The following is a 115,343-nucleotide window of genomic DNA, read 5'->3' as shown; positions in this document are numbered from 1 at the left end:
AAAATGCCCGCGAGGCGGCACTGGCGCTTCGTCCGGACGATCCGGTCTATTGCTTCCGCCCGCAGGTGCTTAAGGCCGATGCTTTGCAGTTCATGGGCATGTTCCCGGGCAAGACCGCCTATGCGGTCAAGACCAATGGCGAGCAGATCGTGCTGAAGACGCTGGTCGAGGCTGGCGTGAGCGCCTTCGACGTCGCCTCGCCCGGCGAGTTCGCCGCCGTGCGGGCCGTCTCGCCCGAGTCCGAAATGCTCTACATGCATCCGATCAAGGCGCAATCGGACATCAAGCTGGCGCTGGAGAAATACGGCATCCGCGTGATTTCGCTCGATCATGAGGACGAGATCACCAAGCTGACGCGCGTGGTGCGTGCGCTCGACATCGATCCCGGCGCTCTCACCGTCTTCGTGCGCATCCAGACCAAGGGCCACGCGGCCTATGAGCTGTCGAAGAAATTCGGCGCCGGTCCCGCCAATGCGGTGGAGCTTGCCGAGCGGCTCAACCGTACCGGCTACAAGGTCGGGCTTTGCTTCCATGTCGGCAGCCAGATCGAGGACCCCGACACCTACGAGCGCGCGCTGGCCTCTGCCGACTGGGTGCGCAACCGGCTGACCTTCGACATTGCCGGGCTTGACGTGGGCGGCGGCTTTCCGGCCGAGTACGGCCACGATCCCAACCGCAAGCACATCGAGATGCCGTCGCTCGGCCAGCTCATGTCGCGGCTGGCCGGCGACCTCAAGGAATACCAGTTCGACGAGATGCCGCTGGTCGCCGAACCCGGCCGCGTGATCGTGGCGCGCTGCCTGTCGCTGATCGTGCGCGTGCTCTTGCGCAAGGGCAAAAGGCTCTACATCAATGACGGCATCTGGGCGTCGCTCTCGGATTCATGGACCGGCAAGATCACGCTGCCGGCGCGCTTCATTCCCGATCCGGCGATCCGCACGCGCAATGGCAGCGACAAGACGGTCGTGCCGTTCAAGGTCTGCGGCGCAACGTGCGATTCCGTCGACATATTGTCGAGGCCGTTCTGGCTGCCGGAAACGGTCGACACCGGCGACTGGATCGAGATCGGCCATATCGGCGCCTACTCGCTGTCGCTGAGGACGCGATTCAACGGGTTCTATCCCGACACGTTCGTGGAGGTGACGACGCCGTTCGACGAGGGCGACGCGCCGCAAGGTTTCGCGAGCTTGGAAACGATGGCGGATTGAGCTCCCCCTTCTCCCCTTGTGGGAGAAGGACAGGGCGCTACAATTTCGCCAGCAACTCCGGCGTCGGCCAACCGTCCACGGCCATGCCCAGGCGCATCTGCTCCTTGCGGATCGCTTCGCGGGTGTTGGTGCCAAGAATGCCGTCGACCGTGCCGACATCGTAGCCCTTGGCCTCAAGCTTGGTCTGCAGGGCCTTCATCTGGTCACCGTTGAGGCCGGGCTCGGGCGTGCGCGGGTCGAATTGCGGCGCCCCGGCCAGACGGGTCGCCAGCACCGCAGCGGTGAGCGCGTAAGTGAAGGACTGGTTCCATTCCAGATAAACGTCGAAATTATCGTAGGTCAGGAAGGCTGGACCCTTGCGACCCATGGGCAAGGCGAGCCCGGCCTTCAGGCCGTTGTCGACGAGCGGCGTGCCGTCCGGATTGGTCACGCCCCATTGGGCCCATTGCGACAGCGGCAGCTTGTTGGTGCGGCCGGTCTGGTCCCAGGGCATGTCGTCGGGAACGCGCACCTCCTCGACCCAGGGCTGGTCGCGCTTCCAGCCGCGCGACAGGATTTTGTCGGCCGTGGTCATGATCACGTCCGCCACGCTGTTCCGGAGATCGACCTTGCCGTCGCCGTCCCCGTCGACGCCGCGGGCGAGATAGTCGGTCGGTAGAATTTGCGTCTGGCCGATCTCGCCGGCCCAGGCGCCCTTGACGTCGGCCGGCAGCACGCCGCGGTCGATCAAGGTCAGCAACGGCACCAATTGCGGCCGGAACAACTGAGGGCGGCGGCAGTCATGCGCGAGGGTGACCAGCGCGTCCAGCGTGTGGAAATCGCCCTGCACGGCGCCGAAATCCGTCTCCAGTCCCCAGAACGCTGTGATGACGGCCGGCTGCACGCCGAATTCCTTGTCGGCGCGCGCGAAAACGTCGGCATATTTCTTGAGGTTGGCCGCGCCCTGCTTCAGGCGATAGGCCGAGATCATGCGGTTCGAGAATTGGGTGAAGGTCTGGGCGAACACCCCTTGAGCGCGGTCGCGCGCCAGCACCTTCTCGTCGATCGCGGCATTTTCCAGCGCCTTCAGGCCAACGGCGCCGACGCCGGCTGCCTTGGCTTCCGCGGCCACGCCCTGTTTCCACGCTTCGAAATCGCCGCCGCATTCCTGCGCCGCCGCAGGCCAAGCGAAAGCGCCGACCAGCAGCGCCGCCAGGATTTCAACGCGCAATCGCATCGCTTCCCTTACGAGACCGGGGCATGATCACGGCCGGGTGCGGACGCATCATGCGTAGATTTCAAAATTCAGGAGCGCCGTGCGGCACCCCGGTGGGGTGCGCCGCTCCGCATCGCCAGCGGTTGCAACTATCACCGCCCGCCATGTCGAAAACAGGCAAGGGGGCCGATGTCAACGGGTGTTCTGCCGCAGCCACTTGTTCCAGGCGGCTTCCGAGCCGTTGAAAACATTGATGTCGGACTTGCCGGTCATGCCGGGCACGATGCCGGTTCCGGTGTACTGCCAAAAGGTGAAAGGATGGCTGCCATACTTCTGGCGCGGATGGCCGGCGACCGAGCGCAGCCAGTAAGGATAGCTGCGGAACGTCGCCAGGTTATTGTCATCGAAGAAGTCGAGCGACGTATAGATGATCGGCTTCTTGCCATAATGGCGCTCGACGATCTCGAGAAAGGTGGTCATCTCGCTGCGCACCGTCGCGGGATCAGGGCGCAGTCGGCAGGTCGGCGACTTCGGGTTCCATTCCATGTCGAGCACCGGCGGCATCGCCGACGGATCTTTCGGAACATTGGCGATGAACCAGCGCGCCTGGGTGGCGGCCGGGGTGCAGAAATAGAAGAAATGATAGGCCGCGCGCGGGATTCCGACGGCCTTGGTGCGTGCCCAGTGCTCGTTGAAATAATCGTCGAAGCGATCGCCGCCCTCGGTCGCCTTGATGAAGGCGAAGGAGATGCCGCTGGCCTTGGCCGTCGGCCAGTCGACAGAGGTCTGGTATTTTGAGACGTCGGTGCCGTGGACCGCATAATTCCACGGCGCGCCGCTGTCCCATTCATGCGGCTTGGAATCTTCGAAACGGGGCGCGCGCAGGGCGATCGTCTGCGATGACGGCGCCAGCGGCGATAGATCGTCCACGGTCGAGCAGGCGCTCAACAGCGTAAGCATCAGGATGGCCGCAAGACGGCGCATAGTATCCCCCGAGCCGGGATCAGCCGGCCGCTGATGGGTCCTTCACTGATGGTGGTCGCTTCCGCGCGCCCCTCCGGACGATCGCCCCACAGGACCGCCCAGTCTCTCCGTTCATCGCCGAACATGGTTGATAATCCATTGACGGCGCTCGACATCGACTATGATTTTGGAGAAGCAATGGCGGCAAATCGATGACATAAAGCGAACCGGAAAATCCAAGGGCGGAAAGATGCGGGCTGTTGTGAAGTTCATCAAATGGCTGCTCGGCCTCATTGTGCTGGCGGTGGTCGCGCTCTTCGCCTGGCTCTATCTTGCGCCGCCCGAACTGATCCGTGTCGGCTCGGGCTATGCGGCCAAGATCGTCTGCTCCAACGTGTTCATCGCCGGCCGCGACTCGAATGAAGTGCTGGCCGTCGACGTGCAGGCGCCGGGCCATCCGCTGCTCAAGCTGATGAAGGTATCCGTCGACAAGGAAAGGGGCCTCGTTTCGGCGGGCCTGCTTTGGATGCTTGGCAAGAGCGTCGCCGTAGAGCGCGACGGGGTCGGCTGCGCGTCGGTTCCGGATGGCGACACCGGCAGGGCGCGGCAGACCTCCGTCCATATCGAGCCTTTGGCGGTGGCCTTGCAGGATGCGCTCTGGCCGGAGGGCGAAAGGGTGGACGCCCTGCAAAACCCCGCCGTCACGAAGATCGTCGACGATGCCGCGATGGTCGGGACTGGCATGCGCGCGGTCGCGGTGGTGAAGAACGGCCGCATCGTCGCGGAGCGCTATGGCGAGGGTTTTTCGGCCAAGACGCCGCTGCTCGGCTGGTCGATGACCAAGACGGTGAACGCCGCGATCGTCGGCACGCTGGTCAAGGACGGCAAGATGGCTCTCGACAAGAAGGGCCTGTTCTCGCCGTGGAAGGCCGACGGTCGGGCGGCGATCAGCCTTGCCGACATGATGGCGATGTCGAGCGGGCTGGAGTTCAACGAGGATTATGGCGACGTCGCCGACGTGACGCGCATGCTCTATCTCGAGCCGGACATGGCGGGCTTTGCCGAGGCCAAGCCGCTCGGCGGCGAGGTGGGCAAGGCATTTTCCTATTCGAGCGGCACGGCTGTCATGCTGTCTCGGCTGTGGCAGGAGGCAATCGGCGACAAGGCGAAGGCGCTGAGCTGGCCACGCACGGCGCTGTTCGAGCCGCTCGGCATGCGCAGCGCGGTGCTCGAAACCGACGAGCGGGGCACTTTCGTCGGCTCGTCCTATCTCTATGCCACGGCGCACGACTGGGCCCGCTTCGGCCAGTTCCTTCTGCAGGGCGGTGTCTGGAACGGCGCCCAGATCCTGCCCACCGGCTTCGTCGACTGGATGCGGCAGCCGGCGCCGGCCTCGAAGGTTTACGGGAACGGCCAGGTGTGGATCGAGGGCCCGGGCGATGAGGAGAGTCCGGGTGCGGGCGCTGCCGCCGGCCTGCCCAAGGACACCTACTGGATGGAAGGCCATGACGGCCAGACAGTGGCCATCATTCCGTCGGAGCAATTGGTGGTGGTACGGCTCGGGCTGACACCTGCCAAGCTGGGCTATCGGCCGCAGACGATGGTGGCCGCGCTGGTCAAGGCCCTGCATCAGTAGGGCTTCTCTATTTTCGAGCTCCTATGACGCCGAGCCAGGCATAGCCGCGATAAAGCGTTCTGAAACGGAAGGTTGCGCCGGTCCGTTTCGACTCCGAGTCAAGGACGTCGCGCAGCGAGGCGCGCGGCGTGACATGGAATTTCCGCAGCCAGCCGCGCAGCAAGGCCCGGAACCAGTTTGGCAGACCTTCCTGCTGGCCGAAATCGACGACATGCAGCGAGCCGCCGGGTGCGAGCGCGGCAAGCGCGGCCGACACAGTCTTCTGCCAGCCGGGGATCATCGACAACGAATAGGATACGAAGACACGGTCGAAATGCCGTGCGCCGAAGAGCGCCGCGGGATCGAAATCCGTGGCGTCGCCGCGCGCCAGTTTGACCTTGTCGGAGAGACCTTCGCGAGCGATGGCCGCGTTTGCCGTCTCCAGCATCTCGGCCGAGATATCCAAACCGAAGAAGCGGGCGTCCGGATAGCCGCGGGCGGCAAGTACGATGTTGCGGCCGGTACCGCAGCCGAGCTCGAGCACGGTACCGCCTTGCGGCACGTCGAGCCCCGCTATCAGCCGGTCGCGGCCGAGCAGGTAGTATTTGCGGGTGATGTCGTAGATATGGCGCTGCCAGCGATAGACGCCGTCCATCAGTTCGGCATGGCGGACCGGCAGCTCCGTCGTGCTCATGCGGCGCGCTTCACATAGAGATGGAAGCCGCCATAGATCGCCGAACGATCCCTGGCCGAGAATTCGCGCGAGGCCTCGGCTTCGTAGCGCCACTGGTCGAGCAGGGAACTGGAGACGCGGCCCGGCAGCAGGCTGGGCTCGGCCGCGGTGCGGAAGATCACGCGCGCGCCAACCGAGGCCGTGCGGGTGATCTCGGTCCACAGATCGTTGAGCAGATCGTTGGTCATCCAGTCCTGCGCATCGAGCAGGACGAAGCGATCGACCGAGCCCGCATCCTTGCCGGCGAGGAATTTGATCAAGTTGGCATGATGGATGGCGACGCGTTCGGTGTTGGCGCGGATCGTCCTGTAGTTGCGCTGTTCCAGATAGGCGGGCAGAGCTGCCTCGCCGGGCTGCGGATAGTGGCGGGCAAAGGCCTGCCAGGCGAAATAGTTGTTCTTCAGCGGGAAATCGCAGGCGAGCTTCTCCAGCCGCGCCTTCAAGACGCTCGCCATCGAACCGTCGCCGGACGTGATCAGCGAGTCGTACTGTGCCGGCGGGATACCCAGACCGAAAAGCGAAGCCTTGCGCGATGTCGCCCAGCGCAGCAGCTTCTTGTCGAAGACCGGCGCCAGCTGCTCGTTAAAGAAACGGCGCTGCTCGCCGATGTTCTCGGCCTTCATGATGCCGGCCGGATCGACACCGAACAGTTTTGCCACACGATGGCCCATGGCGATGAAGAGGCCAAGCAGGCCGGTCTGGTAGAAGTTGCGGTCGAAAACCGCGATGCGGCGGCGGCCGCGCCAGTTCCTGCGCTCCCAGTAGTGACGGCTGACCGGGTCGAGATGCGGCGCGATGAAGCGGTCGTAAGCTTCCGAGTTGTGGCTGGTGTCGGCTGCGCCGAAGAAGCGGAACAAATCGCCCTGCGAGGGCAGATGGCGCACCGCCTCCAGCTTCATGCGGTTCAGCGCGATGTGCGCGGCGTTGAGGTCGACGGCGTCGATCCGGGCCGGCGAGCGGGTGAGGTAAGCCAGAATGTTGCAGCCGCCCGATGCGATTGTGACGACGCGATGGCCGGCGCCAAGCTGCATGGCGTCCATGTCGACCTCCGGGTCTTCCCAGATCTGGGGATAGACGAGGCCGGAAAACAGGAAGGCGAAAAGCCGCTCGGAAATGCCGTCCTTCGACAGGGCGCGGTTCTGGTAGACGGCTTTTCCAACCTCCTTGCCGCGTCGAAAAACGAGTTCTCCCGATACATCCGACATGGCAAGCTGATTCCCGTTTGCATTGGCGCAAGCGGGTAGCGCAGCGTTGTGACAGGCGGGTGACAGGCTGCCGACGTTAAGCTTAGGCCTTGCCGAATCCGCCGGGCGTCGGCGTGACGACGATGACGGCCTCGCCCGCGTCGAGCGTGGTCTGGTCGCAGGCCTTCAGCACCTCGATCGAGCCGTCGTTGCGTCTGACCTTGGTCGAGCCGGCCTCCCCGTCGCCGCCGCCGTTCAGACCCTGCGGCGGGCGATTGCGGTGCGAGGAGAGGATGGCGCATTCCATTTTTTCGAGGAAGCGGATCGTGCGTTTGGTGCCGCTGCCGGCGTTCCATTTGCCTTTGCCGCCGGAACCATCCCGGATGTGGAAGTCTTCCAGCACGACCGGGAAGCGCAGCTCCAGGACTTCGGGATCGGTAAGCCGCGAATTGGTCATATGCGTGTGGACGCCGGAGGTACCGGCAAAGCCGCGGCCCGAATTCATTTGGCCGGCCGGCGAGCCGGAGCAGATCGTCTCGTAATACTGGTATTGCCGGTTGCCGAAGGTGAGATTGTTCATTGTGCCTTGCGCGTTGGCCATCGCGCCCATGGCGCCGAACAGCGCGTTGGTGACATGCTGCGAGGTCTCGACATTGCCGGCGACGACGGCGGCAGGGTAGGAGGGTTTGAGCATGCAACCGTCGGGGATGACGATGTTGATCGGCCTGAGACATCCGGCGTTCATCGGGATCATGTCCTCGACCATGACGCGGAAGACATAGAGCACAGCGGCTCGCGCCACCGGCTCCGGCGCATTGAAATTGTTCTTCATGACCTTCGAGGTGCCGGTGAAATCGACCGTCGCGTCGCGCCTTTGCCGATCGACGGTGATCTTCACTTTGATCACCTGGCCGGTGTCGGTGGCATACTCGTAGTCGGAACTGTCGGGCAGCCTTTCCAGCACGCGGCGCACGCTCTCGGCGGCATTGTCCTGAACATGGCCCATATAGGCCTCGACGACAGCGAGGCAAAAATGCGCGACCATCTTGCGCAACTCCGCCACGCCCTTTTCGTTGGCGGCGATCTGCGCCTTGAGGTCGGCGATGTTCTGGGCGGGATTGCGGGCAGGATAGGGATGGTCGGTGAGGAGCGCCTCAAGTTCCTCCTCGCGGAAGCGGCCGCGATCGACGATGCGGAAATTGTCGAAAAGCACGCCTTCCTCGTCGACGGTTGTGGCCAAAGGCGTCATCGAGCCGGGCGCCGTGCCGCCGACATCGGCATGGTGGCCGCGCGAGGCCGCCCAGAAGAGGATTTCCTTGCGTGCGTCGTCGAACACCGGCGTCACCACGGTGATGTCGGGCAGATGCGTGCCGCCATTGTAGGGCGCGTTGAGCGCAAAAACGTCGCCGGGATGGATATCGCCCGAATTCAGGCGGATGACGGTTTCGACGGAGCGGTCCATGGACCCCAGATGCACCGGCATGTGCGGCGCGTTGGCGACCAGCGCGCCATGGCGGTCGAACACGGCGCAGGAAAAGTCCAGTCGCTCCTTGATGTTGACGGAATAGGCGGTGTTCTGCAGCGTGACGCCCATCTGCTCGGCGATCGACATGAAAAGGTTGTTGAAGACCTCGAGCATCACCGGATCGGCTTCGGTGCCAAGCGCCGCCTGCCGGGCCTTTTTCTCTGTACGCCGCAGCAGCACATGGTTCCTGGCCGTGATCTCGGCCTGCCAGCCCACCTCGACGACGATGGTCTGGTTCGGCTCGATGACGAGCGCAGGGCCGGCCACCTTGTGACCGGGCTTCAAATCCTCGCGACGGAAGATGCCGGCATCGCGCCAGGCGCCGTCGGCGAAGAATTGCCGGGACTGCCAGGGGCTTGCCACCTGGTCTTCGAGCCCTGATTCACTTTCGTCGCGGCCGGCGGTCCCGACATCGCTGCCTTCGACGCCGACTGCCTCGACGATCATCGGCTTGTCTTCGTAGACGAAGCCGAATTGCGCTTTATGGGCGGCCTCGAAATCGCTCCTGGCGCGAAAAATCGAGCCGTGCTCGAAGTTGACCGGCAAAGCCGTGTCGGTGCCGTCATAACGGATCTGCAGGACCGGCTTTGAGGCGATGGCGTCTTGCGCAATGCCTTGCACTGCAAGCTCGGCGATGACGCCCTGGTGCAAGGTCGCAATCAGGTCCTCGATCGAGGAGCGGGACTCTTCGGCGAGCGGCTTCAGCAACGCCTGCTGGCGCGAGGCGAAAACCGTCGACAGCCCGATGCCGTAAGCCGAAAGCAAGCCGGAGAAGGGGTGGATAAGCACCGCTTCCATGCCGAGCGCATCGGCGACGAGGCAGGCATGCTGGCCGCCGGCGCCACCGAAACAGTTCAGGAGATATTCGGTGACATCGTAACCGCGCTGCACCGAAATCTTCTTGATGGCGTTGGCCATGTTCTCGACGGCGATGGTGACGAAACCCTCGGCCACCGCTTCGGGCGAGCGTCCATCGCCGATCTCGGCGGCTAAAGCGGCGAATTTTTCGCGCACGGTGGCGACGTCGAGCGGCTGGTCTTGACCGGGGCCGAAGATCGCCGGGAAGACATCGGGCTGCAGCTTGCCGAGCATGACATTGGCGTCGGTGACGGCGAGCGGGCCGCCGCGTCGGTAAGCGGCCGGGCCGGGATTGGCTCCGGCGGAGTCCGGGCCGACGCGGAAGCGACCGGCCTCGTAATGCAGGATCGAGCCACCGCCGGCCGCGACGGTATGAATACGCATCATCGGCGCGCGGATGCGCACGCCGGCAACTTCAGTGTCGAAGGCGCGCTCGTATTCGCCGTCATAATGGGCGACGTCGGTCGAGGTGCCGCCCATGTCAAAGCCGACGACCTTGTCGAAGCCGGCGAGCTTCGCCGTCTCGACCATGCCGACGACGCCGCCGGCCGGGCCGGAAAGCAGCGCATCCTTGCCCTGGAACATGTCGGCGGCGGTCAACCCGCCCGATGACATCATGAACATCAGCCGCGGGCCGGCGCCCAATTCTCCCGCCACCCTTTGCACGTAGCGTGACAGGATCGGCGACAGATAGGCGTCGACCACCGTGGTGTCGCCACGACCGACCAGCTTGATCAGCGGCGAGACCTCGTGGCTGACCGATATCTGGCTGAAGCCGATCTTGCGGCAGACTTTCGCGACTGCTTTTTCATGGTCGGGATATTTCCAGGCGTGCATGAAGACGATGGCGACCGCGTCGATGCCGTCGGCCTTGGCCTGCTCGATCGCCGGGCGGCAGGCGGCGATGTCGAGCAGGCGCTCGACGGACCCGTCCGCGCGCACGCGCTCGTCGATCTCTACCACCCGCTCATAGAGCTGTTCGGGCAGGATGATCTCCTTGGCGAAAATATCCGGCCGCGCCTGATAGGCGATGCGCAGCGCGTCGCGAAAACCCCTGGTGATGAGCAGCAGCACGCGGTCGCCCTTGCGCTCCAGCAGCGCGTTGGTAGCGACAGTGGTACCCATTTTTATGTCGCCGATCCGCTCCGCGGGGATGGCGGCGCCGGTTTTCAGTCCAAGCAGTTCGCGGATGCCCTGGATGGCGGCATCGGCATAGGCCTCAGGGTTCTCCGACAAAAGCTTCCGGGGATGCAGTCGGCCTTGCGGATCGCGGCCGATGATATCGGTGAAGGTCCCGCCCCGGTCGATCCAGAAATCCCATTTGTTGGCTGCGGCGTCCTGCATGCTGCTTATCCGTTATCTGCGACAACCCGTTCTGTTAGTTCGCCGTTTTGGCCCCGGCAACCATGCGCTTGGTGTTACACATGGAAACGCAACGTTACGAAACCCGGGTCCGATTTCTGCATTTCCTCTGCGACGTTCACCGAAACGTGAGCGTTTTCTGAAGGAGAGATACCATGAAGAAGCTTATTCTGGCGTCTGTTTCGGCGCTCGCCCTGCTGGGGGTCGCGGCTTGCAGCGACAGCAGCACCGACAACACCACCACGCAGAGCACCAACCCGCCGGCCAACGAACAGCCAATGAAGCCGGCCACCCCTGACCCTTCGAAGCCTGCTGAACCGGCTCCGGCAACACCTCCTGCTGCGCCCGCGCAGTAGAAGTTCATCCACTGAAATCAGGAAGGCCGGCCCCTGTGCCGGCCTTCCTTTTGGCGGGACTGTCCTCAAAGTCGTTCGACCTGCGGCATCGTCCCGGCTTGATAGCGGTGCCCGGTTCGCACTAAGAAGCCGCATGTCGATTTGGGACCGCCTCGGCGACTTCATCGCTCGTGTTTCGTCGTCGGCGTCCTCGGGCGTCGGCGATGTCGTCGAGGCCGTGCGGACCATGTACTCGGGCGACCCGGATCTACGCCGGCGCGTGGCCTTCTCGGTGGCGATGATCGCGCTTTCGGCCAAGATGGCGAAGGCCGACGGCATCGTCACCCAGGACGAGGTGCGCGCCTTCCAGGAAATCTTTGAGGTGCCGCCGAGCGAAACGCGCAATGTGGCGCGCCTCTATGACCTCGCCAAGCGCGATGTTGCCGGATTTGAGATCTACGCCCAGCGCATGTCGCAGCTTTGCGGTTCCGGTCATGCGAATTGCAAGATGCTGGAAGACATACTCGACGGGCTGTTCCACATCGCCAAGGCGGATGGCCTGGTTCACGAGAGGGAAGGGCAATTCCTGCATCGCATCGCCGAGATTTTTCAGATCGATGAGGCGCATTACCAGGCGATCCTGGCGCGCCACGTCAATCTCGGCGCCGCCGATCCCTATGTGGTTCTCGGCGTCGAACGCGGGAAGCCATTCGAGGAGGTCAGGAAGCGTTATCGCAAGCTGATCTCCGACAACCATCCCGACCGGCTGATCGCGCGCGGCCTGCCGCAGGAATTCATCAAGATCGCCACGACAAGGGTCGCAGCGATCAATGCCGCCTATGAGATGATCGAACGGGGCCTCAGGCACGTATGAGCGGTTTCTTGCCCGACCAGCCGGGTGCCGAGGTCAGGCTATCGCCGAATTTCGGTCCGCGACGCGAGACGCTCAGGCCCGACATGATCGTGCTGCACTATACCGGCATGCCGACGGGGCCCGGGGCCGAGGCCTGGCTGTGCGATCCGGCAAGCGAGGTATCCTCGCACTATCTTGTGCATGAGGACGGCCGCATCGTGCAAATGGTGCGCGAAAGCGACCGCGCCTGGCATGCCGGCAAGAGTTCATGGTTCGGGTGCACCGACATCAACTCCTGCTCTGTCGGCATCGAGATCGTCAACCCGGGGCATTCGCTGGGCTACAAAACCTTCCCGAAGCGGCAGATCAAGGCCGTGATCGATTTATGCGCGGGGATCGCTGATCGGCATTCCATTCCACCGCAAAGGGTGCTTGCGCATTCCGATGTGGCGCCGGGACGCAAGGTCGACCCGGGCGAGAAGTTTCCCTGGAAGGCGCTCTTTGCCGCCGGCGTCGGTCATCTGGTTCCCGCGACGCCGATCAGGACGGGCGCGGCGCTGAAGGCGGGCGACGCAGGTGCTGACGTGGAAGCCCTGCAATCGATGCTGGCGCTTTACGGCTACAGGGCCGAGATATCGGGTGTCTTCGACCGCCAGACGGAAATCGTGGTGGCGGCGTTTCAGCGGCATTTTCGACGGCGGCTCGTCGACGGCGTGGCGGACGGTTCGACGATCAGCACGCTCCAAAGGCTGCTGGCTGCGGTAAAGGCAGCCTCTTCCAAATAGCCGGCCAAGCTGTCTAAATTACAATTTGTCATACAAAGTGAATTGCCTCGCCTTTATTGGCGCCAATTCGGTCTCCAAACGCATCTCCCGCAAGTTGTCGGGCATCTATCCCTCCAAGATGCTCCGGTGTTGGATTGGCCTCGCCGCGTGAAATTCTTCGCGCGGTTCTAACAGAACAGGAATACATGCAAAGATTGACCGTTGTAGCGGCAGCCGTTGCTGCCGGAGTGATGACTTTTGCCTTCAGCCCAGCGAACAGCGCCCCCCTGAGCCTCCGGGCGGCGGACAACGGGCTTGCTGCGACCCCTTCAAAGCCCAAGGCTGCGCCAAGCGCCAAGACTTCGACGGCCAAGAGAGCTACCCCGGCGAAGGTGCAGAAAGCCGCCGCAGCGCGGTCCGCGAAATCAAGAGTCAAACGCTACGCAAAGCGCAGCAGGCAAACCATCGACCTGACCGCGACAGCTTCCATCCGTCCTGAAAAGCCCGCCTTGTCTTCTTCGGCAACTGGCGACGGCCAATATTCGGCGATCATCGCCCGCTATGCGGCAAGCTACGGCGTGCCGGTGTCGCTGGCCAAGGCCGTCATCACGATCGAGAGCAACTTCCGGCCCAACATGGTCGGCGGCGCCGGCGAGATCGGCCTGATGCAGATCAAGCCGGCGACGGCCCGGATGATGGGCTATACCGGTTCGGTCAAGGGACTGTTCGATCCCGACACCAACATCAAATACGGCATGAAGTACCTCGCCATGGCGCAGGGGCTAGGTGGCGGCACCACCTGCGGTACCATCCTCAAATACAATGCCGGACATGGGGCGACGCGGATGAATCCGATTTCGGCCGCCTATTGCAGCAAGGTGAAGGTGCAGATGGCAGCGCTCGGTTCGCCTGTCTAAGCGGGACAGTTGCCTTTTTTGTTGCGTTTTCAGGCGCGAATCCCTTTATACGCCCTTGCCAGCTGGCCGGGCGGCCGCGCCCGCAAGAGCCGAAAGGCTGCGGGTGAGGAAAGTCCGGGCTCCATGGAGACACGGTGCCGGCTAACGGCCGGCGGGGGAGACCCCAGGGAAAGTGCCACAGAAAGCAAACCGCCGCGGCATTTGCCGCGGCAAGGGTGAAAGGGTGGGGTAAGAGCCCACCGCGCGACTGGCAACAGAAGCGGCACGGCAAACCCCACCGGGAGCAAGACCGAATAGGGGCGGTGCGAAGGGAAACCTTCGAGGGCTGTTTCCGGCCCACCGCCCGGGTAGGTTGCGTGAGGCGCATGGCGACATGCGCCCAAGATGAATGGCCGCCACGTTCCCGCGCCGCAAGGCGTGGGGGCCATACAGAACCCGGCTTACAGGCCAGCTGGCATTTTCCTCCACAGCGCTCCGAGCCGCTCAGCCGCCAAGCCGGTCCAAAGACGCCTCGATCGCCTGCCAGAGCTCTTCCACCGGCTCGCAGCCGACGGCCAGCCGCACGAAGCCGGGCGGCACGGCATCGCCGCGCTTCGATCGCCGCTCGGCCGATGTATGGACGCCACCAAACGAGGTCGCCGATTCAATCAGCGCGCAGTTGTTGATGAAATCCTCGGCCTTCTCTTCCGAAGCCAGTTCGAACGAGATGAGAAAGCCGAAGCGCTCCATCTGGGCACGCGCCAGATTGTGCGAGGGGTCGCCCTCAAGGCCTGGAAAGCGCAAGCCGCTCACGGCGCGATGCCCCTTGAGCCGGCGGGCGATCGTTTCCGCCGAGGAGCACATGCGATCGTACCGCACCTCAAGTGTTTCAAGGCCGCGATGCACGAGCCAGGCCTCGAACGGCCCGGGAATGCCGCCGGCGGTTTCTCGCCAGTCCCTGACCTTGGCGATAATATCCGGATCGCGGCTGGCGACATGGCCGAACAGCACATCCGAGTGACCGTTGATCGCCTTGGTGTCGGCCGAGACCACGATGTCGGCGCCAAGGTCGAGCGGGCGCTGGCCGAAGGGCGTCATCGTCGTGTTGTCGACGATGAGGAGCGCACCTTGTTCGTGGGCGGTCTTGGCGACGGCGGCGATGTCGCAGATATCCAGCCTTGGGTTCGAGGGGGTTTCGACGAAGACCAGCCGGTAGCCGGCGAAGCCGCCGTCGAGCATGCTCGATGTCGGCCTCACGTCATAGGCGATGCCGAGCGGTTTCAGGAAACGCTCCGCCAGGGCTCGCGTCGTGTGGTAGCCGTCCGAGGGCAAGAGGATGCGGTCGCCAGATTTGACCAGCGCAAAGAACGTTGCCGAAATCGCCGCCATGCCCGACGGAAAGGCGATGCACTGCGCATCTTCGAGATGACCAAGCGCATGCTCGACCGCGTGCCATGTCGGATTGCTGAAGCGGCCGTATTGATCGAAGCCCGTCGCGTCCCCCGGCGAATGAAAGATCGAGGCCATGGTCAGTGGCAAAGGGATGGGATCGCCCTTGGCGAAATCGCCGCTGCGCAGATGGGCAAGTGTCGCGGCGCGTGACTTCGCGGTTTCGGACATTGGGCGCATTCCTTCACTGAACTGACGTCCGAACGCTAGGCGTGCCGGCCCTTCGCGGCAAGCCGCGTCCTTTTGGGCCAGAGCCTTCTAAACGCTTCGTTAGGCTTAATGGTCGATAAAGACGAGACGTGCCGCGAGCCTGCGCTTTCAGGTTGTGGCATGCGTGTTTGTGATGCCTCTTCCCGTTGACGCCCATATTACCCCATGATATCCCATTCTCATCAAGCTTTCGTTCCGCGTCAGGGTGAAGCGTACGCCAATCGGGCAGTCGCGGCGGCTGCGCGTTTGCCGGTTTTCGCCTTGGTGAATGAAGCGATTTGTCGCGAGGCGATGCGCGGCGGCGGCGCGGAGAAAAACATGGGCAGGGGTGCGGCGGCGACAGCGGCTGTAAGGCGTAGTGGACCGATTTCTGTCAAACGCAGTGAACAGGATCGATGCGAAGGGGCGGGTATCCGTTCCGGCGCATTTCCGTTCGGTCGTGCAGAAACGTGGCTATGCGGAACTCTATGCGCTACGCTGCCTCGACCTTCCGGCGATGGACGTCGGCGGGCTCGATCTGCTCGACCGGTACGAGCAGCGGATCGCGCTGGAAGATCCCTTCCTGCAGACGGCGGACGATATGTCCTTCTTCTGCCATGGCGACGGGACGTTCCTGAAACTCGACCAGGACGGCCGCATCACGATGACCGATTTCATCCGCGAGCACACGGGCATCTCGAACGAGGTGGCCTTTGTCGGCCGCGGCAATTTCTTCCAGATCTGGGAGCCGGGCCGACTTGCCGCCTATGGGGCGCAGGCTCGAGCCAGGCTTTTGCAGCTTCGGCAGGGGACGAAGCCCGGGGAGCGACCGGAATGATGACTGGCCACGGCGATGATCCTCACGCCGTTGGCGGACTGGTCCGTCACATTCCGGTCCTCCTTGCCGAAGTGCTGGAGGCGCTTGAACCCAAGGCGGGTGAGACGATCGTCGACGGCACGTTCGGCGCCGGCGGCTACACCACCGCCATCCTCGAGCGCGGCGCCTCGGTCGTGGCCATCGACCGCGATCCGGATGCGATCGCCGCGGGCAAGGCTCTGGAACAGCAGGCCGGCGGCAGGCTGAAGCTCGTTCAGGAGCCGTTCTCGACCCTGGACAAGCATGTCGAAAGCGCCGACGGCGTCGTGCTCGACATCGGCGTCTCGTCGATGCAGCTCGACCAGGCCGGGCGCGGCTTTTCCTTTCGCGCCGACGGACCGCTCGACATGCGCATGGCGCAGGCTGGCCTGAGCGCCGCCGACGTCGTGAACACCTTCAAGGCGGGCGACCTTGCCCGCATCTTCGGCTTTCTCGGCGAAGAGCGGCATGCCGGCCGCATCGCCCGCATGATCGAGGCCCGGCGCGAGAAGCGGCCCTTCGAGCGCACGCTCGATCTTGCCGACGCCATCGCCACCCATGTCGGCCGCGCGCCGAAGGACAAGATCCATCCCGCCACCCGCGTCTTCCAGGCGCTGCGCATCTTCGTCAATGACGAGCTGGGCGAGTTGGTGAGCGCGCTGTTCGCCGCCGAGCGGGTGCTGAAGCCGGGCGGCAGGCTCGCCGTCGTGACCTTTCATTCGCTGGAGGATCGCATCGTCAAGCGCTTCATCGCCGATCGCGCCGATGCGGCCAGCGGATCGCGTCATATGCCGGACGCGCCGGCGCGGGTGGCGACCTTCCGCAAATCCGGCGGCGGGGTGACGCCGGGAGAGGCTGAGATCGCCGGCAATCCGCGGGCGCGCTCGGCGAGGCTGCGCGCGGCAATCCGCACCGGCGCGCCTGCGCGCGCCGGTGACTTTTCGATTTTCGGCCTTCCAAAGCTTCCCGCCGTCGAGCGGCCGGGGGAGAGGTAAGCACGTGTTTCGCACCAGCGATATAGTCCTGATCGCCGTAATGGTCTCGGCGGCGGCATTGACGTACAAGACCAAGCGCGAGGCCGAGGACCAGCTGGCGGCGGTGCAGAAGCTGCAGGCGCAGATCCGCTACGAGGAAGACACAATCGATCTTCTCAAGGCGGACTGGAGCCTGCTCACCCAGCCGGCGCGGCTGCAGAAGCTTGCCGAAATCTACAAGTCGCAGCTCGGGCTCGAGCCGCTCAACGCCCACCAAATCGGCGGGCTCGACGACGTGCCGATGAAGCCGCTCAATATCGAGGACCTGTCGTCGCAGCCGCTCGGCGGCATGGCCGACAATTCGGGCAAAGGGCCGTCGGACGGCAAGGATCCGGTGGTGACCGGGAGCACCGTGCAATGATCAGCAGGCTTCCAGGGATCGGCAACCTGCTGAAGCGCCGAAGCAAGGCAGCTGAGGACGGCTCGATCGTCGTCGACGCCGCCCGCAAGGCAACCGGCGGCAAGGCCAAGACCCGCATCGTCATGACGATGGCGGTGTTCTTCACCATCTATTCGACGATTGCCGGCCGACTGGTCTATCTCGGCCTGCAGAATCCGGACAATTCGGGTGGTCCGCAGAGCCGCGTCACTGCATCGCGGCCGGACATCGTCGACCGCAACGGCGAGGTGCTGGCGACCGACATCAAGACGGCGTCGCTGTTCGCCGAGCCGCGCCGTATCGTCGACGCCGACGAGGCGATCGAGAAGCTCTCGACCGTGCTTCCCGAGATTGACTACGAGCAGACTTATCACAAGCTGAAGAGCGGCGCCGGCTTCGTCTGGCTGCAGCGGCAGCTGACGCCGAAGCAGCAGGCCGACATCATGGCGCTCGGCATCCCGGGTCTCGGTTTCCGCACCGAAAAGCGCCGCTTCTATCCGAGCGGCGAAACGTCATCCTACATTGTCGGGCTCACCAACATCGACAATCAGGGCATCTCCGGTATGGAGAAGTACATCGACGACCAGGGCTTGACCGATCTGCAGGCGTCAGGACTGGCGGTGGCCAGGGATCTGAAGCCGGTGAAGCTGTCGATCGACCTGCGCGTCCAGCATGTGGTGCGCGACGAGGTGGCGACCGGCATGGAGCGGTTCCATGCGATCGCGGCCGGCGCGGTGGTCCTCAATATCAAGACCGGCGAAGTGCTGGCCATGGCCTCGGTGCCGGATTTCGACCCCAACAATCCCTACAATGCTCAGGAAAAGGACCGGCTGAACCGCATGTCGGCCGGCCTCTACGAGATGGGCTCGACCTTCAAGAGCTTCACCACCGGCATGGCGCTCGATTCCGGCAAGGTGACGCTGGAGAGTCGCTTCGATGCGTCGCGCCCGATCAGGATCGGCCGCCAGACCATCCATGATTTCCACAGCAAAGGCCGTGTGCTTTCGGTGCCCGAAGTGTTCATCTATTCATCCAACATCGGCTCGGCCAAAGAAGCCGAGGCTGTCGGCATCGAAGGGCATCGCGAGTTCCTGCATCGGCTAGGCGTGCTCGAAAAGATGCAGACGGAATTGCCGGAAGTGGCGCGCCCGACCGAGCCGAAAGTATGGAAGCAGGTCAATTCGATCACCATCGCCTTCGGCCATGGCGTCTCGACAACGCCCCTGCAGACTGCCGTCGGCTGCGCCGCATTGATGAGTGGCTATTTGATCGAGCCGACTTTTCTGCCGCGCACGGCCGAGCAGGCGATGGAGGTGGCCAAAAGGGTGGTCAAGGACACAACGGTGGAAGGGATGCGCTATCTCTACGCACTCAACGCCGAGAAAGGCTCAGGCAAGAGCGCCAGGGTTCCGGGTTACCGCGTCGGCGGCAAGACGGGCACGGCGGAAAAGGTCGTCAACGGTCGTTATTCGAAAGAGAAGAATTTCAACGCCTTCGTCGCCGCCTTTCCGATGGACGACCCGCAATATATCGTGCTGACCATCGCCGATGAGCCGAAGCCGGAAAAGCCCGGCATGGGCGCCACCGCCGCCTCGAATGCCGGCATCATGGCAGGCAACATCATCAGGCGTGCGGCTTCGATGCTTGGCGTGAAGCCAGATTTCAGCCATGAAAATGGTGCAACGCTGGTTTCCTATCAGTGATTCTTGGGGCGCGCCGGCAACTGCGCGCTATTTTGTTGCGGTGAACGGGACTCAATGTATCTGAAAAATCTAGCCGGCATCCTGCCTGTCGAGGGAACAGCTTCCCCCGATCTGGAGGTTACCGGTCTCTCCTCCGATTCCCGCCAGGTAAGACCGGGCGTCGTTTTTTTCGCGCTCGCCGGCAGCAAGGCTGATGGCTCGACCTATGCCGCCGATGCCGCCGGCCGCGGCGCTGCCGCAATCGTGGCGGCCAGAGGCAATACCATCTCCGGTCTGTCGATCCCGGTTCTTGCCGTCGATGATCCGCGTCTGGCATTGGCGCTGAGCGCGGCGCGCTTCTTTGGCAAGCAGCCTCGGACGATGGTCGCCGTCACCGGTACCAGCGGAAAGACATCGGTTGCCGCCTTCACCCGCCAGATCTGGGAGCAGGCAGGTTTTGCCGCCGCTTCGATCGGCACGACGGGCGTGGTGGCGCCTGGCCGCAACGAATATGGCTCGTTGACCACGCCCGATCCCGTCGCCCTGCACCAGTTGCTCAAGGAACTGGCGGAGGCAGGGGTAACGCACGCCTCGATGGAGGCTTCCAGCCATGGTCTCGACCAGCGTCGGCTCGACGGCGTCAAACTGGCCGCCGGCGGCTTTACCAATCTCGGCCGCGACCACATGGATTACCATCCGACGGTTGAGGATTATCATCGTGCCAAGCTGCGTCTGTTCGACACGCTGCTGCCGAAGGGGGCGCCGGCCGTGATCTTCGCCGACGATCCCTGGTCGCAGCCGACGGTTCATGCCGCGCGGGCAGCGGGCCTGAACGTGCTGACAGTCGGCCGCCACGGCGAATTCCTGACGCTGAAGCGCGTCGAGCATGAGCGGCGGCGCCAGCGTGCCGAGGTGGAGGCCGATGGTGTGCTTCACGAGATCGACCTGCCGTTGGCAGGTGATTTCCAGATCGCCAACGCGCTGGTTTCGGCCGGCCTCGCCATCTCGACTGGAACATCTGTTGATAAGGCCTTGGCCGCATTGGAGAAACTCAAAGGTGCGCCGGGCCGCCTCGACCTTGTGGGCACGACGGCCGCCGGCGCTCCGGTCTATGTCGACTATGCGCACAAGCCCGACGCGTTGGAAAATGTCCTGACCTCGGTTCGTCCGTTCACCACGGGCCGGGTCGTTGTCGTCTTCGGCTGCGGCGGCGACCGCGATCGCGGCAAGCGGCCGATCATGGGCGAGATCGCGACCCGGCTCGCCGATGTCGTCATCGTCACCGACGATAATCCGCGCACGGAAATCCCTGAAACCATCCGCGCGGCAATCCTTGCCGGGGCGCCCGGCGCCATCGAGATCGGAGACCGCCGCAAAGCGATCCACGAGGCCGTCGCCATGCTCCATGCCGGCGATACGCTGATCGTCGCCGGCAAGGGGCATGAGGAAGGCCAGACGATCGGCACCGAAACCTTCCACTTTTCCGATCATGAGGAAGTGCGCGAGGCGCTCCAGGAGCGCGCCGCATGAGCTTGCTCTGGACGTCGCAAGCGCTTGTCGAGGCCATGGGCGGCAGGCCGATCGGCTCGATGCCGGAAGGCATCACCGGCATTTCGATCGACAGCCGCAGCCTCGAACCGGGCAACGCCTTCTTCGCCATCAAGGGCGAGACGATGGACGGCCACGATTTCGCGACCGCTGCAGTGAAGGCGGGCGCTGCGGTGCTGGTGGTGGCCGAGGGCAAGCTGCCGTCGCTTGGCCGGCTGACTGCGCCGATGATCGTCGTGCAGGATGTGCTTGCGGCGCTGGAAAAGCTCGGCATTGCGGCGCGCGCTCGCTCACGGGCCAAGATCATCGCGGTGACAGGCTCTGCGGGCAAGACGACCACCAAGGAAGCGCTGCGCCATGTGCTGTCGGCGGTCGGCAAGGTGCACGCCTCGGCGCAGTCGTTCAACAATCACTGGGGCGTGCCGCTGACCTTAGCCCGCATGCCCGCGGACTGCGACTACGCGATCTTCGAGATCGGCATGAACCATCCGGGCGAGATCAGGCCGCTGGTCAAGATGGTGAGGCCGCATGTCGCGATCGTCACGCTGATCGCGGCCGCCCATCTAGGCTTCTTCAAGAATCTCGACGAGATCGCCATGGCCAAGGCCGAGATTTTCGAGGGCATAGAGGCCGGCGGCGCCGCGCTGCTCAATCGCGACGATCCGCGTTGGAAGCTGCTCGGGAAAGTGGCCAAGGAGGCGGGTGTCGAGCATGTCTTCGGCTTCGGCGAGAACGCCCGCTCGGCCTTTCGTCTTGTTGGCTGCGACCTTTATGCCGATCACTCCGATATCGCGGTCAAGATCGGCAAGAGGGACGTGACGGCCCGTGTCGGGGCGCCCGGCCGCCACATCGTGCAGAATGTGCTGGCGGTGCTTGGCGCCGCGCAACTGGTCGGCGCCGATCTCGACAAGGTCGCGGCGGCGCTCGCCGATCTTTCGGCCGAGCGCGGGCGCGGCCGGCGCCACATTTTGCGCCATCCGAACGGTCCGATCACGCTGATCGACGAGAGCTACAATGCCAATCCGGCGTCGATGGCGGCAGCCATGGCGCTGCTCAACGCCACGCCGGTATCGGGCGAGGGCAGGCGCATCGCCGTGCTTGGCGACATGCTGGAACTCGGCAGCCATTCGGCGAAGCTCCACGCGGCGCTTGCCGAACTTATTATCGGCACAGAAACGCGTAACGTCTTTCTCGGCGGCCCGGAGATGCGGGCACTGGCTGAGGTTTTGCCTTCGGATGTCGAAACCGAGTACCGGCCAGGAGCCGAAGAGCTGAAGCCCGTCGTCATGTCGGCGATCAGGCCGGGCGACGTGGTGATGGTCAAGTCGTCGAAAGGCATCGGCTTTTCAAAGCTGGTCGAGGCATTGCTCGGCAAATTTCCGGCGGAAGCCGCAACCATTGAACCGACCTGAGGTCGGGATCCGGGGGACCGATGCTCACTTTACTCGTTGATTTCGCGGACAAGATCTCGGCCTTCAATGTCTTCCGCTACATCACCTTTCGCACCGGCGGCGCGCTGATCACTTCGGCGCTGATCGTCTTCATATTCGGACCGACCATCATCAATTCGCTGCGGCTTCGCCAGGGCAAGGGGCAGCCGATCCGCGCCGACGGACCGCAGACACATTTCAAGAAGGCCGGAACGCCGACGATGGGCGGGCTGATGATCCTGTCCGGCATCATCGGCTCCTCGCTTCTGTGGGCAAACCTCTCCAGCATCTATGTCTGGGTGGTGCTTTTGGTCACCGTCGGCTTCGGCTCGATCGGTTTCTACGACGACTATCTCAAGGTGACGAAACAGTCGCATCTGGGCTTCTCCGGCAAGGCGCGGCTGGCGATCGAATTCGTTGTCGCCGGCATCGCGGCCTGGGTGATCATGCACAATGGCCAGGCGCCGTTCTCGTCGTCGCTGACCTTCCCGTTCGCCAAGGAATTCCTGATCAATCTCGGCTGGTTCTTCGTGCCGTTCTCCTGCTTCGTCATCGTCGGCGCCGGCAATGCGGTGAACCTGACCGACGGTCTGGACGGGCTGGCGATCGTGCCGATCATGATCGCTGCGGCATCGTTCGGCGTCATCGCCTATCTTTCCGGCAACGCGGTGTTCGCCGAGTATCTGCAGATCCATTTCGTTCCCGGCACCGGCGAACTGGCGGTCGTGCTGGGCGCCGTCATCGGCGCCGGCCTCGGCTTCCTGTGGTTCAACGCGCCGCCGGCCGCGATCTTCATGGGCGACACCGGCTCGCTTGCCATGGGCGGCCTGATCGGCACCATCGCTGTCGCCACCAAGCACGAGATCGTGCTGGTCATTGTCGGCGGCCTGTTCGTGGTGGAGATCCTGTCGGTCATCATTCAGGTCGGCTACTTCAAGATGACCGGCAAGCGCGTCTTCCTGATGGCACCGATCCATCACCATTTCGAAAAGCTCGGCTGGACCGAGAGCCAGGTGGTGATCCGCTTCTGGATCATCGCCGTCATCCTGGCGCTGGTCGGCCTCTCCACCCTCAAGCTCAGATAGGATGCCCGCTTGATCGCCGCCGCTTCCTTTGCAGGCAAACGCGTTTCGCTCTTCGGGCTCGGCGGATCGGGGATTGCGACCGCGCATGCGCTGATCGCCGGCGGCGCCGAGATCCTCGCCTGGGATGACAATCCGGACAGCGTCGCCAAGGCGGCAGCCGCCGGGATCGCGACCGGCGACCTGCGCGGCGCCGACTGGTCGCGCTTTGCGGCCTTCGTCCTGTCGCCCGGGGTGCCGCTCACGCATCCGAAGCCGCACTGGACGGTGGAACTGGCGCGCGGCGCCGGCGTCGAGGTGATCGGCGACATCGAGCTGTTCTGCCGCGAGCGCATCCAGCGCGCGCCGGCCGCACCCTTCGTCGCGATCACCGGCACCAACGGCAAGTCGACGACCACGGCGCTGACGGCGCACATCCTGAAGTCGGCCGGACGCGACACCCAGATGGGCGGCAATATCGGCCGCGCCATCATGACGCTCGATCCGCCCGAGGCCGAACGGCACTATGTGGTGGAGTGCTCTTCCTACCAGATCGATCTCGCGCCCTCGATCAATCCGACCGCCGGCATCCTGCTCAATCTGACGCCCGACCATCTCGACCGCCACGGCACCATGGCGCATTACGCCTCGATCAAGGAAAGGCTGGTCGCCGGCAGCGACACCGCGATCATCGGCGTCGACGATTCCTGGTGCGCCCAGATCGCCGACCGGCTGGAGCGGGCAGGCCGGCAAGTGATCCGCATTTCCAAGCGCCTGCCGCTGACCGACGGCTATTTCGCTGACGGCACGAATCTGATGGAAGCCGTGCACGGTCGCTACAGCCGCATCGCATTCCTGGAAGGCATCGGCTCGCTGCGCGGCCAGCACAATGCGCAGAACGCGCTCGCCGCCGTGGCCGCCTGCCTCAGGGTCGGGCTGGAACTCGGCGAGATCCAGGCGGGGCTGGAAAGCTTCCCGGGGCTGGCGCACCGCATGGAGCAGGTGGGCCGCAAGGATCATGTGCTGTTCGTCAACGATTCCAAGGCGACCAATGCCGATGCGGCGGCTCCCGCGCTGTCGAGCTTCAACCGGATCTATTGGATCGCAGGCGGCCTGCCCAAGGAAGGCGGGATAGAGCCGCTGCGCGGTTTCTTCCCACGCATCGCCAAGGCCTATCTGATCGGCGAGGCCGCTCCCGCTTTCGCCGCCACGCTCGGCGAGGCGGTGCCTTACGAAATTTCCGGAACGTTGGCGGCCGCGGTCGAGCACGCCGCCCATGACGCCGCGGGCGACACCGGCGGCGAGGCCGTCGTCCTGCTTTCGCCGGCCTGCGCCAGTTTCGACCAGTTCAAGAATTTCGAGGTTCGCGGCGAAGCCTTCAGGCAAGCTGCGACTGCTATTGATGGGGTGAAACCCATCGGAGGGCCACGTTGATGCAAAGCCGTCTCGACAAAAGTCCGGTCGCAACCTGGTGGTGGACGATCGATCGCTGGTTCCTGGCGGCATTCCTGTCGCTGATGGGGCTCGGCATCGTCTTGTCCTTCGCCGCAAGCCCGGCGGTCGCCGAGCGCATCGGTCTCGACAGCTTCCACTTCGCCACAAGACAGATCATCTTCACCATCCCGGCGCTCGTCGTGATGCTCGCGGTTTCCTTCCTGGAAGCGCGACAAATAAGGCGCATGTCGCTGGCGATGATCTGCATCATGCTGGTGCTGATGGTGGCGGTTCTCTATATCGGCGTCGAGGTGAAGGGCGCGCGGCGCTGGGTATCGCTGGCCGGGCTCTCGATCCAGCCGTCCGAGTTCCTGAAGCCGGCCTTTGTCATCATTTGCGCCTGGCTGTTTGCCGAGCACAAGCGCCAGCCAGACATTCCCGGCAATCTGTTCGCCATGCTGCTGCTGGCCTTGGTGATCTCGCTGCTGATCGCGCAGCCGGATCTCGGCCAGACCATGCTGGTGCTGGGCACCTGGGGCGTGATGTTCTTCATGGCCGGCCTGCCGTGGTTCTGGATCGTCGCGCTGGGGGCTGCCGGCGTCGGCGGCGTGTTCGCGGCCTATACAATGTTTCCGCATGTGGCCGCCCGCATCGACAAGTTCCTCACCGGCGAAGGCGACACTTTCCAGGTCGACATGGGCCGCGAGGCGCTGATCAATGGCGGCTGGTTCGGCGTCGGCCCAGGCGAGGGCACGGTGAAGCGGGTCATCCCCGACAGCCACGCCGACTTCGTGTTTTCGGTCGCGGGCGAGGAGTTCGGGCTGATCATGTGCTTCTTCATCATGTCGATTTTCGCCTTCATCGTGCTGCGAGGATTGAGTATCGCGCTCAAGGAGCATGACGACTTTACCCGTTACGCCGTCGGCGGGCTCGTCACCATTTTCGGCCTGCAGTCGGCCATCAACATGTGCGTGAACCTACAGTTGATGCCGGCCAAGGGCATGACGCTGCCCTTCATTTCCTACGGCGGCTCCTCGCAGATCGCGATTGCCGTCTCGATGGGCATGGTGTTGGCGCTGACGCGCAAGCATCCCGAAAAGCGCAAGCAGATTGGCTATGCCTTCTCGCAGCGCGCCATGCCGGCGGAATGAGGCGGGATGTCGAGGGGTGTCATCCTGCTGGCGGCCGGCGGAACGGGCGGACATCTGTTCCCAGCCGAGGCGCTTGCGCATGAACTGATCGAGCGGGGCTGGGAGGTGCATCTTGCCACCGACCGCCGCGCGGAGCGCTACTCCGGCCACTTTCCAACCGCCGCGATCCACTCCATCCGCTCGGCGACTTTGGGCTCGAAGAATCCCTTCGCCGTGCTCGCCGCCTTCTGGACGATCTGGCAAGGCGTGCGGCAAGCGGGGCGTGTCATCGCCAGGATCAAGCCCGACGCCGTCGTCGGCTTCGGCGGGTATCCGACATTGCCGCCGCTCTATGCGGCGACACGGCGCAAGGTGCCGACGCTGATCCATGAGCAGAACGCCGTCATGGGACGTGCCAACAAGGCGCTGTCGAGCCGGGTCGATGCGATTGCCGGCGGGTTCCTGCCCGAGGGGGAAAGCGCGGCCGGCGCCAAGACGGTGACCACGGGCAATCCTGTGAGGCCGCAGATACTTGAAGCGGCGAAATCGCCTTATGCCGCGTCGGATGCCAGCGAGCCGTTCCGCTTCCTGGTCTTCGGCGGCAGCCAGGGTGCCCAGTTCTTTTCCGATGCTGTGCCGGCGGCGATAGCGCTTTTGCCCGAAGCGCAGCGCAAGCGGCTGGCGATCACCCAGCAAGCGCGCGCGGAAGACGTGGCGCGAGTGAAGACCGCCTATGCCGATCTCGGCGTCGACGCGCAGGTCTCGCCCTTCTTCACCGATATGGCGGCGCGCATGGCGGCCGCACATCTGGTGATGTCGCGGTCCGGTGCCTCGACCGTATCGGAGATCGCGGTCATCGGACGCCCGGCGCTGCTGGTGCCTTACCCGCATGCGCTCGATCACGACCAGGCGGCGAATGCCGCGGCACTTGCCGCCGCCGGTGGGGCCGAGGTCCATCAGCAATCGACGCTCTCGGCCGAGCGGATCGCCGCGTTGGTCGGCGGGCTGATGGAGGATCCCGGCCGGCTGACCGCAATGGCCGCGGCTGCCCGCTCGGCCGGAAAACCCGACGCGGCGCGGTTGCTCGGCGATCTGACAGAGGCTATTGCGTCCGGCAAAACGGTTTCCGACTACAGGAGGACGCGCGCATGAAGATGCCGCAGACGATCGGCCTCGTGCATTTCATCGGCATCGGCGGCATCGGCATGAGCGGCATTGCCGAGGTGCTGCACAATCTCGGCTACAAGGTGCAGGGCTCGGACCAGGCGGACGGCGCCAATGTGCAGCGGCTCCGCGACAAGGGCATCGAATGCTTCGTGGGCCACAAGGCCGAGAACGTCGGCGAGGCCGAGGTGGTCGTGGTGTCGACCGCCATCAAGAAATCCAACCCTGAGCTCAGGGCGGCGCGCGAGAAACTGCTGCCGGTCGTGCGCCGCGCCGAGATGCTAGCCGAGCTGATGCGCTTCCGCCAGGCGGTCGCCATCGGCGGCACGCATGGCAAGACGACGACCACCTCCATGGTGGCGACGCTGCTCGAAGCCGGCGGACTCGATCCGACCGTCATCAATGGCGGCATCATCAACGCATATGGTACCAATGCCCGCATGGGTGACGGCGAGTGGATGGTGGTCGAGGCCGACGAGAGCGACGGCACGTTCCTGAAACTGCCGGCCGACATCGCCGTCGTCACCAACATCGATCCCGAGCATCTCGACCACTATGGCAGCTTCGACAAGGTGCGCGAGGCCTTCCGCCAGTTCGTCGAGAACGTACCGTTCTATGGTTTCGGCGTTATGTGCACCGACCATCCAGAGGTGCAGGCGCTGGTCGGCAGCATCGAGGACCGGCGCGTCATCACCTATGGCGAGAATGCCCAGGCCGACGTGCGCTTCGCCAATCATCGCATGGACGGAGCTACATCCGAGTTCGACGTGGTGATCCGCGACCGCAAGGGGCGGGGCACGACGACGATCACGGGTCTGCGGCTGCCGATGCCCGGCCGCCATAATGTCTCCAACGCGACGGCAGCGATCGCGGTCGCGCATGAGCTTGGTCTGTCCCCCGGAGCCATCAAGAAAGGCCTGTCATCCTTCGCCGGCGTCAAGCGACGTTTCACGCACACCGGTTCCTGGAACGGCGTCGAGGTCTTCGACGATTACGGCCACCACCCGGTCGAGATCGCGGCGGTGCTCAAGGCCGCGCGCGGAGCCACAAAGGGCCGCGTCATCGCGATTGCGCAACCGCACCGCTTCACCCGGCTGCACGACCTGTTCAATGAGTTTTCCGTCTGCTTCAACGATGCCGACACGGTCATGGTGGCGCCCGTTTACGCGGCCGGCGAGGAACCGATCGAGGGGGCGACCTCGGACGCGCTGGTGTCGCGCATCCGTGCCGGCGGCCATCGCGACGCGCGCTATATCGAAGGCCCGGCGGCGGTCGCGCCGGCCGTCCGCGAACTTGCCAAGCCGGGCGACTTCGTCATCTTCCTCGGCGCCGGCAACATCACGCAATGGGCCTATGCGCTGCCCAAGGAACTCGGTGGGGCCCCCTTATGATGCGCGGCCAGGACCTGATCGACAAGCTCGGCGACAAGCTTGCCGGCCTGCGCGGCCGCGTCACGCCCAATGCCGAGATGGACAAGATCACCTGGTTCCGTGCCGGCGGGCTGGCGGAAGCGCTGTTCCAGCCGGCCGACGAGGAGGATCTCGCGGCCTTCCTACGCGCGGTGCCGGAGGAAATCCCGATCACGGTCGTCGGCGTCGGCTCAAACCTTCTGGTGCGCGACGGCGGCATTCCCGGTTTTGTGGTGAGGCTCTCCGCCAAGGGGTTTGGCGAGGCCGAGGTCACCGGATCGACCACCATCAAGGCTGGCGCAGCAACGCCGGACAAGCGCCTGGCCGCCGTGGCTTATGAAGCCGGCATCGGAGGGTTTCATTTCTTTCACGGCATCCCGGGCGCTGTCGGCGGGGCGCTGAGGATGAATGCTGGCGCCAATGGCGTCGAGACGCGCGAGCGCGTGGTCGAGGTGCGGGCGCTCGATCGCGCAGGCAATGTCCATACGCTGAGCAATGCGGATATGGGCTATGCCTACCGCCATTCGTCGGCGCCTGGCGGATTGATCTTTACCTCGGCCATCTTCGAGGGCCCCCCGGGAGACAAGGTTGCGATTAAGGCGGCGATGGACGCCGTGCAGAACCATCGCGAGACGGTACAGCCGATCCGCGAGAAGACCGGCGGTTCGACCTTCAAGAACCCGGAAGGCTCGTCGGCGTGGAAAGAGATCGACAAGGCCGGCTGCCGCGGGCTGATGATCGGCGGCGCGCAGATGTCTCCCATGCACTGCAACTTCATGATCAACACCGGCACCGCGACCGGCTACGATCTCGAATATCTCGGCGAGACGGTGCGAGCGCGGGTGCTGGAAAATTCGGGCATCCGCCTGCATTGGGAGATCAAGCGGCTGGGCAACTTCCGGCCGGGTCACGCGGTGCAGGAGTTCCTGGGCCAGCTTCTTTAGCTCGCTGCGATGTTCAAGTAGTGCTTGAACTTGCGTCGTCGGCGACGCCGTCAAGCGTTACCGCAAAGACTCAACAACACACTTTTCTCGCCCGTTTTCGCGGAAAGTGAATCTCTCGGAATCATAGGTACTTGCCAGGGAATCAACTCTCTGATTCTCTGCTCTAAAGCGTTTCCTGATTTGAGTCGTTTGACGCGTTACCCGCGTTTTCCGTCTGGGGGGCAACCTGCCGGAAGACCCGGACTCAATGTGCGGAAATGTTGCGTGCGGAAATATTGGTTGCAGGCCCGGCGTGAAAGGGGAAGGCGGGATGAAGAAGAAGCATGTGGCTGTTCTCCTGGGGGGATTTTCCTCGGAGCGGCCCGTGTCTCTGTCGTCGGGGAAGGCATGTGCGGATGCGCTCGAGAATGAAGGCTATCAGGTCACCCGCGTCGATGTTTCGCGCGATGTCGGGTCTGTGCTTGCCGAGCTCAAGCCCGATGTCGCCTTCAACGCGCTGCATGGCCCGTTCGGCGAGGATGGCACCATCCAGGGAATTCTCGAATATCTCGGAATTCCCTACACCCATTCGGGCGTGCTCGCTTCGGCGCTGGCCATGAACAAGGAGCAGGCCAAGAAGGTCGCCAAGGCGTCCGGCATTCCCGTCGCGGAATCGAAGGTGGTCAACCGCTTCTCCGTCCAGAACAAGCATCCGATGAAGCCCCCTTACGTGGTGAAGCCGGTCAATGAAGGCTCGAGCTTCGGCGTCGTCATCGTGCACGAGGGGCAGTCGCATCCGCCGCAAGTCATCGGCTCGTCCGAATGGAAGTATGGCGAGATCGTCATGGTCGAGCGCTACATCCACGGGCGCGAGTTGACCTGCGCGGTGATGGGTGACGTGGCGCTTGGGGTCTGTGAAATCATCCCGACCGGTCATTCCTTCTACGACTACGATTCAAAGTACGTCCCGGGTGGATCAAAACACGAAACCCCTGCAAAAATTTCACCGAATATTTACCAAAAAATACAGACACTGGCCCTCAAGGCTCATCTTGCTATCGGTTGCCGGGGCGTTTCCCGGTCGGACTTCCGTTACGACGACCGTCACTCCGAAAACGGCGAGGTTGTCTGGCTCGAGATCAACACCCAGCCGGGCATGACGCCGACGTCTCTGGTGCCTGAAATCGCCGCGCAAGCGGGGCATTCGTTCGGCGAATTGTTGAGTTGGATGGTGGAGGACGCTTCGTGTCTGCGTTGAGGTGGGGCCAGGGCAAGGGCCGCGGGACTGGGCCCGCGCTGTTCGGCGTGCCGCTATCGTTCGACCATTTCGTGTTGCCGCGCCAGCTTCGGCGGCCGGTGCGTTTGCTTGCCCGTCTCTGCGATGGCGAGTATGAGGCGCCGCGCTTCTCGGCTGCGATCCTCTCGGCTGCCTTGTTGGCTTCCGCCGGAGCCTACGGGGCCTATCTCGGCGGCTACGCCGACAGCATCGTGCAGGGCGTGACGGCCCGAACCGGTTTTGCCGTCGACCAGATCAAGGTCGTCGGCAATCGCCAGACTTCCGAGATCGATATACTGGACCGCCTCGGCCTCGATGGCTGGACGTCGCTGATCGGCTTTGATGCCGAGGCTGCGCGCGAGCGCATCGCGACGTTGCCCTGGGTCGAGGTTGCGGCCGTGCGCAAGATCTATCCTCACACGCTGGAGGTCCGTGTCGAGGAGCGTGAGCCCTTCGCGCTCTGGCAGCAGGGCAATTCGCTTTCGGTCATCGAGCGGTCGGGCGAGGTGATCGCGCCGTTCTCGGGCGGCAAGCAGGCTTTGCTGCCGCTGATCATCGGCACGGGCGCGCCGGCCAAGGCGCCGGATTTCCTGGAGAGGATCAAGCGCTATCCCGAGCTGGCGGCGCGGGTCAAAGGCTATATTCGTGTCGGCGAGCGGCGCTGGGATCTCAAGCTGGAGAACGGCATCACCGTGAAGCTGCCGGAAGACGGCGAGGATCAGGCGATCGCCGAGCTCGTCAAGCTTGATCATGACAACGGACTGTTGACGCGCGACATCGCTGCCGTCGACATGCGGTTGTCCGATCGCCTGGTCGTCGAGCTCTCGCCGGAAGCGGCGACGCAGCGCGAAGCCGCGCTCAGCGACAAGCCGAAGACCCTGACGAAACGCAAGCCGGAGACGAAGATATGAGCTGGCTTGGCGGCGGCGGTGATGCCTCTTCGCGCCGGTCGGGCACGCTGACGGTGCTCGATGTCGGCTCGAGCAAGGTCTGCTGCGTGGTGGCGAAGCTGAAGCCGCGCGAGGACGGCAAGCTGTTGCGCGGACGCTCGCATCGCATCCAGGTGATCGGCATCGGCCATCAGAAGTCGCAGGGAGTTAAGTCGGGCGTCGTGGTCGATCTCGACCGCGCCGAGCATGCCATCCGTCTCGCTGTCGACGCCGCCGAGCGCATGGCGGGGCTCACCGTCGATTCCCTTATCGTCAACCTGACGGCCGGCCGGCTGAAGAGCGAGGCCTTTTCGGCAACCATCAATCTCGGCGGCCATCAGGTCGAGGAAGCCGACATCAAGCGCGTGCTCGCTGCCGGCGCGAAGCAGGCGCTGCGGGCCGAGCGAGAGGTGGTTCATTCGCTTCCCGTCGGCTTCTCGCTCGATGCCGAGCGCGGCGTGCGGGATCCCCGCGGTATGGTCGGGGAGACGCTGGGCGTCGATATGCATGTGCTGACCGGCGATGCTGCGCCGATGCGCAATCTCGAGCTTTGCATCAACCGCTCGCATCTGTCGGTCGAGCGCATGGTGGCGACGCCGTATGCCAGCGGTCTCGCGGCTTTGGTCGACGACGAGCTCGAAATGGGCGCGGCCTGCATCGATATGGGCGGCGGCACGACCACGATCTCGGTGTTCTCGGAAGGCAAGTTCGTGCATGGCGACGCCATCGCTATCGGCGGCAATCATGTGACGCTCGACATGGCCAAGGGGCTGTCGACTTCGCTCGACGCCGCCGAGCGATTGAAGGTAATGCATGGCTCTGCGCTGCCGGGCAGTGCGGACGACCGCGACCTGGTTTCCATCCAGCCGATCGGCGAGGAGGGCGAGCTGCCGCTACAGATCCCGCGCTCGGTGATGACGCGGATCATCCGGGCGCGCATCGACGAGACGCTGGAGCTTTTGCGCGACCGGCTGAACAAATCGGGCTACGGCAACGCCGTTGGCAAGCGGGTCGTTCTCACCGGCGGCGCCAGCCAACTGGCGGGCCTGCCGGAGGCGGCGCGCCGCATTCTTGGGCGCAACGTGCGCATCGGCCGGCCGCTCGGCGTGGCAGGCCTGCCGGAAGCGGCCAAGGGGCCGGCGTTTTCGACCCCGGTCGGGCTTCTGATCTATCCTCAAATGGCGAGCTTCGAGAGCCATTCGGCGAAAGGACTTTCCGGTTTCAGGATGACCGGAACGGGCGGAAAACTGCATCGCATGAGTCAGTGGTTGAGAGACAGTTTTTAATTTGACGGGGACAGCCCCAAAGGCGGCCGCAGCGGCGAGGCGGCGGGAAAGGCAAAGGACGGAGACTATGACCATCAATCTCAAGAAGCCGGACATCACCGAGCTTAAGCCACGCATCACCGTGTTCGGTGTCGGCGGCGGCGGCGGCAACGCGGTCAACAACATGATCACAGCCGGCTTGCGCGGCGTCGAGTTCGTGGTGGCCAACACCGACGCGCAGGCGCTGACGATGTCGAAGGCTGAGCGGCTGATCCAGCTCGGCGCGCATGTCACGGAAGGCCTCGGTGCCGGCTCGCAGCCGGAAGTCGGCCGCGCGGCGGCGGAAGAGTGCATCGACGAGATCATCGATCATCTGTCCAACACGCATATGTGCTTCGTGACCGCCGGCATGGGCGGCGGCACCGGCACGGGCGCTGCACCCGTCGTTGCCCGCGCGGCGCGCGAAAAGGGCATCCTCACCGTCGGCGTCGTCACCAAGCCGTTCCACTTCGAAGGCCAGCGCCGCATGAAGACGGCCGACATGGGCATCGAGGAACTGCAGAAATGCGTTGATACGCTCATCGTCATCCCCAACCAGAACCTGTTCCGGCTGGCCAACGACAAGACCACCTTCGCCGATGCCTTCGCCATGGCCGACCAGGTGCTCTACTCCGGCGTTGCCTGCATCACCGACCTGATGGTCAAGGAAGGCCTGATCAATCTCGACTTCGCCGACGTCCGCTCGGTGATGCGCGAGATGGGCAAGGCGATGATGGGCACCGGCGAGGCTTCGGGCGAGGGCCGCGCCATGGCCGCCGCCGAGGCGGCGATCGCCAACCCGCTGCTCGACGAGACCTCGATGAAGGGCGCCAAGGGCCTGCTGATCTCGATCACCGGCGGCCGCGACCTCACCCTGTTCGAGGTCGACGAAGCTGCGACCCGGATCCGCGAGGAGGTCGACCAGGACGCCAACATCATCCTCGGCGCCACCTTCGACGAGGAACTGGAAGGCGTGATCCGCGTCTCGGTGGTCGCTACCGGCATCGACAAGTCGGCAGCCGAAATCGCCGCGGCGCCAATCTCCATCCGCGCGCCGCAGAAGCCGGTCGCCCGTCCCGCGGCACCTGTTCAGGAAAGCCGTCCCGCACCGGTTCAGCAGCAGGCCTACGAGCCGCGCGCCGTCGATCCGGTCGCCGAGGCGATCCAGCTTGCAGAGGCGAACGCCGCCGCGATGGCACAGCCGCGCCCCGCGCCGGTCGATGACTTCCGCCCGCAGAGCAAGATCTTCCAGGCTCCGCCGGCCCAGCCTCAGCCGCACCCGATCGCCCAGCAGCCGATCATGCAGCCCGCGCCGCAGCGCGAGATGCCGCAGCCTGTGGCTGCAGCGCCGCAGCGCATGCCGCGCGTCGAGGACTTTCCACCGGTCGTGAGGGCCGAGGTGGAGGCCAAGAGCCGCCCTGCGGATCATGAGAACAGCGGACCGATGGGGCTGATCAAGCGGCTGACCAACGGCCTGACCCGCCGCGAGGAAGAGCCGGCCCGGCTGCAGCCGGCGCAGCCGCGCGAGCCGAAACTGCGCCAGGCGGCACCGGAAATGCGCCGCCTCGCCAGCCAGGACCCGCAGCTCTATGCGCCGCGCCGCGGCCAGCTCGACGACCAGGGGCGCCTCACGCCTCAAAACCGCACGGTGCAGGAAGACGACCAGCTGGAGATCCCAGCGTTCCTGCGTCGCCAGGCGAACTAATCGTTAAAGCGCGCCGCCTACGCGCCGCGCTTTAAGCAATGTTTGATAGTGTCGTTCTCCCAAAACCGCAGCGTACTTTCGGGCAGAACATGCACTAACGATATATAACAGCTGTTAACAGGCGGGCGAGAGATCGTCTGCCTGTTGCCTTCAAAAGTTATGGAGAAACAACGGATTACGAGTGTTTCTTCGTTCAGGGCAGCGGTTACACGGGGTAAGAAACCGTGATTTGGAGTCTCCCGGACGGGCCACTATCTTCGCGTCGGACTAAAGTCGGTTTGCCGGGATTCGGGGAGTTGGCCCTGCCTGCCGATGTTATCAGAGCCGCTGCCTTGCTCATTCGCCGCTTTTGCGCGCAGGCCAGATGATCCGTCGGGCCGTTAATGCCTAAGGCTGACAAGCGGACACAGGCGGTTTGGGCTTATGGGGTTTGTCTTGCACGACTATCAGACGACAGTTAAGGCGCGCGTGACGCTGACCGGCACCGGCGTCCACAGCGGCAAGCCCGTCACCGTTCATTTCCTGCCCGCCGACGCCGATACCGGCATCGTGTTCCACCTCGCGAATGGCGGCGAGTTCCGCGAGTTCCGCGCCCTGGTCTCCGAGGTCGGTGCCACCGACCTCTGCACCATGCTCGGCGATCCGGTCGGCGAGCATATCGGAACCGTCGAACATCTCATGGCGACGGTGTTCGGACTTGGCATCGACAATCTCATCATCGAGATCGACGGCCCGGAAGTCCCCATTCTCGACGGCAGCGCGGTGGCCTTTGTCGAAGCCTTCGACCAGGCGGGGATCGACACGCTTTCGGTCAAGCGCCGCTATATCCGCGTGGTCAAGCCGATCCGCGTCGAAGCCGGTGCATCCTGGGCCGAGTTCCGCCCCTATGACGGCACGCGATTCGAGGTCGAGATTGACTTCGAGAGCCCGGCCATCGGCCGCCAGCTCTTCGCCTCCGACATCAACCCCGACATCTTTCGCCGCGACATCGCGCGGGCCCGCACCTTCGGCTTCATGAAGGATGTCGAGCGGCTGTGGGCCGCCGGCTACGCGCTCGGGTCGTCGCTGGAGAACTCGTTGGTCATCGGCGACGACAACCGCGTCATCAATGTCGGCGGATTGCGCTATCCGAACGAATTCGCCCGCCACAAGACGCTCGACGCCATGGGCGACCTGGCGCTTGCCGGCGCGCGCTTCATCGGCTGCTTCCGCTCCTATCGTGGCGGCCATCGGATGAACGCGGCGGCGCTGCGCCGCCTGCTTTCGGACCGTACGGCCTTCGAGATCGTCGAGACGCGGCGCCGCGAGCGCGGCCGGGTCGCCGAAATGATCGCCGTCAGCGGACCGGTCTACGCGCCCTGGGTCATCTGATTTTTAAAGATTTTCTGGCTTTGTAGCGAAGCCGGTGTTGCGCAAATGCATCACAAACCCGTGAAATCGAGCGGCTTTGGGCACGGTCCCAAACCGCCACAAAAATGTGCGATTGGCCGGACATAGCGTTGCCGGGCAAGGGGATAATGGTTTATGGCTGCGGCCGGGACCGAAACGACGCCGAAAGGGCGGAATCCAAACATGTTTTTTTCGCGAGTTGGTCAATCGAAGGCGCCGTATCGGGCTGTTTTCCTGGCGTTTTCGTTGGTCGCCCCGTCGCTCATGCTGTCGGCCTGCATGTCGTCCGAGAAGGACGTCAATCTGGCGACCTATGTCGACCACACCGAACCCGCAGACGTTCTCTACAACCAGGGCCTCGCGAATCTGAATGCCGGCCGCCTCGATGAGGCGAGCAAGAAGTTCGACGCCGTCGACCGCCAGCATCCCTACTCGGAATTCGCCCGCAAATCGATGGTGATGGGCGCCTTCGCCGATTATCGCGCCGGCAACTATGACGAGGCGATCGGTTCCGCCAAACGTTACCTGACGCTCTATCCGTCAACCGACGATGCCGCCTATGCGCAGTACATCATCGGCTTGAGCTACTACCGGCAGATCAAGGACGTCACCCAGGACCAGAAGGAAGCGCGCCAGACGGTGCAGACCATGCAGGACTTGGTGACCCGCTGGCCGAATTCCGAATATGTCGACGACGCCAAGGACAAGATCCGCTTCGCCACCGACCAGCTCGCCGGCAAGGAGATGCAGATCGGCCGCTACTATCTGGAACGCCGCGAATATATCGCCGCCGTCAAGCGCTTCCGCACCGTGGTCGAGAACTACTCCAACACGCGCCACGTCGAGGAGGCGCTCGCGCGACTGACCGAAGCCTACTACGCGATGGGCCTGACGTCGGAAGCGCAGACAGCCGCAGCGGTGCTCGGCCACAACTACCCGGACAGCCAGTGGTACAAGGATTCCTACAAGCTCCTGCAGAGCAACGGGCTTGAACCGCGCGAGAATGCCGGGTCGTGGATCTCCAAGGCTGGGAAGCTGATCACCGGCGCCTGACACTTCTGATGCTGTCCAGACTGTCGATCCGCGATATCGTCCTGATCGAGAAGCTGGACATCGACTTCTTGCCTGGGCTTTCGGTGCTGACCGGCGAGACCGGCGCCGGCAAATCCATCCTCCTCGATGCGCTGTCGCTGGCGCTTGGCGCGCGCGGCGACGCTTCGCTCGTCCGCCATGGCGCGGCGCAGGGCCAGGTCATCGCCGTGTTCGACGTGCCGCGCAACCACCCGGCGCGCGCGCTGCTTGCCGACAACGACATCGAGGATGATGGCGACATCATCCTGCGCCGCGTGCAGACCGCCGACGGCCGCACCCGCGTTTTCGTCAATGATCAGCCGTCCAGCGTGACCCTGATGCGCGACGTCGGCCGCGCGCTGGTCGAGATTCACGGCCAGCATGACGAGCGGGCGCTCGTCGATCCCGGGGCCCACCGCGAATTGCTGGACAGTTTCGGCGGCCTTCTCGGCGCCGTGCGCGGCGCGGGCGAAGCCTGGCGCTATTGGCGGAACTGCGAGCAGGAACTTACGCGGCACCGCGCCAAGGTCGAGGCGGCGGCGCGCGAGGCCGATTATCTCAGGGCCTCGGTCGCCGAGTTGGCGAAGCTCGATCCGCAGCCGGGCGAAGAGACCGAGCTTGCCGAATTGCGCGCGCAGATGATGCGCGCCGAAAAGATCGCGTCCGAGATCCACGATGCGCAGGACGTGCTGTCGGGGCCGTCTTCGCCCCTGCCGCAGCTCGCCAGCCTGCTCAGGCGGCTGCAGCGTAAATCGGGTGAGGTGCCCGGCCTGCTCGACGATGTGGTGAAGTCGCTGGACGAGGCAATGATCTCGCTCGACGCGGCGCAGTCCGGCGTCCAGACAGCACTACGCGCCACCGAATACGATCCGCAGCGCCTGGAAAAGGCGGAAGAGCGGCTGTTCTCGCTGCGCGCGGCCTCGCGCAAGCACAATGTCGCCGTCGACGATCTGGCGCAGCTGCGCGACACGATGGCGGCCGACCTTGCCGATCTCGATGCGGGCGAGGAACGACTGCACGGGCTTGAAAAACAAGCAGCCGCCGCGCGCGAAGCTTACGACATAGCCGCGGCGCAGCTCTCTTCGCTGCGCCATGCGGCGGCGGCGGGCCTCACCAAGGCGGTGATGGCCGAACTGCCGGCCCTCAAGCTCGAGCGGGCGGAGTTCATCGTCGAGATGGTGAGCGATGCCGATGGCCGCATGGAAGAAGGCATCGACCAGGTCGAGTTCTGGGTGCGCACCAATCCGGGCACACGGCCCGGGCCGATGATGAAGGTTGCGTCCGGCGGCGAGCTGTCGCGCTTCCTTCTGGCGCTGAAGGTGGCGCTTGCCGACCGCGGCTCGGCGCCGACCCTGGTCTTCGACGAGATCGACACCGGCGTCGGCGGCGCCGTGGCCGACGCCATCGGCCAGCGGCTGGCGAGGCTGTCGAAGCGGGTGCAGGTGCTTTCGGTCACGCATGCGCCGCAAGTGGCGGCGCGTGCCGCGACGCATTTTCTAATCTCGAAGTCCGGCGGCAAGGACCGTGTCGCAACCGGCGTTGCCGAAATGGATCGCGCGGCGCGCCAGGAAGAGATCGCGCGCATGCTGGCCGGCGCCACCATCACCGATGAAGCGCGCGCCGCCGCTGAGCGGTTGCTGCGCGAGAACACGGCGGCAGCCTAGGCTTCTTGATTCCCCGGCTGGAATGCCGAGTCAGCAGGTGGCTGCATCCTGCTGTTCGGCAATGATTTTTGCGCAAGCCGACTCCTTCATACCGAATCCTGATTTATAGTGGCCCGCCACAATTCGAGGACCGCGCTTCATGTCTGAAAAACCAGTCGATTCGCTGAGCGAAAGCGAGGCCGCGGAGGAGCTGAAGCGGCTGGCGGCGGAGATCGCCGAGCACGACCGGCGCTACCATATGGAGGATGCGCCCACGATTTCGGACGCCGAATACGACGCACTGGCGCGGCGCAACCTTGCCATCGAGGGGCGCTTTCCCGATCTCGTTCGCGAGGATTCGCCGTCGCGTCGGGTCGGCGCGCCGCCGGCGGAAGGCTTCACCAAGGTGCGGCATGCCGTGCCGATGCTGAGCCTCGCCAAGGCCTATACCGACCAGGACGTGGCCGATTTCATCGAGCGTGGCCGGCGCTTCTTCGACCGCGACAAGGACCTCGATATCGCCTTCACGGCGGAGCCGAAGATCGACGGGCTATCGGCATCACTGCGCTACGAAAACGGCATCTTCGTGCAAGGCGCGACGCGCGGCGACGGCGCGGTCGGCGAGGACATCACCGCCAATCTCAAGACCATCGCCGACATCCCGAAGAAGTTGCAGGGCTCGGGCTGGCCGGAGGTCATCGAAATCCGCGGCGAGGTCTACATGACCTACGCGGAGTTCGAGGCTTTGAAGCAGCGCTCGGCAGCTATCGGCGGCCAGGACTATGTCAATCCGCGCAACACGGCGGCCGGGTCGCTGCGCCAGAAGGATCCAGCCGTCACCGCCAGCCGCAATCTGAAATTCTTCGCCTATGCCTGGGGCTACACGACGGCAGATCCCGCTCCAACCCAGTACGGTTCCGTGCAGAAATTCAAGGAATGGGGATTCCAGGTCAGTCCGCTGATGGTGCGGGCGAAGTCGATCGACGACCTCATCGCGCACTATCATCGGATCGAGGAGCAGCGTTCTTCGCTGGGCTACGACATCGACGGCGTTGTCTACAAGGTCGACCAGCTCGAGCTGCAGCGCCGCTGGGGTTTTGTGACCGGCGAGCCGCGCTGGGCAGTTGCCCACAAATTCCCGGCCGAACAGGCGATGACGACGGTCGAGAAGATCGACATCCAGGTGGGCCGCACCGGCACGTTGGCGCCGGTGGCGCGGCTGGCGCCGGTGACGGTCGGCGGCGTGGTGGTGGAAAACGTCACGCTGCACAATGAAGATTACATCAAGGGTTTTGACAGCAATGGGCAGCCGATCCGCGACGGCATTGACGTTCGCATCGGCGACACGGTGGTGATCCAGCGGGCAGGGGACGTCATCCCGCAGATCGTCAGGGTCGTCATCGACAAGCGGCCGGCCGATGCGGTGCCGTATGAGTTCCCGCACACCTGCCCGGTCTGCGGCTCGCCGGCGACGCGCGAGATCAACGAGAAGACCGGCAAGGAGGATTCGCGGCGCCGCTGCACCGGCGAGCTGATCTGCGCAGCGCAGGCCGTGGAGGGGCTGCGCCACTTCGTGTCGCGCGGCGCGCTCGATATCGAGGGCCTCGGCGCCGAAAACATCGACCTGTTCTTCAATGCCGGGTTGGTCAAGACCGCCGCCGACATCTTCACGCTGAAGGACCGCCGGCCGGCCGTCACCAAGGCGCTGGCGGTACGGCGTGAGGAGCAGGCGAGACTGCGCGAGGCCGCATCGGGCAAGACGCGCAAGAATGTGCGCAGCGTCGAAGATCGCAACTACGAAAGCCTCGACAAGCTGTTTGCAGCCATCGACGCGCGCCGCGAGCCGGAGCTCGACCGCTTCATCTTCGCGCTCGGCATCCGCCATATCGGCGAGACCACGGCGGCGGTGCTTGCCCGCCAGTTCTCGACCATCGAGGAACTGATCCGCGTCGGCAAGGAGACGGCGAAGGCGCAGGATCCGCATGATGTGTTCCCGTCGATCAACGGCATCGGCGACACCGTGATCAACGCCTTGCGCGACTTCTTCGGCAATGAGCGCAATGACGACGTGCTCGATGCGCTGCTCGCGCAAGTCCATCCTAAGCCCTATGTGGTCGAGATCTCGGCCGGCAGCGAAGTTTCCGGCAAGACGGTGGTGTTTACCGGCACGCTGGAAAAGATGACGCGCTCCGAGGCTAAGGCGATGGCGGAGCGCCTCGGGGCGAAGGTCGCCGGTTCGGTTTCGGCCAAGACCGATCTGGTGGTGGCGGGTCCGGGCGCCGGCTCCAAGCTCAAGGTTGCGAGCGATCTCGGCATCGAGGTGATCGACGAGGACACCTGGCTGCAGCGCATCGGCAGGGGCGGCTGATGGCCGGAGCGTTCAAGGGTTTTGGCGAGAAGGCCATTCCGTTCCTCAAGGCGCTCGACTTCCACCAGAGCCGCGAATGGTTCCAGGAAAACCGCGGTCTCTACGAGAGTGAGCTGCACGAGCCGTTCTGCGATCTCATCGAGGCACTCAGCGAGCGTTTCGCCGCGGCGAGGCTTGGCCTGCGCGGCGACCGCAAGAAGTCGCTGTTCCGCATCAATCGCGACGTTCGCTTCTCCAAGGACAAGCGCCCTTATAATCGGCACCTGTCGGCAATCCTGTCGCCAGACGGCACCAAGATGGAGCAGGGCGTGTTCTATGTGCATATCGGCCTCGAGCGCTGCTTTGCCGGCGTCGCCTGGTGGCAGCCCGGACCGGAGTTGCTGCAGGCGATGCGCAAGGCGATCGTGACGAAGCCGGCCGCCTTCCGCGCCATGGTTTCAGCGCTGAAAAAGACTGGGCTGGAGCTGGATAGGGAAGATTGCCTGAAGCGCGCGCCGCGTGGTTTCGAGGACGTCAGCGAAGCCGATCTCGCGCAAGCAGTCCGCAACCGCCATTTCGTGGTGCGGCATAATATTGATCCCGAAACCATCTACATGGCGGCGCTGGTTGACGATCTCGTCGGCTTCACCTTGCGCGCCAAGCCGCTGCTCGATTGGGGCAGGGCGATCCAGGGCAAGGCTGCCTGAGCGCTCAAGCCCGGCAATCAGTTCCGCTGATCGTCGGCTCAAGCGAATTGGTGTGACAAGCGGGGCGAAGCTCCCTAAATCAAGCCGCTCAAGGGAGCAGTTGGATGACGGCGGAAGCAATCTCCGAAAGCCGTGCGAGGAGCGATTTCTGGGACGGCGTGCGGCTGTCGATGCCGGTCGTGGTCGCCTCCGCGCCGTTCGCGATCCTGTTCGGCGCGATTGCCGTCGACAACGGCTTTTCGGTTCTGGAAGCATTCCTCATGAGCGCGCTGATCTTCGGCGGCGCCAGCCAGATGGTCGGCATCGAATTGTTCGGCCAGCATGTCGCGCCCTGGCTGATCGTGCTCTCGATCTTCGCGGTGAATTTCCGTCACGTGCTCTATTCCGCCGGCATCGGCCGGCGCATGGCGCATTGGCCACTGCTGCAGCAGGCGCTAGGCTATTTCATCCTGACCGATCCGCAATATGCCGTGGCCGAGGCGCGCGCGGCCTCCGGCCGATCGGTCGGGTTCGTCTGGTATCTCGGGCTCGGCCTGCCGGTCTATGTGTTCTGGGTGGCCGAAAGCGCGCTCGGCGCGGTCTTCGGCAAGATGATCCCGGATACCCATGCGCTGGGCATCGATTTCCTGCTGCCGATCTATTTCCTCGGCCTGGTTCTCGGCTTCCGCAAACGGCCGCTGTGGCTGCCGGTGGTCGTCGCCAGCGCGGCCGCCTCGATCATCGCCTACAAGACGGTCGGCTCGCCCTGGCATGTCTCGATCGGCGCCATTGCCGGCGTCCTTCTGGCGGTGATTCTGCCGCCGCATCATAGCGGCGTGGGGAAGCGCACATGAGCACGACCTTCTGGATCATCCTCGCCGGCGCCGTCGCCACCTATCTCACGCGCGTCGGCGGCCATCTCGTCATCTCGCGCTTCGAGACCGTCCACCCGCGCGTCGAGGCCGGCCTCAACGCCGTGCCGGCCGCTGTGCTGACGACACTTGTGGCGCCTGCCGCGCTCGGCGCCGGACCGGCCGAATGGGCAGCGCTGATCGTCACCGCGCTGGTGTCGCTGCGCGGCGGCCTTATGGCGATGTTTCTGGGCGGCGCGGCGGTGCTGATCGTCGCCAGGCAGTTCGTCGGCTAGAAGTCAGATCTTGGCGTCGTGCGGCAGCGGCGCCGTGGCTTTCTCCAGCCAGGCCAGCGTCTCGCCGTCCACCATCGGACCGATCTCGGCCAGAACCCGCGCGTGATACTGGTCGAGCCAGTGCAGTTCGTCGCGGGTCAGCAAGTCGCTGCGGATGAGGCGCTTGTCGATCGGCGCCAGCGTCAGCGTCTCGAAGCCGTGCATGGCGATGTCGCCGCCCTCGATCTGCTCGGCAGGCGTGACCAGGATCAGGTTCTCGATGCGAATGCCGTAGGAGCCTTCCTTGTAATAGCCCGGCTCGTTGGACAGCATCATGCCGGCAAGCAGTTTCTCGGTGCCGGTGCGGGCGATGCGCTGCGGGCCCTCATGCACGGCGAGGTAAGAGCCGACGCCATGGCCGGTGCCGTGGGCGAAGTCGCAGCCATGCTTCCACAGCGCCACGCGGGCGACGGCATCGATTTCCGAACCGCGCGTGCCGGCCGGAAAGCGCAGCGTCGAGATGCCGATCATGCCCTTCAGCACCAGTGTGAAGCGCTCGCGCATCTCCTCGGTCGGCTGGCCGATCGGCACGGTGCGGGTGATGTCGGTGGTGCCGTCCTGGTATTGTCCGCCGGAATCGAGCAGGAACAGCTCGCCGCTTCGGAGCTTGCGGCTGGTGGCGCGGGAGACGCGGTAGTGCATGATGGCGCCGTTCGGGCCGGCGCCGGAAATCGTGTCGAAGGAGACGTCGCGCAGCGGCATCTGTGTTTCCTCGCCGGTCTGCCGCCGCACCTCCTCGAGTTTGGTCACGACGTCGATCTCGTCGAGCGTATCCGGCTGCTGCCGGTCGAGCCAGCAGAGCAGCTTGGCAACGGCGGCGCCGTCGCGACGATGCGCGGCGCGGCTGCCGGCGACCTCGGCCTGGTTCTTGGTGGCGCGCGGAATGCGGGCGGGGTCTGGCGCAGAGACAACTGCGCCGCCATTGCCCTCGACCAGCATCTTGAGCTTTTCCGCAGCCAGAACGGGATCGAGCGCGATTTTTGCGCCGCCCTTGGCAAGGTTGGCGACCGCCGCTTCGAATTCGCCTGGATCGTGCGGATCGGCAAGCTGGGTGAGATAGGCCGCGACCTGTCGCGAAAATTTGCGCTGGTCCATGAAGAGTTGATGCTTGCCGTCGGCGGCAAGAATGGCGAAGCCGAGCGCCAGCGGCGTATGCGCCACGTCGCCGCCGCGGATGTTGAAGGCCCAGGCGATGGAAGACGGGTCGGTGAGCACGGCGTGCGTCGCGCCCTCCTTTTCGATCGCGCCCGCCAGCCGCGCCAGCTTGTCCTTGGCGAGCTCGCCGGCGAAGGCGATCGGATGGAGTTCGACGGGTGCGCGCGGCGGCTCGGGCTGATCTTCCCAGATGATATCGATCGGATTCTTCTCGAGCGGCACCAGTGTCGCGCCGGACTGCTCGGCCGAGGCTTTCAATGTCTTGATCTCGCCGATCGTGTGCAGCCACGGGTCGAAGCCGAGCCTGGCCCCTTTGCCGAGATTGTCCTTGATCCAGGAGGCCGGCGGATTGTCGACGAGGCTCTCGACGGTGAAGATCGAAAGATCGACCTCATTGCGCACCTGCAGCGTGTAGCGGCCGTCAACGAAGATGAAGGCGCGGTCGCGCAGGATGATGGCGACGCCGGCTGAGCCGGAAAAGCCGGTCAGCCATTTCAGCCGGGCCGACCGGTCGGCGACATATTCGCCCTGATGCTCGTCGGCGCGCGGCACCATGAAGCCGTTCAGCTTGTTCTCGGCCAGCCATTGGCGCAGCGTCGCCACGCGCGGCTTGCCGACAGCCGGATCGCCGGCGGAATCAAAGGTCTGGAACATTTTTCCGCATCTCCTCGAATGGCTCGCGCGACCGTAGCGCAAGGTCTTCGAAACCGGAATCGATTTCGACAGGGCCAGTCTTGAACGATCTGGTTTTCAGCGCTTGAGGTGGATGGTCACCCAGCCCTCGCGGTGCAAGGTGCGGACGTGGCGGAAGCTTTGGCCGACATAGGCCGAGATCACCGCATCGCGCTGACGGTCGAGAATGCCGGAGAGCACCAGCGAGCCGCCGAGCCTGATGTGTCTGGCCATCTCGGGCGCCAACCGCATCAGCGGGCGCGCCAGGATATTGGCGACGATGAGGTCGAAGGGCGCGCGCCTAGAGAAGATCGGATGGTGGAAGCCGGGCGCCGTCACCGTCTCGACAAGCGCCTTCACTCGGTTCAGTCGCGCATTGGTCGCAGCGACGCGAACGGCCACCGGATCGATGTCGGTCGCCAGCACCGGGATGTGCGCGAGCTTGGCCAGCGCTATCGCCAGCACGGCACTGCCGGTGCCGAGGTCGAGCGCGTTGCCGGGGCGTTCGCGCAGCACCACCTGTTCCAGCAGTTCGAGGCAGCCGGCCGTGGTGCCGTGATGGCCGGTGCCGAAGGCAAGGCCCGCCTCGATCTCAATGGCGAGGTCACCGCTGCGGCGCTTGTCGCGATCATGCGCGCCGTGGACAAAGAAACGCCCGGCGCGGACCGGCTTCAGTCCTTCGAGCGAGCGTGCAACCCAGTCGATGTCGGGGAGCGCCTCGCGCTCGACCTGCTTCGGCAGGGCCAGGTCCGCGAGTATGCCGTTGATCCGGACTGCGACGGCATCGACATCGCCATCGGCATAGAGCGACACTTCGTGGATGTCATTGGCCTCGTCGACCTCCAGCAGGGCAAGCGGCAGGCCTTCGTCCTCGAAAGCTGCATCAAGCGCCGCGAAGATGCGGTCAGCCTCGGCCTTGCCCGCCGTGAAATGGAACCTGGTCTGCCCCATCAGGGCGACTCATGTTTGAGCGTGATCATTTCCGAGAACCGGTTCCACTTGTTGCTACGCAAACCTTCGGTTCGGGATCACGCCTGGCCGCCTGCTGCGAGCCGCTTCAGCTTCGCAATAGCCGTGTCGGCGCTTTCGCCATAGGCGATGGTGCCGGCGAACTCGCCCTTGGCGTTGAGGAGCAGCACGGAGGCCGTGTGGTCCATCGTGTAATCGCCGTCGCCGGTGTCGACCTTCTTCCAGTAGATGCCGAAGGCCTTGGCCATTGCATGCACCTTGTCCGGATCGCCGGTGATGCCGGTGATGCGGTCGGAGAAATTGCCGACGTAGGAATTGATGATCTGCGGCGTGTCCCGCTCCGGGTCGACCGTGACGAAGTAGGCGTTGAGGTTCTTGCCGCTGTCGCCCATCGTCTTCAGCCAGCCGGCCATTTCGAACAGCGTTGTCGGGCAGACTTCCGGACAATGAGTGAAGCCGAAGAAGACGACGCTTGGGTGGCCTCGGAACGCGGCCTCGGTGATCGGCGCGCTCTTCTGGTCGATCAGTGTGAACGGTGCGCCGTAGGGCTGGCCGCCATAATGGCCGCGATACCAGTCGAAAGTGAGCCAGCCGATGCCCGCCGCCATCAGTACGAGGATGCCGACCAGAATTGAGCGCATCATCAGAAACTATCCGTCGCGATCGTCGCGGCCCGGCGGATCCGGCGCGAGCCTGTTCGGCGACAGTCTTAGCGGTTTGGCGGCGCGCGCGCAAAGAGGTCGCGTTGCCGCAACCACGAGACCTGCCGCCTCCATCGCGACGATCATCGAATGGCTTGCAAATGCCATTGTCCTGTCCCACCTGACATCGGCTAAACGCAAAACCCGAGGAGGCTTCCTTGCGAAAACTGATCGGCTTGATTGCCGCCTGCATTGCCCTCGGCGCCGGCGCAGCGATGGCGGACGAGGTCGGCAAGGTCGGCGTCGACTGGGTCGGCAACGACATCATGATCGACGCGATCAAGGATCCAAAGGTCGACGGCGTCACCTGCCACGTCGCCTATTTCGACCGCAGCATCATCGATCGGTTGCACAAGGGCAACTGGTTCGAGGATCCGTCGGACTCGTCGATCTCCTGCCGCCAGACCGGACCGATCACCATCGGCGACATCGACATGAGCGAGCGCGGCGAAGAGGTGTTCAAGCAGGGCCTCAGCCTGATCTGGAAGAAACAGGTGGTGAACCGCATCTACGACAAGAAGAACGAGACGCTGATCTATCTCTCGCACTCGCGCCAGGTCCAGAACGGCTCGGCGAAGATGTCGGTCACGACCGTGCCGCTCTATGGCCAGAACGTCGTGTGGACCAAGGGCAAGCCGCAATAGGCTCCGATCCGCCCGGATGATTGGTCACGCTTGCGGGGCCAATCGCTCAGGCGTAAAGCCGCGCCATGGATCGTCCTGAACATCTCGTCGCGAAAGATCCCGAGCCGCGCATCCATCCGACCGCGGAGCTGAAGGGGTGCAAGCTTGGCCGTTATGCATCGGTCGGCGAGCGGGTGATCCTGCGCGACGTGACGGTCGGCGATTTTTCCTATTTCGAGCGTCATTCGGAAGCGATCTACACGACGATCGGCAAGTTCTGCTCCATCGCCGCCAACAGCCGCATCAACGCGCTCGAGCATCCGATCGAGCGGCTGACTCAGCACAAGGTAAGCTACCGGCCCAACGAATATTTCCGCTGGCTTGGTGTCGACGCGGCATTTCGAGAGCGGCGGCAGGCAAAGCCGGTCAGCATCGGGAACGATGTCTGGATCGGCCATGGCGCCGTCATCATGCCAGGCATCACGATCGGCAATGGTGCCGTCATCGGTGCCAACGCGGTGGTGACGCAGGACGTGCCGCCTTACGCTGTCGTCGCCGGCGTTCCGGCCAAACCCTTGCGCCAGCGCTTTGGCGCCGACGTGGCGGCGCGCATTGAAGACCTCGCCTGGTGGGACTGGACGCCGGAAAAACTCGCCAGGGCGATCCCGGACATGCAGTCGTTGCCGATCGAGGCCTTCCTCGATCGTTGGGAAAACGCCGCGACCTGAACCCGTGAAGCGCCCCTCCGCCATGCGGGGGGAGCAGCTGAAGGGGCCGGAGGTAAGCCGCCGTGAAGCGGAACGAGCAGGCTTTTCGACCTGCACCGGCACCATGGCAACAACGCATAAGGTGTTTTTTCGTCGGCATGCGCCTCTCGCGTGTATGCGATTGCAGGCGGAAAATCGGGCCGGCGGGAACCGGAGAGGCCGGCCCTTGTTTCTCTCGAAATGCCGCGCTCTTGCGTTTTGTGAGGACTGGATGATCGAAAAGCTTTTCACCAAGGTTGCCAATTGGGTGGCTCACCTGGCCGGTATGCCTTTGACTTTTGCCGTCTGCGTTCTGATCGTAGTGATCTGGGCGGCGACTGGCCCGGTCTTCGGCTTCTCGGATACCTGGCAACTGGTGATCAACACCGGGACAACCATCATCACCTTCCTGATGGTGTTCCTGATCCAGAACACGCAGAACCGCGATGGCGCCGCAATCCAGACCAAGCTCGACGAGTTGATTCGCGTCAGCGAGGCCCACAACCATTTCATCGGCATCGAGCACCTGACGGAATCGGAGGTCGAGGAGATCCGCGCCAAATGCGAAGCGGCGGCAAAACGGCACGACCGCAAAATCGCCGAAACAGCGGCCAAGCAGGCTATGACGATAAAAAACGGTTCCGGGCGCGACCGCAAGATCGCTGAGGTGGCCGCCAAGAAGACCGTGCCAGGGAAGGCAAGCTCCAAGAAGAAGGCACCGCCTGAACGGCCCGTCAGCGGTTCATAAAGGCGGCGAAAGCGTCCTTGTGATCCGGATGCCAGCGCGACAAAGCGGGGCGGTTTTCGATGATGTCGCCGATCGCCCAGGCCATGCGCTTTTCATCCATGGGCCGAGCGACCTCGTTGTCCGGGCAAAGGATGTAGAAGTCGTCCTGCTTGAGCGATGCCAGCATGAAATCGATCACCTGCTCGCCCGTCCAGGCGCCGGCCGGCTTTTCCGTCGCGCCCTCGGTCAGGCCGGTATAGGTGAAGCCGGGGATCAGCAAATGCGCGGAAAGCTTCGCTCCAGGCTCGTTGCGCAACGCATGGGCCAGGCCCTCGGTGAAGGTCTTCACGCCCGCCTTGGAGACGTTGTAGGCGAGATTGCCGGGCGGCGTGGTGATGCCTTGCTTGGATCCGGTGTTGATGATCAGGCTGGGCTCGCCCGCAGCCAGCATGCGCGGCGCAAAGGCCTCGACACCATGCACGACGCCCCAGAAATTGATGTCCAGCAGCCGTTTCCAGGCTTCACGATTTTCCCACGGCTTGCCGGGATTGTTGCCGACGCCGGCATTGTTCATCATTACCGAAATCGCACCGAATGCACCGTAGGCGAGGTCCGCGAGCCGGTCGACTTCCTCGGCCTTGGAGACGTCGGTGGGGATAGGGAGAACGGCATCGTCCCCGGCAATGACGGCGACCGCCTGCCGGGCCTGGTCAAGGCGCACGCCGCCTATGTCGGCAAGCACGGTCTTCATGCCCATGGCCGCGAAGCGCTTCGCGGCGGCCAGGCCTATGCCGCTGGCGCCACCGGTGACGACGGCGACATTGCCGGAGGCGAAAGCGGGCAGGGCGGTCTGGATTTCGGCGTCGCTGGTCATGGTTGATGTCCTTATTCCGGGTCGAGCCGAACTTAACGCCGGTCAGGGGCGAGGCAAGCCTTGATCGCTGCAATCATCGACGGCGGTACCGCCAATGGGTTGACCGCAGCAGCTTGCCCCGCGCATGCTGCCGGAAAAAGGAGTTCGGCATTGACCGATTGGATCGGAATCCTGAAGGAGCAGACCGCCACCGGCGAACAGATGGGCCGGGATGTGCCGAAGATGCTCGCCAACCCCGATATCAGCGAGGCGCAGGTCAAGACGCTGTTTTCGGCACTGGAGCAACAGGCGGACTTCGCGGAAAAGCTGCGCCTGGCGCTGGAGAAGTTCGGCCATGACTTTCCCGTCATCAAGGCCGCAGAGCGGCTGGAAGAGCGCTATGCCGACCTTGCCGCCTCGGCGGCAGAAAAACTGAAAGCGATGCGGCAGTAAGAACCCGCTATCTTTCCACGAGACGCTCGAACCGCCTGTCCGGAATGAACCAGATAATTGCCACCAGGACGTAGATCGCCACGCTGATCCACTGGCTGAACGAGGTCAGCAGAACGGCGGCAATGTAGAACGCCAGCGAAATCTTACCCTTGCGGTCATGGCCCACGGCTCTGGCGAAGGTAGTGTCGGCACCGTGCAGGTGGCGAAGCTTGAAGACCAGGATGGTATAGGCAACGGCGCAAAGCGCGAGGTCGATGCCGTAGACGGCGACCGGCACCGGGGCGAAGTGGTTCTCGCCCATGAAGGCGGTCGTCACCGGCATCAGCGACAGCCAGAACAGAAGGTTGAGGTTGGCCCACAGCACCCGGCCGTCGACACGCTGCACGGTATGGAACATGTTGTGCAGATTGTTCCAGTAAATGCCGACATTGATGAAGGACAAGACGTAGCAGAAGAAGATCGGCCAAAGCGGCGCCAGCGCGGCAAGGTCCTCGCCATGCGGCACTTTAAGCTCCAGCACCATGATCGTGATGATGATAGCGACAACGCCATCGGTGAAGGCTTCGACCCGGCCCTTGCCCATGGTTCTTCCCTCCTCGCTTAACGAACGTTACGGGAGGATTTCGCGCGAGACCATACTGCCATAACTGTCAGGAGAGCGTTCGGCATTCGGAACAGCCGCAATTGCGCGGACGTTGGGCTTGCAACCAAGCGGAGGTCGCGATGGCCGGCTACACTCAAACCATGAAGCGCGACAACGAACTTGGCGGCGGTGTCGCAAGAGCCGCGGTTGCCGCTATGATAGCTGCACTGTTTGCCGGCAGCACGGCTCTGACGCCACTCTATGTCATCTATAAACAAGCCTTCGGGTTCTCGCAGATCACCCTGACATTGGTCTATGCCGTCTATGTGGTCGGCAATTTGGCCGCACTTCTGTTTTTCGGCCGATTGTCGGATGTCATCGGTCGCCGTCCGGCAGCCATGGCGGCGACGGGCGTGGCCGTGGTCAGCGCGCTGTTTTTCCTCTTGGCTGAAAACCTGATGTGGCTCGACATCGCCCGTATCCTCAGCGGGCTCGGCATCGGGATCGGCGCGGGAACCGGCACCGCTTGGCTCGCTGAGCTGATCGAAGGGGAGGACAAGTCACGCGCGGCTGTCATCGCTACCAGCACCAATTTCGTCGGTCTCGGGGTCGGCGCACTGATGTCGGGATTGCTCGCCCAATACGCGCCTTGGCCGCTCAGGCTGACATTTGCCGTTTATCTGGTCCTGCTTGCGCTGATCACGCTGCTGATCTGGCGCACTCAGGAAACAGTCTCCAGGCCCGGACGACTCTCCGACGTCTCAATGCAGCCGCGGCTTTCGGTCCCCGACAAAATCCGCGCGCAATTCGTGGCGCCGGCGGTGACCGGCTTCGGCGCCATGGCGCTGGTCGGTTTCTACGCCGCGCTCGCGCCAAGCATTCTGGCACAGCAGCTCCATGCGACCAACCACGCCGAGGCCGGCGGGCTGTTCTTCGAACTGTCGATCGTGGCAGCGGCGGCGATCCTGGCGACAGCGCGCCTGTCCAGTCGCTTCACGATGCTCGCCGCGCTAGTTCTGATGGTCCCGACCGTGGCGCTGATCGTCGCGGCGCAGGCCTTCGCCTCCATGACGATGATGATCGTTGCCACAGGCTTTTGCGGCGTGGCGGCGGCACTCGGCTATCGCGGTGGCCTGCAGGTGGTGAACCAGATCGCGCCGGGCGACCGGCGCGCCGAAGTGGTCTCGGCCTTCTTCATCTGCTGCTTCTGCGGCAATGCGCTGCCGGTCATCGGCATCGGCGTGCTGTCGGGTTGGACGAGCGCGACGGTGGCAAGCCTGGCCTTCGCCGGCATGATCACCATCTTCTCGCTGGTGGCGCTCGGGTTCGGCGCCAGATACGCGCGATAGTTCACCCGTTCGGTGTCTCGACGAGATTGGCGCGCCGGCGCGGCACGCCGAGCCCGGTGTCCAGCGGCTCGCCTGCGGCCGGAGGGTCCTCGGAGATGGGGCCGCTTGTCAGGTCGCTGGTCCCCGGCGAGCGGGCTTGTTGTCGTCCATGGCGGGCACCGAAGATGCATCAGGCCCGCGATGGTATCGCAGCCTGATGCTTCTGCATCCGTTGGGGCTGGGCCAGATGCCTTCGCAACTAGTTTGCGGCGAGACTGTTCCCCGACAGGCCGGGCAGGGTAACCTGATAGACCAGGAAGGTGGTGTCGACATCGGCGCCATCCTGGGCCTTGTACGGGGCGCCGACCTGGAAGCCGTCCTGGGTCAGAAAGTCGTTGTCGTTCGCGACGAACAGGAAATAGTCGTCGGGCAGCTTCGGGTCCAGCACGCTCACCAGCGACATCGCCTCCCACTTCTCCGAGAGGTTGTTCCTGTCGTTCGGCGCGCCGTTGTGCAGGCCGAAACGGCCGAGTTCGCCCTTGTCGTTGATTTCGATGAACGAGGTGAGCTTGGCCGGCGTCACCGACGGATCGAGCACGCCTTTCGGCGCAACCGGCTTGTCGGCGGCGTCGAACGGGCCGTTGGCGATATCGGTAGCGGCGCAAAGGTCTACGATCTCGATCTTGCGGTAGACCGACTCGGCGTCCTTCAGCCCCTGGCCGTTGCCGCTGTCGCGTGCCAGCATCAGAAAGCTCTTGTCGGACAGCGCCACGATCTCGCTCTGCGCGGCCACCTTGGTCTTGCCCTTGGCGTCCTTGAACACCGGCAGCGGCACGACATATTCGTGCGCCAGCTTGAGGTGGGCAAGGTCGGAGCCGTCATAGACCAGCGCGCGGGCATTCCGGCGGGTCGAGCCGGAATCGCCGCCATCCTGGCGCGGCGCCGACTGCAGCACGACGATCAGGAACTTGCCGTCCGGCGTCATCGACATGCCTTCGAGGCCCTGATTGTTCTGGCGGCCGGTCTCGGGATCCTTGGGATCCGGCTCGGCGGCACCCGGGCCAGGATTGTCGGAAGCGAAGTTCGGCTTGCCATGGCGCATCGGCACCAGGGCCGCCGGCGGCTGCGTCGCCGACATCAGGCTGCCGTCGGCCGAAAAGCGATAGATGTTGGGGCCATATTCGTCGGAAATGAACATGGTGCCGTCGGGCAGGCGCACGACCGCCTCGTCGTCGAGCGAAAGCTTGCCGTTGTCGGCCTGCGGCAGGATCGGCATGTCGCCGGCAGCGGGGCGCACGCCGTTGAGCGGATCGAGGCCGGTGGCGTCGGCGCCGTTGTCGTCGGTCAGGAGCATCGTGTCGACGAGCGTTGCCTTGACGCCCGACTGTTCCTGGCCGGCGGCGGGCGCCGCGCCCGGGGCGGTCGGGGTCAGCTCGATTGCAATTGTGTTCAAGCGGGGCCGGTAGTCGGTGGTGCCGGCGACGTTGTAGCCGCGGTCCGGCAGCAGCCAGAGCGAGCCTTTGTAGCCGGCGCCGTCACGCGCCCAGCTCTTGGCGTCGATCGCCATGCCGGAGCCCGAACCAAAGGTCTCGCCGAACTTGTCCTTCTGGCTGGCGGGGATGCGGCCAACGCCGACTAGCCCTTTGTTGACATAGCCAACACCCTCGGCGAGCGCAGGGCTCAGCACGGTGAGCAGGACGAGTGCCACGCCAAGCGCGACGGTTCGGTTGAGGTGCTTCATGATGTCCCCCATGTGACGAGCAGAGCCGGAATGGCGTGACATCGGGTCTAGGACGCGAACATGATACTTGCGTGACAGGAGGGGGGTACTTGCCTTCTCCCCTTGTGGGAGAAGGTGGATCGGCGCGCAGCGCCGAGACGGATGAGGGTGTTCCAGCGGAGCGAGACGTTGGCTTTCCCTGGAGCTCCCCTCATCCGTCGCCTTCGGCGACACCTTCTCCCGCAAGGGGAGAAGGAGAGGGCGCTCAATCGCTCTCTCGCGCGACGAGCTCCAGCGGCCAGACTTCGCGGATCGTGCGTGGCCCCTCCGGACCGGCATGGGCCGGGAGTGACGCCAGCAGCATCTCGGCCAGCCGCCGGCCCATCGGCTCCAGCGCCGGACGGAAGGCGGTCAGCGTCGGCGAGAAGTAGCGGCAGAGCGGCGTGTCGACGATGACGATCACCGCGATGTCGTGGCCGGGCCTGATGCCCATCTCGGCCAGTGCCTTGCAGCCGCCGAGCGCCATCGCGTCATTGTTGAAGATGATGGCTGTCGGCCGGTCCTTGGAGAGCATGACACGCGGCGTCACCTGGTAGCCGCCGGTCTCGTTGATGAAGCCGTCGGCGATCAGGCCGGGGTCGACTTCGATGCCGTGCCGCTTCAGAGCCTTGCGGTAGCCGTCGAGGAACAGGTAGCCGAAGTTGAGATCAAGCGAAGGGCGGATGGCAGCTATGCGGCGGTGGCCGCGCGCGACCAGCCGGTCGACGGCTTCATCACCCGCCCTCTCGAAATCGATATCGAGCGAAGGATAGGTGTCGCCGCCGGATTGACTTCGGCCAAGCGTGGCGAAGGGAAAGCCGGCCTTGCTCAGATAGTCGATCCGATCGTCTTCCCGCCGTGTATTGGCCAACACGACCGCGTCGGCCCGGCGCGTCTCAACCACGCGGCGCAGCCTCTCCTGCTGATATTGGCCGGGCTCGCCCATGACGACCATCAGATCCAGCTCATGCTCGGCGAGCCGCGCCTGCAGGCCGGTCAAGAACGGAATGAAGAACGGCTCGCCATATTGCTGGTCGCCGGGATGCGGTTGCAGCATGAAGGCGATCGAGCGGGTGGCGCCCTGGCGCAGGCTGCGGCCCGACTGGTTGGGCGAATAGTTCAGCTTCCTGGCCGCCTCGAGCACGCGCTGGCGCGTCTCCGCATTGACGTCGGCGCGGCCGTTCAGCGCGCGCGACACGGTGCCGATCGAAATGTTCAGGTGACGCGCGAGATCGTGGATGCTGGACGCCAAGGTAGGTTCTCCCCCTGACCTCGCTAGCACCGGCCGTCCTTCAGGCCAAGCAGTGCATGTCGATTTTCGCGAGCAGGTGATTGACATTCTACGCCATCGGGTGTGTTCTCGTAAACGTTTACGGAAAAACGTTTACGGTAAAGCCGGAAATGCCGTGACACTCGGCCTGGAGGGGCCGAGCGGAGGAGGAGCGCTGGATGATGAAGGTCGTCCTGGTCGGGTGCGGAGCCATGAGCAGGCAGTGGCTCGATGCCGCGAGGCAGATCGACGGGCTTGCCATTGCCGGCCTTGTCGATCTCGATGCCGAGCGGGCGCAGGCGAGGGCGCGCGAGTACGAGCTCCCCAATGCCGTCATCGGCACCAGCCTCGATGCCGTTCTCGATCAGACCCGGCCCGATGCCGTGTTCGATGTCGTGGTTCCTGCTGCGCGGCGCCAGGTCGCGCTTTCAGCCTTTGCCCATAACTGCCATCTGCTCACCGAAAAGCCGCTTGCCGACAGCCCAGAAAATGCGCGCGCCATCATCGAAGCGGCGCGCCGCGCGGGGCGCGTCCATGCCGTGGTTCAGAACCGGCGCTACGTCGCCAATGTCAGGCGGATCAGGCGGTTCCTGGCCTCCGGCGCCATCGGCGCGCCGACCAGCATCCACGCCGACTTCTTCGTCGCGCCGCATTTCGGCGGCTTTCGCGAGGAGATGCGCCACGTGCTCTTGCTCGACATGGCGATCCACACGTTCGACGCCGCCCGTTATATGGTCGCCGGCGAACCGGCCGGCGTCTATTGCCAGGAGTGGGAGCCGGCCAATTCCTGGTACCGTCAGGGCTCGTCGGCCAGCGCGGTGTTCGATTTCGGCGGCGGCAAGGTCTTCACCTATGCCGGCTCCTGGTGCGCGGACGGTTTCCGCACGAGTTGGGAAGGCAGCTGGCGCATCGTCGCCGAGCGCGGCAGCCTGTTGTGGGACGGGCATGACGGGTTGAAGGCCGAGGTGGTTGCGTCCGGCCGCGACGGTATCATCGACAAGACCCAGTCGATCGAGGTGCCGGCGCTCGACGCGGCCGACAGAGTCGACGGCCATCTCGGCATCATCCAGGATTTCATGCGCGCGATCGAGACCGGCACCGAACCGGAGACGCGCGGCACCGACAACATCAAAAGCCTAGCCATGGTCTTTGGCGCCATCGAAAGCGCAGAGACCGGACGCCGCGTCGCAATCGCAAAGGAAACGCCGTGATGCCGAACCCGCTTCTCGACATCAGGATCGGCACCATGGTGCGAGCCAATCTCGACGACCCGGCCGCCTATGTGAAACAGATCCTGCCGCTCGGCTTCGAGAGCATCCAGCCCTTTTTCTGGCAGACGCTGGGCGGCAAGGACCTAAAGCGCCTGGCGGGCGAAATCCGCGAAGCGATCGGCGATGCGGACGTCGCCGTCTCATCGATCGGCGTGTTCGGCAATCCGCTGGAGAACGGCGAGGTCGACCGCGGCGTGCTCGCGGCGTGGGAGACCGTCATCGACAACGCACATCTGTTCGGCACCACGATGGTCTGCGGCTTCACCGGCCGGCTGCGCGGCAAACCGCTGACCGATAGCCTGCCCCGTTTCCGCGAGGTCTGGGGGCCGCTGGCCAGACGCGCCGCCGACAAGGGCGTGCGCATCGCCTTCGAGAACTGTGCCATGGACGGTAACTGGGCGAGCGGCGACTGGAACATCGCCCACAACCCGGACGCCTGGGAGCTGATGTTCAACGAATTGCCCGACGACAATCTCGGGCTGGAATGGGAGCCCTGCCACCAGCTCGTCTATCTGATCGACCCGATTCCGCAGATCCGCAAATGGGCGCCGCGTATCTTCCACGTCCACGGCAAGGACGCGACCGTGCGCTGGGACGTGATCCGCGAGCACGGCGTGTTCGGCAGCCTGCCTTTCGTGCAGATGCGCAGCCCCGGCTTCGGCGACAGCGACTGGACGCGGGTGATCAGCGAATTGCGGCTGGCGGGCTACAAGGGCGCCATCGACATCGAAGGCTGGCACGACCCGGTCTATCGCGGCGACCTCGAGATGACCGGTCAGGTGCGGGCGCTGGACTATCTGAAGCAATGCCGGGGAGGGAGCAGCTACCTGCCCAATCCGACTTGAATGCCGGCCGGCGGGAGGAGCCAGCCGATCCGAGCAATTGTTGAAGACCTTGATCATGAGGGACCAAAAGGGAGGAACGTGCATGAGCATCACGACCAGAAGGACTGTTCTGCGCTCGACCGTCGTGGCGGCTGCCGCGGCGCTCTGCGCCTCGATCTCCACCTTGCCGGCACAGGCGCTTGACGCCCAATGGTGCAAGGACGTCCATATCCGCTTCTTCGTCGGCGGCGCCGAGGGCGACGCCTTCGGCACCATCGTCTACAATGGCGCCAAGCAGGCGGCGGCCGATCTTGGGCCGAAGGTCGACTACATCTTCTCCCAGTGGGATGTCGAGAAGATGGTGCAGCAATTGCGCGAGGCGGTCGCGGTCAAGCCGCAAGGCATCGCCATGATGGGCCATCCGGGCGATGCCGCGATCATGCCGCTGGCCGAGCAGGCGCATAAGGACGGCATCAAGATGATGTACCAGAACGTGCCGGTGCCGAAGGTGGTGGAAGCGTTCGGCGGCGGCTATGTCGGCGCGCAGCAGGAGCAGCAGGGCCGCGCGCTCGGCGCCGAGGCGTTCAAGCTCGGCAAGCTCAAGGCCGGCGACAAGGCGATCATGATCGGCCCGTTCGAGAACGAGAATCGCGGCGCGCGCGAGCGCGGCACGGTCGCGGCGCTGAAGGAGGCGGGCGTCGAGGTGATCCAGCTGTCCTCGCCGCCGAGCGGCGAATGGGCGTCCGACCCGAACCTCGCCATTCCGGTGATCACCGCGGCTCTGCTCAACCACCCCGACGTCAAGGCGGTCGGCTATCCCGGCGGACAGATGCTCGGCAACGTCGCCACCTATATGCAGGCGGCGGGACGCAAGCCCGGCGACATCTTCAACTTCGGCTTCGATACCAGCCCGCAGATCGTCGAAGGCTTCAAGGGCGGCTGGGTGCAACTGACGGCCGACCAGCAGCCTTTCCTGCAGGGCTATCTGCCGATCTTGAGCCTTTGCCAGCAGGTGGTGCTTGGTCTGGCGCCGATGAACGTCGATACCGGCGCAGGCTTCGTCACGCCGCAGAATTACGAGATCGTCGCCGAGCTGGCCAAGCAGGCGCTGCGTTGACCTCCCAGGCGGTCGGTCGGGGTTGGGCCCGGCCGACCGGATCGCCGGCAAGCGGCCGATAACACAATTGGAAGCGAGGATCGCATGGGCGAACGCATCATCGAACTGCGCGACATCAAGAAATCCTACGGTCAGGTCTATGCGCTGGGCGGCGTCAACCTCAGCGTCGACCGCGGCGAGGTGGTCGGCTTGATCGGCGACAACGGCGCCGGCAAGTCGACGCTGATCAAGATCCTGTCCGGCGTGGTCAAGCCGACCAGCGGCGACATCCTCGTGCGCGGCAAGCCGGTGACCGGATGGAGTGCCGCCCGCTCGCGCGACGCCGGCATCGAGACGGTGTTCCAGGACCGGGCTTTGGCCGTGCAGCAAACGATCGTGCGCAACATCTTCATGGGTCGCGAGCTGAGCGGCTTTCTCGGCTGGCTGAAGGTCAACAAGGAGATCGAGGAGGCAAGCCGGCTGATGCGCGAGATCGGCTTCACCTCGAAAGTGTTCACGCCGCATTCCATCGTCGGCCAGCTTTCGGGCGGCGAGCGTCAGGGCGTGGCGATCGCGCGGGCCATCTACAAGCAGGCGGAGCTGATCATCCTCGACGAACCGACGACGGCGCTGTCGCTGACGGAGACCGCCAAGGTCTTCCATTTCGTGCGCCAGGTGCGGGCGAGCGGCCGCTCGATCCTGTTCATCGGCCACAACATTCATCATGTCTTCGACATCGCCGACCGCTTCGTGGTGCTCGACCGCGGCAAGGTGGCGTTGACGGCGGACCGCAGCGAGGTCAAGTCAGCCGACGACCTCATCAACTTCATGGAAGAGATCGCGCATCCGGGTGGCCTGCCAGGGCTACACGAGACGGGCGGAGCGGAGCAGAGAGCGTGATGAGCAAGGCCATGGAACCCGATCTGCAAACACCTCTGGGAAGGGCAAGCGGCCCGACAGAATCAGGCAAGCAGTGGAGTCATCCTTCCGATCACTGGCTGCGCGGCTTCGTCCTCGACAACCGCGCGGCGCTAGGCACGCTCGCCGTGTTCATCGTCATGATGGCGATTTTCATGATCGCCAACCCGACCGTCTTCACCACCTGGTATCTTTACAGCTCGGTGCTGACGACGCTTCCCGTCGCGCTGTTCGTTGTCGTGCCGCTGGTCTTCGTAGTCACCTGCGGCGAGATCGACCTGTCGTTCCCGGCGACGATGGGTTTCGCCTCATGGGCCTTCGCGATCGTCGTGCAGGCCGGCTACGATCCGTTCCTCGGCATCGCCGCGGCGCTTCTCACCGGCACGCTGCTCGGCTTCCTGGTCGGATCGCTGGTGGTCTATGGCGGCCTGTCGTCGCTGATTGCCACGCTCGGCATGAACTTCCTGCTGCGCGGGCTGATCCAGATCATCAACGAGGGCAAGTCGACGGCGCTGACCAGTCTGGCCGACAGCTCAGCTTACGCGATCTTCTCCGGCCAGCTCTGGGGCATCCCGGTGCAGATCTTCTGGGCGATCGCCTTCGTCGTGTTTTCGGCGCTGCTCTACAACCGCCACCGCTTCGGCGCCCAGGTCAAGGTGGTCGGCGACAATCCGGACAGCGCCAAGCAAATGGGCATCGACGTTCAGCGCGTCCGGGTCAAGGTGTTCGTCTTCACCGGCATCGGGGCGGCGATCGCCGGAACCTTCTCGGTGATGATCAACTTCACCTGGTGGCCGACGGCGGGCGACGGCTACCTGCTGCCGGTGCTGGCATCGGTGTTCGTCGGCGGCACGCCGACCTGGGGCGGTATCGGTACAGTGGTCGGCGGCGCGATCGGCGCGGTCACCGTGTCGTTCATCCAGACCGGCGTCGTCGCCGCGGGCCTCAGCGGCTTCTACGTGCAGTTCTTCAACGGGCTGATCATCATCCTGTCCCTGCTCGGCCACAAATGGAACCAGGCGCGGTATCGCTGAGAGGCTGCGGTTTTCGGACGGTAATCCGTTGGCGGCCGCCGCTCAAACGCTGGTGACAAACCCGTCCAGCACACGTTTCTGGCCGGCCTTGTCAAAGTCGATGGTCAGCTTGTTGCCGTCGATGGCGGCAATATTGCCGTTGCCGAATTTCTGGTGGAAGACGCGGTCGCCGAGCTTGAATGGCGAAGGTGTGTCGGCGACCGATTTGGCGACCAGCTCGCCTTCGATGGTGCGGCCTTTCACCGAGGTGCGGCCGGCGCCATAGCCGCTGTCAGTCTCGCCATAGCCGATGCGTTCGACCTGGTGGCCGGAGCGTGTGCCCCAGTTGCGGTCGGTCGCTTCGGTGCGGTTCGCCTGCGCGCGCTGCCAGCCGGGTGTCGCATAGGTGTTGGAGAAGCTGCCGGATTTTTCCGCGCCGATATTGTCGAAGCGCGAGGCGCCGTAGGGATTCTGCCGGCCGCCGCCGCGGCCTGAGGCGAAGGAGCCGCCGCCATAGGGGTTGCCATAGCCGCCATAGGAATTGCCGCCATCGGCGACATCGACATGGGCTTCCGGCAATTCATTGACGAAACGCGACGGAATGGTCGATTGCCACAGGCCGTGGATCTGGCGGTTTGAGACGAACCAGACGTGCAGGTTCTTTTTCGCGCGCGTCAGGCCGACATAGGCGAGGCGGCGTTCTTCCTCGAGGCCGGAGCGGCCGCCTTCGTCCAGCGCGCGCTGATGCGGGAACAGACCTTCCTCCCAGCCGGGCAAGAATACGGTCTCGAATTCAAGCCCTTTCGCCGAATGCAGCGTCATGATCGAGACCGCATCGAGCGATTCGCCTTGCTCGGCCTCCATGACCAGCGCGACATGCTCGAGGAAGGAACGCAGGGATTCATACTCCTCCATGGAGCGGATCAGTTCCTTGAGGTTCTCCAGCCGCCCGGGCGCTTCCGCCGAACGGTCGTTCTTCCACATGTCGGTGTAGCCGCTCTCCTCGAGGATGGTCTCGGCGAGCTCGGTGTGCGGCGTGGTCTCCAGCGCCTTCTGCCAGCGCTCGAAATTGGCCGCGACCTCGCGCAGCGCGGCGCGCGGCTTCGGCTTCAACTCGTCGCTTTCGGCGAGCGTCGCCGCGGCCTCAAGCATCGGGATTTGCATGGCGCGCGCGGTGTCGTGGATCTGGCGGATGGTGGCTTCGCCGAGCCCGCGCTTCGGCACGTTGACAATGCGCTCGAAGGCAAGGTCGTCGCCGCTGTTGGCGACGACGCGGAAGAAGGCCAGCGCGTCGCGGATTTCCAACCGTTCATAGAAGCGCGGACCGCCGATGACGCGGTAGCTCAAGCCGAGCGTGATGAAGCGGTCTTCGAAGGCGCGCATCTGGAAGGACGCGCGCACCAGGATCGCCATATCGTTGAGGTTGTGCTTTTGCCGCTGGTAGGCCTCGATCGCCTCGCCGATGGCGCGCGCCTCTTCCTCCGAATCCCAGGCGGCATGGACATGCACCTTGTCGTCCTCGGGGTCATTGCGGTCGGTGAACAGCGTCTTGCCGAAGCGGCCCTCATTGTGGGCGATGAGATGCGAAGCCGCACCTAGTATATGCGCGGTGGAGCGGTAGTTGCGCTCCAGCCTGATGATGGTGGCGCCGGGAAAATCCTTGTCGAAGCGCAGGATATTGTCGACCTCGGCGCCGCGCCAGCCATAGATCGACTGGTCGTCGTCGCCGACGCAGCAAATGTTGACAGTGGATTGACGTCGGTTTCCCTCCCCCTTGAGGGGAGGGTGGCCGGGTGAAGCCCGGTCGGGAGGGGTCCTCGCGGCAGTGCTCGACGCTCCGGCGCCTGATGACTGGGCGGCGCCTTCCGCGGCGACCCCCTCCGTCCGCTTCGCGGACACCTCCCCCTCAAGGGGGGAGGATTGCGGCCTCTGCGCCAACAAGCGCAGCCACATGTATTGCGCGGTATTGGTGTCCTGGTACTCGTCGACCAGGATGTATTTGAACTTGCGGTGATAATCCTTCAGCACGTCCGGATAGGCGCGGAAGATGCGGATCGGGTGATAGAGGAGATCGCCGAAGTCGCAGGAATTCAGCGTCTGCAGCCGTTCCTGATAGGCCTTGTAAAGCTGGCGCCCCTTGCCGTTGCCGAAGCTGCGCGCGTCGCCTTCCGGAATCTCGTCGGGGCCAAGGCCCTTGTTCTTCCAGTTGTCGATCATCTGCGCGAAGGTCTTGGCCGGCCAGCGCTTGTCGTCCAGACTTTCGGCTTGGATCAGCTGCTTGATCAGCCGGACCACGTCATCGGTATCGAGGATGGTGAAATCGGATTTCAATCCGGCAAGCTCGGCATGGCGGCGCAGCAGCTTGACCCCGATCGAGTGGAAGGTGCCGAGCCAGGGCATGCCCTCGACATTCTGCTCGCCGATCAGCAAGCCGATGCGCTGCTTCATCTCGCGCGCGGCCTTGTTGGTGAAGGTGACGGCGAGAATCTGCGAGGGGAAGGCCCTGCCGGTGGCAAGGATGTGGGCGATTCGCGTGGTGAGCACCCGCGTCTTGCCGGTGCCGGCGCCGGCCAGCACCAGAACCGGGCCTTCGGTCGTTTCAACAGCGAGCCGCTGTTCGGGATTGAGGCCGTTCAGATAATCGGGCGCACGGTTCTGCGCGTTGCGTGCGGCCATGGCGCGCGCGGCAAGACCGGATGGGGCGGCGGGCCGCGCATTCGGTTCGTCAAAAAAGGGCATGTCTTCCGAAAAGCCGGACATCGCCCCCGAATGTAGTGATTCGGCAGCGAAAGGCCAGAAGTGTCTCCGTTTTGTTCTAGTTGTTCCTGTTCGGGGCCGCCTTGACAGGCGCAACTTGCGAGAGAAAGCTGCCAACAGGGCAGGGACGGCAAGCCGTTGCCTCAGAGGCGCCGCAAGCGCGCAACAGTCGAAGGAGTATCGTCTTGGCTGTCACCATCACCTCCCTCGTCCTTTTGCTTATCGGCCTGTTCCTCGGCGGCGGCGGCATCTGGCTGGTGACGTTGGGTGGCAGCTGGTACTACCTGATTGCCGGACTGGCCTTCCTGATCACCGCCTGGCTCGTTTTCCGCCGCAGATCGACAGGGCTCTGGCTCTATGCCGCGATCGTGCTCGCTTCGCTCTGCTGGGCGGTGTGGGAAACCGGCTTTGATTGGTGGCAGCTCGGCCCGCGCGGCGGCATCATCGTTCTCATCGCGCTCTGGCTGCTGACGCCATGGGCCAGGCGGGGATTCACCGGTCCGGACGGACGCGCTCCGCTCATCCTGGCGGTGCTCGCATCGCTTGCAGTGGCCGGCTATTCGATGACCGCCGATCCGAAGGACATCGGCGGCACGCTCAACACCGATAAGGTGACGCCGACGGCCAATCTCGGCGGCGACATGCCGGCGGGCGAATGGCATTTCTACGGCCGCACGCCGTTCGGCCAGCGTTACTCGCCGCTCGCTCAGATCACGCCGGACAATGTCGCCAAGCTGCAGCCGGCCTGGACCTATCGCACCGGCGACATGAAGGGTCCGGACGACATCGGCGAGACGACCTATCAGGTAACGCCGCTCAAGGTCGGTGATGCGCTCTACATCTGCACGCCCCACAATTTCGCCATCGCCATCGATGCCGCGACCGGCAAGGAGAAATGGCGCTACGACCCGAAGATCAAGCTCGATCCCAACCGCCAGCACCAGACCTGCCGCGGAGTTTCCTATTACGCCGATGCGAAGATCGCGGCGGGCCAGCCCTGCGCGGCACGCATCTACCTGCCGACTTCGGACGCCCGGCTGATCGCTCTCGATGCCGCGAACGGGCAAGTTTGTCCGTCCTTCGCCGAAGGCGGCACGCTGAACCTGATGGCCAACATGCCCTTTCCGAAGTCGGGCTATTACTATTCGACCTCAGCGCCGCTCATCCTCGCCGGCAAGATCATCGTTGGGGGCGCGGTCAACGACAATTATTCGACCGAGGAGCCGTCGGGCGTCATCCGCGCCTATGACGCGGGCACCGGCGCGCTGTTGTGGAATTGGGATTCCGGCAAACCGGATCAGACGACGCCGCTGCCGGCGGGGCAGAAATACACCAATAATTCGCCCAACATGTGGTCAACGGCGAGCGCCGACGAGAAGCTTGGCCTGCTCTACCTGCCGCTCGGCAACCAGACGCCCGACCAGCTCGGCATGGGCCGCAGCGCCAATGTCGAAAAATTCTCCTCCTCGATCACCGCGCTCGACCTCAACACCGGACAGTTGCGCTGGGTGCGCCAGACCGTGCATCACGACCTGTGGGACATGGACGTGCCGGCGCAGCCGACGCTGGTCGACATCACGACGGGGAGCGGCGTGGTGCCGGCACTGGTAGGGCCGACCAAGCAGGGCGATCTCTATGTGCTCGATCGGCGCACTGGCGAACCGATCATTCCGGTGAAGGAAGTGCCGGCACCGGGCGGAGCGATCGAAGGCGACCATACCTCGCCGACGCAGCCGTCGTCCGACCTGTCGTTCAACCCGAAGCCGCTGACCGGCGCCGACATGTGGGGCATCACCATGTTCGATCAGCTGGCGTGCCGGATCGAACTGAAGACACTGCGTTACGAGGGACGCTACACGCCGCCCTCGCTGCAGGGCACGCTGGTCTATCCCGGCAATTTCGGCGTGTTCAACTGGGGCGGGGTCGCGGTCGACCCGGTGCGGCAGGTGATGTTCGGCATGCCGACTTATCTCGCTTTCACGTCGAAACTCATTCCGCGCGCGGACGTGCCGCCGCCCGGCGACACCAAGGGCAGCGAGCAGGGGCTCAACCGCAATGAGGGCGCGCCTTACGCGGTGGTGATGGGGCCATTCCTGTCGCCGCTCGGCATTCCCTGTCAGGCGCCGCCCTGGGGCTATGTCGCCGGCGTCGACTTGAGGACCGGGCAGATCGCCTACAAGCATCGCAACGGCACCGTCTACGACATGACGCCGCTGCCCCTGCCGCTCAAGGTCGGCGTTCCAGGCATCGGCGGGCCGATGATCACGGCCGGTGGCGTTGCCTTCCTCGGGGCCGCGGTCGACGACTATCTGCGCGCATATGACCTTACGACGGGCAAGCAGCTCTGGCGCGCGAGGCTGCCGGCCGGCGGCCAGTCGACACCGATGACCTACACCGTCGCCGACGGCCGCCAGTTCGTGGTCATCGTCGCCGGCGGCCACGGCTCGGTCGGTACCAAGCCGGGCGATTATGTGATGGCTTACACGCTGCCCAAGTAGACGAGGACATCCAATCGCGCCGGCCTTTTTCGCCGAGCACGTGGCCAAGCGCCTGCAGCGACGACAGCAAGCGCCGCCTCAGCCAGCCGCTACGCCGGAGGCCATCACGTTCCCGGCATTCCCCTTTTTGCCGTTCGGACCGGGCGGGGCCGCTCCGCAGTTTTCCGTCCCACCGTGACAGCACCATCAACTTTTTCGGAATGACTAAAATGTGATGGATGCGGAAGCCACCGGCAATCGTCATGGTCGAAGTTCGGGTCGAGTGCCGTTGTCGCCGGCGGATGACTGGACCGTGCGCGTTCTAACCCTATCTTGCGCGTCAAACAGTCGTCGAGGAGAGCCATGACCGAACCTGTCGCCAAGCCTGTCGTCACACAGCCCATCATCACTCAGGCGATGATCGATGCCTATGACGAATATACGCATCTGACGCTCGACCGGCGGCGCTTCATGGAGCAATTGACTCGGCTCGCTGGATCGGGCGCCGCGGCCGCCGCGATCGCGCCGATGCTGGCTGCGAATTCGGCCAAGGCGGCGATCGTCGCCGAGAACGATCCGAGGGTGAAGGGCGAGGACATTACCTATCCCGGCAGCAGCGGCGAGATGAAGGGCTATCTGGTCAAGCCGGCGAATCAGTCCGGCAAACTCGGCACGGTGATCGTCGTCCATGAGAACCGGGGGCTCAATGGGCATATCCGTGACGTCGCCCGGCGCGTGGCGCTGGAAGGCTTCGTCGCGCTGGCGCCGGACTTCCTGTCGCCGCTCGGCGGCACTCCCGCCGACGAGGACAAGGCGCGCGACATGTTCAGCAAGCTCGATGCTGCCCAAGTCGCGGCCGACGGCGTAGCGACGGTCGCCTATCTCAAGACTTACCAAGACAGCAACGGCAAGGTCGGCGCGGTCGGCTTCTGCTGGGGTGGCGGCACGGTGAACACGCTCGCCGTCAATGCGCCGGACCTCAGCGCCGGCGTCGCCTATTACGGCATGCAGCCGAAGGCCGAGGATGTGCCGAAGATCAAGGCGGCGCTGCTGCTGCATTATGCCGGGCTGGACGAGCGCATCAATGCCGGCATCGACGCCTACAAGAAGGCGCTCGACGCCGCGCATATCGAATACACCGTCTATGTCTATGACGGCGTCAACCACGCCTTCAACAACGACACCTCGGCCGCGCGCTACGACAAGAAGGCGGCCGATCTGGCCTGGGGGAGGACGCTCGCCTTCCTTAAGGAGAAACTGGCCTGAGGTGTGTTGATATTCAGGTGAGCCCGGCCTGCGAATGGCGGCTTCCTGCGCTTCCGGTGCTCACGTACTTCAAAGTACGCTCCGCTCTGGTTCTCGGAATCCACCATTCTCGGCTCGGCCTGACCTGAATCTCAACACACCTCGACGGCGGCGGATCACTCCGGCGCCGGCTTGTGCATGGCGACGCCCGCCACAACCAGCGCGATGCCGAGGCAATCGGTGAGGCTCGGAACCTGCCTGAGCACGACGACGCCGATCAGGGTCGCGGTGAGCGGCAAGAGCGATAGCATGAGCGCGAAGCTCGCGCGCGGCAGCCGCGCCATGGCGAGCTGGTCGCAAATGTAGGGGATGACCGAGGAGCAGATGCCGACGCCGATACCGGCGATCATCAGTTGCGGCGCCGAGAAGGCTGGCAGCGCCTCGATGAGGCCGACCGGCAGCACGACGAGGAAGGCGATCGCCATGGCGGTGCCGAGGCCGGCGACGCCGAGGCCTGTCCGGGCGATGCGGTGGCCCAAAACGATATAGCCGATGAACAGCGCGCCGTTGAGAAAAGCCCAGAACAGGCCGACGGGATCGCTCGACCATTTGACATCGATCAACAGCAACGTGCCGGCGACAGCGATGGCGAGCGCCGCGAAATTGCGCGGGGTTCTGAGGCCGACCATCGCGACGCCTATGGTGCCGACAAATTCGATCGCGGCGACCAGCGAGATCGGCAGGCGGTCGAGAGCCAGATAGAAGGCGCAGTTCATCACCGCCAGGCAGGCGCCGAAGGCCAACAGCAGCAGGCGGGCCGAGCGGTCGGCGCGCGCGAAAACCGTCCATGGCCTGGTAAGCGGCGCGAAGACGAGCGCGGCCGTGGCGATGCGCAGCCAGGCCATGCCGAGCACGCCGACCTGAGCGAACAGCAGCACGGCGAAGGCCGGCCCGAGATAGTGGAAGATCGCGCTGACGCAGAACCAGACATGCGGCGGCAGTGCATCGGCCAGTCCGGCGAGGGCAGGGCGCGCAGCGTCGGTGTCGCTGCCGGCCCGGTTTGTCGGACGAACTTGCGCTTCAGAATTCATAGGGTCATTATCGCAGGCGAACTTCGCGACTTATATGGTTGATGCACGGTTCCGATCGCCGTTCACCTTCTGAAGAAAAGATGATTATTTGAAACGCCTTCGAAATGAAAATGGCGAGCTGGATGCGGCGGACCTGAAAATCCTGCGACTCCTGGAAAAGGATGCGCGCACCAGCACGGCGGAGCTGGCGCGCGCCGTCGGGCTCTCGGCGCCGAGCGTGGCGGAACGCATTCGCAAGCTGCACGAGAATGGCGTGATCGAAGCCTATACGGTGAAGATCAATCCGGCGGCGCTCGGCATGAAGCTGTCGGCATGGCTGCGAATCAGGCCGGTGCCGGGGCAGCTTGCCGTGGTGGCCGGGATCATCCGCGACCTGCCGGAAATCGCCCAATGCGACCGAGTGACCGGCGAGGATTGCTTCATCGCGCTCGCGCATGTCGGCTCGGTGGCCGAATTGGAGCGGGTGATCGACAGAATTATTCCCTATGCGATGACCAACACCGCCATCATACAGTCGTCGCCGGTCGAGGCGCGCTCGCCGCTTGGCAGTTTAAGGGAGCGCTGAAGGCTCAGTGTGCCCCCGTCTCATGCGCGCCTGCTTGAGAATCGCGCGCCAGCGGATCATGTCGAAGGGGATGGGCTCGTTGTTGTTGGCGATGTGGAAGATCTCGTTGTTGACGTTCTTCAACGATCGCCAGAAATCATAGTCGGTGATGCGCGGATCGGCCGCCAACCGCTCCACTTCGACCTTGATGTCGGTTTTCATGCACTGTCCTCGCACCGCATTCCGCCTGCCGCCCGCGCGTAAACCCGGTGCGGCGGTTTTCGAACGCGCCACTGAGTCGTTCAACAGACTCAATCGGCTTGTTCACGTTAAAACCTTGGTAAGGTTAACGCGGGTGTGCGGGTTTTCAAGCGCTCTTGCGTTTGATGCCGATCGAACGGCCGGCACGCTCCGGCATCGGCAACGCGGCGTGGGCGGCGCGCATGGCTTCAACCTGTGCCATCACATCGGCCGGGAAGGGAGCGACCCTCGGCCCGGCCATGTCGACATGCAGCGCAAGCTGCTCGGACGTCGCGGCCAGCCAGCCATCGACGTGGCGAATCTCCTGATAGGCCCTCAGCCGCTTCTCGTCGTGGTCGATGAGCTGGAACGAGACCTTCACCTTGTGGTCGAGGTGAAGCTCCTGCACGTAGCAGACATGGACTTCCGCGGTGTAGATGGTGAGGCGGCGATCCTTGGCATAGTTCGGTCCCATACCCATCAGCTCGAACGCTTCGTCCGAGCAGCGGTCGAACAGCACGTTGTAATAGGCCATGTTGAGATGGCCGTTATAGTCGATCCAGTCCTTCTCGATCGCCATCGGGCTGGAAATGATCGGCGCGGGCATCGTCATCTGGCTTTCCTTGATCGTCGCTGGACAGGGCCTGGCTGGTGAGGTTCACTTTTGTTCTGGCGCAATTCCGCACGGAAACCGCTTCACTCTTTTCCTGGAATTGCTTTAGGCATCATCCATAGCTGCATTACAAGAGTGGCCGCTGGTCCATTCGCGGAGGAATTCATGGCTTTGAGCGACCTCAACCCCGTCGAGCGCAACGAGGAAGGCATCGCCGCCGCGCTCGGCATCCTCAAGCAGCGGTTCGGCGAGCGTTTTCAGACCGGCGAGGCGATCCGCGACCAGCATGCGCACACCACCACCTACATCCCGACCCAGGCGCCGGACGGCGTCGTCTTCGCCGAAACCAAGCCGGAGGTGCAGGAGATCGTGCGCACCTGCGCCGCGCATCGTGTGCCGGTCATTGCCTTCGGCGTCGGCTCCTCGCTCGAGGGCCACACCAATGCGCCGGGCGGAGGCATATCCATCGACACCTCTCGCATGAACCGCATCCTCTCGGTCAATCCGCAGGATCTCGACTGCACGGTCGAGCCCGGAGTGACACGCGAGGATCTCAACCGGCATTTGCGCGACACCGGCCTGTTCTTCCCGATCGATCCCGGCGCCAATGCCTCGCTGGGCGGCATGGCGGCAACTCGGGCGTCCGGCACCAATGCCGTGCGCTACGGCACGATGCGCGAAAACGTGCTGTCGCTGACGGCGGTGATGGCCGACGGCGAGGCAGTGACGACCGGCAAGCGGGCAAAGAAAAGCTCGGCCGGCTACGACTTGACGCGGCTCTTGGTCGGCTCGGAAGGCACGCTCGGCATCATCACAGCACTGACGCTCAGGCTGCAGGGCATTCCGCAGGCGATCTCCGGCGGTGTCTGCCCGTTCCCGACCTTGGAGGCCGCATGCAACGCAGTGATAGCGACCATTCAGATGGGCATCCCGGTGGCGCGCATCGAACTGGTCAACGCGCTGCAGATGCGGGCGATGAAGAATTATTCGAAGCTCGACTACCCCGAGAGCCCGTGCCTTTTCGTCGAATTTCACGGCAGCGACGCCGGTGTCGCCGAACAGGCCGAGACTTTCGGCATGATCGCCGAGGAGAATGGCGGCGGACCATTCCTGTGGACCAGCGTCGCCGAGGAGCGGACGAAGCTCTGGAAGGCGCGGCACGACGCCTACTGGTCGTCGCTGACGCTGCGCCCCGGCGCCAAGGGGCTTTCGACCGATGTCTGCGTGCCGATCTCCCGGCTTGCCGAATGCGTCACCGAGACCGAAGCCGACATTGCCGAAATGGGCCTGATCGCGCCGATCGTCGGCCACGCCGGCGACGGCAATTTCCATGTGCTGGTGCTGATGGATGTCGACAGCCCGCAGGAGATCGCACTCGCTGAAAAATTCGTCGCGCGGCTCAACATGCGGGCGATCGCCATGGAAGGCACCTGCACCGGCGAACACGGCATCGGGCAAGGCAAGGTAAGCTTCCTGCGCCATGAACTCGGCCATGGCGTTGACGTCATGCGCACCATCAAGCAGGCGCTCGACCCGCTGAACATCATGAACCCCGGCAAGATCTTGCCGAGAGCCTAGAAGCCGAGGGTTGCAGCCGAATTGCCTCTTTATCGCCGCGCGGATGCGGGTAGAGTGCGGCTGACTTTAATCCTAGGCTTTGGAGCCGATGCTCGCTCGCCTGTTCGTGATCTTCGGTGGCCTGTTCGTGCTGGTGCTTTGCGCGGCGCTGGTGGTGCCGTATTTCATCGACTGGACCGGCTACCGCGCCGATTTCGAGCGCGAGGCGAGCACCATCCTCGGCCGCAAGGTGACCGTGAAAGGCGACGCGACCGCGCGACTCTTGCCATTCCCTTCGGTGACCTTCTCCAATGTCGAGGTCGCAGGCGGCCCTGGCGGACAGCCGGCGATGACGATGGAGACCTTCTCCATGGACGCGGAGCTGGCGCCGTTCCTGCGCGGCGAACTGCTGATCTTCGACATGCGGCTGGTGCATCCGAAGGCGACCATCGATGTTGCCGGCGACGGCACGGTCGACTGGGCGATTCGGCCGTCGACGCCCTTCGATCCCGGACAGATCGCGATCGAGAAGCTGACGGTGACCGAAGGGCAGATCGAATTGCGCCATGCCGCCGGCGGGCGCAGCCATTTTATCTCCGAGATCAACTCGACCGTTTCGGCAAAGTCGCTCGCCGGTCCATGGCGGATGGACGGCTCGCTGCGCTTCGACGGCCTGCGCGCGGAAGTCTCGGCCTCAACCGGCAGAGCGGAAGCCGACGGCCAGATGCGGGTCAGACTCAAAGCCGACCCGGATGCCTATCCGCTCATCATCGAGACAGACGGCAACGCCGGCATCGTCAAAGGCGCGGCGGTCTATTCCGGTCAGTTCAAGGTTTCGGCCTCTGACAAGAATGAGGCCGACAGGAGCTCGGCCGAATTGCGCGACACTGACGGCGAGCCCGTGAAGGTCAGCGCCGGCAAGCCCGATCCCGGCTTCCGGCTGAACGGCAAATTCGCGCTCGACCATCAGAAGCTCGGTGTCGATGAATTCCGCTTCGAGACCGGACCGCTCGACAACCCCTATACCGCCGGCGGCAAGGCCTCGGTCGATCTCGGCCTGAAACCGCATTTTTCGATCGAAGCGAACGGCGCGCAGGTGCAGTTCGACGAGGCGGTGGGCGCATCCGCAGGTGCCGGATTGACGCTCGACCAGCGTATCGCGGCGTTCGAGCAGACGCTTCAGCACATGCCGAAGCCGACGATACCGGGCACGGTCGAGGTCAGGCTGCCGGCCGTGGTGGCGGGCGATACCACGGTTCGCGACGTGCGGCTCTCGGCGGAGCCGGCCGAAGGCGGGTGGTCGGTGAAGTCGCTCGCCGCGACACTGCCCGGGCGGGCGACGCTTGAAGCCGACGGCATGCTGAACGTCGAGGACCATTTCGGCTTCACCGGATCCCTGCTGCTTGCCGTCGGACAGCCGTCCGGTTTCGCCGCCTGGCTGTCGAAGGATGTCGACGACGCGATCCGCCGTCTGCCGGCGGCGGGCTTCAAGGCCAAGGTCGATCTCAGCGAGAACCGGCAGTCGTTCAGCGACCTCGAGCTGATCCTCGGCAAGGCGAAATTTTCCGGCCGCATCGATTCCAGCCAGCCCGATGGCGCCAGGCCCTCGGTGCTGATGCAGCTGGAGGGCGGCGAGCTCGACGTCGATGGGCTGGCGGCCTTCGCCTCGATCTTTGTCAGCGACAAGGGCGCCAACCGCTTCTCCGACCGCGACCTCGATTTCCAAATCAAGGCGGGCCCGGTCAGCGCCGCCGGGCTGACCGCCGATACAGTTGATACGGCGTTGAGGCTGCGCAAGGGCCTGCTCGAGATCGACCGGCTCTCGGTCGGAGGGCTCGCCGGCGCCTCGATCAGCGCCACCGGGCGCATCAAGGATTTTCCGGAAAGCCCGACCGGCAAGCTCGACGCATCCGTGGTGGCCGTCGATCTCAAGCCGCTCATAGATGTCGCAGCCCAGCATTATCCGGACAATCAGGTTCTGAAAGGCCTGGCTGCCCGTGTTGCTGCCTATCCGGAGCTGTTCCAGGACGCCCGGATCGACCTGGTGACAAGTGCCGCCGACAATGGCGACGGCACCACCGGACTCGCGCTCTCCGCGCAAGGCAAGGCCGGCGGTTCCGCCTTCTCGGCTTCGCTTTCGGGCAGGGGGACGCGGGATCGGCTTCCCGATGCGCCGGTGTCGATCACCTTCAATGCCAGGAACGAGAACGCCGCTACGCTGCTTGCACTCTACGGCCTGCCGGCGCTGCCGCTCGGCATGCTTGGACAGGCCACCACCGATATCACGGCCAAAGGCTCGCTGGGCGGCGGTCTGGCAACCAGCTTCAACCTGACGGCCGACGATTTCAGGGCGAGCTTTGACGGGACCATAGCCGAGACAGAGCAAGGCGCCACCGCCAAGGGCAAGGTCAATCTCGACGCCGCCGATATCGAGCCATGGCTGATGACGACAGGTGTCGGGCTGCCCGGCATGGGCACCGGCACGTCGGCTTCGCTCGCCAGCGATGCCGACTTCGGCAATGGGCTTCTGGTGCTGAGCGGGCTCAGCGGCGCCGTCAACAAGGCGACTGTGTCCGGCGACGTCAACGCCGACATGAAGGACGGACTGCCGCATCTTGCCGGCGCGCTGGCGCTCGATGAGCTCGACCTCGATCCGCTGGCGGTTTCGTTGTTCGGCGACCAGTCCTTCCTCGCCGGGAAGGACGGTGGCTGGCCGACGACGCCGTTCAGCCGGAAATCGACCCTGCCGTTCAGCGCCGATCTCGACCTCAACACGGCCGCCCTTGCCGCCGGACCGTTCGCGACCGCGCATGACGCGACGCTGTCGCTGAAGCTCGACCGGGAAGGCATCCGTGTCTCGGACCTCAAAGCCAAGCTCTATGAGGGCACGCTGACCGGCCTGTTCGAGCTCAAGAACACGGACGGCACCGGCCTGTTATCGGGTCAATTGAAGCTGGCGGGCAGTGATCTTGCCGCAGTGCTGCCTGGCGCCGGAATCAGCGGCAGCGGCGACATTTCGGCCGCGCTGTCGACCAGCGGCAAGTCTGTCGATGCGATGATCGCCGCCCTGTCAGGGTCCGGCACGGCGGCGCTGAAGGGACTGGCCATCTCCGGCATCAATCCCGATGCCTTTGCCCCCGTCATCGCCAAGGCCGATTCAATCGGACGCGACATTGATGCCGCCAAGACCGCCGGCTTCGCGCCTGAGATCGCCGGACAGGGAAGTTTCGAGGCCGGCAATACCGATATCCCCTTCACAGTTGCCAATGGCACGCTGCGGGCGCCGCCGATCAGCCTCGACAATCCGGCGGCGACGCTGTCTGCGGACGTCACCGCCGACCTCGATGCGAGCACGGTGGCCGCCAAGGGGGCGATCACCTATCGACCGGGCGACGAGGCGCTGGTCGGCTCCGAACCGGCTGTGAACTTCAGCCTTGCAGGCCAGATCGGGGCGACGTCGCTCCAGTTCGACAGCGCGCCGCTGGCGCAGTTCCTGACCCAGCGCGCGTTGGAGAAGGAGCAGCAGCGCGTCGAGGCGATGCAGGCGGCGCTGCTCGAGAAGCAGAGGCTGCGGCGCGAGGTGCGCTACTACGCTGCGCTGCAGACGGAGCGCGACCGGGCGGCCGAGGAACGGCGCCGGCAAGAGGAAGAGGCGCGGCAGAAAGCCGAGGCTGAAGCCAGGGCGAAAGCCGAAGCGGAGGCGCAAGCGAAGGCAGAAGCCGAGGCGCAAGCCAAAGCGGAAGAAGAGGCAAGGGCAAAAGCGGAAGCCGACGCCAAGGCTCAGGCCGAGGCCGAGGCGCGCGCCAAGGCCGAGGCTGATGCGCAAGCAAAGGCGGAAGCCGATGCCAAGGCAAAGGCCGAGCAACAGGCCGCAGCCGCGAAAGCCCAGGCCGAGGCGGATCGCAAGCGTGCCGAGCAGGCGAGGCTGGAAGCTGAACGCAGGGCGGTTGAGCAGGCGCCAAAAGTCGACCGGTCGCTTCCCGGCGTCAACGACGGTTCCGTTCCAGAGCCGCCGAAGCCCAAGTCCAATCCGTTCACGATCGACAACCTCCTGAAGTCGCTGGACGGCGGTTGAAACCCATTATTCCAGGAAAACTGCATAGCGGTTCCGCCCGGAATCGCGGGCGAACAAAACACCCAAGACGTCGCGAAGGACAGCGCTGGATGTAGCGCTCAAACCGGCTCCTGCCGCGAAAGCAGGCGCTTGAGCATAGGTTCGATGCGGGCAAGCTCGTCGAGATGGGCGGCCGACAATTCGGCGAGACGGTCGTCGGCGAGCGGGGTGAGTTGCAGCAGGACGCGGCGGTGGTCGGCCTTGTCTTGATCCCGCGCGACCAAGCCGGCCTCGCTCAGCCGATTCACCAGTTCGACGGTGCTGTGGTGGCGGATGCGCAACCGCTCCGCCAGATCGCCCACTGCCACCGGCCCGCCGCCGGGATAGCCCTTGATCGCCAGCAGCGCCTGGTGCTGGCGCGGGGTCAAGCCCGCCTCATTCGCCTGCAACTGGCTGAATTCGAGGAAGCGGCGGATCAGGTAGCGGAACTCCGAAAGCCGCTGATAGTCGGCCTGGCTGATGGCGGGACGTGGTTTCTTCGGGTGCGTCATGCCACGACTTATCGCCCTTTCCGGCCAAAGCTCAACTCTTATGAAAGCCTGGCGCATCCATGACCAAAATGACGCGGAGCAGCCACCAAAAACGGCTTGAAGAATTATATCGTGTTACGATATGTAGCCGCCCGACAACCGGACGGTACCGCGCCGCCAGAAAGCTCAGGCTCCCCAATGAAATCCGCTCATGCCGGAAACGGCCATCTCCGCGACTTCACCACCGATCCGCGGGTGCTCATCATCGCCGCCATCGCAGTCGTTGTGGCGACCGCCGGGCTGTTTGCCGGCATCGCGCTGTTGAAGCTGATAAGGCTCGCCACCAACATCGCCTATTTCGGCCAGTTCACACTGGCCGAGCTCAGGCTCGAGGACACGCCGCTCGGCTATGCCGCCGTGCTGGTTCCAGTGATCGGCGCGCTGGTCATCGGGCTGATGGCGCGCTTCGGCAGCGAAAAGATCCGCGGCCACGGCATTCCGGAAGCCATCGAAGCAATCCTGCTCGGCCGCTCGCGGCTCGACGCCAAAGTGGCGGTATTGAAGCCATTGTCGTCGGCGATCTCGATCGGCTCCGGCGGACCGTTCGGCGCCGAGGGGCCGATCATTATGACCGGCGGGGCAATCGGCTCGCTGATCGCGCAGGTGCTGCCGGTCAGCGACAATGAACGCAAGACGCTGCTGGTGGCGGGCGCGGCGGCCGGCATGACGACCGTGTTCGGCACGCCGATCGCGGCAATCATGCTTGCCGTCGAGCTGCTGCTGTTCGAATGGACGCCGCGCAGCTTCATCCCGGTCGCCGTCGCCGCCATCGTCGCCGAGGTCGAACGCACCTTGCTGCACCTGCCCGGACCGATCTTCCCGTTCTCGGGCAGCATGGAAGCGTCGATCGCCGGATTGGGTGGCTGGGTGCTGGTCGGGATTGCCGCCGGCCTGCTCTCCGGCTTGCTGACGCAAATGGTCTATGCGTGCGAGGACGCCTTCCAGAAGCTGCCGATACACTGGATGTGGTGGCCGATGATCGGCGGCCTGGTGGTCGGTATCGGCGGACTGATCGAGCCGCAGGCGCTCGGTGTCGGCTACGACAACATCGCCAACATGTTGGATGGCCATGTGCTGGCGGCGGCCGCACTGACGCTTTTGGTGGTCAAGGCCATTGTCTGGTCGGTGGCGCTGGGTTCGGGAACGTCGGGCGGCGTGCTGGCGCCGCTCTTGATCATGGGCGGCGCGATGGGCGGGGTGCTTGCCGGTATCCTGCCCGAGGCGACGCCCGGCTTCTGGCCGCTGCTGGCGATGGCCGCGACCATGGGCGGCACCATGCGCGCGCCGCTGACCGCGACCTTCTTCGCGGTCGAACTCACCGGCAACACCCACATGCTGGTGCCGCTGATCGCAGCCTGCGCCACCGCCCATGCCGTCACCGTGCTGTTGATGAAGCGATCGATCCTGACCGAAAAGGTGGCGCGGCGCGGACACCACCTCGTTCGCGAATACCGCGTCGATCCCTTCGCGCTGACCAGGGTGCGCGAGGTGATGACGACCAAGGTCGAGAGCGTGCCGGCGACGATGACGCTGCACGGCGCGGCGGCATTCCTGACCGCGCCGGACACGCGCCATCCGAGCTTTCCTGTGATCGACGAGAATGGCCATGTGCTCGGCCTCATCGATCCGCCGGCGATCCTGCGTTGGCGCCGCGCCGGCAAGCACCGGAAGACGACGCTCGGCGAACTTTTGGCCGGCAGCAAGGTCACGCTCGCCTATCCCGACGAATATCTGGAAGGACTGTCAGACAAGCTGCTCCTGGCCAACGTCTCGCATCTGCCGGTCGTCTCGCGCGAGGATGCACGGCTGGTCGGCTATGTCGGCTGGAGGGACCTGATGCGGGTGCGGTCGAAAAAGCAGGCCGAGGAACGCGACCGTTCGGCCCTGCTCAGCTTCGGCGCCAAGCGCAAGGCGCAGGAAAGCATCGGCGATCCGGTCTGAGGCCGGTCAAGACGCCTTGCCGCCGCGCTTTGCCCAGGCGAGCACGTAGAGTCTGAGCGCGGAGGAGAGGTTGGCGTCACGGGTCCGCGTTTCGTCGATCTCGGCAACGAGGGCCGCGAGCGACAGCGAACGTTGCGTCGCGATCGTCACCAAGTCGTCGTAGAAGGGCTGCTCCAGGGAAAAACTGGTGCGGTGGCCGCGGATCGTCACCGAGCGTTTTTCGACAGCGGCCATCCGGGCGCTCAGCGCCGGTCCGGATCGCCGGGCTTTTCGCGGCGATGGCCGTCCAGGAATTTTTCCGTCATGTCGGACGTCAGCCGGTCACGCTCGCGCTCGGCTTTGGAACGGCCGTGCAATGCCCGGTTTTCCCCGGCCAGGCGTTCCTTCTCGATGCGCGCTTTCTGCTTGCGGGCCTGGCGGAGATTGACGACCTCGCCCATTTCCCCGGCTCACTTCTTGCGAAAGGCGTCGAGCGAAACCACTTCGGCACCCTTGCCGCCGGTATCGGCGGCAGCCGGCTTCTTCTCGGCCTCGGTGGCCTTTTTCTTCGATTCCGGTTTCTTTTCGGTCACGACCGCGATCGGTAGCTCCGGGGCCGGCGCGGCATCGTCGTCTTCCGCGGCGTTGTCCGCCTTGACGTCGAATTCGAGTTCGAAATTCACCGATGGGTCATAGAAACCGCGCACGGCGGAGAAGGGGATTTCGAGCTTTTCGGGCACGTCGGAAAAGGAGAGTCCCACCTCGAAACCGGTGTCGGTCACCTTCAGGTCCCAGTACTGGAACTGGATGACGATGGTCATCTGCTCCGGATAACGCTCGCGCAGCCGCGAGGAGATGCGCACGCCCGGCGCGCCGGTCAGGAAGGTGATGAAGAAATGATGGTTGCCCGGAAGGCCCGTGCGCGCGACTTCGGCCAGGACCTTGCGCATGACGCCGCGCAATGCCTCCTGGGCCAGAATGTCGTAGCGGATGTGGTCGTCGGCCATGTGACGGTCGGGTTCCATTGAATCGTCCGCATAGCTGTAATCAAGCTTGGGCGCGGCGTAAACCGCATATAGGCGCCGAAAGCTAAGGCCAAGAGGGCTGGCGGCGATTTGATCGCTCAGGCGTGGGCGAGGGCGGCCTGCCGGGCGGCTGCCGCTTTCTTCCTGCCGAAGGCGGCCAGGAAGGTGCGCACGCCGTTGGTCGCTGAGCGCAACACCTCTTCCTCCGTCGGTATGCCGCCGAGCATGAAGGTTGTCTGCAACTCGGCGTTGACGAGTGCGAGGAACTGCCGCGCCGCCACGTCCGGATCGTCGATCGAGAGGTGCCCGGCATAGGCCAGCCGCGCGAAGCGGGCGGCAAGCGCCGACCAGGTGCGGCCCGGTCCCTGTTCGCGCCACTCGGCAAAAAGCTCGGGATAGCGCTCGCCCTCGGCCTGGATCAGCTTGCGCAGGAAGCGGCCGTCGCGGTTGCAGATACAGTTGCGGTTCATGCGCACCGCGAAGGCGACAAGATCGGCTTCGAGATCGGCGGGCTGGTCGGGAAAGGTGGCAATGGTGGCGAAGATGCCGGCATTGCAGCGCTCCGTCAGGTCGCGCACAATGGCCATGAACAGCTTTTCCTTATCGCCATGGTGATTGTAGACGGTCTGGCGCGAAACGCCGGCCTCGGCCGCGATCAGGTCGATATTGGCGCCGGCATAGCCTTCGCGGCAGAAGACCGAAGCGGCAGCATCAACCACCGATATGCGCTTGGCCTCATGGCTGCGTGGCGGGAAAGTGTCAGGAGAAACGCCGACCTTCATAAAAACTATATAGCGATGATTGACGAATTGGACAAGCCTGTCTAAATTTGTAGACACAATAAAGCGAAGTCCGCTCCCGGGAACAACAGAATCGCGCTTTGAAGCGACGATGATTTCACATCCCGGATGTCGGGGTTCCACGGGATGGAACGTCCTCGGGTAGACGCCGGACCACGGCGGCAACCAGATCCGAAAGAAGCCCTTATCATGAGTCCCAAATTCCTCCGCATCGCGGTCGTGCTAGGCTTGTTGTCCGCAATCGGCCCGTTCGCCATCGATATGTACCTTCCCGCACTGCCTTCGATCGGTGCGGATTTGAAGGCTGGCACCGCCGCCGTGCAGATGAGCCTTTTGATCTTCTTCCTGTCGATGGGTTTCGGCCAGATCGTCGTCGGACCGATCTCGGACATGGTCGGGCGCAAGCTGCCGCTTTATGTCGGACTCGCGCTGTTCATGGTTGGCGGCGTCGGCTCGGCTATGGCGCCCAATATCGAGTGGTTGATCGCCTTCCGCTTCCTGCAGGGGCTCGGCGCCAGCGCCGGCATGGCAGTGCCGCGCGCCATCGTGCGTGACCTGCACACCGGCAACGAGGCCGCCAAGCTGATGTCGTTGCTGATGCTGGTGTTCTCGGTGTCGCCTATCCTCGCGCCGCTCACGGGCAGCCAGATCATCGAGAGCTTCGGCTGGCGTGCCGTGTTCTGGACGGTAACGGGCGCAGCAGCTTTAGCCACCATCCTGCTCGCGACCTCGCTGAAAGAGACGCGTTCGGCGGAGGAGCGCGCCAACTCATCCTTCGGCACGGCACTTGCCGGTTACCGCTACCTGATAAGTGACCGCAACTTCCTTGGCCTGACGGCGATCGCCGGCTTCGGCATTGCGAGCTTCTTCGTCTATCTGTCGAGTTCGTCCTTCATCCTGATCGACCACTACGGCCTGTCGCCGTCGGTCTACAGCGTGTTCTTCTCGATCAACGCGGTCGCCTTCATCGGCATGTCGCAGCTGACCGGGATGCTGGCGGATCGCTTCGGCTTGAAGCCGGTCGTGTGGGTCGCGGTGACCGGCTATGCCACGGTGATGGTGGCGCTGTTCGCGATCATGGCATCCGGTGTCGACCGGCTCGACGTGATGGCGGCGCTGCTCTTTGTAGGCTACGGCTTCCTTGGCCTGGTCATTCCGACCACCTCCGTGCTGGCGATGGAAGAGCATGGCGAGATCGCCGGCACGGCATCGGCGCTGATGGGCACGCTGCACTTCGCCATCGGCGCGCTGGCCATGGGCGTGGCGGGCCTCTTCTTCGACGGCACGCCGCTGCCGATGGTGGCTGGCATCACGCTCTGCGCGGTGATTTCTTTCATGCTGGCCAAGCTGACGCTCGGCCGTGCGCGCGAAGCGGTCGAAGCACCTGCCGAGTAAGAAGCGGATATAAATTGGAAGAGGCCGGGATTGCCCGAGGCCGGGATTGCCCGGCCTTTTTCAGCCCAGGCAGGACCGCAGCATGCGCGCCAAGCATGCTTGGCCGTTCACTTGACTTGGAAAGAAGGCGAGGGGGAAGGTGGAGGTTTCTGTTGCCAGGTACCTCCGAACCCCGCCTAGAAGTGCGAACCTCTAGGGCTTGATTTGAAGCGTTCGCACTGCATTAAGCAGCGAGACGAGCTTCCGCATAGTTGTCGTTGGCAACTATAAGTTTAGCCCGATGACGGTGGTACAATGCCGGGCAAAAGTACGATCTTTACACCTTCGTCGATCCTATTTCGCCCCCAGCAAAAGCCGCTCCCTTTGGAAGAGCGGTTTTTGGTGGAGGCGCCGGGTACCGCCCCCGGGTCCGAACGGCTTATTTCATCGCCTGTTTATCGCCATAGTCGGTCAAGCCGACGAAGCGAATATAGGGAGCGGGTACGGAAAATGAAAGGGCCAAGTCGAGGCTTGTCCCCTGCGCCAAACTCGACAGCCGAGGGTTGACTTGCGCGTCTACTCAATCGAAGCTCCGCCGGCGATGAGGAATATCCTGACCTAGCGCACAAGTTGCGCGGCGCGCCACAAGCCTCATCGATCGGATCCGTGGCGCCGACGAGGGGAAGTTTCATGGCCGACTATCTTGCGGATGTGAAGAAATACGATGCCGGCGCCAGCGCCGATGCGGTCGAGAAGATCGTCAAGCACTTGGGCATCGCGCTCAGGAACCGCGATTCCTCCCTGGTCTCCTGTGCGGACCCGAAGGAGCTCGAGCGCGTCCGGGACAACTGGGTGACCAAGAAGCTTGGGATTGCCGACGCCAAGAAGGCCGACGCCTCGATCGAGAAGACGTGCAAGGCGATGGCCGCCGACAACACCAAGAGCCGCGTGACCTTCTACTATCTGGTGGCGAAGGACCTGGGCAAACTGGGTTCTCTGTGAGGCAAGGCCATCGGCAGCCGGCATGGCAACGTGCCGGCGCCGTGGATTTTTCGCGCCGGATCGACATCTGTAGGCTTTGGGTATTCGACCGACCGCCAGTCGGCTATGATCGCTTGTCATCCGAATCGAGGCCGAGCCGATGCGCCAATATCTCGACCTGTTGAAGCATGTGCTGGAGAACGGCGCCGATCGCGGCGACCGCACCGGTACCGGCACGCGGTCGGTGTTCGGCTACCAAATGCGTTTCGACCTTTCGCGCGGCTTCCCGGTTACCACCACCAAGAAGCTGCATCTGAAGTCGATCATCCACGAGTTGCTGTGGTTCCTGGCCGGCGACACCAACATCAAATATCTCAACGACAACGGCGTCACCATCTGGGACGAATGGGCCGACGAGAACGGCGATCTCGGCCCTGTCTACGGCAAGCAGTGGCGCTCATGGCCGGATGGGCACGGCGGCGAGATCGACCAGATCGCCGCCCTTCTCAAGGAGCTACGCAAGAATCCCTATTCGCGTCGGCTGATCGTCTCAGCCTGGAATCCGGCCCAAGTGGAGGCGATGGCGCTGCCGCCCTGCCATTGCCTGTTCCAGTTCTACGTTTCGGAAGGCCGGCTCTCCTGCCAGCTCTACCAGCGCTCGGCCGACATTTTCCTGGGCGTGCCGTTCAACATCGCATCCTACGCCCTGCTGACCCTGATGGTGGCGCAGGTCACCGGCCTGAAGCCTGGCGATTTCGTCCACACGCTCGGCGATGCGCATCTTTACTCGAACCATTTCGAGCAGGCGCGCGAGCAGATGCGGCGCACGCCGAAGCCGCTGCCGACGATGTGGATCAACCCGGATGTGAAGGATCTTTTTGCCTTCCGCTTCGAGGATTTCCGCCTCGAGAACTATTTTGCGGACGCCAATATCAAGGCGCCGATCGCAGTATAAGGCCCGCTTTGAGCGCTGCCAGCGCTCAAGTCGTCAGCCAGTCCCGACGATGACGTCGGAGGCCTTGATCACCTCATAGGCCCTACTTGCCCAGTCGCAGATCGGCAACCGCTTCGTTGGTGATCGAAGCCGTGTCGAGGACGCCGCCGCCGATAGCTATCCGGACATGCGACGTGGTCGCTCCCTCGACGATGACCTTGCCCTTCAGGATATTGCCGGCGCTGATCTTAATCTGCCTATGCCTCGCTGTATCGAACGGACTTCACCGTGGGCTGGTGGGATCCTGGCGCACAACGGCGCGGAGCCTAAAAAACCTTTTCTTGTTATGTTCATCCGGATATATCGAGTCAGGGCTCGAGCCGAACGGATTTTCAGAGGGGCGAGGTTTCATGACGGGCAAGGGTTTTGGATTGAAGGCGATCGCCATCGGCGGACTGACGGCAGCGTTGATGGCGGCCGTACCGGCAGCTCACGCCGACGGCAAGGTGATCGTGTTCGCCGCGGCCAGCCTCAAGGACGCGCTCGATGCGGTCAACAAGGCCTGTGAGGCCGAGGTCGGCGAAGCGGCCACGATTTCCTATGCGGCAAGCTCGGCTCTGGCGAAGCAGATCGAGGGCGGCGCGCCAGCCGATGTCTTCGTCTCCGCCGACCTCGACTGGATGAAGTATCTCTCCGACAAGAAGCTGACCAGGCCCGACACCGAGGTGAAGCTGCTTGGCAACCAGATCGTGCTCGTGGCGCCGCAAGATTCCAAGGTCGACGCGAAGGTCGAGAAGGGCTTCGACCTCGCCAGGCTCATCGGCGACGGTCGGCTCGCCATGGGCGATTTCAAGGCGGTGCCCGCCGGCAAATACGGCAGGGCGGCGCTGGAATCGCTGGGCGTGTGGTCCTCGGTCGAAGGCAAGGTCGCGCAGGCCGAGAATGTCCGCGCCGCGCTCAAGCTGGTGTCGACGGGCGAGGCCGCGCTCGGCATCGTCTACGCCACCGACGCCCATGCCGAAAAGGGCGTCAAGGTCGTCGGCACCTTCCCCGAGGATTCGCACCCGCCGATCATCTACCCGATTGCCCAGACCGCGGATTCGAAGGACAAGGATACGGCTGCCTTCCTGAAATGCGTCGAGTCAGCCAAGGCCGCCGCGCTCTTCAAGGAACAGGGTTTTACGGTGCTCGCGCCGAGCAACTGAGAAAGACCTAACACCGCAAATGAACTGGCTGCTGGACCTCACTCCCGACGAATGGAATGCGGTCCGGCTGTCGATCAAGGTGGCGACTGTGGCGATGATCGCCAGCCTGCCGCCCGGCATCCTGATCGCGCTGGTCCTGGCCCGGGGGCGGTTCTGGGGCAAGACCTTGCTCAACGGGCTGGTGCATTTGCCGTTGATCCTGCCGCCGGTGGTGACCGGTTATCTGCTGCTGCTCACCTTCGGCCGGCGCGGGCCCGCCGGCGCCTTCCTCGCCGAGCATTTCGGCATCGTTTTTTCCTTCCGCTGGACGGGGGCAGCACTTGCCTGCGGGGTGATGGGGTTTCCACTGATGGTGCGGGCGATCCGGTTGTCGATCGAGGCGGTCGACCGCAAGATGGAGGCGGCCGCCGGCACGCTCGGCGCCAACCCGGTCTGGGTGTTCGCCACAATCACGCTGCCGCTGATCCTGCCCGGCCTGATCGCCGGCGCGATCCTGTCCTTCGCCAAGGCGATGGGCGAGTTCGGCGCGACCATTACTTTCGTCTCCAACATCCCCAACGAGACGCAGACGCTGCCCTCGGCAATCTACACTTTCACGCAGGTGCCGGGCGGCGATCCCGGAGCGCTACGCCTGACGCTGATTTCGATCGTGATCTCGATGGTGGCGCTGGTGGCCTCCGAGGTTCTGGCGCGGCGGGTCGGCCAGCGGATGGACATCGAATGACGCTCTCGGTGGACATCAGTCATCGTCTCGGCGACTTCGCCATCGACGCGAATTTCGAAAGCGCCGGCCGGCTGACGGCGCTGTTCGGGCCTTCGGGCTCGGGCAAGTCGACGCTGATCAATGTGATCGCCGGGCTGATCCGGCCGCAGAAAGGGCGGATCGCGGTGGACGGTCGCGTGCTGGTCGACACCGCCGCCGGCATCTTCGTGCCGATGCACAGGCGACGGATCGGCATGGTGTTCCAGGATGCGCGGCTCTTCCCGCACATGAGCGTCGCCGGCAATCTGCGCTATGGCCGCTGGTTCACGCCAGTTGCGGAGCGCTACGCCAGTATGGATGCGGTGGTCGAACTCCTTGGCATCGGTCCTCTGCTCGACCGGCGGCCGACGAAACTATCGGGTGGCGAAAAGCAGCGCGTGGCGATCGGCCGCGCGCTGCTTGCCAGCCCGAAACTGCTTTTGATGGACGAGCCTCTCGCCTCGCTCGATGAGGCGCGAAAGGCCGAAATCCTGCCCTATATCGAGCGGCTGCGCGACCAGACGAAGATCCCGATCGCCTATGTCAGCCATTCCGTCGCCGAGGTGGCGCGGCTGGCGAGCGACGTGGCGGTGCTGTCCCAAGGCAAGATCGCGGCTTTCGGCCCGACCGAGGCGATCATGCAGCGGCTCGACCTCTTGCCGGCGGAGGAGCGCGGCGAGGGCGGCGCGGTGCTCGACACCAGGGTTTTGCGTCACGACGAGGCTTTCGGCATGACTGTGCTCGGCTCGCCGGCCGGCGAGATCCGCGTGCCGCGCGTTTCACGCCCGGCGGGAGCTCTGGTGCGGCTCCGCATCCGCGCCCGCGATGTCATGATCGCGACCGAACAGCCGTCGGGTCTTAGCGCGCTCAACATATTGCCGGGCAAAATCGCCGCGGTCAGGCCGGGCGTCGGGCCTACGGTGGAGATCGCCATCGACTGCAACGGAGCAACGGTGCTGGCGCGCGTCACCGAACAGTCGAAGCAGAGCCTTCGGCTCGCGCTCGGCCGCGAGGTCTTCGCGGTGATCAAGACGGTGAGCTTTGACAGCGCGACGACAGGTGCTGGGCTGCCGGTGGAGGCCGATGGTTGACGAAAGGGCAATATCGCTATGTTGGTTTGGAATAGCGATGTGGCGGCGGAGAGGGTAATCTCGACATGATCGCCGAGGACAAGGGATGCCATCGCTGAGCCTGCGGATAAATCTCGACCCTGACGGACGAATTGGTCCGGGCAAGATCGAATTGTTGGAGCAGATCGCCGCTTTCGGCTCGATTTCGGCCGCGGCGCGCGGCATGGAGATGTCCTACAAGCATGCCTGGGACTTGGTCGAGGACATGAATCGGGTGTTCGGCAAGCCGCTGGTGGCGGCGCAGACCGGCGGCCGAAAAGGCGGCGGCGCGCAATTGACCGCCGTGGGTCTCGCCGTCGTCAGCCGGTTCAGAGCGATCGAGCGCGCGGCGGCTTCAGCGGCGGCCGTCCATATGCAGGCGTTGCAGGCCGAGATCGACACCGGTTGATTGGGCCTGTAAGGGGCCTATTTCTCCGGCTCCCCGGGCTTGCGGAGCAAATAGGTGTCCATGATCCAGCCCTTTTTGCGCCGGGCTTCCTCTCGGACCTTCTCGATTTCGGCGCCGACATCGCCGAGGCGGCCGGAAAGGATGATCTCGTCCGCCGTGCCGAGATAAGCGCCCCACTGAATGAAAACATCTTGGTCGACCAGTGTGTTGAAGGCGCACTTGCCGTCCAGCATGACAACGGTGCTTCCGGCATTCGCGGGCAGGCCTTCCTCAGTCAGCCGGCGGCCGGTGGTGACCAGGATCGAATCGCCGATGCGGTTGAGCGCAGTGGCATGGGAGGCGGCCAGCGCCTGGATCGCGGTGATGCCCGGAATGACCTCCAGCTCGAAACCGACATTGCCCCTCAGGCGCACGCGCTCCAGTATGCGCAGCGCGCTGTCGTAGAGCGAGGGGTCGCCCCAGATCAGGAATGCGCCGCAACCCTCCTCGGCAAGCTCGTTGCCGATCAGCCCTTCGTAGATTTCGGCGATCGCCTCGTGCCAGTCGTCGACGGTCACGCGATAGGACGATGTCGGCTCGGCCCGAACCGGGACGTCGAATTCGACGCGGCGCGACTTCGGGTTTGTGACGAAGCGGTCGCAGATCTGCCGACGGAGTTCCGCGAGGTCGTTCTTCCTCGCGCCTTTGTCGGGAACGAACAGCACGTCGGCCCGGTTCAGGCCGTTGATGGCCTGTACGGTCAGGTGGTCGAGATTGCCGGTGCCGATGCCGATGACGAGAAGCTTGCGCATAGGCGTCCTCCTGCCCGATCGGGCGGCCGGTGTCCAGACGGGGACAGGCAGGCATGCGGGAACGCAAAACTCGACCGGTTGGCAGAAACGCTGAACACCTCTAGCTACTTCTCCTGGAATTGCTCTAGATGGAAGCGCATCCGCATGATCCCGGTCATGCCGTCGAGAGGGGAGCCATGTTACGCACTATCCTGACCGCAGCGCTGGCATTCTCGGTTGCACCTGCCTTCGCCAACGATTCCGTTGCCGAGCTTGGCACCGGCGGGCTGATCCTGTCGCGCAGCGATGCGGTTGCCATGGAAAGCGAGGATCTCTTCATCTCGCCGGAAAAAGTGACCGTCGACTACGTTTTCCGCAACAATACCGACAAGGACGTCAGCGCGATCGTCGCCTTCCCGATGCCGGACATCGAAGGCGACCCGAACGAGATGCCGGCGATCCCGGAAGCGCAGAGCGACAATTTCCTCGGCTTCGAGGTGACGATCGACGGCGTCGACGCCAAGCCGCAGCTCGAACAAAAGGCGTTCGCGCTGGGCATCGACATCACCGACGAACTCAAGGCGCACGACGTGCCGCTCTATCCGTTCGGCGACGTCGCCAAGGCGGCGCTGGCAAAGCTGCCCAAGGACGTCGCGGAGGATTGGGAAGATCGCGGCATCATCATCGAAGACACCGCCGATAACGGTTCGGGCATGCAAACCGCCTACGCGCCGTTCTGGCAATTGCGCTCGACCTATTGGTGGCGCTCCACCTTCCCGGCCAACAAGCAAGTCCATGTCTCGCACCGCTACAAGCCGAGCGTCGGCGGCACGTCATCGGTCAGCTTCTATTACGACGGCAAGTTCCAGGGGCAGTACGACACTTACAAGACCCGCTACTGCATGGACGGCGGGTTCGAGAACGCTGTGCGCAAGGCAGCGAAGGAAAATCCCGACGGCTATCCCAAATATTTCGAGAGCCGCATCGCCTATGTCCTAACCACCGGCGGCAACTGGGCGTCCGGCAGTATCGGCAACTTCAAGCTTACCATCGACAAGGGCAGCCCAAAGAATCTGGTCTCCTTCTGCGGCGACAATGTCCGCAAGGTGGGTCCGACGACGTTCGAGATGACGGCCAAGGATTTCTATCCGGAGCACGATATCGGCATCTTGCTGCTTGAGCCGTCGGACAATAGTGGGAACGGCGGCTGATGGACATCGCGATCTACGTCGCCATTGCCGAGAACGGCGTGATCGGACGCGAAGGCGGGCTGCCGTGGCGGCTTTCCAGCGACCTGAAACGCTTCAAGGCCGATACGATGGGCAAGCCGATCATCATGGGCCGCAAGACCTATGAGGGTATCGGCCGGCCGCTGCCCGGCAGGCTCAACATCGTGGTGACGCGAGCCAGAGACTGGCGATCCGAGGGCACCGAAGTCGCCCATTCGCTCGACGAGGCGATCACGCTGGCCAAGGTGCGCGGCCGCTGCATGGCAGGTGCCGAGGAGATCTGCGTCGTCGGAGGCGGCGAGATCTATGCCCAGGCCCTGCCGCTGGCCGATCGTCTCCACGTCACGCATGTGCTGGCCCCGGTCGATGGCGACGCTCATTTTCCGCCGATTGACCCGGCGATCTGGCGGATCGTCCGATCCGAGGATTTTCCGGCGGGCGAAAAGGACAGCCACGCGACACGCTATACCGTTTACGAGCGCCGCGGCGACGGTCACTGACGAGGACAAAGGGTCGCTGACGGCTCAAATCGCAGGCGCGCGTAGCGGATCGCGTTGAAAGCGCGTCACGGCGTCCCTATAGAAGAACGAGAGTACAGCGCCACGCTTCCAACCGGACGCGCAAGAAGGTCGCCGTAAAACTTTGATTTGGCGCATGATTCCTTTCGGAAAACCGATATCGGTTTTCGAGGTCATGCGCTAGGATCGCGCCGCAAGGCCTGAGGGAACCGAAGCGAAAGGACATTCATGCCCTGGAACGACAAGAGCGGTGGCGGCGGCCCATGGGGCGGCGGCGGCAATCAGGGGCCCTGGGGACAGGGACCGAAAGGCCAGAGCGGCCCGCCCGGGTCGCCTCCCGATCTCGAGGACATCATCCGCCGCGGCCAGGACAGGCTGCGGCGCGCTCTTCCGGGAGGCGGCGGCGCCAGCCCGGCCGTCCTCGGGCTGATCGCGCTCGCGCTTGTCGTGCTTTGGGCTTTCAAGGCCATCTATACCGTGCAGCCTGACGAGGTCGCGGTCGAATTGCGCTTCGGCAAGCCGAAGGCCGAGCTCTCGCAGCCAGGCCTGCATTTCCACTGGTGGCCGATCGAAACGGTCGAAACGGCAAAGATTTCCGAGCAGCTCGTCAGCATCGGCGGCGGGGCGAGCAGCGGCTCCGGGCTGATGCTCTCCGGCGACCAGAACATCGTCAATGTGCAGTTCTCGGTCGCCTACCAGGTTTCCGATCCAAGGGCCTATCTGTTCGACGTCTCCGATCCCGACGGCATGCTGACGCAGGTGGCCGAAAGCGCCATGCGCGAGGTCGTCGGCCGGCGCCCCGCGCAGGATATTTTCCGCGACGATCGCCAGGGTATTGCCACATCGGTGCGTGAGATCATCCAAAACACGCTCGACGGTTACAAGACGGGTCTGCAAGTCAACGCAATCTCCATCGAGGACGCCGCCCCGCCGCGCGAGGTCGCCGATGCTTTCGACGAGGTGCAGCGCGCCGAGCAGGACGAGGACAAGTTCGTCGAGCAGGCCAATCAATATTCCAACCAGAAGCTCGGCCAGGCGCGCGGCGAGGCGGCCCAGATCCGCGAAGATGCCGCCGCCTACAAGAACCGGGTCGTGCAGGAAGCCGAAGGTGAGGCGCAGCGCTTCATCTCCGTTTACAACGAATACGCCAAGGCGCCCGACGTGACGCGCAAGCGCCTTTACCTGGAAACAATGGAGAGGATCCTGAAGGACTCGAACAAGGTCGTCGTCGAGCAGGGCAACGGGCAGGGTGTGCTTCCTTATCTGCCGCTGCCGGCACTGCAGCCCAAGGCGCCGCCCGCGCCTGCGCTGGGAGGTAACCAGTGATGGCCAACCGTCTTCCCATCATCGCGGTCATCGCGGCCGTCCTTCTGTTTCTGCTCTATTCGTCGGTGTTCGTCGTCAAGGCGGGCGAGCAGGCAATCGTGCTGAGGTTCGGCGAGATCATCGACGTCAAGACCGAGCCGGGCATCTATTTCAAGGCGCCATTCGCCTTCTTCGATGCCGACAGCGTTCAGACGATCGAGAAAAAAGTCATGCGCTTCGACCTCGACAATATCCGCGTTCAGGTCTCCGGCGGCAAGTTCTACGAGGTCGATGCCTTCATCGCCTACCGCATTTCGGATCCGCGCACGTTCCGCGCGGCGGTATCGGGGCAGGTGGAACTCGCCGAAGCCCGGCTGAAGACGCGTCTCGATGCGGCGCTGCGCCGCGTCTATGGTCTGCGCGATTTCGAGGCGGCACTTTCCGAAGAACGCGGCGTCATGATGCGCGAGGTGCGTGACCAACTGCGTCCGGACGCGACGTCGCTCGGCCTCGACATCGAGGATGTGCGCATCCGCCGGACGGATCTGACCGCCGAAGTATCGCAGCAGACCTACGATCGCATGAAAGCCGAACGCCTGGCGGAAGCCGAGCGGCTGAGAGCCCGCGGCAACGAGGCGGCGCAGCGTATCAAGGCCAGGGCCGACCGCGAGGTCGTCGAGATCATCGCCGAGGCGCAGAAGGAATCGGAGATCCTGCGCGGTGAGGGCGAGGCGCAGCGCAGCGCCACCTTTGCTGAAGCCTATAAGCGGGACCCGGGCTTCTTCGATTTCTATCGCTCGATGAATGCTTACGGCACGGCCTTGGACAGCACCGGAACCACCATGGTGCTGTCGCCCGACTCCGAGTTCTTCCGCTTCTTCCGCGATCCGGAAAGCAAGCCCGAGCCCGGACAGCCGGCGGCATCGCAGCCCGCGCCCGCGACGCCGGCAGCCCCGGCCACGCAACCCGGCAGCGCCCAGTAGCGGACGGTGCAGGATTTCCTCGCGGCCATCGGCCTGGTCCTCGTCATCGAGGGCCTGGTCTATGGCGGGTTTCCGGCTCTGGCCAGGAAACTGGCGGCGGAGGTGCTGTCGTTGCCGGAGAATGTGCTGCGGATCGCCGGATTGGCTGCAATCGCCCTCGGCGTCGCCATCGTCTGGCTGGTTCGCGGCTGATGAAATTCCTTGGTGCCGAGGCGATTGACGATTTATCTTCCGCCGATAGCTATAGCCGCAAACGTGCCTTATTTCTTGCCAACATGAATTGGACGGGCGCCTTTGCGGAAGCGCCTTTCTTTTTCAAAAACGCCGGGAGGCCACGATGATATCCGACACCCTGTTGCGCGCGGCGCGGCGCAGGTTTTTCGCCGGCGCCACCGCATTCGTCGTCGGCATCATTGCCGTCCCGTCCTTCGTCACGCCCACGATCGCCTCCGACGCGCCGCCTTCCGTCGCCGACCTCGCCGAACGCCTGCTCGGCGCGGTGGTCAACATCTCGACCTCGCAAACCGTCAAAGGCACGGAAGGCCCCGGTGCGGTGCCGATGCCGCAGCTTCCGGAAGGCTCGCCCTTCCAGGACTTTTTCGATGACTTCTTCAAGAACCGTGGCGGCGACAAGGGCGGCGGGCAGAAGGTGCAGTCGCTTGGCTCCGGCTTCGTCATCGATGCCGAGCAGGGCATCGTGGTGACCAACAATCACGTCATCGCCGATGCCGACGACATCGAGGTCAATTTCTCCGACGGCGTGACGCTGAAGGCGACGCTTGTCGGCACTGATACAAAGACCGACGTCGCGTTGCTGAAGGTCGATCCGAAGGGCCACAAATTGACGGCGGTGAAGTTCGGCGATTCCACCAAGATGCGCGTCGGCGACTGGGTGATGGCGATCGGCAATCCGTTCGGTCTTGGCGGCACGGTCACGGTCGGCATCGTCTCGGCGCGCAACCGCGACATCAATTCCGGCCCTTATGACGATTTCATCCAGACCGACGCCGCCATCAATCGCGGCAATTCCGGCGGTCCGCTGTTCAACAGCAGTGGCGAGGTCATCGGCATCAACACGGCGATCATCTCGCCCTCGGGCGGCTCGATCGGCATCGGCTTTTCCATTCCCTCGCAGCTCGCCGCGGGCGTCGTCGATCAGCTTCGCCAGTTCGGCGAAACGCGGCGCGGCTGGCTTGGCGTGCGCATCCAGCCAGTGACGGACGACATCGCCGAAAGCCTCGGCATGGCGACGGCCAAGGGCGCGCTGGTGGCCGGCGTCATCAAGGGCGGACCGGTCGACAACGGCACGGTTCAAGCCGGCGACGTCATTATCAAATTCGACGGCAAGGACATCCACGAAATGCGCGACCTGCCGCGCGTCGTCGCCGAAAGCCCGGTCGGCAAGGCGGTTGACGTCGTCATCGTGCGCAAGGGCGTCGAGCAGACAGTGAAGGTGACGCTCGGCCGGCTCGAGGACGGCGAGAAGCTGGCCAGCGGCGAGAACGGCAGTACCGGCGAGGACAAGGGCGACAAGGCGGCTCCTGTGTCGACGGCTTCGGTGCTCGGCATGACCGTTGGCGAACTCAACGAGCAGACCAGACAGAAATTCGGCATCGCGGCCGATGTGTCGGGTGTGGTCATCACCGACGTCGCCAAGGATTCGGCCGCCGCCGAACGCGGCATCCAGCCCGGCGAGGTGATCACCGAGATCGCGCAGGAATCGGTCGGCACGCCAAAGGATGTCATGGACCGGATCGGCGCGCTGAAGGAGCAGGGCCGCAAGAACGCGCTGCTGATGCTCGCCTCGAAATCCGGCGAGTTGCGCTTCGTGACGATTCGGATGGACTGATTCCGGAGAGCCCGAACGGGTTGATTTGCAAGAATGGGCGGCTAGCGGGCCGCCCCTTTTCGCGCCTGCCAGTCGTCGCGCGACAGCCGGTACAGCGCATGCCGCTTAAGATGAGGGTGGCTGTCCGGCACGGCGGGATGGTCAAAGTCGGCGCCCGGGTCGGCGCGCATGCCGAGCCGCTTCATGACGGCGATCGAGCGATGGTTTTCCGCGACGGCAAAGGAGACGATTTCGTCCAGCTCCAGCGTTTCGAAACCGAAGGCGAGCCAGGCTTCGGATGCCTCGGTGACATAGCCCTTGCGCCAGTATTCCGGTGCCAGCCGCCAGCCGATCTCGATCGTGCCGGCCGGCAGCGAGGGCACATGATCGGTTTGGAGGAGGCCGACGAAGCCGATGCACTCGCCGGTGGCGGCGATCTCGGCCGCGGCGAAGCCGTAGCCATCCTCATCGATCCAGGCCCGGAGCTCGTCCATCTTTGCGTCCGCCGCGGCGCGGTCGCGGCGGAACGGAAAAAATTCCATCACGCGCTCGTCCGAGTTGATGCGATGGAAGAGCGCGCGGTCGCGCTGTTCCCAATTGCGCAGGATGAGGCGCTCGGTGCGGATCGGCTTCATTGCACGAATTCTCTCTGGCGATAGCCCTGGAGGTAAAGCAGCGCGGTCAGATCGCCGTGGTCGATGCGGATCCTTGCCTGTTCCGCCACCGCCGGCTTGGCGTGCAGCGCGACGCCGGTGCCGGCAAGGCGGATCATGTCGAGGTCGTTGGCGCCGTCGCCAACGGCAACCGCATCCTGCGTCGTCACGCCCAGCCTTGCCGCGATGTCGAGCAGCGCCTCGGCCTTGGCGGCGCGGCCGAGAATAGGCGCGGCCACCGTGCCGGCGAATCTGCCACCCTCCTCGATCAGCCGGTTGGCGCGGTTTTCCTGGAAGCCCAGCATTGCGGCGATGCGGCTGGTGAAGACGTCGAAGCCGCCTGAGACCAGCGCCGTCCAGGCGCCATTGGCACGCATGGTCTGCACCAGCGCGCGGCCGCCGGCGGCCAGCGTCAGCCGGTTGGCGATGATGCGGTCGACCACCGCCGTGTCGAGGCCCTTCAGCAAGGCGACGCGTTCGCGCAAGGCCGGCTCGAATGCGATCTCGCCATTCATCGATCGCGCGGTGATCGCAGCGACACGGTCCTTGACGCCAATCTCGTCGGCAAGCTCGTCGATGCATTCCTGATCGATCATGGTCGAATCCATATCGGCAAGCAGGATCCTCTTCCTCCTGCCTTCAGCCGGCTGGACGATGATGTCGACCGGCTCGGAGGCCAATGCCGCGCGCAGATTGGCCGTCAATGCGCCGATGTCGGGCGTCTCCGGCAAAACCAGATCGCAGGCGACATGCTCGGCCAGCCAATGAACGGCGCTTGCGCCTGCCGCTCGCGAGGCGATATTCGCAAGCGGGACCGACACTCGGCGGTCTTTGGGATTGGACACAAGCGTGGCGATCAGAGGCATCGAAAATTCCGGCAGGCAGGCGGGCGAAGGCCGCGTGAAAAACGCCATCCTGATAGCGGGGCCGACCGCCAGCGGCAAGTCGGCGCTGGCGCTGGACATCGCCGAGCGCAAGGGCGGCGTCATCGTCAATACCGATTCCATGCAGGGCTATTCGGTTCTTGACGTCCTGACGGCGCGTCCGAGCGCGGCCGAAACGGCGCGCGTGCCGCATTATCTCTACGGCCACGTGCATCCTTCGACAGCCTACTCGACCGGCGCCTGGCTGCGGGACGTCACCGGGCTGATCGCGGAAGGTATCTTGTCCGGCCGGCCGGCTGTCTTCGTCGGCGGCACCGGGCTCTATTTCCGCGCTTTAGCCGAAGGCATCTCGGACATGCCCGACATTCCACCTTCGGTGCGTGAGCGCTGGCGCTACGAACTCAAGGAACAAGGGGCAGAACGGCTGCACCTCATATTGATGCATCAGGACTCGGCTGTCGCCATGCAGATCCGGCCGACCGACGGCCAGCGCATTGTGCGGGCGCTGGAGGTGCTCGACGCGTCGGGACGGTCGATCCTTGAATGGCAGGCGGCACGCGGCCAGCCGCTCATCGACCGCGACAGCGCAGGCTTCCTCGTGATCGAGCCGGATCGCGGCGAACTGGTGGCGCGTATCGGGGCGCGTTTTGATCAAATGCTCGACAAGGGCGCGCTCGACGAGGTCAGGCAGCTGATGGCGCTCGACCTCGATCCGAACCTGCCGGCGATGAAGGCGATCGGCGTGCGCGAGCTGCAGGCCGCGATGGCCGGACACATGGGCTTTCCCGAAGCGATTGAGCGAGCCAAGATCGCCACGCGCCAATATGCCAAGCGGCAGACGACCTGGTTCAAACACCAACTGGGACCGGAGTGGCAAAGGTTACGCCCGGGCGAGAAATGGTCAATCCTGGACTGATAGAATGCGATTTGATCAGGGGCTTGGAATTGTAAGCGCAGCTTCCCGTCACGGTTGTCCGGGTTAACCGTCCGTAAGGCCGGGCATGCCATAACGGCGACGGTCGCAGTACCGCGGGGCGTTATGCGTTTTCACAAGGCGGAATCCGCGTTTTTCGTCTTTATCTTCGTGATCCTGGCCGCCGGCCTGGTGACCTTTCACGCCTATGGCCAATTGCAGGATATCGCGACCGCTCTCGACACCGCATCGCGTCTCGACAGAATCGCCTATCTCAACAAATTGCTGTTCGTGACCGGTGCGCTGCTGGCTGCTGCCTTGTTCTTCGGAACCTTCTTCATCTACCCGCTGATCCGCGGCCAGGTGAGGGAAGAGGGCAAGTTGCGCGCCATGACGGTGTCGCTGAGCGCCCGTTCGCAAACGCTTGAGCACGCAGCGCTCACCGACGGCCTGACCGGAATGCAGAACCGCCGCTACTTCGATGACGCGCTGCGGGAATATCTCGACGAGTTCGGCCGCATCGATAAGCCGGTGGGCCTGATGATCCTCGATCTCGATCATTTCAAGCAGGTCAACGACACGCATGGCCACGATGTCGGCGACGAGGTTCTGCGGTCCGTCGCGCAGTGCGTACGCGGCATGACCCGCTATCACGATGTGGTGGCGAGGCTGGGCGGCGAGGAGTTCGCCGTGGTCACGCCCAACATGGATGCGGAACTGCTCGCGCGGTTCGCCGAGCGCATCCGCAAGGCGATCGCCAATCTGTCGATCATGTCGGGCAATGTGCGGCTGAAGGTCACCACCAGCGTCGGCCTCGCCGTCTGGGACCGCAAGGAGAGTGCCGAGGACTTCTATCGCCGCGCCGACCGGCAGCTCTACGAGGCGAAGAAGCAGGGCCGCAACCGCGTCTGCGCCTGAAATTCCATGATCAAATTCTTGACGCTGGCCGCCTGGAGCCGCTTTCTGCGCTTCTACCCGCCGCGTGTTCCTTATGATCCTTTCCGAAAAGCGTTCTCGATTTCGGGGTCATGCGCGTGCTCACGGACTATATGTCCGCTCCGCTCGGGTCCTCGAAAGCGACTCCAGTCGACTCAGCCTGACGAATTTCCTGATCGAACTTGCCCATGCCTGTTGGCGTAGCCGTTCCTGGCACTCTTAGCGAGTCGGCGCGAAGATGCAGAGCGATCAATCGTTCTGCTGGCGCATGCCGAAGGTCGAGGGCCTCAGGCCGTAACGCATGTCGAAATCGTCGTCCGGCTGTACGCGCGGCGCCGATGGCTTGCGGTAATCGGGGTCGCCAGCCTGGCGCCCGGTATCGACGGCCTCGGCGAACGCGATCGACTGCTGCGGTTTCGGCACGTTGCGCAGACGCTCGACAATTCCGGCGAGATCGACATCGTCGCCGGCTTCCGCGGGCAAGGCCTGCTCCCGCTTCGCAGTGCCGGGAATGAATTCCTGGGACAGTTTCTCGAATTTGAGCCGCATGGTCGTCGCCACGCCTTCGCCGAAGGCAATGGCTTCGCGCTGGCCCATGGAGGACAGGAACGCCAGCGTCGAGGCCGAGGAATCGGCGATCGCCGAGCGGATGATCGCCTGGTCCTGCTCGTTGGCGAGCCGCATGGCGAAGAAAGTCGAGCATTGCGACAGGATGGTCGGATCGAGCTCGCCTGGACGCTGGGTCACAACGCCGAGATAGCAGCCATATTTGCGGCCTTCCTTGGCGATGCGCGACAAAGCGTGCCTGGTCGGCGCGAAGCCGAGGCGCGGATCGGCAGGCATGTAGCGGTGCGCTTCCTCGCAAAGCAGGAGCAGCCGCAGCCGGCCCTCGCTCCAGAGTGCAAGGTCGAAGGCGAGGCGCGCCAGCACCGAGCAGACCGAATTGACGACTTCGGACGGCATGCCCGCCATCTCGAAGCAGGTCACCGGACGTCCATGGTTCGGCACGCGGAAGATGTTGCCGATCGTCTCGTGGATGGTGTCCTCGATCAGCCGCGAATTGAACATGAAACGGTAGCGCGGGTCGGAAGCGGCCGATTCGATGCGCGTCCTCAACGACTTCAGTGTCGGCCGATCGTTCTTGCTTTCGAGCAGACCCATGCGCTCGTCGATCTGCTTGAGCAGATCGGCGATGCGGTAAGGCACCGGCGTGTCCGCCGTCAGCGCATCGCTGCCGCGCCTGATATACGAGCCGGAGCTCGGGTTGCGATAGAGGTTCTTGGCGGCCGGGATGAGGTCGCGCAGGACGTCGACTTCCTCCGGAACGGTCTCGCGACCGCGAAACAGAACTTCGGCGAATTCTTCCAGTCTGAACATCCAGAACGGCAGGTCGAGCGTCTTGGAATCAACCTTCACGCAGTATTCCGGAAGCGAGGCGGCAAACTCGTTGTGCGGGTCGAGGATCAGCACGCGCAGATCGGGCCGCGCCTCGATCGATTTGCGCAACAGCAGCGAGACAGCCGTGGATTTGCCGACGCCGGTCGTGCCGACAATGGCGAAATGGCGCGCCAGCGTGTCGTCGACAGCGATGTTGGCGTCGATCGCCTCGTCCTGGGACAGCGTGCCGATGGTGATCGAATGGCGGCCGGCGAGATCGTAGACGGCCTGCAGGTCGCGGCTGCGGATACGGTGGGCAACCGCGCCGATATGCGGATAGGTGGTGATGCCGCGGTCGAAGACCGGTTTGGCGCCGGGCTCGGCGCCGTCGCGCACCTCGCCGATCAGTTCGATGCTGACCTCGATTGCGTTCTGGCCCTCATTGCTCCAGGCGCGGTCAGACTTGCCGATCGCATAGACAAGGCCAACGGTTCGCGTCGCGCCAAGGTTGATGGAAATCATCTTGCCGACAGTCCATAGGCCGGTCACCGTGCCTTCGGCATCTTCGGCATAGGCGCTGATGGTAGCGCGCGCACCGTCGCATTGCACGACGTTGCCCAGGATGCGCTTGTCGCTCTGCTGGGCGCCGCGGCGCTCCTGCGAGGTCGGCTCCCCAACGGAGGCTTCGCGTTCAACAAACATCGGTTACCTGTCCCATTCCCCTCGGGGTCAAAGCTATCCCAATCGGGGTTAAAGCCGCGTGAGGTCGGATGGTGTAGGGCCCGTTAAACCACTCGCGAAAATGCGATCGACCAGCCTCTTCCTTCATCCCGAAATTTCGATATATTGGATGGATGACTGATATATCGAACGACATCACGTCCACGATCGGCAGGCGGATACGCTCCGAGCGTGATTTGCGGGGATGGTCGCTGGCCGAGTTGGCCGAGCGGTCCGACGTTTCCAAAGCGATGCTGAGCGCCATGGAGCGCGGCATGACAAGTCCGACCGCGGCGCTCCTCGTGCGCATTGCGTCGGCTTTCGGCTTGACGCTCTCGACGCTGATTGCCCGCGCCGAAATGCAGGGCGGCAGTGTGTCCCGCAAGGACGAGCAGCCGGTCTGGCAGGATCCGGCGACCGGCTATGTGCGACGCCATCTGTCGCCGGCAACGCAAATGCCGCTCGAACTGATCCGGGTCAGCCTTCCGGCAGGCGCCAAGGTCGAATTCCCCGCAGCGTCCTATGCCTTCATCAAGCAGCAGATCTGGCTGATCGGCGGCCGCCTGGACTTCACCGAAGGCAATGTCGTGCACAGGCTGGAGCCGGGCGACTGCCTGGCGCTCGGAGCCCCGTCGGACTGCACCTTCCACGCTCCGGGACCGGAAGCCGCCGAGTATCTGGTGGCGCTGGTCCGGGGCTGATCGCATGGCACGCCGGCCTGAACGGTCCCACAATGGCGGGCCGCCTCTCGACGACTACGAAGGTCCGCCTTGGGGCAAGGGCGACCCCTACATCTTTCTTCACTGGCGCACCGCCCACGAGAAAGCCTGGAAGGCGCCGAGCCACGCCGTCATGCTGATGCGGCTGGAAAAGGCCGAGCGGCTTGGGCTCACCTATGAGGAATACACGCTCGAGATCCTGGAGCGCGGGCGGCACCTCAGCGAGGACGATGCCGAACGTATCGCGGAAATCCGAAGGGCGCGCCGCCGAAGACGGAGCAGTCATTTCGCATGACCGCGGCTCGAACCTCATCACCTGGAGACCACCGACATGAACCCGCCTGAAATCAGGGCGCTGAACGACGACGCAAAAACCAGCGGGATGCTCGCCGACCTGCTGATCGAGACAGTCGCCGCCGGCGGATCGGTGAGCTTCATGCATCCCTTGTCCCCCGATGCAGCCCACGAGTTCTGGCGCAAATCGCTCGCTGCCGCGGCGCGCGGGGAACGGGCGCTGCTGGGCGCATGGGATGGCGAGGCGCTTGTCGGCACCGTCACGCTGCTTCTCGACTGCCCGCCCAACCAACCGCACCGCGCCGAGATCGCCAAGTTGATGACCCGCCTTGACTCTCGCGGCAAAGGTATTGCCACCAGCCTTATGCGGGCCGCCGAGGAACTGGCGGTGAAGAAAGGGCGCACCCTGCTGGTGTTGGACACAGCAAGCGAAGAGGGGGCAGCCGACCTTTACGAAAGACTCGGCTTCTCGCTGACCGGCGAGATTCCGAACTATGCGCTGAAACCGCATGGTGGGCTCACCGGCACGCTCATCTATTGGAAGCGGATAGGGGAGCCGGCCCGGGCGCTATCCTGAAATGCTGGCGAGACGCGACAAAAGCCAGCGGCGAAAATCCTGTTCGGCGCCGGACAGCCGCGATGACGATGGCCGCGTCAGGAAGTGACCCGATGGGCTCGAAAGCTCGAACTCGGACAGGCGCGCAGCCGCTTCGAAACTGCGTAGCCAGTCGAGCGGAGGCATGGGATCGGCAGCTTTTCCAGTCATTAGGTTTTTGGCGGCATTGGCCGAAAAACAGTAACTTGAATTATGCCTTTGGCAAAGACAGCATGCAATCGGTACCGCGGCGACGGCCCGAAGGAGTTTCAGAAACATGCTGACGAGAGCAACCCTTGTCGACGAAGGACGGACGATCGCGCTTGGCTGGGACGATGGAACACGCAGCCGATTCCATGCCATGTGGCTGCGCGACAACGCGCTGGACGACAGGACCCGCAGCTCCGGCAACGGCCAGCGGCTGATCACCATCCTGGACATTCCGGCCGAGACACGGATCGGAGAGGCCTCGATCAAGGGCGAGGCGCTGGTGGTCACGTTCGTGCCTGAAGACAAGACCGTCAGCTTTCCCGCAAGCTGGCTTCGTGGCCATACTTACGACCGTGAAGAAAATCGGCAGCCCGGCTGGACCGGCAGCGACATTCGGCGGTGGACCAAGGCCACGATGCAGAGTTCGGTGCCGCGCGCGGCCTATAGTGAGGCGCGGCACGACAGGAATGTTCTGCGGCAATGGCTGACGGCGGTACGGAGCTTTGGCTTTGCCGTCATGGACGGTCTGCCGGCCGAATCCGGGGCATTGTGCAGTGTGGCCGATCTCTTCGGATATATCAGGGAGACCAATTACGGGCGCTGGTTCGAGGTGCGCGCCGAGGTCAATCCGAACAATCTTGCCTACACCAATCTCGGCCTGCAGGCGCATACCGACAATCCCTACCGCGACCCGGTGCCGACGCTGCAGATCCTGGCCTGCATCGAGAATACGGTGGAAGGCGGCGAATCCAGCGTCGTCGACGGATTCGCGGTGGCGGCCGCGCTGCAGGCCGAGAATTCGGACGGCTTCCGGTTGCTTTCCTCCTATCCGGCGCGCTTCGAATATGCCGGCTCATCGGGCGTGCGGCTGCAGTCCAAGCGCCCGATGATTGAGCTCGGACCGGATGGCGAGCTCATCTGCGTGCGCTTCAACAACCGTTCGCTGGCGCCGACCATCGACGTGCCGTTCGCCGAAATGGACGCATATTACGCTGCCTATCGCCGGTTCGCCGAACTGATCGAGGATCCGGCCTTCGAGGTGACCTTCAAGCTCGAGGCGGGCCAGTCGTTCATCGTCGACAACACGCGCGTCATGCATGCGCGCAAGGCCTTTTCCGGCAGCGGCACGCGCTGGCTGCAGGGCTGCTACGCCGACAAGGACGGCCTGCTGTCCACGCTGGCGGCAATCGAACACGATGTCAGAGAGGCGGCCGAATGAAATCGAATGAACTGAACACCGGCAACATCGTCGAGTTCATCGCCGACATTTTCGAGCGTCGCGGCGCGGAATCCTATCTCGGCGAGCCGGTCACCATGTCCGAGCATATGCTGCAGGGCGCGTGGCTAGCCGAGCAGGATGGCGCGCCGGAGGAGCTTGTGGCTGCGGCGCTGCTGCACGACATCGGCCACTACACCAGCGAGTTCGGCACCTATTCGCCCGACGACGTCGAGGACAAGCACCACGACGAGGCGGGTGGCGAGGTGCTGGCGCCGTTCTTTCCGCCGGTCATCGTCGAATGCGTCAGGCTGCATGTTGCGGCCAAGCGTTATCTCTGCGCCACCGATCCCTCCTATTTCGGCAAGCTGTCGCCGGCCTCGGTCCATACGCTGTCGCTGCAGGGCGGGCCGATGAGCGCGGAGGAGGTGGCGGAGTTCCGCAGCAATCCATTCCATCAGGAAGCCGTGCGTGTGCGCATCTGGGACGAGGGTGGCAAGGTCGCCAACATGAAGACGCGCGCCTTTCGCGACTACGTGCCGCTGCTGGAGCGGGTGGTGAAAAAGTTCGCGACCCAAAGCGCGACGTGATCACCGGCGCCGCCCCACCCGGCACACTTGCCGACAATAGTGCGCCGCCGAAGACTAGAGATGTTTTCTCGGCAACATCATGAGTCTCGACATACCCGGCAAAATGCGTTGGCGGCAGCCAGGCAAGGGGTGTGGTGCTGGCGGCCTGAACAATCCGCGCCGCTGAACAATGGGACCGACAGATTGCCCGTTGACAGCGGCGCGGAACCGACCTTATTGTCCGCGCCCATGAAAACAGCACTCATTCTCGTAGGCTGGCGCGTGGGCAAGGCGGTGTAACCGCCAGGCGAAAACCTCCCATGCGCATCCCACAGGCTCCCTCGGGGGCCTTTTTTATTGCCCAAAACCCAACTAGACGACCAGCAAATCGCCAGATGGCGAACAGTACGGGACCAGACCGATGAGCAACGGACATAACGAGCGGCGCGAAATGACGGGCGCCGAAATGGTGGTGCAGGCGCTGAAGGACAACGGCGTCAAGCATGTCTTCGGCTATCCGGGCGGCGCGGTCCTTCCGATCTATGACGAGATCTTCCAGCAGGATGAGGTCGAGCACATTCTGGTCAGGCACGAGCAGGGTGCCGGCCATGCCGCCGAAGGCTATGCGCGTTCGACGGGCAAGGCCGGCGTGCTGCTGGTCACGTCCGGCCCCGGGGCAACCAATGCGGTGACGCCGCTGCAGGACGCGCTGATGGATTCCATTCCGCTGGTCTGTCTCACCGGTCAGGTGCCGACTTCGCTGATCGGCTCCGACGCCTTCCAGGAATGCGACACCGTCGGCATCACGCGCCCCTGCACCAAGCACAATTGGCTGGTGAAAGACGTCAACGAGTTGGCCGCCACCATCCATGAAGCCTTCCATGTCGCGACCACCGGCCGCCCCGGCCCGGTCGTGGTCGACATTCCGAAGGACGTGCAGTTCGCCAAGGGCATCTACGTGCCGCCGCAGACGGCGCCGCGCACCAGCTATCAGCCGAAGGTCCAGGGCGATCTGGAGAAGGTGAAGGCCGCCGTCGAATTGATGGCCGGCGCGAAGAGGCCGATCATCTACAGCGGCGGCGGCGTCATCAATTCAGGTCCGGAAGCCAGCCATCTGCTGCGCGAGCTGGTCGACCTCACCGGCTTTCCGATCACCTCGACGCTGATGGGCCTCGGTGCCTATCCGGCTTCGGGCAAGAACTGGATCGGCATGCTCGGCATGCATGGCACCTACGAAGCCAACATGGCCATGCATGATTGCGACGTGATGATCTGCATCGGCGCGCGCTTCGACGACCGCATCACCGGCCGGCTGACCGCGTTCTCGCCGAACTCGAAGAAGATCCATATCGACATCGATCCGTCCTCGATCAACAAGAACGTCCATGCCGACGTGCCGATCCTGGGCGATGTCGGCCGCGTGCTGGAGGATCTGGTGCGGCTGTGGCGGGCGACCGCCAAGGCCGACAAGAAGGCGCTCTATCCATGGTGGGAGCAGATCGCGAAATGGCGCGCGCGGGACTCGCTCGCCTATAGGATGAACAACGACGTGATCATGCCGCAATATGCGATCCAGCGGCTCTATGCACTGACCAAGGATATGGACACCTACATCACCACCGAAGTCGGCCAGCACCAGATGTGGGCGGCGCAGCACTATCACTTCGACAAGCCCAACCGCTGGATGACCTCGGGCGGCCTGGGCACGATGGGATATGGCCTGCCGGCGGCGCTCGGCGTGCAGATCGCACATCCGAATGCGCTGGTCATCGACATCGCCGGCGACGCTTCGGTGCAGATGACGATGCAGGAGATGAGCTCGGCCGTGCAGTACGAAGCGCCGATCAAGATCTTCATCCTCAACAACCAATATATGGGCATGGTGCGCCAGTGGCAGCAGCTGCTGCACGGCAACCGGCTGTCGCATTCCTACACCGAGGCGATGCCGGATTTCGTCAAGCTGGCGGACGCCTATGGCGGCCATGGCATACGCTGCGACAAGCCGGACGAGTTGGATGACGCGATCCGCGAGATGATCTCGGTGAGGAAGCCGGTGCTGTTCGACTGCCGCGTGGCGACTCTTGCCAACTGCTTCCCGATGATCCCGTCCGGCAAGGCGCATAACGAGATGCTCCTGCCTGACGAGGCGACCGACGAGGCGGTGGCCAACGCCATCGACGCCAAGGGCAGGGAACTGGTGTAGCGGCAGGCAGCGTCTGCGGCGGAAGCCGTGTGGAAACAGAGAATTAGCGCCAAAGTTTGAAATCGAGATTCACGTCATGAACGCACAGCTCCAGCCGACCGGCTCCGCCTACTTCATCGCCAAGGAAACCGAAAAGCCGGAAACGCACACGCTTTCCGTGCTGGTCGACAACGAGCCGGGCGTGCTTGCCCGCGTCATCGGCTTGTTCTCGGGGCGCGGCTACAACATCGAAAGCCTTACGGTGTCCGAGACCGAGCACGAGAAGCATTTGTCGCGCATCACCATCGTGACGCGCGGCACGCCGCATGTGCTGGAGCAGATCAAGCACCAGCTCGAGCGGATCGTGCCAGTGCACCGCGTGGTCGATCTCACCGTGCGCTCGCACGAGCTCGGCCAGGAGCGGCCGCTGGAGCGCGAGCTTGCGCTCGTCAAGGTCGCCGGCACCGGCGACGCCCGCGTCGAGGCGCTGCGGCTGGCCGATGCCTTCCGCGCGTCGGTCATCGACGCCAACACCGAGCATTTCATCTTCGAAATCACCGGCAAGGGTTCCAAGCTCGACCAGTTCATTGCCATCATGAAGCCGCTCGGCCTGGTCGAGATCTGCCGCACCGGTGTCGCAGCCATGAACCGCGGCCCGCAGGGGATGTAGCCGCGCCACCACCGCTCCGACTGCTTCAACTTCTCCTCGCTTGCCCGGCGGTCGACCCGTCCGTGGCTTTTGCGCACCTGTCGAAAAAGGACAATATAGCTGACCTATCCGGAGAGGATATGATGTCCGTCAACGCGTTCCTTGCACTCCTGGTCTATGCCTTCGTGACGTCGATCACGCCAGGACCGAACAATCTCATGCTGCTGGCCTCTGGCGTCAATTTCGGCATCCTCAGAACGGTTCCGCATATGCTCGGCATCAGCATCGGTTTTCTGGTTCTGCTGCTCGCCGTCGGCTTCGGACTCGGCGCGGTGCTGACAGCGTTTCCGGTGCTGCATACGGCGCTGAAAATCGCCGGCGCCGCCTATTTGCTCTACCTTGCCTGGAAGATCGGCATGTCGCGCTCGATGGGTGGCAAGGGCGGGGCGGAGGCGCGGCCGATGCGCTTCATCGATGCCGCCGCGTTCCAATGGGTCAATCCGAAGGCGTGGGTGATGGCGATCACTGCCATGGCCGTCTACACCAATCCGGATCATCCGTTCGTCTCGGTGGCGCTGATTTCGATCGCCTTCACCATCGTCAACCTGCCCAGCGTTTCGGTGTGGGCCGGGTTCGGCACCGCGCTGCGCGGCTTCCTTTCGGATCCCGTGCGGCTGAAATGGTTCAACATAGGAATGGGTCTGCTGCTCGCAGCGACGCTCTGGCCGATGCTGCGTTAAGGGATCGCCACGGCACGTTAGCCGGCTGCACAACAATTGTGCAGTGCATATTAAATCTTCGTAATCCCGCGTTTTGGCCCTTTTCCGCCAAAGCCTTGTCCTATCTATTCGGCGAAATTCGCGGCAACGGTCGTGAATGAGCTGAGAATAGACCACCGGTTTCGGCGTGTCGGATAGAGGGCCAGTTGTCGATGCGCGGAAAAATCGCCTTTACAGTCGTTGCTCTGGCCTGCCTTGCAGGTGTCGGCCTTTACCTGTCGCCCGCCACGATGGGCAGGGTGCAGCAGCTGATCTCCGGCCAGCAGGCCGACGCAGCCGGCGCCGACACGACCAAGGCGTCTGGCAGCCAGAAGGGCGGCGCTGGCGGCGCGCGTTCCGCCTCGATCGTTTCGGCAACTGCGACGACCGCAGATTTTCCGATCCGCCGCTACGCCATCGGCTTCGTCTCCTCGCCATCGGTGGTCAGCGTGAATGCCCGTGTCTCCAGCCAGATCGTGTCGATCGCGGTGAAGGACGGGCAAATGGTCAAGGCCGGCGACCTTCTCTTCTCGCTCGATGACCGCGCGCTGAAGGCGCAGCTTGCCAAGGACCAGGCGACGCTGGTCAAGGACCAGGCCCTGCTGGTGAGCGCTACAGCGGATCTTCAGCGCGCCAAGGACCTTGTCGCCAAGCAGGCTGGCACGCAGCAGACTTACGACCAGGCACTGGCGGCGCAGAAGGCCGCGGCCGCCACCATCGATGCAGACAAGGCGACGATCGACGCCGATACGGTCCAGTTAAGCTACGCGACCATCAGCGCGCCCATCTCAGGCAGGCTGGGGGCGGTCAATGTCTCGGTCGGGGATCTCGTCACCACCAGCAACGGCTCAAGCACCACGACGCCGCTTGTGACCATCACACAGATGGACCCGCTGCAGGTGAATTTCACTCTGCCGGAAAGCAACCTTGCTTTATTGCACAAGGCGTTGGCGAGCCCACAGCAAGGCGACGTGACGCTGACCAAGGACGGCGATCCGACGCCGATCGGCAAGGGCACGCTCGATTTCGTCGATTCCAGCGTCGACACCGCCTCCGGCACCATCGCCACGCGGGCGAGCATACCGAACTCCGATCTTTCGCTTTGGCCGGGGCAGTATGTGAACGTCATCCTTGATGCCGGCACGATGCCGCAAATGACCTCGGTGCCGACGGTCGCGGTGCAGCCGAGCCAGAAAGGTCCCTTCGTCTATGTGGTCAAGCCGGACAACACGGTCGAGATGCGGCCGGTGCAGGTGGCGCTGACGGAGGGCGATAACAGCGCCATCAGCCAAGGCCTCAAGGGCGGCGAGAAAGTGGTGGTCGAAGGCCAGACAAGGCTAAAGGACGGCGCGACGGTGCACGAAGGCAAGACAGCGAGCAACAGTGGGGATCAAAATTCGCCTAAGGTCGCACAAGCCGACAAGGCCGGCGAGGCCCGCCCATGATTTCCGAATTCTGCATACGAAAGCCCGTCGCCACGCTGCTGATGTCGTTCGCCCTCGTGCTGGGCGGACTGTTCGCTTACAAGTTCCTGCCGGTTGCCGCGCTGCCCAGCGCGGAGTTCCCGGTGGTGAATGTCTCGGCCCAACTGGCCGGCGCTTCGCCGGAGACCATGGCGACCTCGGTCGCGACGCCGCTGATCAAGCAGTTCGCAACCATTGCCGGCATCGATTCTATTTCGACCACCAACTCGCTGGGCCAGACCTCGATCGCCATCCAGTTCGTGCTCAACCGCGACATCGACGCGGCTGCCGCGGACGTTCAGGCAGCCATTGCGCGCACGCAAAAATCGCTGCCGCCGCAAATGACGGCGCCGCCAAGCTATCGCAAGGTCAATCCGGCCGATGCGCCGATTCTTCTGATGTCGCTGGTCAGCGACACCGTTCCACTCACCGACCTCGACGCCTTCGCCGAAAACGTCATCTCGCCCTCGCTGTCGACCATCGATGGCGTTGCGCAGGTTTCGATCTACGGACAGCAAAAATATGCGGTGCGCATCCAGATCGATCCGACCGCGCTCGCCGCGCGCGGCATCTCGATCGACCAGTTGCAGACGGCCGTGGCCTCGGCCAACAGCAACACGCCGCTCGGCGTCCTGCAGAACGACAAGCAGCAACTGACGATCACGGCCAACACTCAGTTGATGAACGCCGCCGATTTTTCCAACATTATCATCGCCACCAAGAATGGCCATCCGGTGCGGCTGGGCGAGGTCACGCGCGTCATCGACTCGGTCGAAACCACGACGACGGCGAGTTGGTATGACGGCACGCGCGCCATTATCATGGCCGTGCAGCGCCAGCCTGACGCCAATACGGTCGACGTCGTCGACAAGGTCAAGGCGATGCTGCCGTCTTTCCAGGACCAGATGCCGGCTGCCGCGAGCATCAAACTGCTCAACGACCGATCCACCTCGATCCGCCAGGCCGTCGACGACGTGCAGTTCACGCTGCTCCTGACCATCGCGTTGGTGGTGATGGTGATCTTCGTGTTCCTGCGCCGCGTCACGGCAACGATCATCCCGGCGGTGGCCGTGCCGATTTCGCTGATCGCCACACTCGGCGCGATGTTCCTGTTCGGCTTCTCGATCGACAACATATCTCTGATGGGTCTGACGCTGGCCGTCGGCCTCGTCGTCGACGACGCGATCGTCATGCTCGAAAACATCTTCCGCCACATGGAGGAGGACGGGCTGTCGGCTTTCGACGCCGCGCTCAAGGGCGCGCGTGAGATCGGCTTCACCATCATATCGATTTCGATTTCGCTGGTGGCGGTGTTCATCCCCGTGCTTCTGATGGGCGGCGTCATCGGTCGCATCTTCAACGAATTCGCCGTCGTGGTGACGGTCGCCATCCTGGCGTCGATGTTCGTGTCGCTGACCCTGACGCCGATGCTGTGCTCGCGGCTCTTGTCGGTGACCAAGGCCGATCGCGACGCGCATGCCGACGGTCACAGACATGATCTCATCACGCGTGGCTATGACTGGATCCTGAGCTTCTGTCTGCGCCACACCTTCCTGGTGTTCCTGGTCTTCGTCGGCACCGCGGCGGCCTCTGTCTGGCTGATCCAGGTTTCGCCGAAGGGCTTCTTCCCGCAAGAAGACATAGGCCAGATCTCGGTAACCACCATCGCACGCCAGGACATCTCCTTCGACGCGATGACGAAGCTGCAGAGCCAGGTTGCCGACGTCTTCTCGCATTCGCCTTACGTCGATCACGTCGCCTGGTCGGTGGGCAGCGGCAACAATGCGCTCAATCAGGGACAGTTGTTCGTGCAACTGAAGGACAAGGACAGGCGTCCCGACATAGAGAAGGTGCTTTCCGATTTGAGGCGGCAGCTGTCCGGCGTCGCCGGCATCGAAACCTATATGCAACCGGTGCAGAACCTCAGGCTCGGCTCGCGGTCCTCGGCCAGCGCCTATCAGCTGGTCGTCCAAGGCCTCGATAACGGCGCGACGGACGCCTGGGCGCAGAAATTGAACGACGCCATGGCCGCCGATCATAAATTCTTCACCGACGTCACAAGTGATTTGCAGAACAACGCGCTGCAGGCGTCGCTGGTCGTCGATCGCGACAAGGCCGCGCAGCTCGGCATCGACACGGACACGCTGCGCTCCGCCCTCTATGGCGGCTTCGGCACCGATCAGGTTTCAACCATTTTCGGCTCGGCCGACAGTTACGAGGTCATCACCGAGCTCGATCCGAAGATCGAGTGGTCGCCGGAGCGCATGCTGGCCATTCAGGTGAGAACGGCGAGCGGCAGCCTCGTTCCTCTCGGTGCCTTCGCCCGGGTCGATCGCACGGCCGGCGTCTTGACGGTCAACCAGCTTGGCCAGCTGCCGGCGGTGACGATCTCGTACAACCTGCCGCAGGGTGTCTCGCTCGGCGACACGGTGACCCGCATCAACCAGCTCAAGGACCAGATCGGCATGCCGCAGGCGATCGGCACCACCTTCGCCGGCACCGCCAAGACGTTCCAGGATTCGCTTGCCAACCAAGGGCTGCTGATCGGGGGCGCGATTCTCACGATCTACATTGTGCTCGGCATGCTCTACGAGAGCTTCATCCATCCGCTGACCATTCTGACGGGCCTGCCATCGGCGGTACTGGGCGCGGTGGTTGCATTGCGGCTCTTCGGCATGGACCTGTCGGTCATAGCCGTGATCGGCATCCTGATGCTGATCGGCATCGTCAAGAAAAACGGCATCATGATGATCGACGTGGCGCTGGAGTTGAGGCGCGAGGGCATGTCGGCGCTGGACTCTATCCACAAAGCCTGCCTGATGCGTTTCCGGCCGATCATGATGACGACGCTGGCGGCCTTGATGGGCACGTTCCCGATCGCGCTCGGCACCGGCGCCAGCGCCGAGCTGCGCCAGCCGCTCGGCGTTGCGGTGGTCGGCGGCCTGCTCGCATCCCAGGCGCTGACCCTGTTCGTCACGCCGGTCATCTATGTCTATTTCGAGCATTTCTCCGGCTGGCTGCTCAGCTTCTCCTCGAAGAAGAGCCGGCCGGAGTTGCATGCGGTCGAGCCGGTCGAGCAGCCCTCGCTCTTCGACCCCGGAGAAAATGCCGAGCCGAAAAAATTGGCCGCCGAATAGGCGGCCCGGCTCTGGCCCAAGGTGCCGAGCTTGCGGGGGCGTGCGCACGATCGTAACCTTGCGCCATGTCCCATGATCACGACCACGACAACGAGCTCGATCCGTTTGCGGCGCGCGTGCGCGCATTGGAAACGATCCTTACCGAGAAGGGCCTGATCGATCCGGCGGCCATCGACGTCATCGTCGATACATACGAGACGAAAATCGGCCCACGCAACGGCGCCAGGGTGGTGGCGAAGGCCTGGAACGATCCGGCCTATGCCGAATGGCTGAAGCGCGACGCGACGGCAGCAATTGCCTCGCTCGGCTATACCGGGCGTCAGGGCGAGCACATGCAGGCGGTGTTCAACACGCATGAGACGCACAACCTCGTCGTCTGCACGCTCTGCTCCTGCTATCCGTGGTCCGTGCTCGGCCTGCCGCCGGTCTGGTACAAGGCGCCGCCCTATCGTTCGCGGGCTGTTATCGATCCGCGTGGCGTTTTGGAAGAATTCGGGCTAACCTTGCCCGCGGGCAGGAAAATCCGGGTCTGGGATTCGACGGCCGAGCTTCGCTATCTGGTGGTGCCGATGCGGCCGAAAGGCACCGAGGGCTGGAGCGAGGAGCAACTCGCCGGCCTGGTCAGTCGCGATTCGATGATCGGCACGGCGCTGGCGAAGGAGCCGGCATGAACGGGCCGCAAGATCTCGGCGGCCAGATGGGGTTCGGGCCGGTCGCGCCCGAGACGGACGAGCCTTACTTCCATGCTGCCTGGGAGCGGCGGGCGCTTGGGGTCACGCTCACTGCCGGCGCCATGGGTGCCTGGAACATCGACGAGAGCCGGCATGCGCGAGAGTCTCTGCATCCCGCCGATTATTATTCGTCGAGCTATTACCAGATCTGGATCCAGGCGCTTGAGGTACTCCTGAAGCGCCATGGCTTCGTGACGGAACGCGACCTTGCCGCCGGCAAGGCTGTCGATCCGGCGTCGACACCCAAACGCGTGCTGAAGGCTGCCGATGTGCCTGCCGTGCTCGCCAAGGGTGGGCCTTGCGACCGTCCCGTGGCTGCGCCGGCGCGCTTCCAGGCGGGCGACCGCGTGCGGACGAAGAATTTCAGTCCGACCGGCCATACGCGCCTGCCGCGCTACGCGCGCGGCAAGAACGGAAGGATCGAGGCCGTTCGCGACGGCTTCGTGTTCCCGGACAGCAACGCGCATGGCAAGGGCGAGAACCCGCAATGGGTCTATACCGTGGTTTTCGACGGCGCCGAGATCTGGGGCGAGGGCGCCGACCCGACGCTTGAGGTCTCGATCGATGCCTGGGAGAGCTACCTTGAGCCGGCATGAGACCGAACTGCCGGGCGGCTTCGACGATCCGGTGTTCGCCGAACCGTGGCAGGCGGAGGCTTTCGCCATCACGGTCGCGCTGCACGACAGCGGCTTGTTTTCGTGGAACGAATGGGCGGACGCCCTGTCCGCCGAAGTGAAGAAGCCGGACGCCGCGAGGGACGGCCACGACTATTACGAGCACTGGCTGTCGGCGCTGGAAAAATTGCTGGCGACCAAGGGCGTCGCCGTCAAGCACGAGATCGATGCGCTCGCGGCCGCCTGGGAGCGTGCCGCGCACGCCACGCCGCACGGCAAGCCGATCCTGCTGGAGAATGATCCCGGAGCCCGCCGGTAGCCCGGACTCAAGCTGCGTTCCCTTTACGTTCTTGTTTGCGCCTGATAGCGTGCCGAGCTGATAATGAATGAGACCGTCGCCGACGACGCCGGTGATGGCACGCAACCTTGTGTTTCGCTCGCGAATCCGGTCTGTCGAACTGATGGAATTCTCTCCCCAACAGGACGAGGCTTTGAAGGCGGTCGGCCGCTGGCTGAAGGACGGGCGGCCGCAGATCTTCCGCCTGTTCGGCTATGCCGGCACCGGCAAAACGACGCTTGCGCGCTATTTCGCCGAGCACGTCGACGGGCAGGTGCAATTCGCGGCCTTCACCGGCAAGGCTGCCCAGGTGCTGCGCTCCAAGGGAGCGACCAACGCCCGCACCATCCATTCGCTGATCTACAGGCCGAAGGGCGAGGAATCGGTCGAGGACCAGGTGACCGGCAAGACGTCGATGTCGCCGACCTTTTCACTCAACCGGCAAAGTCCGATCGCGCGCGCCAAGCTCGTCGTCATCGACGAATGTTCGATGGTCGACGAGCAACTCGGCCGCGACCTGCAGAGCTTCGGCACGCCGATCCTAGTGCTCGGCGATCCGGCGCAGTTGCCGCCGATCTCCGGCGGCGGCTTCTTCACCGAGCATGAGCCGGATGTGCTGCTCACCGAGATCCATCGCCAGGCGCGCGACAACCCGATCATCCGGCTGGCGCTCGACGTGCGCGAAGGCCGCGAGTTCATGCATGGCGACTACGGCACGGCGCAGGTGATCGGCAGGGAAGGGGTCACGCAGGATCTGGTGATGAAAGCCGATCAGGTGCTGGTCGGCACCAACCGCACGCGGCGGCGCTACAACCAGCGCCTGCGCGAACTGAAGGGCTTTTCCGCCGATTATCCGCAGGCCGGCGACAAGCTGGTTTGCCTGCGCAACGATCCGGCCAAGGGGCTGCTCAACGGATCGCTGTGGAAAGTGATGACCTCGTCGCGCGAGACGGTGAAGCCTGGCATCAACCTGCTGGTCTCGCCGGAGGAGGACGATCCCGACCGCGGCGTTGCCAAGATCAAGCTGCTCAAGGCGGCGTTCGAGGATCCGGATGCCGAGATTCCATGGCAGCAGAAGAAGCGATTCGACGATTTCGACTACGGCTATGCGCTGACCGCGCACAAGGCGCAGGGCTCGCAGTGGAATGACGTCGTGCTGTTTGACGAGAGCTGGGCCTTCAAGGAGACCCGGCAACGCTGGCTCTACACGGCCATCACGCGTGCGGCCGAGCGGCTGACGATCGTGCGATAGAGCGGTTCACCGGGTCAGGAAACGGTAAACCCCTCCAGCTCGTTGTTTTGGCGCAATTCCGAACGGAAAGCCGTCACACCTTTCATGGAATTGCTCCAGTCCGCTTATTCTGCCGGCCTCGCATCGAGCCATTGCCAGGCCGCGGCTTCGTCGTCACTGGTGAAATGCCGGAATTCGAACGGCAGAACCTTCGGAAAGAAGTCGCCGACAAGCGATGCCCAGCGCGGTTCGCCGATAGCTGCGCAACGGACGACATGCTCCAGCGCGTCGGCCACACCTTGCTGCAGCGTTTCTTGCGCGATGTTGGCCCAATCGACGCTCTCCTCGTCACTCAGCCGCACTAGCACGTCGATCCTCGGGTGCAGGGCATAGGCAGCTTCCAGAAGGCCGAACAGGTTTTCCGCATCCGCCGGCGAGACATCGCCGACGACGTCGATGGCAAAAAGCGCGTCACGGTTGGTTTCAATGCGGCGTATCGCCGGCACCGCCTCGAGGAAATTCACTGGCAGATCCTTGTGTTGGCAATCACCTAGTCCTCTGGAACACCGGAAACCCACTATCTGTTCCCTGCAAAGGCGCTATAGATGCCCGCCAAAACCAAGCTGGATGCCAATTCATGCCTGCAAAGCTTTCGGTCAACCTCAACGCTGTCGCCATGCTGCGCAACCGACGCGATCTGCCGTGGCCGAGCGTCACGGGGTTGGGGCGCATCGCTCTTGCCGCCGGCGCGCATGGGTTGACTGTCCATCCACGTCCCGATGAGCGGCATACGAGACATTCCGACCTGCCGGAGATCAGGGCGCTGATCGACGATGAGTTCCCAAAGACGGAATTCAACATCGAGGGCTACCCGACAGAGGATTTCCTGGTGCTTGTCGAGAAGAACCAGCCGGAGCAGGTGACGCTGGTGCCCGACGATCCGGCGCAGGCGACGTCGGACCACGGCTGGAACTTCGTCGCGCAGGCCGCGTTCCTGACACCGATCGTCAAGCGGCTGAAGAAGGGCGGATTTCGCGTGTCGCTGTTTTCCGACGCCGATGCGGCCGGCGTGAATGCCGCGCGCGATACCGGTGCCGACGGGATCGAGCTCTATACCGGGCCCTATGGCGGTTACCATTCCGATTCCGCCAAGGCGGCCAAGGAATTGGAAAGACTGGGAAAAACCGCGGACGCGGCACTCGCGGCGGGGCTCCAGGTCAATGCCGGCCACGATTTGACCGTGAACAATCTGCCTGCACTGATCAAACGCATCCCCACATTGGCCGAAGTATCGATCGGACATGGGTTGACAGCGGATGCGCTGGAGTATGGCATGGCCGGCACGGTTGGGCGGTTCTTGAAGGCCTGCGGATGGTAGGGCGAGGAAGCCTTGCGTAGCTCCGGCGTGTTCCGCGCTTTGCGGCAGCGTCGGAGCGTGGCGAATCTGATGAAGTGGGGTTCATGGTGCTAGCCAACGCCAGCGAAACAGAATCCCTCGAACCTTCGGGCCATGCCGAGGCCGAGCGGCAGCACAGCACCAAGGTTCTGATGCTCGGTGCGCTCGGCGTCGTCTACGGCGATATCGGCACGAGCCCGATCTACGCCTTTCGAGAGGCTCTCCATGCTTCAGGGGGAGTGGTTGCCCGCAACGATGTGCTCGGCGTGCTGTCGCTGATCGTCTGGGCGCTCACCATCATCGTCACGATCAAATATGTCGCCTTCGTGCTGAGGGCCGACAATAAGGGCGAGGGCGGCACGCTGTCGCTGATGGCGCTGGCACGGAGCGCCTATCCGCAGGGCTCCAGCCTGATCCTGGTGATCGGCCTCTGCGGCGCGGCCCTCTTCTTCGGCGATTCGATCATCACGCCGGCGATCTCCGTGCTTTCGGCGGTTGAAGGCCTGGAAGTCATCACGCCGGCGCTCGATGCCTATGTCGTTCCGATCACGCTGGTGATTCTGGCGGTGCTTTTCGCCGTGCAGCGTTTCGGCACGGGCAAGGTGGCGGCAGTGTTTGGACCCATCACGGCGACATGGTTCGTGGCGATCGGCGTTGCCGGCCTCTATCACATCGTCGACGATTGGTCCGTCCTGTTGGCTATAAACCCCTACTATGCGGTCTATTACCTGGCCACCACGCCGACGGGCGCCTTCGTCACCGTCGGCGCGGTTTTCCTCGCGGTCACTGGCGCCGAGGCGCTCTATGTCGACCTTGGCCATTTCGGCCGCAAGCCAATCGTGCTGGCCTGGTTTTCCATCGTTTTCCCTTGCCTGCTCCTCAACTATTTCGGGCAGGGCGCCTTCGTGCTCTCGCACGGCGGCAAGCCGACCAACCCGTTCTTCCAGATGCTTCCCGAATGGGGGCTGATGCCGATGGTCGCCCTGGCAACGGCGGCGACGGTCATCGCCAGCCAGGCGGTGATCTCCGGCGCCTTCTCGCTGACCAGACAGGCGGTGCAGCTCAATCTTCTGCCGCGCATCGAGGTGCAGCACACATCCGAGATGCAAAGCGGCCAGATCTATATGCCGAGGGTCAATCTGCTGGTCGCGCTCGGCGTGATGCTTCTGGTCGTCGGTTTTGGCAGCTCGAGCGCGCTCGCCTCCGCCTATGGCATTTCGGTGACCGGTGAGATGCTGATGACGACGATCCTCTTGTTTGTCGTCATGCGCTGGCTCTGGAAATGGCAGCTGGCGCTCGCATTGGCGCTGGCGCTGCTCTTCGGCGTCATCGACCTCGGCTTCTTCTCGGCCAATGTCGTCAAGATGGTCGAAGGCGGTTGGGTGTCGATCACTGTCGCTTTGATCATGGGGCTGATCATGTGGACTTGGATTCGCGGCACCCGCTACCTATTCGACAAGACGCGCCGCAACGAAATCCCGCTCGACTTTCTGGCGGCGAACCTTTTGAAGAAAAAGCCGCAACTGGTGTCCGGCACCGCCGTGTTCCTGACCAGCGATCCGCTGAGCGCGCCGACGGCGCTCATGCACAGCCTGAAGCACTACAAGGTGCTGCACGAAAAGAATGTCATTCTTTCGGTGGTGACCGCACCGCAGCCGGTGGTGCCGGACAGCGAGCGGGTGAAGATGGAGACGGTCAACGAGCTGTTCATGCGGGTCACGCTGACCTTCGGCTACATGGAGCAGCCGAATATTCCGCGCGCGCTGGCGATCTGCCGCAAGCA

At 64.0% G+C, this 115,343-nt stretch carries 102 protein-coding genes, 2 other RNA genes and 2 pseudogenes (1 of these 106 running past the window's edge); 77 read left to right on the top strand and 29 right to left on the bottom strand.

Annotation, left to right across the window (positions count from 1 at the left end; translation table 11 throughout):
- On the top strand, positions 1-1,208 hold the 3' portion of the coding sequence (locus tag CK224_RS26535; protein WP_095783861.1) for an alanine racemase. 13 nt of this gene lie to the left of the window's left edge; 1,208 of the gene's 1,221 nt are visible here — the last part of the coding sequence; its start codon lies off the left edge, out of view; the stop codon is at positions 1,206-1,208.
- 37 nt (positions 1,209-1,245) lie between these two features.
- Here CK224_RS26535 and CK224_RS26530 read toward each other — a convergent pair whose 3' ends face one another.
- Together CK224_RS26530 and CK224_RS26525 are read right to left on the bottom strand one after the other, a co-directional pair.
- Positions 1,246-2,424, bottom strand: a complete 1,179-nt coding sequence (locus tag CK224_RS26530; protein WP_067329003.1) for a lytic murein transglycosylase — start codon at positions 2,422-2,424, stop codon at positions 1,246-1,248.
- Between the two features lie 171 nt (positions 2,425-2,595).
- Positions 2,596-3,387 (bottom strand): GH25 family lysozyme, encoded by a 792-nt coding sequence (locus tag CK224_RS26525; protein ID WP_095783830.1) that lies wholly within the window; start codon positions 3,385-3,387, stop codon positions 2,596-2,598.
- Between the two features lie 229 nt (positions 3,388-3,616).
- Here CK224_RS26525 and CK224_RS26520 point away from each other — a divergent pair, with 229 nt between their 5' ends.
- Complete coding sequence (locus CK224_RS26520; RefSeq protein WP_095783860.1) at positions 3,617-5,002, top strand: serine hydrolase; 1,386 nt, start codon at positions 3,617-3,619, stop codon at positions 5,000-5,002.
- Positions 5,003-5,009: 7 nt separating this feature from the next.
- Here CK224_RS26520 and CK224_RS26515 read toward each other — a convergent pair whose 3' ends face one another.
- The 3 genes from CK224_RS26515 to CK224_RS26505 form a co-directional block, all read right to left on the bottom strand.
- Complete coding sequence (locus CK224_RS26515) at positions 5,010-5,675, bottom strand: class I SAM-dependent methyltransferase (protein WP_095783829.1); 666 nt, start codon at positions 5,673-5,675, stop codon at positions 5,010-5,012.
- Positions 5,672-6,919, bottom strand: coding sequence for a DUF3419 family protein (locus CK224_RS26510; protein WP_095783828.1), 1,248 nt, complete (start codon positions 6,917-6,919; stop codon positions 5,672-5,674). Before CK224_RS26510 ends, CK224_RS26515 begins: the two co-directional genes overlap by 4 nt.
- 82 nt (positions 6,920-7,001) lie before the next feature.
- Positions 7,002-10,625, bottom strand: a complete 3,624-nt coding sequence (locus CK224_RS26505) for a hydantoinase B/oxoprolinase family protein (RefSeq protein ID WP_095783827.1) — start codon at positions 10,623-10,625, stop codon at positions 7,002-7,004.
- A gap of 173 nt (positions 10,626-10,798) precedes the next feature.
- Here CK224_RS26505 and CK224_RS26500 point away from each other — a divergent pair, with 173 nt between their 5' ends.
- The 5 genes from CK224_RS26500 (at position 10,799) to rnpB (ending at position 13,971) form a co-directional block, all read left to right on the top strand.
- Positions 10,799-10,999, top strand: a complete 201-nt coding sequence (locus CK224_RS26500) for a hypothetical protein (protein ID WP_082954075.1) — start codon at positions 10,799-10,801, stop codon at positions 10,997-10,999.
- 133 nt (positions 11,000-11,132) lie between these two features.
- Positions 11,133-11,852 (top strand): DnaJ family molecular chaperone, encoded by a 720-nt coding sequence (locus CK224_RS26495; RefSeq protein WP_067329023.1) that lies wholly within the window; start codon positions 11,133-11,135, stop codon positions 11,850-11,852.
- Entirely contained in the window at positions 11,849-12,616 is a 768-nt protein-coding gene (locus CK224_RS26490; protein WP_095783826.1) for an N-acetylmuramoyl-L-alanine amidase, read from the top strand. The genes CK224_RS26495 and CK224_RS26490 overlap by 4 nt, the downstream gene beginning before the upstream one ends.
- Positions 12,617-12,801: 185 nt before the next feature.
- Positions 12,802-13,512 carry a transglycosylase SLT domain-containing protein gene (locus CK224_RS26485; RefSeq protein ID WP_095783825.1) on the top strand — a complete coding sequence of 237 codons (711 nt, stop codon included), beginning with the start codon at positions 12,802-12,804 and terminating at the stop codon, positions 13,510-13,512.
- Between the two features lie 58 nt (positions 13,513-13,570).
- An RNA gene (rnpB, locus tag CK224_RS26480) (RNase P RNA component class A) lies at positions 13,571-13,971 on the top strand.
- 24 nt (positions 13,972-13,995) lie between these two features.
- Here rnpB and CK224_RS26475 read toward each other — a convergent pair.
- On the bottom strand, positions 13,996-15,111 hold the full coding sequence (locus CK224_RS26475; protein ID WP_095783824.1) for a cystathionine gamma-lyase: 1,116 nt from the start codon (positions 15,109-15,111) through the stop codon (positions 13,996-13,998).
- A gap of 397 nt (positions 15,112-15,508) precedes the next feature.
- On the opposite strand from CK224_RS26475, the gene mraZ reads away from it, so the two are divergent.
- The 23 genes from mraZ to CK224_RS26360 all read left to right on the top strand — a co-directional run bounded on the left by mraZ (position 15,509) and on the right by CK224_RS26360 (position 42,676).
- Complete coding sequence (gene mraZ, locus CK224_RS26470; RefSeq protein WP_095783823.1) at positions 15,509-15,967, top strand: division/cell wall cluster transcriptional repressor MraZ; 459 nt, start codon at positions 15,509-15,511, stop codon at positions 15,965-15,967.
- Complete coding sequence (gene rsmH, locus CK224_RS26465; RefSeq protein ID WP_095783822.1) at positions 15,964-16,980, top strand: 16S rRNA (cytosine(1402)-N(4))-methyltransferase RsmH; 1,017 nt, start codon at positions 15,964-15,966, stop codon at positions 16,978-16,980. Before mraZ ends, rsmH begins: the two co-directional genes overlap by 4 nt.
- A gap of 4 nt (positions 16,981-16,984) precedes the next feature.
- Positions 16,985-17,380 (top strand): hypothetical protein, encoded by a 396-nt coding sequence (locus CK224_RS26460; protein ID WP_066990723.1) that lies wholly within the window; start codon positions 16,985-16,987, stop codon positions 17,378-17,380.
- Positions 17,377-19,101: a penicillin-binding protein 2 gene (locus CK224_RS26455; RefSeq protein WP_066990727.1), complete on the top strand. Its 1,725-nt coding sequence runs from the start codon at positions 17,377-17,379 to the stop codon at positions 19,099-19,101. The genes CK224_RS26460 and CK224_RS26455 overlap by 4 nt, the downstream gene beginning before the upstream one ends.
- A 54-nt stretch (positions 19,102-19,155) precedes the next feature.
- Positions 19,156-20,610, top strand: a complete 1,455-nt coding sequence (locus CK224_RS26450) for a UDP-N-acetylmuramoyl-L-alanyl-D-glutamate--2,6-diaminopimelate ligase (RefSeq protein ID WP_095783821.1) — start codon at positions 19,156-19,158, stop codon at positions 20,608-20,610.
- Entirely contained in the window at positions 20,607-22,040 is a 1,434-nt protein-coding gene (locus CK224_RS26445) for a UDP-N-acetylmuramoylalanyl-D-glutamyl-2,6-diaminopimelate--D-alanyl-D-alanine ligase (RefSeq protein ID WP_095783820.1), read from the top strand. Before CK224_RS26450 ends, CK224_RS26445 begins: the two co-directional genes overlap by 4 nt.
- A gap of 20 nt (positions 22,041-22,060) precedes the next feature.
- Positions 22,061-23,143, top strand: a complete 1,083-nt coding sequence (gene mraY, locus CK224_RS26440; protein ID WP_066990736.1) for a phospho-N-acetylmuramoyl-pentapeptide-transferase — start codon at positions 22,061-22,063, stop codon at positions 23,141-23,143.
- Positions 23,144-23,152: 9 nt separating this feature from the next.
- The gene (gene murD / locus CK224_RS26435) at positions 23,153-24,553 is read left to right on the top strand and encodes a UDP-N-acetylmuramoyl-L-alanine--D-glutamate ligase (RefSeq protein ID WP_095783819.1); all 1,401 of its coding nucleotides are present in this window, start codon (positions 23,153-23,155) and stop codon (positions 24,551-24,553) included.
- Positions 24,553-25,704, top strand: coding sequence for a putative lipid II flippase FtsW (ftsW, locus tag CK224_RS26430; RefSeq protein WP_095783818.1), 1,152 nt, complete (start codon positions 24,553-24,555; stop codon positions 25,702-25,704). The genes murD and ftsW overlap by 1 nt, the downstream gene beginning before the upstream one ends.
- Positions 25,705-25,710: 6 nt before the next feature.
- Positions 25,711-26,835: an undecaprenyldiphospho-muramoylpentapeptide beta-N-acetylglucosaminyltransferase gene (gene murG, locus CK224_RS26425; protein ID WP_095783817.1), complete on the top strand. Its 1,125-nt coding sequence runs from the start codon at positions 25,711-25,713 to the stop codon at positions 26,833-26,835.
- Positions 26,832-28,238 (top strand): UDP-N-acetylmuramate--L-alanine ligase, encoded by a 1,407-nt coding sequence (murC, locus tag CK224_RS26420; RefSeq protein ID WP_066990748.1) that lies wholly within the window; start codon positions 26,832-26,834, stop codon positions 28,236-28,238. Before murG ends, murC begins: the two co-directional genes overlap by 4 nt.
- Positions 28,235-29,200, top strand: coding sequence for a UDP-N-acetylmuramate dehydrogenase (gene murB / locus CK224_RS26415; protein WP_066990751.1), 966 nt, complete (start codon positions 28,235-28,237; stop codon positions 29,198-29,200). The genes murC and murB overlap by 4 nt, the downstream gene beginning before the upstream one ends.
- A gap of 310 nt (positions 29,201-29,510) precedes the next feature.
- Positions 29,511-30,437 (top strand): D-alanine--D-alanine ligase, encoded by a 927-nt coding sequence (locus tag CK224_RS26410; RefSeq protein WP_066990754.1) that lies wholly within the window; start codon positions 29,511-29,513, stop codon positions 30,435-30,437.
- The gene (locus CK224_RS26405; RefSeq protein WP_067329052.1) at positions 30,425-31,366 is read left to right on the top strand and encodes a cell division protein FtsQ/DivIB; all 942 of its coding nucleotides are present in this window, start codon (positions 30,425-30,427) and stop codon (positions 31,364-31,366) included. The genes CK224_RS26410 and CK224_RS26405 overlap by 13 nt, the downstream gene beginning before the upstream one ends.
- Positions 31,363-32,670, top strand: coding sequence for a cell division protein FtsA (gene ftsA, locus CK224_RS26400; protein ID WP_095783816.1), 1,308 nt, complete (start codon positions 31,363-31,365; stop codon positions 32,668-32,670). Before CK224_RS26405 ends, ftsA begins: the two co-directional genes overlap by 4 nt.
- A gap of 67 nt (positions 32,671-32,737) precedes the next feature.
- Complete coding sequence (gene ftsZ, locus CK224_RS26395; protein ID WP_095783815.1) at positions 32,738-34,393, top strand: cell division protein FtsZ; 1,656 nt, start codon at positions 32,738-32,740, stop codon at positions 34,391-34,393.
- 423 nt (positions 34,394-34,816) lie between these two features.
- Positions 34,817-35,764, top strand: coding sequence for a UDP-3-O-acyl-N-acetylglucosamine deacetylase (gene lpxC / locus CK224_RS26390; protein WP_066990765.1), 948 nt, complete (start codon positions 34,817-34,819; stop codon positions 35,762-35,764).
- 201 nt (positions 35,765-35,965) lie between these two features.
- Positions 35,966-36,835 (top strand): outer membrane protein assembly factor BamD, encoded by an 870-nt coding sequence (locus CK224_RS26385; RefSeq protein ID WP_066990991.1) that lies wholly within the window; start codon positions 35,966-35,968, stop codon positions 36,833-36,835.
- Positions 36,836-36,843: 8 nt separating this feature from the next.
- Positions 36,844-38,517: a DNA repair protein RecN gene (gene recN, locus CK224_RS26380; protein WP_095783814.1), complete on the top strand. Its 1,674-nt coding sequence runs from the start codon at positions 36,844-36,846 to the stop codon at positions 38,515-38,517.
- Between the two features lie 139 nt (positions 38,518-38,656).
- Entirely contained in the window at positions 38,657-40,864 is a 2,208-nt protein-coding gene (gene ligA / locus CK224_RS26375; RefSeq protein ID WP_095783813.1) for an NAD-dependent DNA ligase LigA, read from the top strand.
- On the top strand, positions 40,864-41,550 hold the full coding sequence (locus CK224_RS26370; protein ID WP_095783812.1) for a TIGR02453 family protein: 687 nt from the start codon (positions 40,864-40,866) through the stop codon (positions 41,548-41,550). Before ligA ends, CK224_RS26370 begins: the two co-directional genes overlap by 1 nt.
- Positions 41,551-41,654: 104 nt before the next feature.
- Positions 41,655-42,383 (top strand): AzlC family ABC transporter permease, encoded by a 729-nt coding sequence (locus tag CK224_RS26365; protein WP_095783811.1) that lies wholly within the window; start codon positions 41,655-41,657, stop codon positions 42,381-42,383.
- A complete protein-coding gene (locus CK224_RS26360; protein ID WP_066990781.1) occupies positions 42,380-42,676 on the top strand; it encodes an AzlD family protein in 297 nt (98 codons plus the stop codon). Before CK224_RS26365 ends, CK224_RS26360 begins: the two co-directional genes overlap by 4 nt.
- Before the next feature lie 3 nt (positions 42,677-42,679).
- On the opposite strand, the gene CK224_RS26355 is transcribed toward CK224_RS26360, so the two are convergent.
- The 3 genes from CK224_RS26355 to CK224_RS26345 form a co-directional block, all read right to left on the bottom strand.
- Positions 42,680-44,524 (bottom strand): aminopeptidase P family protein, encoded by a 1,845-nt coding sequence (locus CK224_RS26355; protein WP_095783810.1) that lies wholly within the window; start codon positions 44,522-44,524, stop codon positions 42,680-42,682.
- A gap of 96 nt (positions 44,525-44,620) precedes the next feature.
- A complete protein-coding gene (locus tag CK224_RS26350; protein WP_095783809.1) occupies positions 44,621-45,493 on the bottom strand; it encodes a 50S ribosomal protein L11 methyltransferase in 873 nt (290 codons plus the stop codon).
- Between the two features lie 77 nt (positions 45,494-45,570).
- Positions 45,571-46,155, bottom strand: coding sequence for an SCO family protein (locus tag CK224_RS26345; RefSeq protein ID WP_066990790.1), 585 nt, complete (start codon positions 46,153-46,155; stop codon positions 45,571-45,573).
- Positions 46,156-46,427: 272 nt separating this feature from the next.
- Here CK224_RS26345 and CK224_RS26340 point away from each other — a divergent pair, with 272 nt between their 5' ends.
- The 3 genes and pseudogenes from CK224_RS26340 to CK224_RS26330 form a co-directional block, all read left to right on the top strand.
- Positions 46,428-46,856, top strand: coding sequence for a CreA family protein (locus CK224_RS26340; RefSeq protein ID WP_095779095.1), 429 nt, complete (start codon positions 46,428-46,430; stop codon positions 46,854-46,856).
- Between the two features lie 65 nt (positions 46,857-46,921).
- Complete coding sequence (locus tag CK224_RS26335) at positions 46,922-47,563, top strand: DapH/DapD/GlmU-related protein (protein ID WP_095783808.1); 642 nt, start codon at positions 46,922-46,924, stop codon at positions 47,561-47,563.
- Between the two features lie 250 nt (positions 47,564-47,813).
- Positions 47,814-48,206: pseudogene (locus CK224_RS26330) on the top strand (low affinity iron permease family protein); the annotation flags it as partial.
- Positions 48,207-48,315: 109 nt separating this feature from the next.
- On the opposite strand, the gene CK224_RS26325 reads toward CK224_RS26330, so the two are convergent.
- Positions 48,316-49,182 carry an SDR family NAD(P)-dependent oxidoreductase gene (locus CK224_RS26325; RefSeq protein ID WP_095783807.1) on the bottom strand — a complete coding sequence of 289 codons (867 nt, stop codon included), beginning with the start codon at positions 49,180-49,182 and terminating at the stop codon, positions 48,316-48,318.
- 150 nt (positions 49,183-49,332) lie between these two features.
- On the opposite strand from CK224_RS26325, the gene CK224_RS26320 reads away from it, so the two are divergent.
- Positions 49,333-49,614: a hypothetical protein gene (locus CK224_RS26320; protein ID WP_066990806.1), complete on the top strand. Its 282-nt coding sequence runs from the start codon at positions 49,333-49,335 to the stop codon at positions 49,612-49,614.
- Positions 49,615-49,621: 7 nt separating this feature from the next.
- Here the strand turns inward: CK224_RS26320 and CK224_RS26315 are convergent, their stop codons facing one another.
- Positions 49,622-50,197: a TMEM175 family protein gene (locus CK224_RS26315; RefSeq protein WP_095783806.1), complete on the bottom strand. Its 576-nt coding sequence runs from the start codon at positions 50,195-50,197 to the stop codon at positions 49,622-49,624.
- A 140-nt stretch (positions 50,198-50,337) separates the two neighbouring features.
- On the opposite strand from CK224_RS26315, the gene CK224_RS26310 reads away from it, so the two are divergent.
- Positions 50,338-51,546: an MFS transporter gene (locus tag CK224_RS26310; protein ID WP_095783805.1), complete on the top strand. Its 1,209-nt coding sequence runs from the start codon at positions 50,338-50,340 to the stop codon at positions 51,544-51,546.
- Positions 51,547-51,784: 238 nt separating this feature from the next.
- On the opposite strand, the gene CK224_RS26305 is transcribed toward CK224_RS26310, so the two are convergent.
- Both CK224_RS26305 and CK224_RS26300 read right to left on the bottom strand, forming a co-directional pair.
- Positions 51,785-53,266 (bottom strand): esterase-like activity of phytase family protein, encoded by a 1,482-nt coding sequence (locus CK224_RS26305; RefSeq protein ID WP_095783858.1) that lies wholly within the window; start codon positions 53,264-53,266, stop codon positions 51,785-51,787.
- Positions 53,267-53,510: 244 nt separating this feature from the next.
- Positions 53,511-54,536 carry a LacI family DNA-binding transcriptional regulator gene (locus CK224_RS26300; RefSeq protein ID WP_095783804.1) on the bottom strand — a complete coding sequence of 342 codons (1,026 nt, stop codon included), beginning with the start codon at positions 54,534-54,536 and terminating at the stop codon, positions 53,511-53,513.
- A 197-nt stretch (positions 54,537-54,733) separates the two neighbouring features.
- Here CK224_RS26300 and CK224_RS26295 point away from each other — a divergent pair, with 197 nt between their 5' ends.
- The 5 genes from CK224_RS26295 to CK224_RS26275 all read left to right on the top strand — a co-directional run bounded on the left by CK224_RS26295 (position 54,734) and on the right by CK224_RS26275 (position 59,697).
- The gene (locus CK224_RS26295; protein ID WP_095783803.1) at positions 54,734-55,765 is read left to right on the top strand and encodes a Gfo/Idh/MocA family oxidoreductase; all 1,032 of its coding nucleotides are present in this window, start codon (positions 54,734-54,736) and stop codon (positions 55,763-55,765) included.
- Positions 55,765-56,670 carry a sugar phosphate isomerase/epimerase gene (locus tag CK224_RS26290; RefSeq protein WP_176478030.1) on the top strand — a complete coding sequence of 302 codons (906 nt, stop codon included), beginning with the start codon at positions 55,765-55,767 and terminating at the stop codon, positions 56,668-56,670. The genes CK224_RS26295 and CK224_RS26290 overlap by 1 nt, the downstream gene beginning before the upstream one ends.
- An 82-nt stretch (positions 56,671-56,752) precedes the next feature.
- A complete protein-coding gene (locus CK224_RS26285; protein ID WP_095783801.1) occupies positions 56,753-57,766 on the top strand; it encodes a substrate-binding domain-containing protein in 1,014 nt (337 codons plus the stop codon).
- Positions 57,767-57,850: 84 nt separating this feature from the next.
- On the top strand, positions 57,851-58,645 hold the full coding sequence (locus CK224_RS26280) for an ATP-binding cassette domain-containing protein (RefSeq protein ID WP_095783800.1): 795 nt from the start codon (positions 57,851-57,853) through the stop codon (positions 58,643-58,645).
- The gene (locus tag CK224_RS26275; protein WP_095779023.1) at positions 58,645-59,697 is read left to right on the top strand and encodes an ABC transporter permease; all 1,053 of its coding nucleotides are present in this window, start codon (positions 58,645-58,647) and stop codon (positions 59,695-59,697) included. Before CK224_RS26280 ends, CK224_RS26275 begins: the two co-directional genes overlap by 1 nt.
- 42 nt (positions 59,698-59,739) lie before the next feature.
- Here the strand turns inward: CK224_RS26275 and CK224_RS26270 are convergent, their stop codons facing one another.
- A complete protein-coding gene (locus CK224_RS26270; protein ID WP_095783799.1) occupies positions 59,740-62,436 on the bottom strand; it encodes a UvrD-helicase domain-containing protein in 2,697 nt (898 codons plus the stop codon).
- Between the two features lie 182 nt (positions 62,437-62,618).
- Here CK224_RS26270 and CK224_RS26265 point away from each other — a divergent pair, with 182 nt between their 5' ends.
- Positions 62,619-64,931 carry a glucose/quinate/shikimate family membrane-bound PQQ-dependent dehydrogenase gene (locus CK224_RS26265; RefSeq protein ID WP_095783798.1) on the top strand — a complete coding sequence of 771 codons (2,313 nt, stop codon included), beginning with the start codon at positions 62,619-62,621 and terminating at the stop codon, positions 64,929-64,931.
- 342 nt (positions 64,932-65,273) lie between these two features.
- A complete protein-coding gene (locus CK224_RS26260) occupies positions 65,274-66,176 on the top strand; it encodes a dienelactone hydrolase family protein (protein ID WP_095783797.1) in 903 nt (300 codons plus the stop codon).
- A 155-nt stretch (positions 66,177-66,331) separates the two neighbouring features.
- Here the strand turns inward: CK224_RS26260 and CK224_RS26255 are convergent, their stop codons facing one another.
- Complete coding sequence (locus CK224_RS26255; RefSeq protein ID WP_095783796.1) at positions 66,332-67,246, bottom strand: DMT family transporter; 915 nt, start codon at positions 67,244-67,246, stop codon at positions 66,332-66,334.
- Between the two features lie 88 nt (positions 67,247-67,334).
- On the opposite strand from CK224_RS26255, the gene CK224_RS26250 reads away from it, so the two are divergent.
- On the top strand, positions 67,335-67,811 hold the full coding sequence (locus CK224_RS26250) for an Lrp/AsnC family transcriptional regulator (protein ID WP_095783795.1): 477 nt from the start codon (positions 67,335-67,337) through the stop codon (positions 67,809-67,811).
- On the opposite strand, the gene CK224_RS26245 is transcribed toward CK224_RS26250, so the two are convergent.
- Positions 67,797-68,012 carry a hypothetical protein gene (locus CK224_RS26245; RefSeq protein WP_066990849.1) on the bottom strand — a complete coding sequence of 72 codons (216 nt, stop codon included), beginning with the start codon at positions 68,010-68,012 and terminating at the stop codon, positions 67,797-67,799. The two genes, CK224_RS26250 and CK224_RS26245, sit on opposite strands and share 15 nt — an antisense overlap.
- 145 nt (positions 68,013-68,157) lie before the next feature.
- Positions 68,158-68,643 carry a thioesterase family protein gene (locus tag CK224_RS26240; protein WP_095779017.1) on the bottom strand — a complete coding sequence of 162 codons (486 nt, stop codon included), beginning with the start codon at positions 68,641-68,643 and terminating at the stop codon, positions 68,158-68,160.
- Between the two features lie 165 nt (positions 68,644-68,808).
- Between CK224_RS26240 and CK224_RS26235 the strand changes: the two genes are divergently transcribed.
- Both CK224_RS26235 and CK224_RS26230 read left to right on the top strand, forming a co-directional pair.
- Positions 68,809-70,221 carry an FAD-linked oxidase C-terminal domain-containing protein gene (locus CK224_RS26235; RefSeq protein WP_095783794.1) on the top strand — a complete coding sequence of 471 codons (1,413 nt, stop codon included), beginning with the start codon at positions 68,809-68,811 and terminating at the stop codon, positions 70,219-70,221.
- An 88-nt stretch (positions 70,222-70,309) separates the two neighbouring features.
- Complete coding sequence (locus CK224_RS26230; protein WP_095783793.1) at positions 70,310-74,275, top strand: AsmA family protein; 3,966 nt, start codon at positions 70,310-70,312, stop codon at positions 74,273-74,275.
- Between the two features lie 98 nt (positions 74,276-74,373).
- Here the strand turns inward: CK224_RS26230 and CK224_RS26225 are convergent, their stop codons facing one another.
- The gene (locus CK224_RS26225; RefSeq protein ID WP_095783792.1) at positions 74,374-74,805 is read right to left on the bottom strand and encodes a helix-turn-helix domain-containing protein; all 432 of its coding nucleotides are present in this window, start codon (positions 74,803-74,805) and stop codon (positions 74,374-74,376) included.
- A 177-nt stretch (positions 74,806-74,982) separates the two neighbouring features.
- Here CK224_RS26225 and CK224_RS26220 point away from each other — a divergent pair, with 177 nt between their 5' ends.
- Positions 74,983-76,785: a chloride channel protein gene (locus CK224_RS26220; RefSeq protein ID WP_095783791.1), complete on the top strand. Its 1,803-nt coding sequence runs from the start codon at positions 74,983-74,985 to the stop codon at positions 76,783-76,785.
- Positions 76,786-76,791: 6 nt separating this feature from the next.
- Here CK224_RS26220 and CK224_RS26215 read toward each other — a convergent pair whose 3' ends face one another.
- The 4 genes from CK224_RS26215 to CK224_RS26200 form a co-directional block, all read right to left on the bottom strand.
- A complete protein-coding gene (locus CK224_RS26215; RefSeq protein WP_066990868.1) occupies positions 76,792-77,019 on the bottom strand; it encodes a ribbon-helix-helix domain-containing protein in 228 nt (75 codons plus the stop codon).
- Between the two features lie 8 nt (positions 77,020-77,027).
- On the bottom strand, positions 77,028-77,225 hold the full coding sequence (locus tag CK224_RS26210; protein ID WP_095783790.1) for a DUF4169 family protein: 198 nt from the start codon (positions 77,223-77,225) through the stop codon (positions 77,028-77,030).
- Between the two features lie 9 nt (positions 77,226-77,234).
- Positions 77,235-77,771 carry an SspB family protein gene (locus tag CK224_RS26205; RefSeq protein WP_066990875.1) on the bottom strand — a complete coding sequence of 179 codons (537 nt, stop codon included), beginning with the start codon at positions 77,769-77,771 and terminating at the stop codon, positions 77,235-77,237.
- Positions 77,772-77,887: 116 nt separating this feature from the next.
- On the bottom strand, positions 77,888-78,571 hold the full coding sequence (locus CK224_RS26200) for a TetR/AcrR family transcriptional regulator (RefSeq protein WP_095783789.1): 684 nt from the start codon (positions 78,569-78,571) through the stop codon (positions 77,888-77,890).
- A gap of 207 nt (positions 78,572-78,778) precedes the next feature.
- On the opposite strand from CK224_RS26200, the gene CK224_RS26195 reads away from it, so the two are divergent.
- Entirely contained in the window at positions 78,779-79,984 is a 1,206-nt protein-coding gene (locus tag CK224_RS26195) for a multidrug effflux MFS transporter (protein ID WP_095783788.1), read from the top strand.
- A gap of 138 nt (positions 79,985-80,122) precedes the next feature.
- Here CK224_RS26195 and ssrA read toward each other — a convergent pair.
- Positions 80,123-80,483, bottom strand: a transfer-messenger RNA (tmRNA) gene (ssrA, locus tag CK224_RS26190).
- 170 nt (positions 80,484-80,653) lie between these two features.
- Here ssrA and CK224_RS26185 point away from each other — a divergent pair.
- Positions 80,654-80,965 carry a DUF2853 family protein gene (locus tag CK224_RS26185; protein ID WP_095783787.1) on the top strand — a complete coding sequence of 104 codons (312 nt, stop codon included), beginning with the start codon at positions 80,654-80,656 and terminating at the stop codon, positions 80,963-80,965.
- Between the two features lie 139 nt (positions 80,966-81,104).
- Complete coding sequence (locus tag CK224_RS26180; protein ID WP_095783786.1) at positions 81,105-81,899, top strand: thymidylate synthase; 795 nt, start codon at positions 81,105-81,107, stop codon at positions 81,897-81,899.
- 33 nt (positions 81,900-81,932) lie between these two features.
- On the opposite strand, the pseudogene CK224_RS26175 reads toward CK224_RS26180, so the two are convergent.
- Positions 81,933-82,131, bottom strand: a pseudogene (locus CK224_RS26175) (TOBE domain-containing protein).
- A gap of 157 nt (positions 82,132-82,288) precedes the next feature.
- Between CK224_RS26175 and modA the strand changes: the two are divergent.
- The 4 genes from modA to CK224_RS26155 all read left to right on the top strand — a co-directional run bounded on the left by modA (position 82,289) and on the right by CK224_RS26155 (position 85,343).
- On the top strand, positions 82,289-83,083 hold the full coding sequence (modA, locus tag CK224_RS26170; protein ID WP_095783785.1) for a molybdate ABC transporter substrate-binding protein: 795 nt from the start codon (positions 82,289-82,291) through the stop codon (positions 83,081-83,083).
- 19 nt (positions 83,084-83,102) lie between these two features.
- Positions 83,103-83,807, top strand: coding sequence for a molybdate ABC transporter permease subunit (gene modB / locus CK224_RS26165; RefSeq protein WP_095783784.1), 705 nt, complete (start codon positions 83,103-83,105; stop codon positions 83,805-83,807).
- The gene (modC, locus tag CK224_RS26160; protein ID WP_095783783.1) at positions 83,804-84,916 is read left to right on the top strand and encodes a molybdenum ABC transporter ATP-binding protein; all 1,113 of its coding nucleotides are present in this window, start codon (positions 83,804-83,806) and stop codon (positions 84,914-84,916) included. The genes modB and modC overlap by 4 nt, the downstream gene beginning before the upstream one ends.
- Positions 84,917-85,001: 85 nt before the next feature.
- Positions 85,002-85,343, top strand: a complete 342-nt coding sequence (locus CK224_RS26155) for a winged helix-turn-helix domain-containing protein (RefSeq protein ID WP_095783782.1) — start codon at positions 85,002-85,004, stop codon at positions 85,341-85,343.
- Between the two features lie 17 nt (positions 85,344-85,360).
- Here the strand turns inward: CK224_RS26155 and cobF are convergent, their stop codons facing one another.
- Positions 85,361-86,134, bottom strand: coding sequence for a precorrin-6A synthase (deacetylating) (cobF, locus tag CK224_RS26150; RefSeq protein WP_095783781.1), 774 nt, complete (start codon positions 86,132-86,134; stop codon positions 85,361-85,363).
- Positions 86,135-86,310: 176 nt separating this feature from the next.
- Between cobF and CK224_RS26145 the strand changes: the two genes are divergently transcribed.
- The 6 genes from CK224_RS26145 (at position 86,311) to CK224_RS26120 (ending at position 91,997) form a co-directional block, all read left to right on the top strand.
- On the top strand, positions 86,311-87,324 hold the full coding sequence (locus tag CK224_RS26145; protein ID WP_095783857.1) for a DUF4424 domain-containing protein: 1,014 nt from the start codon (positions 86,311-86,313) through the stop codon (positions 87,322-87,324).
- On the top strand, positions 87,324-87,842 hold the full coding sequence (locus tag CK224_RS26140) for a dihydrofolate reductase (protein WP_095779004.1): 519 nt from the start codon (positions 87,324-87,326) through the stop codon (positions 87,840-87,842). The genes CK224_RS26145 and CK224_RS26140 overlap by 1 nt, the downstream gene beginning before the upstream one ends.
- 246 nt (positions 87,843-88,088) lie before the next feature.
- Complete coding sequence (gene hflK / locus CK224_RS26135) at positions 88,089-89,186, top strand: FtsH protease activity modulator HflK (protein ID WP_095783780.1); 1,098 nt, start codon at positions 88,089-88,091, stop codon at positions 89,184-89,186.
- Positions 89,186-90,148: a protease modulator HflC gene (locus CK224_RS26130; RefSeq protein WP_095779003.1), complete on the top strand. Its 963-nt coding sequence runs from the start codon at positions 89,186-89,188 to the stop codon at positions 90,146-90,148. Before hflK ends, CK224_RS26130 begins: the two co-directional genes overlap by 1 nt.
- A 6-nt stretch (positions 90,149-90,154) precedes the next feature.
- Entirely contained in the window at positions 90,155-90,340 is a 186-nt protein-coding gene (locus tag CK224_RS26125) for a DUF2065 family protein (protein ID WP_095783779.1), read from the top strand.
- A gap of 145 nt (positions 90,341-90,485) precedes the next feature.
- Positions 90,486-91,997 carry a DegQ family serine endoprotease gene (locus CK224_RS26120; protein WP_095783778.1) on the top strand — a complete coding sequence of 504 codons (1,512 nt, stop codon included), beginning with the start codon at positions 90,486-90,488 and terminating at the stop codon, positions 91,995-91,997.
- Positions 91,998-92,038: 41 nt separating this feature from the next.
- On the opposite strand, the gene CK224_RS26115 is transcribed toward CK224_RS26120, so the two are convergent.
- Positions 92,039-92,611: a GNAT family N-acetyltransferase gene (locus CK224_RS26115; protein ID WP_095783777.1), complete on the bottom strand. Its 573-nt coding sequence runs from the start codon at positions 92,609-92,611 to the stop codon at positions 92,039-92,041.
- The gene (gene serB, locus CK224_RS26110) at positions 92,608-93,495 is read right to left on the bottom strand and encodes a phosphoserine phosphatase SerB (RefSeq protein WP_095783776.1); all 888 of its coding nucleotides are present in this window, start codon (positions 93,493-93,495) and stop codon (positions 92,608-92,610) included. The genes CK224_RS26115 and serB overlap by 4 nt, the downstream gene beginning before the upstream one ends.
- Here serB and miaA point away from each other — a divergent pair.
- The gene (gene miaA, locus CK224_RS26105) at positions 93,485-94,429 is read left to right on the top strand and encodes a tRNA (adenosine(37)-N6)-dimethylallyltransferase MiaA (protein WP_095779091.1); all 945 of its coding nucleotides are present in this window, start codon (positions 93,485-93,487) and stop codon (positions 94,427-94,429) included. The genes serB and miaA overlap by 11 nt on opposite strands.
- A 123-nt stretch (positions 94,430-94,552) precedes the next feature.
- Positions 94,553-95,344 (top strand): GGDEF domain-containing protein, encoded by a 792-nt coding sequence (locus CK224_RS26100; RefSeq protein WP_066990920.1) that lies wholly within the window; start codon positions 94,553-94,555, stop codon positions 95,342-95,344.
- A gap of 267 nt (positions 95,345-95,611) precedes the next feature.
- On the opposite strand, the gene CK224_RS26095 is transcribed toward CK224_RS26100, so the two are convergent.
- Positions 95,612-97,441, bottom strand: a complete 1,830-nt coding sequence (locus tag CK224_RS26095) for an ATP-binding protein (RefSeq protein ID WP_095783775.1) — start codon at positions 97,439-97,441, stop codon at positions 95,612-95,614.
- A gap of 152 nt (positions 97,442-97,593) precedes the next feature.
- On the opposite strand from CK224_RS26095, the gene CK224_RS26090 reads away from it, so the two are divergent.
- The 14 genes from CK224_RS26090 to CK224_RS26020 all read left to right on the top strand — a co-directional run bounded on the left by CK224_RS26090 (position 97,594) and on the right by CK224_RS26020 (position 112,185).
- Positions 97,594-98,160, top strand: a complete 567-nt coding sequence (locus tag CK224_RS26090; protein WP_095783774.1) for an XRE family transcriptional regulator — start codon at positions 97,594-97,596, stop codon at positions 98,158-98,160.
- 4 nt (positions 98,161-98,164) lie between these two features.
- Positions 98,165-98,473, top strand: a complete 309-nt coding sequence (locus CK224_RS26085; RefSeq protein WP_095783773.1) for a hypothetical protein — start codon at positions 98,165-98,167, stop codon at positions 98,471-98,473.
- A 36-nt stretch (positions 98,474-98,509) separates the two neighbouring features.
- A complete protein-coding gene (locus CK224_RS26080) occupies positions 98,510-99,049 on the top strand; it encodes a GNAT family N-acetyltransferase (protein ID WP_095783772.1) in 540 nt (179 codons plus the stop codon).
- A gap of 295 nt (positions 99,050-99,344) precedes the next feature.
- The gene (locus tag CK224_RS26070) at positions 99,345-100,496 is read left to right on the top strand and encodes a gamma-butyrobetaine dioxygenase (protein ID WP_095783771.1); all 1,152 of its coding nucleotides are present in this window, start codon (positions 99,345-99,347) and stop codon (positions 100,494-100,496) included.
- Positions 100,493-101,083 (top strand): HD domain-containing protein, encoded by a 591-nt coding sequence (locus CK224_RS26065; protein WP_095783770.1) that lies wholly within the window; start codon positions 100,493-100,495, stop codon positions 101,081-101,083. Before CK224_RS26070 ends, CK224_RS26065 begins: the two co-directional genes overlap by 4 nt.
- 400 nt (positions 101,084-101,483) lie before the next feature.
- On the top strand, positions 101,484-103,265 hold the full coding sequence (locus CK224_RS26060; protein ID WP_095783769.1) for an acetolactate synthase 3 large subunit: 1,782 nt from the start codon (positions 101,484-101,486) through the stop codon (positions 103,263-103,265).
- Positions 103,266-103,341: 76 nt separating this feature from the next.
- Positions 103,342-103,914, top strand: a complete 573-nt coding sequence (gene ilvN / locus CK224_RS26055) for an acetolactate synthase small subunit (protein WP_059185300.1) — start codon at positions 103,342-103,344, stop codon at positions 103,912-103,914.
- Between the two features lie 122 nt (positions 103,915-104,036).
- Complete coding sequence (locus CK224_RS26050) at positions 104,037-104,633, top strand: LysE family translocator (protein WP_095783856.1); 597 nt, start codon at positions 104,037-104,039, stop codon at positions 104,631-104,633.
- Between the two features lie 191 nt (positions 104,634-104,824).
- Positions 104,825-106,096, top strand: a complete 1,272-nt coding sequence (locus tag CK224_RS26045) for an efflux RND transporter periplasmic adaptor subunit (RefSeq protein ID WP_095783768.1) — start codon at positions 104,825-104,827, stop codon at positions 106,094-106,096.
- Positions 106,093-109,251, top strand: a complete 3,159-nt coding sequence (locus CK224_RS26040) for an efflux RND transporter permease subunit (protein WP_095783767.1) — start codon at positions 106,093-106,095, stop codon at positions 109,249-109,251. The genes CK224_RS26045 and CK224_RS26040 overlap by 4 nt, the downstream gene beginning before the upstream one ends.
- Positions 109,252-109,316: 65 nt before the next feature.
- Positions 109,317-109,922, top strand: coding sequence for a nitrile hydratase subunit alpha (gene nthA / locus CK224_RS26035; protein WP_067323251.1), 606 nt, complete (start codon positions 109,317-109,319; stop codon positions 109,920-109,922).
- Positions 109,919-110,578, top strand: a complete 660-nt coding sequence (gene nthB / locus CK224_RS26030) for a nitrile hydratase subunit beta (protein ID WP_095783766.1) — start codon at positions 109,919-109,921, stop codon at positions 110,576-110,578. Before nthA ends, nthB begins: the two co-directional genes overlap by 4 nt.
- Entirely contained in the window at positions 110,565-110,915 is a 351-nt protein-coding gene (locus CK224_RS26025; protein ID WP_095783765.1) for a nitrile hydratase accessory protein, read from the top strand. The genes nthB and CK224_RS26025 overlap by 14 nt, the downstream gene beginning before the upstream one ends.
- 142 nt (positions 110,916-111,057) lie before the next feature.
- A complete protein-coding gene (locus CK224_RS26020; protein ID WP_095783855.1) occupies positions 111,058-112,185 on the top strand; it encodes an ATP-dependent RecD-like DNA helicase in 1,128 nt (375 codons plus the stop codon).
- A 104-nt stretch (positions 112,186-112,289) separates the two neighbouring features.
- On the opposite strand, the gene CK224_RS26015 is transcribed toward CK224_RS26020, so the two are convergent.
- Entirely contained in the window at positions 112,290-112,688 is a 399-nt protein-coding gene (locus tag CK224_RS26015; RefSeq protein ID WP_095783764.1) for an STAS/SEC14 domain-containing protein, read from the bottom strand.
- A gap of 113 nt (positions 112,689-112,801) precedes the next feature.
- On the opposite strand from CK224_RS26015, the gene CK224_RS26010 reads away from it, so the two are divergent.
- Positions 112,802-113,542 carry a pyridoxine 5'-phosphate synthase gene (locus CK224_RS26010; RefSeq protein WP_095783763.1) on the top strand — a complete coding sequence of 247 codons (741 nt, stop codon included), beginning with the start codon at positions 112,802-112,804 and terminating at the stop codon, positions 113,540-113,542.
- Between the two features lie 83 nt (positions 113,543-113,625).
- The coding region (locus CK224_RS26005; RefSeq protein WP_095783762.1) for a potassium transporter Kup at positions 113,626-115,343 on the top strand (1,718 nt) is incomplete at its 3' end.

It is taken from the genome of Mesorhizobium sp. WSM3862, from assembly GCF_002294985.1.
GTDB lineage: Bacteria > Pseudomonadota > Alphaproteobacteria > Rhizobiales > Rhizobiaceae > Mesorhizobium.
Note: the sequence above shows the minus strand (reverse complement) of the source record. Positions and strands in the feature narration are given on the sequence as shown.

Coding starts and splice junctions, on each gene's coding strand:
- CK224_RS26225 (WP_095783792.1), bottom strand. CDS start 74,805: ATGACGCACCCGAAGAAACCACGTCCCGCCATCAGCCAGGCCGACTAT.
- CK224_RS26310 (WP_095783805.1), top strand. CDS start 50,338: ATGGCCGGCTACACTCAAACCATGAAGCGCGACAACGAACTTGGCGGC.
- CK224_RS26475 (WP_095783824.1), bottom strand. CDS start 15,111: ATGTCCGAAACCGCGAAGTCACGCGCCGCGACACTTGCCCATCTGCGC.
- CK224_RS26520 (WP_095783860.1), top strand. CDS start 3,617: ATGCGGGCTGTTGTGAAGTTCATCAAATGGCTGCTCGGCCTCATTGTG.
- CK224_RS26385 (WP_066990991.1), top strand. CDS start 35,966: ATGTTTTTTTCGCGAGTTGGTCAATCGAAGGCGCCGTATCGGGCTGTT.
- CK224_RS26355 (WP_095783810.1), bottom strand. CDS start 44,524: ATGTTCCAGACCTTTGATTCCGCCGGCGATCCGGCTGTCGGCAAGCCG.
- CK224_RS26525 (WP_095783830.1), bottom strand. CDS start 3,387: ATGCGCCGTCTTGCGGCCATCCTGATGCTTACGCTGTTGAGCGCCTGC.
- CK224_RS26240 (WP_095779017.1), bottom strand. CDS start 68,643: ATGACGATGCCCGCGCCGATCATTTCCAGCCCGATGGCGATCGAGAAG.
- CK224_RS26500 (WP_082954075.1), top strand. CDS start 10,799: ATGAAGAAGCTTATTCTGGCGTCTGTTTCGGCGCTCGCCCTGCTGGGG.
- modA (WP_095783785.1), top strand. CDS start 82,289: ATGACGGGCAAGGGTTTTGGATTGAAGGCGATCGCCATCGGCGGACTG.
- CK224_RS26275 (WP_095779023.1), top strand. CDS start 58,645: ATGAGCAAGGCCATGGAACCCGATCTGCAAACACCTCTGGGAAGGGCA.
- CK224_RS26185 (WP_095783787.1), top strand. CDS start 80,654: ATGGCCGACTATCTTGCGGATGTGAAGAAATACGATGCCGGCGCCAGC.
- CK224_RS26020 (WP_095783855.1), top strand. CDS start 111,058: ATGGAATTCTCTCCCCAACAGGACGAGGCTTTGAAGGCGGTCGGCCGC.
- CK224_RS26045 (WP_095783768.1), top strand. CDS start 104,825: ATGCGCGGAAAAATCGCCTTTACAGTCGTTGCTCTGGCCTGCCTTGCA.
- CK224_RS26290 (WP_176478030.1), top strand. CDS start 55,765: ATGCCGAACCCGCTTCTCGACATCAGGATCGGCACCATGGTGCGAGCC.
- CK224_RS26365 (WP_095783811.1), top strand. CDS start 41,655: ATGACGGCGGAAGCAATCTCCGAAAGCCGTGCGAGGAGCGATTTCTGG.
- CK224_RS26050 (WP_095783856.1), top strand. CDS start 104,037: ATGTCCGTCAACGCGTTCCTTGCACTCCTGGTCTATGCCTTCGTGACG.
- rsmH (WP_095783822.1), top strand. CDS start 15,964: ATGATGACTGGCCACGGCGATGATCCTCACGCCGTTGGCGGACTGGTC.
- modB (WP_095783784.1), top strand. CDS start 83,103: ATGAACTGGCTGCTGGACCTCACTCCCGACGAATGGAATGCGGTCCGG.
- lpxC (WP_066990765.1), top strand. CDS start 34,817: ATGGGGTTTGTCTTGCACGACTATCAGACGACAGTTAAGGCGCGCGTG.
- CK224_RS26155 (WP_095783782.1), top strand. CDS start 85,002: ATGCCATCGCTGAGCCTGCGGATAAATCTCGACCCTGACGGACGAATT.
- CK224_RS26370 (WP_095783812.1), top strand. CDS start 40,864: ATGGCCGGAGCGTTCAAGGGTTTTGGCGAGAAGGCCATTCCGTTCCTC.
- CK224_RS26510 (WP_095783828.1), bottom strand. CDS start 6,919: ATGTCGGATGTATCGGGAGAACTCGTTTTTCGACGCGGCAAGGAGGTT.
- CK224_RS26235 (WP_095783794.1), top strand. CDS start 68,809: ATGGCTTTGAGCGACCTCAACCCCGTCGAGCGCAACGAGGAAGGCATC.
- CK224_RS26350 (WP_095783809.1), bottom strand. CDS start 45,493: ATGGGGCAGACCAGGTTCCATTTCACGGCGGGCAAGGCCGAGGCTGAC.
- CK224_RS26140 (WP_095779004.1), top strand. CDS start 87,324: ATGGACATCGCGATCTACGTCGCCATTGCCGAGAACGGCGTGATCGGA.
- CK224_RS26305 (WP_095783858.1), bottom strand. CDS start 53,266: ATGAAGCACCTCAACCGAACCGTCGCGCTTGGCGTGGCACTCGTCCTG.
- CK224_RS26145 (WP_095783857.1), top strand. CDS start 86,311: ATGTTACGCACTATCCTGACCGCAGCGCTGGCATTCTCGGTTGCACCT.
- nthB (WP_095783766.1), top strand. CDS start 109,919: ATGAACGGGCCGCAAGATCTCGGCGGCCAGATGGGGTTCGGGCCGGTC.
- CK224_RS26200 (WP_095783789.1), bottom strand. CDS start 78,571: ATGAAGGTCGGCGTTTCTCCTGACACTTTCCCGCCACGCAGCCATGAG.
- CK224_RS26100 (WP_066990920.1), top strand. CDS start 94,553: ATGCGTTTTCACAAGGCGGAATCCGCGTTTTTCGTCTTTATCTTCGTG.
- ftsZ (WP_095783815.1), top strand. CDS start 32,738: ATGACCATCAATCTCAAGAAGCCGGACATCACCGAGCTTAAGCCACGC.
- CK224_RS26315 (WP_095783806.1), bottom strand. CDS start 50,197: ATGGGCAAGGGCCGGGTCGAAGCCTTCACCGATGGCGTTGTCGCTATC.
- CK224_RS26515 (WP_095783829.1), bottom strand. CDS start 5,675: ATGAGCACGACGGAGCTGCCGGTCCGCCATGCCGAACTGATGGACGGC.
- nthA (WP_067323251.1), top strand. CDS start 109,317: ATGTCCCATGATCACGACCACGACAACGAGCTCGATCCGTTTGCGGCG.
- CK224_RS26115 (WP_095783777.1), bottom strand. CDS start 92,611: ATGAAGCCGATCCGCACCGAGCGCCTCATCCTGCGCAATTGGGAACAG.
- CK224_RS26345 (WP_066990790.1), bottom strand. CDS start 46,155: ATGATGCGCTCAATTCTGGTCGGCATCCTCGTACTGATGGCGGCGGGC.
- CK224_RS26040 (WP_095783767.1), top strand. CDS start 106,093: ATGATTTCCGAATTCTGCATACGAAAGCCCGTCGCCACGCTGCTGATG.
- ftsW (WP_095783818.1), top strand. CDS start 24,553: ATGCAAAGCCGTCTCGACAAAAGTCCGGTCGCAACCTGGTGGTGGACG.
- CK224_RS26245 (WP_066990849.1), bottom strand. CDS start 68,012: ATGAAAACCGACATCAAGGTCGAAGTGGAGCGGTTGGCGGCCGATCCG.
- CK224_RS26130 (WP_095779003.1), top strand. CDS start 89,186: ATGGCCAACCGTCTTCCCATCATCGCGGTCATCGCGGCCGTCCTTCTG.
- mraY (WP_066990736.1), top strand. CDS start 22,061: ATGCTCACTTTACTCGTTGATTTCGCGGACAAGATCTCGGCCTTCAAT.
- CK224_RS26180 (WP_095783786.1), top strand. CDS start 81,105: ATGCGCCAATATCTCGACCTGTTGAAGCATGTGCTGGAGAACGGCGCC.
- murG (WP_095783817.1), top strand. CDS start 25,711: ATGTCGAGGGGTGTCATCCTGCTGGCGGCCGGCGGAACGGGCGGACAT.
- CK224_RS26220 (WP_095783791.1), top strand. CDS start 74,983: ATGAAATCCGCTCATGCCGGAAACGGCCATCTCCGCGACTTCACCACC.
- CK224_RS26255 (WP_095783796.1), bottom strand. CDS start 67,246: ATGAATTCTGAAGCGCAAGTTCGTCCGACAAACCGGGCCGGCAGCGAC.
- CK224_RS26285 (WP_095783801.1), top strand. CDS start 56,753: ATGAGCATCACGACCAGAAGGACTGTTCTGCGCTCGACCGTCGTGGCG.
- serB (WP_095783776.1), bottom strand. CDS start 93,495: ATGCCTCTGATCGCCACGCTTGTGTCCAATCCCAAAGACCGCCGAGTG.
- CK224_RS26325 (WP_095783807.1), bottom strand. CDS start 49,182: ATGACCAGCGACGCCGAAATCCAGACCGCCCTGCCCGCTTTCGCCTCC.
- CK224_RS26495 (WP_067329023.1), top strand. CDS start 11,133: ATGTCGATTTGGGACCGCCTCGGCGACTTCATCGCTCGTGTTTCGTCG.
- hflK (WP_095783780.1), top strand. CDS start 88,089: ATGCCCTGGAACGACAAGAGCGGTGGCGGCGGCCCATGGGGCGGCGGC.
- CK224_RS26060 (WP_095783769.1), top strand. CDS start 101,484: ATGAGCAACGGACATAACGAGCGGCGCGAAATGACGGGCGCCGAAATG.
- murC (WP_066990748.1), top strand. CDS start 26,832: ATGAAGATGCCGCAGACGATCGGCCTCGTGCATTTCATCGGCATCGGC.
- ftsA (WP_095783816.1), top strand. CDS start 31,363: ATGAGCTGGCTTGGCGGCGGCGGTGATGCCTCTTCGCGCCGGTCGGGC.
- CK224_RS26260 (WP_095783797.1), top strand. CDS start 65,274: ATGACCGAACCTGTCGCCAAGCCTGTCGTCACACAGCCCATCATCACT.
- CK224_RS26270 (WP_095783799.1), bottom strand. CDS start 62,436: ATGTCCGGCTTTTCGGAAGACATGCCCTTTTTTGACGAACCGAATGCG.
- CK224_RS26335 (WP_095783808.1), top strand. CDS start 46,922: ATGGATCGTCCTGAACATCTCGTCGCGAAAGATCCCGAGCCGCGCATC.
- CK224_RS26485 (WP_095783825.1), top strand. CDS start 12,802: ATGCAAAGATTGACCGTTGTAGCGGCAGCCGTTGCTGCCGGAGTGATG.
- ilvN (WP_059185300.1), top strand. CDS start 103,342: ATGAACGCACAGCTCCAGCCGACCGGCTCCGCCTACTTCATCGCCAAG.
- CK224_RS26210 (WP_095783790.1), bottom strand. CDS start 77,225: ATGGGCGAGGTCGTCAATCTCCGCCAGGCCCGCAAGCAGAAAGCGCGC.
- CK224_RS26215 (WP_066990868.1), bottom strand. CDS start 77,019: ATGGCCGCTGTCGAAAAACGCTCGGTGACGATCCGCGGCCACCGCACC.
- CK224_RS26505 (WP_095783827.1), bottom strand. CDS start 10,625: ATGCAGGACGCCGCAGCCAACAAATGGGATTTCTGGATCGACCGGGGC.
- recN (WP_095783814.1), top strand. CDS start 36,844: ATGCTGTCCAGACTGTCGATCCGCGATATCGTCCTGATCGAGAAGCTG.
- CK224_RS26065 (WP_095783770.1), top strand. CDS start 100,493: ATGAAATCGAATGAACTGAACACCGGCAACATCGTCGAGTTCATCGCC.
- CK224_RS26280 (WP_095783800.1), top strand. CDS start 57,851: ATGGGCGAACGCATCATCGAACTGCGCGACATCAAGAAATCCTACGGT.
- CK224_RS26120 (WP_095783778.1), top strand. CDS start 90,486: ATGATATCCGACACCCTGTTGCGCGCGGCGCGGCGCAGGTTTTTCGCC.
- ligA (WP_095783813.1), top strand. CDS start 38,657: ATGTCTGAAAAACCAGTCGATTCGCTGAGCGAAAGCGAGGCCGCGGAG.
- CK224_RS26070 (WP_095783771.1), top strand. CDS start 99,345: ATGCTGACGAGAGCAACCCTTGTCGACGAAGGACGGACGATCGCGCTT.
- CK224_RS26095 (WP_095783775.1), bottom strand. CDS start 97,441: ATGTTTGTTGAACGCGAAGCCTCCGTTGGGGAGCCGACCTCGCAGGAG.
- CK224_RS26360 (WP_066990781.1), top strand. CDS start 42,380: ATGAGCACGACCTTCTGGATCATCCTCGCCGGCGCCGTCGCCACCTAT.
- modC (WP_095783783.1), top strand. CDS start 83,804: ATGACGCTCTCGGTGGACATCAGTCATCGTCTCGGCGACTTCGCCATC.
- CK224_RS26010 (WP_095783763.1), top strand. CDS start 112,802: ATGCCTGCAAAGCTTTCGGTCAACCTCAACGCTGTCGCCATGCTGCGC.
- CK224_RS26450 (WP_095783821.1), top strand. CDS start 19,156: ATGTATCTGAAAAATCTAGCCGGCATCCTGCCTGTCGAGGGAACAGCT.
- CK224_RS26530 (WP_067329003.1), bottom strand. CDS start 2,424: ATGCGATTGCGCGTTGAAATCCTGGCGGCGCTGCTGGTCGGCGCTTTC.
- cobF (WP_095783781.1), bottom strand. CDS start 86,134: ATGCGCAAGCTTCTCGTCATCGGCATCGGCACCGGCAATCTCGACCAC.
- CK224_RS26230 (WP_095783793.1), top strand. CDS start 70,310: ATGCTCGCTCGCCTGTTCGTGATCTTCGGTGGCCTGTTCGTGCTGGTG.
- CK224_RS26080 (WP_095783772.1), top strand. CDS start 98,510: ATGAACCCGCCTGAAATCAGGGCGCTGAACGACGACGCAAAAACCAGC.
- CK224_RS26085 (WP_095783773.1), top strand. CDS start 98,165: ATGGCACGCCGGCCTGAACGGTCCCACAATGGCGGGCCGCCTCTCGAC.
- CK224_RS26295 (WP_095783803.1), top strand. CDS start 54,734: ATGATGAAGGTCGTCCTGGTCGGGTGCGGAGCCATGAGCAGGCAGTGG.
- CK224_RS26195 (WP_095783788.1), top strand. CDS start 78,779: ATGAGTCCCAAATTCCTCCGCATCGCGGTCGTGCTAGGCTTGTTGTCC.
- CK224_RS26455 (WP_066990727.1), top strand. CDS start 17,377: ATGATCAGCAGGCTTCCAGGGATCGGCAACCTGCTGAAGCGCCGAAGC.
- CK224_RS26490 (WP_095783826.1), top strand. CDS start 11,849: ATGAGCGGTTTCTTGCCCGACCAGCCGGGTGCCGAGGTCAGGCTATCG.
- CK224_RS26340 (WP_095779095.1), top strand. CDS start 46,428: ATGGCGGACGAGGTCGGCAAGGTCGGCGTCGACTGGGTCGGCAACGAC.
- murB (WP_066990751.1), top strand. CDS start 28,235: ATGATGCGCGGCCAGGACCTGATCGACAAGCTCGGCGACAAGCTTGCC.
- CK224_RS26205 (WP_066990875.1), bottom strand. CDS start 77,771: ATGGCCGACGACCACATCCGCTACGACATTCTGGCCCAGGAGGCATTG.
- CK224_RS26410 (WP_066990754.1), top strand. CDS start 29,511: ATGAAGAAGAAGCATGTGGCTGTTCTCCTGGGGGGATTTTCCTCGGAG.
- CK224_RS26445 (WP_095783820.1), top strand. CDS start 20,607: ATGAGCTTGCTCTGGACGTCGCAAGCGCTTGTCGAGGCCATGGGCGGC.
- CK224_RS26090 (WP_095783774.1), top strand. CDS start 97,594: ATGACTGATATATCGAACGACATCACGTCCACGATCGGCAGGCGGATA.